At 37.3% G+C, this 115,343-nt stretch carries 103 protein-coding genes and 1 pseudogene (2 of these 104 running past the window's edge); 78 read left to right on the top strand and 26 right to left on the bottom strand.

Features of this window, described 5'->3' with window-relative positions; translation table 11 throughout:
- The 17 genes from LQ50_RS02775 to fucU all read left to right on the top strand — a co-directional run.
- Window positions 1-700, top strand: partial view of a daunorubicin resistance protein DrrA family ABC transporter ATP-binding protein gene (locus LQ50_RS02775; protein ID WP_034625878.1) — the 3' portion only. The gene continues 233 nt to the left of window position 1, outside the view; 700 of the gene's 933 nt are visible here — the last part of the coding sequence; its start codon lies beyond the left edge, outside the window; it ends in the stop codon at window positions 698-700.
- An 11-nt stretch (window positions 701-711) separates the two neighbouring features.
- Window positions 712-1,989 carry an ABC transporter permease gene (locus LQ50_RS02770; RefSeq protein WP_034625875.1) on the top strand — a complete coding sequence of 426 codons (1,278 nt, stop codon included), beginning with the start codon at window positions 712-714 and terminating at the stop codon, window positions 1,987-1,989.
- Entirely contained in the window at window positions 1,986-3,080 is a 1,095-nt protein-coding gene (locus tag LQ50_RS02765) for an ABC transporter permease (RefSeq protein ID WP_034625872.1), read from the top strand. Before LQ50_RS02770 ends, LQ50_RS02765 begins: the two co-directional genes overlap by 4 nt.
- Window positions 3,081-3,565: 485 nt before the next feature.
- Window positions 3,566-4,204 carry an HAD-IA family hydrolase gene (locus LQ50_RS02760; protein WP_034625869.1) on the top strand — a complete coding sequence of 213 codons (639 nt, stop codon included), beginning with the start codon at window positions 3,566-3,568 and terminating at the stop codon, window positions 4,202-4,204.
- A gap of 66 nt (window positions 4,205-4,270) precedes the next feature.
- On the top strand, window positions 4,271-4,648 hold the full coding sequence (locus LQ50_RS02755; RefSeq protein WP_034625866.1) for a hypothetical protein: 378 nt from the start codon (window positions 4,271-4,273) through the stop codon (window positions 4,646-4,648).
- Window positions 4,649-5,091: 443 nt separating this feature from the next.
- Window positions 5,092-5,820: a GntR family transcriptional regulator gene (locus LQ50_RS02750; RefSeq protein ID WP_034625863.1), complete on the top strand. Its 729-nt coding sequence runs from the start codon at window positions 5,092-5,094 to the stop codon at window positions 5,818-5,820.
- Between the two features lie 112 nt (window positions 5,821-5,932).
- The gene (locus tag LQ50_RS02745; RefSeq protein ID WP_034625860.1) at window positions 5,933-6,583 is read left to right on the top strand and encodes a transaldolase family protein; all 651 of its coding nucleotides are present in this window, start codon (window positions 5,933-5,935) and stop codon (window positions 6,581-6,583) included.
- Window positions 6,584-6,601: 18 nt separating this feature from the next.
- Window positions 6,602-8,116 (top strand): xylulokinase, encoded by a 1,515-nt coding sequence (locus LQ50_RS02740; protein ID WP_034625857.1) that lies wholly within the window; start codon window positions 6,602-6,604, stop codon window positions 8,114-8,116.
- 582 nt (window positions 8,117-8,698) lie between these two features.
- Entirely contained in the window at window positions 8,699-10,204 is a 1,506-nt protein-coding gene (locus LQ50_RS02735; protein WP_034625855.1) for a sugar ABC transporter ATP-binding protein, read from the top strand.
- 32 nt (window positions 10,205-10,236) lie between these two features.
- Window positions 10,237-11,235 carry an ABC transporter permease gene (locus LQ50_RS02730; protein WP_373279160.1) on the top strand — a complete coding sequence of 333 codons (999 nt, stop codon included), beginning with the start codon at window positions 10,237-10,239 and terminating at the stop codon, window positions 11,233-11,235.
- Between the two features lie 62 nt (window positions 11,236-11,297).
- A complete protein-coding gene (locus LQ50_RS02725) occupies window positions 11,298-12,287 on the top strand; it encodes an ABC transporter substrate-binding protein (RefSeq protein ID WP_034625852.1) in 990 nt (329 codons plus the stop codon).
- 219 nt (window positions 12,288-12,506) lie between these two features.
- On the top strand, window positions 12,507-13,157 hold the full coding sequence (locus LQ50_RS02720) for a class II aldolase/adducin family protein (protein WP_034625849.1): 651 nt from the start codon (window positions 12,507-12,509) through the stop codon (window positions 13,155-13,157).
- A 29-nt stretch (window positions 13,158-13,186) separates the two neighbouring features.
- On the top strand, window positions 13,187-14,656 hold the full coding sequence (locus LQ50_RS02715; RefSeq protein ID WP_034625847.1) for a rhamnulokinase: 1,470 nt from the start codon (window positions 13,187-13,189) through the stop codon (window positions 14,654-14,656).
- Window positions 14,657-14,675: 19 nt separating this feature from the next.
- A complete protein-coding gene (locus LQ50_RS02710; protein WP_034625845.1) occupies window positions 14,676-16,463 on the top strand; it encodes an L-fucose isomerase in 1,788 nt (595 codons plus the stop codon).
- An 85-nt stretch (window positions 16,464-16,548) separates the two neighbouring features.
- The gene (locus LQ50_RS02705) at window positions 16,549-17,337 is read left to right on the top strand and encodes a DeoR/GlpR family DNA-binding transcription regulator (protein WP_034625843.1); all 789 of its coding nucleotides are present in this window, start codon (window positions 16,549-16,551) and stop codon (window positions 17,335-17,337) included.
- A 34-nt stretch (window positions 17,338-17,371) separates the two neighbouring features.
- Window positions 17,372-19,066 (top strand): ribulokinase, encoded by a 1,695-nt coding sequence (locus tag LQ50_RS02700; protein ID WP_034625841.1) that lies wholly within the window; start codon window positions 17,372-17,374, stop codon window positions 19,064-19,066.
- A gap of 146 nt (window positions 19,067-19,212) precedes the next feature.
- A complete protein-coding gene (gene fucU / locus LQ50_RS02695) occupies window positions 19,213-19,626 on the top strand; it encodes an L-fucose mutarotase (protein ID WP_034625839.1) in 414 nt (137 codons plus the stop codon).
- Between the two features lie 718 nt (window positions 19,627-20,344).
- On the opposite strand, the gene LQ50_RS02690 is transcribed toward fucU, so the two are convergent.
- Genes LQ50_RS02690 through LQ50_RS02680 form a run of 3 tightly spaced genes read right to left on the bottom strand, consistent with a single transcriptional unit; the run spans window position 20,345 to window position 23,160 of the window.
- Window positions 20,345-21,358 (bottom strand): zinc-binding alcohol dehydrogenase family protein, encoded by a 1,014-nt coding sequence (locus LQ50_RS02690; protein WP_034625836.1) that lies wholly within the window; start codon window positions 21,356-21,358, stop codon window positions 20,345-20,347.
- A gap of 2 nt (window positions 21,359-21,360) precedes the next feature.
- Entirely contained in the window at window positions 21,361-22,317 is a 957-nt protein-coding gene (locus LQ50_RS02685; protein ID WP_034625834.1) for an aldo/keto reductase, read from the bottom strand.
- 9 nt (window positions 22,318-22,326) lie between these two features.
- Window positions 22,327-23,160 (bottom strand): amidohydrolase family protein, encoded by an 834-nt coding sequence (locus tag LQ50_RS02680; protein WP_034625831.1) that lies wholly within the window; start codon window positions 23,158-23,160, stop codon window positions 22,327-22,329.
- Between the two features lie 173 nt (window positions 23,161-23,333).
- On the opposite strand from LQ50_RS02680, the gene LQ50_RS02675 reads away from it, so the two are divergent.
- From LQ50_RS02675 to LQ50_RS02665, 4 genes and pseudogenes are all read left to right on the top strand, one after another.
- Entirely contained in the window at window positions 23,334-24,131 is a 798-nt protein-coding gene (locus LQ50_RS02675; protein ID WP_034625826.1) for a helix-turn-helix domain-containing protein, read from the top strand.
- Window positions 24,132-24,390: 259 nt separating this feature from the next.
- Window positions 24,391-24,536, top strand: a pseudogene (locus tag LQ50_RS24805) (transposase); the annotation flags it as partial.
- A 165-nt stretch (window positions 24,537-24,701) separates the two neighbouring features.
- A complete protein-coding gene (locus LQ50_RS02670) occupies window positions 24,702-25,013 on the top strand; it encodes a DUF3784 domain-containing protein (protein WP_034625824.1) in 312 nt (103 codons plus the stop codon).
- A 21-nt stretch (window positions 25,014-25,034) separates the two neighbouring features.
- Window positions 25,035-25,607, top strand: a complete 573-nt coding sequence (locus tag LQ50_RS02665; protein ID WP_034625817.1) for a hypothetical protein — start codon at window positions 25,035-25,037, stop codon at window positions 25,605-25,607.
- A 201-nt stretch (window positions 25,608-25,808) separates the two neighbouring features.
- Here LQ50_RS02665 and LQ50_RS02660 read toward each other — a convergent pair whose 3' ends face one another.
- Window positions 25,809-26,426 (bottom strand): cell wall hydrolase, encoded by a 618-nt coding sequence (locus tag LQ50_RS02660; protein ID WP_034625812.1) that lies wholly within the window; start codon window positions 26,424-26,426, stop codon window positions 25,809-25,811.
- Window positions 26,427-26,676: 250 nt separating this feature from the next.
- Here LQ50_RS02660 and LQ50_RS02655 point away from each other — a divergent pair, with 250 nt between their 5' ends.
- The 3 genes from LQ50_RS02655 to LQ50_RS02645 are packed head-to-tail and all read left to right on the top strand — an operon-like array spanning window position 26,677 to window position 27,823.
- Window positions 26,677-26,892: a helix-turn-helix transcriptional regulator gene (locus LQ50_RS02655; RefSeq protein WP_034625810.1), complete on the top strand. Its 216-nt coding sequence runs from the start codon at window positions 26,677-26,679 to the stop codon at window positions 26,890-26,892.
- The gene (locus tag LQ50_RS02650; protein ID WP_034625808.1) at window positions 26,882-27,592 is read left to right on the top strand and encodes a DUF3169 family protein; all 711 of its coding nucleotides are present in this window, start codon (window positions 26,882-26,884) and stop codon (window positions 27,590-27,592) included. The genes LQ50_RS02655 and LQ50_RS02650 overlap by 11 nt, the downstream gene beginning before the upstream one ends.
- 33 nt (window positions 27,593-27,625) lie before the next feature.
- Window positions 27,626-27,823: a hypothetical protein gene (locus LQ50_RS02645; RefSeq protein WP_034625806.1), complete on the top strand. Its 198-nt coding sequence runs from the start codon at window positions 27,626-27,628 to the stop codon at window positions 27,821-27,823.
- A gap of 186 nt (window positions 27,824-28,009) precedes the next feature.
- On the opposite strand, the gene LQ50_RS02640 is transcribed toward LQ50_RS02645, so the two are convergent.
- Window positions 28,010-28,588 (bottom strand): TetR/AcrR family transcriptional regulator, encoded by a 579-nt coding sequence (locus LQ50_RS02640; protein ID WP_308417912.1) that lies wholly within the window; start codon window positions 28,586-28,588, stop codon window positions 28,010-28,012.
- A 147-nt stretch (window positions 28,589-28,735) separates the two neighbouring features.
- Between LQ50_RS02640 and LQ50_RS02635 the strand changes: the two genes are divergently transcribed.
- Window positions 28,736-30,796, top strand: coding sequence for an efflux RND transporter permease subunit (locus tag LQ50_RS02635; RefSeq protein ID WP_034625801.1), 2,061 nt, complete (start codon window positions 28,736-28,738; stop codon window positions 30,794-30,796).
- Window positions 30,796-32,577, top strand: a complete 1,782-nt coding sequence (locus tag LQ50_RS02630; RefSeq protein WP_237563627.1) for a YhgE/Pip domain-containing protein — start codon at window positions 30,796-30,798, stop codon at window positions 32,575-32,577. The genes LQ50_RS02635 and LQ50_RS02630 overlap by 1 nt, the downstream gene beginning before the upstream one ends.
- A gap of 355 nt (window positions 32,578-32,932) precedes the next feature.
- On the opposite strand, the gene LQ50_RS02625 is transcribed toward LQ50_RS02630, so the two are convergent.
- The gene (locus tag LQ50_RS02625) at window positions 32,933-34,354 is read right to left on the bottom strand and encodes an alanine/glycine:cation symporter family protein (RefSeq protein ID WP_034625794.1); all 1,422 of its coding nucleotides are present in this window, start codon (window positions 34,352-34,354) and stop codon (window positions 32,933-32,935) included.
- Between the two features lie 314 nt (window positions 34,355-34,668).
- Between LQ50_RS02625 and fbp the strand changes: the two genes are divergently transcribed.
- Together fbp and LQ50_RS02615 are read left to right on the top strand one after the other, a co-directional pair.
- Window positions 34,669-36,600 carry a fructose-1,6-bisphosphatase gene (gene fbp, locus LQ50_RS02620; protein WP_034625792.1) on the top strand — a complete coding sequence of 644 codons (1,932 nt, stop codon included), beginning with the start codon at window positions 34,669-34,671 and terminating at the stop codon, window positions 36,598-36,600.
- A gap of 120 nt (window positions 36,601-36,720) precedes the next feature.
- Window positions 36,721-36,903: a hypothetical protein gene (locus LQ50_RS02615; RefSeq protein WP_034625789.1), complete on the top strand. Its 183-nt coding sequence runs from the start codon at window positions 36,721-36,723 to the stop codon at window positions 36,901-36,903.
- Between the two features lie 82 nt (window positions 36,904-36,985).
- Here LQ50_RS02615 and LQ50_RS02610 read toward each other — a convergent pair whose 3' ends face one another.
- The 5 genes from LQ50_RS02610 to LQ50_RS02590 all read right to left on the bottom strand — a co-directional run bounded on the left by LQ50_RS02610 (window position 36,986) and on the right by LQ50_RS02590 (window position 42,506).
- A complete protein-coding gene (locus tag LQ50_RS02610) occupies window positions 36,986-38,296 on the bottom strand; it encodes an alpha-glucosidase/alpha-galactosidase (protein WP_034625787.1) in 1,311 nt (436 codons plus the stop codon).
- 21 nt (window positions 38,297-38,317) lie between these two features.
- Window positions 38,318-39,184, bottom strand: coding sequence for a carbohydrate ABC transporter permease (locus LQ50_RS02605; protein ID WP_052144547.1), 867 nt, complete (start codon window positions 39,182-39,184; stop codon window positions 38,318-38,320).
- Window positions 39,181-40,056, bottom strand: coding sequence for a carbohydrate ABC transporter permease (locus tag LQ50_RS02600; RefSeq protein ID WP_034626071.1), 876 nt, complete (start codon window positions 40,054-40,056; stop codon window positions 39,181-39,183). The genes LQ50_RS02605 and LQ50_RS02600 overlap by 4 nt, the downstream gene beginning before the upstream one ends.
- 33 nt (window positions 40,057-40,089) lie before the next feature.
- The gene (locus tag LQ50_RS02595) at window positions 40,090-41,397 is read right to left on the bottom strand and encodes an ABC transporter substrate-binding protein (protein ID WP_034625784.1); all 1,308 of its coding nucleotides are present in this window, start codon (window positions 41,395-41,397) and stop codon (window positions 40,090-40,092) included.
- A 95-nt stretch (window positions 41,398-41,492) separates the two neighbouring features.
- Window positions 41,493-42,506: a LacI family DNA-binding transcriptional regulator gene (locus LQ50_RS02590; protein WP_034625782.1), complete on the bottom strand. Its 1,014-nt coding sequence runs from the start codon at window positions 42,504-42,506 to the stop codon at window positions 41,493-41,495.
- Between the two features lie 255 nt (window positions 42,507-42,761).
- Between LQ50_RS02590 and LQ50_RS02585 the strand changes: the two genes are divergently transcribed.
- The 6 genes from LQ50_RS02585 (at window position 42,762) to uvsE (ending at window position 49,225) form a co-directional block, all read left to right on the top strand.
- On the top strand, window positions 42,762-43,148 hold the full coding sequence (locus tag LQ50_RS02585; protein ID WP_034625779.1) for a BlaI/MecI/CopY family transcriptional regulator: 387 nt from the start codon (window positions 42,762-42,764) through the stop codon (window positions 43,146-43,148).
- Between the two features lies 1 nt (window position 43,149).
- On the top strand, window positions 43,150-44,937 hold the full coding sequence (locus LQ50_RS02580; RefSeq protein ID WP_034625777.1) for a BlaR1 family beta-lactam sensor/signal transducer: 1,788 nt from the start codon (window positions 43,150-43,152) through the stop codon (window positions 44,935-44,937).
- Window positions 44,938-45,093: 156 nt separating this feature from the next.
- The gene (locus tag LQ50_RS02575; RefSeq protein ID WP_034625774.1) at window positions 45,094-47,133 is read left to right on the top strand and encodes a peptidoglycan D,D-transpeptidase FtsI family protein; all 2,040 of its coding nucleotides are present in this window, start codon (window positions 45,094-45,096) and stop codon (window positions 47,131-47,133) included.
- Window positions 47,134-47,147: 14 nt separating this feature from the next.
- The gene (locus LQ50_RS26190) at window positions 47,148-47,282 is read left to right on the top strand and encodes a hypothetical protein (RefSeq protein WP_272913695.1); all 135 of its coding nucleotides are present in this window, start codon (window positions 47,148-47,150) and stop codon (window positions 47,280-47,282) included.
- Window positions 47,283-47,344: 62 nt separating this feature from the next.
- On the top strand, window positions 47,345-48,190 hold the full coding sequence (gene blaOXA, locus LQ50_RS02570) for a class D beta-lactamase (RefSeq protein WP_034625771.1): 846 nt from the start codon (window positions 47,345-47,347) through the stop codon (window positions 48,188-48,190).
- A gap of 81 nt (window positions 48,191-48,271) precedes the next feature.
- Window positions 48,272-49,225: a UV DNA damage repair endonuclease UvsE gene (gene uvsE / locus LQ50_RS02565; protein WP_034625768.1), complete on the top strand. Its 954-nt coding sequence runs from the start codon at window positions 48,272-48,274 to the stop codon at window positions 49,223-49,225.
- 163 nt (window positions 49,226-49,388) lie between these two features.
- Here uvsE and LQ50_RS02560 read toward each other — a convergent pair whose 3' ends face one another.
- The 5 genes from LQ50_RS02560 to kynU all read right to left on the bottom strand — a co-directional run bounded on the left by LQ50_RS02560 (window position 49,389) and on the right by kynU (window position 54,149).
- A complete protein-coding gene (locus LQ50_RS02560) occupies window positions 49,389-49,724 on the bottom strand; it encodes a hypothetical protein (RefSeq protein WP_052144546.1) in 336 nt (111 codons plus the stop codon).
- Window positions 49,725-49,912: 188 nt separating this feature from the next.
- Window positions 49,913-51,256, bottom strand: a complete 1,344-nt coding sequence (locus LQ50_RS02555; protein ID WP_034625766.1) for a sodium-dependent transporter — start codon at window positions 51,254-51,256, stop codon at window positions 49,913-49,915.
- Between the two features lie 93 nt (window positions 51,257-51,349).
- Window positions 51,350-52,204, bottom strand: a complete 855-nt coding sequence (gene kynA / locus LQ50_RS02550) for a tryptophan 2,3-dioxygenase (RefSeq protein WP_034625764.1) — start codon at window positions 52,202-52,204, stop codon at window positions 51,350-51,352.
- A gap of 17 nt (window positions 52,205-52,221) precedes the next feature.
- The gene (kynB, locus tag LQ50_RS02545) at window positions 52,222-52,860 is read right to left on the bottom strand and encodes an arylformamidase (protein WP_034625762.1); all 639 of its coding nucleotides are present in this window, start codon (window positions 52,858-52,860) and stop codon (window positions 52,222-52,224) included.
- Between the two features lie 2 nt (window positions 52,861-52,862).
- Window positions 52,863-54,149 carry a kynureninase gene (kynU, locus tag LQ50_RS02540; RefSeq protein WP_034625759.1) on the bottom strand — a complete coding sequence of 429 codons (1,287 nt, stop codon included), beginning with the start codon at window positions 54,147-54,149 and terminating at the stop codon, window positions 52,863-52,865.
- Window positions 54,150-54,310: 161 nt separating this feature from the next.
- Between kynU and LQ50_RS02535 the strand changes: the two genes are divergently transcribed.
- From LQ50_RS02535 to LQ50_RS02520, 3 genes are all read left to right on the top strand, one after another.
- Entirely contained in the window at window positions 54,311-54,925 is a 615-nt protein-coding gene (locus LQ50_RS02535) for a TetR/AcrR family transcriptional regulator (RefSeq protein ID WP_034625756.1), read from the top strand.
- 373 nt (window positions 54,926-55,298) lie between these two features.
- Window positions 55,299-55,502: a hypothetical protein gene (locus LQ50_RS02525; RefSeq protein WP_034625751.1), complete on the top strand. Its 204-nt coding sequence runs from the start codon at window positions 55,299-55,301 to the stop codon at window positions 55,500-55,502.
- A gap of 141 nt (window positions 55,503-55,643) precedes the next feature.
- A complete protein-coding gene (locus LQ50_RS02520) occupies window positions 55,644-56,618 on the top strand; it encodes an alpha/beta hydrolase (protein ID WP_034625749.1) in 975 nt (324 codons plus the stop codon).
- 105 nt (window positions 56,619-56,723) lie between these two features.
- Here LQ50_RS02520 and LQ50_RS25670 read toward each other — a convergent pair whose 3' ends face one another.
- Window positions 56,724-56,963 carry a YjcZ family sporulation protein gene (locus LQ50_RS25670; protein ID WP_034625747.1) on the bottom strand — a complete coding sequence of 80 codons (240 nt, stop codon included), beginning with the start codon at window positions 56,961-56,963 and terminating at the stop codon, window positions 56,724-56,726.
- A gap of 136 nt (window positions 56,964-57,099) precedes the next feature.
- Window positions 57,100-57,945: a protein-glutamine gamma-glutamyltransferase gene (locus LQ50_RS02510; protein WP_034625746.1), complete on the bottom strand. Its 846-nt coding sequence runs from the start codon at window positions 57,943-57,945 to the stop codon at window positions 57,100-57,102.
- Window positions 57,946-58,570: 625 nt separating this feature from the next.
- Here LQ50_RS02510 and LQ50_RS02505 point away from each other — a divergent pair.
- Window positions 58,571-59,062 (top strand): GyrI-like domain-containing protein, encoded by a 492-nt coding sequence (locus LQ50_RS02505; protein WP_034625744.1) that lies wholly within the window; start codon window positions 58,571-58,573, stop codon window positions 59,060-59,062.
- 171 nt (window positions 59,063-59,233) lie between these two features.
- Here the strand turns inward: LQ50_RS02505 and LQ50_RS02500 are convergent, their stop codons facing one another.
- Complete coding sequence (locus tag LQ50_RS02500; protein WP_034625742.1) at window positions 59,234-59,662, bottom strand: VOC family protein; 429 nt, start codon at window positions 59,660-59,662, stop codon at window positions 59,234-59,236.
- A gap of 402 nt (window positions 59,663-60,064) precedes the next feature.
- Here LQ50_RS02500 and LQ50_RS02495 point away from each other — a divergent pair, with 402 nt between their 5' ends.
- Together LQ50_RS02495 and LQ50_RS02490 are read left to right on the top strand one after the other, a co-directional pair.
- Window positions 60,065-60,505 (top strand): DUF2798 domain-containing protein, encoded by a 441-nt coding sequence (locus LQ50_RS02495; RefSeq protein ID WP_237563626.1) that lies wholly within the window; start codon window positions 60,065-60,067, stop codon window positions 60,503-60,505.
- A gap of 202 nt (window positions 60,506-60,707) precedes the next feature.
- Window positions 60,708-61,292 (top strand): hypothetical protein, encoded by a 585-nt coding sequence (locus LQ50_RS02490; RefSeq protein ID WP_034625740.1) that lies wholly within the window; start codon window positions 60,708-60,710, stop codon window positions 61,290-61,292.
- Between the two features lie 28 nt (window positions 61,293-61,320).
- Here LQ50_RS02490 and LQ50_RS02485 read toward each other — a convergent pair whose 3' ends face one another.
- From LQ50_RS02485 to LQ50_RS02475, 3 genes are read right to left on the bottom strand one after another with little or no spacing between them, the layout of a single operon-like run.
- The gene (locus LQ50_RS02485) at window positions 61,321-62,130 is read right to left on the bottom strand and encodes a HipA family kinase (RefSeq protein WP_034625737.1); all 810 of its coding nucleotides are present in this window, start codon (window positions 62,128-62,130) and stop codon (window positions 61,321-61,323) included.
- Window positions 62,131-62,143: 13 nt separating this feature from the next.
- Window positions 62,144-63,232 (bottom strand): glycosyltransferase, encoded by a 1,089-nt coding sequence (locus LQ50_RS02480; protein WP_034625735.1) that lies wholly within the window; start codon window positions 63,230-63,232, stop codon window positions 62,144-62,146.
- Window positions 63,233-63,237: 5 nt separating this feature from the next.
- Entirely contained in the window at window positions 63,238-63,705 is a 468-nt protein-coding gene (locus tag LQ50_RS02475; RefSeq protein WP_034625734.1) for an NUDIX hydrolase, read from the bottom strand.
- A 269-nt stretch (window positions 63,706-63,974) separates the two neighbouring features.
- Between LQ50_RS02475 and LQ50_RS02470 the strand changes: the two genes are divergently transcribed.
- The 4 genes from LQ50_RS02470 to LQ50_RS02455 all read left to right on the top strand — a co-directional run bounded on the left by LQ50_RS02470 (window position 63,975) and on the right by LQ50_RS02455 (window position 69,951).
- Window positions 63,975-64,571: an RIO1 family regulatory kinase/ATPase domain-containing protein gene (locus tag LQ50_RS02470; protein WP_052144545.1), complete on the top strand. Its 597-nt coding sequence runs from the start codon at window positions 63,975-63,977 to the stop codon at window positions 64,569-64,571.
- Window positions 64,572-65,253: 682 nt separating this feature from the next.
- Window positions 65,254-66,333 carry a M24 family metallopeptidase gene (locus tag LQ50_RS02465; RefSeq protein ID WP_034625731.1) on the top strand — a complete coding sequence of 360 codons (1,080 nt, stop codon included), beginning with the start codon at window positions 65,254-65,256 and terminating at the stop codon, window positions 66,331-66,333.
- Window positions 66,334-66,362: 29 nt separating this feature from the next.
- Window positions 66,363-67,913 (top strand): glutathione ABC transporter substrate-binding protein, encoded by a 1,551-nt coding sequence (locus tag LQ50_RS02460; protein WP_034625729.1) that lies wholly within the window; start codon window positions 66,363-66,365, stop codon window positions 67,911-67,913.
- Window positions 67,914-68,490: 577 nt separating this feature from the next.
- Window positions 68,491-69,951, top strand: a complete 1,461-nt coding sequence (locus LQ50_RS02455) for an aldehyde dehydrogenase family protein (protein ID WP_034625727.1) — start codon at window positions 68,491-68,493, stop codon at window positions 69,949-69,951.
- A gap of 33 nt (window positions 69,952-69,984) precedes the next feature.
- Here the strand turns inward: LQ50_RS02455 and LQ50_RS24215 are convergent, their stop codons facing one another.
- The gene (locus LQ50_RS24215; protein WP_052144544.1) at window positions 69,985-71,601 is read right to left on the bottom strand and encodes a helix-turn-helix domain-containing protein; all 1,617 of its coding nucleotides are present in this window, start codon (window positions 71,599-71,601) and stop codon (window positions 69,985-69,987) included.
- Between the two features lie 310 nt (window positions 71,602-71,911).
- Between LQ50_RS24215 and LQ50_RS02445 the strand changes: the two genes are divergently transcribed.
- The 13 genes from LQ50_RS02445 to LQ50_RS02385 all read left to right on the top strand — a co-directional run bounded on the left by LQ50_RS02445 (window position 71,912) and on the right by LQ50_RS02385 (window position 87,198).
- Window positions 71,912-72,697: an SDR family oxidoreductase gene (locus LQ50_RS02445; protein WP_034625724.1), complete on the top strand. Its 786-nt coding sequence runs from the start codon at window positions 71,912-71,914 to the stop codon at window positions 72,695-72,697.
- 18 nt (window positions 72,698-72,715) lie between these two features.
- Complete coding sequence (locus tag LQ50_RS02440) at window positions 72,716-73,762, top strand: zinc-dependent alcohol dehydrogenase (protein WP_034625722.1); 1,047 nt, start codon at window positions 72,716-72,718, stop codon at window positions 73,760-73,762.
- Window positions 73,763-73,797: 35 nt separating this feature from the next.
- Window positions 73,798-74,667, top strand: a complete 870-nt coding sequence (locus LQ50_RS02435) for a transketolase (RefSeq protein ID WP_034625719.1) — start codon at window positions 73,798-73,800, stop codon at window positions 74,665-74,667.
- Entirely contained in the window at window positions 74,667-75,632 is a 966-nt protein-coding gene (locus LQ50_RS02430; protein WP_034625717.1) for a transketolase family protein, read from the top strand. Before LQ50_RS02435 ends, LQ50_RS02430 begins: the two co-directional genes overlap by 1 nt.
- Before the next feature lie 208 nt (window positions 75,633-75,840).
- The gene (locus LQ50_RS02425; protein WP_034625714.1) at window positions 75,841-76,842 is read left to right on the top strand and encodes a sugar ABC transporter substrate-binding protein; all 1,002 of its coding nucleotides are present in this window, start codon (window positions 75,841-75,843) and stop codon (window positions 76,840-76,842) included.
- A 106-nt stretch (window positions 76,843-76,948) separates the two neighbouring features.
- Window positions 76,949-78,427, top strand: a complete 1,479-nt coding sequence (locus LQ50_RS02420) for a sugar ABC transporter ATP-binding protein (RefSeq protein ID WP_034625711.1) — start codon at window positions 76,949-76,951, stop codon at window positions 78,425-78,427.
- A gap of 16 nt (window positions 78,428-78,443) precedes the next feature.
- Window positions 78,444-79,442: an ABC transporter permease gene (locus tag LQ50_RS02415; RefSeq protein ID WP_052144543.1), complete on the top strand. Its 999-nt coding sequence runs from the start codon at window positions 78,444-78,446 to the stop codon at window positions 79,440-79,442.
- A gap of 4 nt (window positions 79,443-79,446) precedes the next feature.
- Window positions 79,447-80,394, top strand: a complete 948-nt coding sequence (locus LQ50_RS02410) for an ABC transporter permease (protein WP_034625708.1) — start codon at window positions 79,447-79,449, stop codon at window positions 80,392-80,394.
- Window positions 80,395-81,005: 611 nt separating this feature from the next.
- A complete protein-coding gene (locus LQ50_RS02405; protein ID WP_034625705.1) occupies window positions 81,006-82,064 on the top strand; it encodes an amidohydrolase family protein in 1,059 nt (352 codons plus the stop codon).
- A gap of 129 nt (window positions 82,065-82,193) precedes the next feature.
- Entirely contained in the window at window positions 82,194-83,312 is a 1,119-nt protein-coding gene (locus tag LQ50_RS02400) for a TAXI family TRAP transporter solute-binding subunit (protein ID WP_034625703.1), read from the top strand.
- A 14-nt stretch (window positions 83,313-83,326) separates the two neighbouring features.
- Window positions 83,327-85,258: a TRAP transporter permease gene (locus LQ50_RS02395; protein WP_034625701.1), complete on the top strand. Its 1,932-nt coding sequence runs from the start codon at window positions 83,327-83,329 to the stop codon at window positions 85,256-85,258.
- 42 nt (window positions 85,259-85,300) lie between these two features.
- A complete protein-coding gene (locus tag LQ50_RS02390; protein WP_034625699.1) occupies window positions 85,301-86,653 on the top strand; it encodes a phenylacetate--CoA ligase family protein in 1,353 nt (450 codons plus the stop codon).
- 122 nt (window positions 86,654-86,775) lie between these two features.
- Window positions 86,776-87,198, top strand: coding sequence for an acyl-CoA thioesterase (locus LQ50_RS02385; protein WP_084138594.1), 423 nt, complete (start codon window positions 86,776-86,778; stop codon window positions 87,196-87,198).
- A gap of 325 nt (window positions 87,199-87,523) precedes the next feature.
- Here the strand turns inward: LQ50_RS02385 and LQ50_RS02380 are convergent, their stop codons facing one another.
- The gene (locus LQ50_RS02380) at window positions 87,524-88,408 is read right to left on the bottom strand and encodes a LysR family transcriptional regulator (protein WP_034625697.1); all 885 of its coding nucleotides are present in this window, start codon (window positions 88,406-88,408) and stop codon (window positions 87,524-87,526) included.
- A 214-nt stretch (window positions 88,409-88,622) separates the two neighbouring features.
- Here LQ50_RS02380 and LQ50_RS02375 point away from each other — a divergent pair, with 214 nt between their 5' ends.
- The 6 genes from LQ50_RS02375 to LQ50_RS02350 all read left to right on the top strand — a co-directional run bounded on the left by LQ50_RS02375 (window position 88,623) and on the right by LQ50_RS02350 (window position 94,756).
- A complete protein-coding gene (locus LQ50_RS02375; RefSeq protein WP_052144542.1) occupies window positions 88,623-89,948 on the top strand; it encodes an FAD-dependent oxidoreductase in 1,326 nt (441 codons plus the stop codon).
- A 38-nt stretch (window positions 89,949-89,986) separates the two neighbouring features.
- On the top strand, window positions 89,987-91,267 hold the full coding sequence (locus LQ50_RS02370) for an aconitase X (RefSeq protein ID WP_034625694.1): 1,281 nt from the start codon (window positions 89,987-89,989) through the stop codon (window positions 91,265-91,267).
- Window positions 91,268-91,269: 2 nt separating this feature from the next.
- The gene (locus LQ50_RS02365) at window positions 91,270-91,737 is read left to right on the top strand and encodes an aconitase X swivel domain-containing protein (protein WP_052144541.1); all 468 of its coding nucleotides are present in this window, start codon (window positions 91,270-91,272) and stop codon (window positions 91,735-91,737) included.
- A 49-nt stretch (window positions 91,738-91,786) separates the two neighbouring features.
- A complete protein-coding gene (locus LQ50_RS02360) occupies window positions 91,787-92,842 on the top strand; it encodes a TRAP transporter substrate-binding protein (protein WP_034625693.1) in 1,056 nt (351 codons plus the stop codon).
- A gap of 91 nt (window positions 92,843-92,933) precedes the next feature.
- A complete protein-coding gene (locus tag LQ50_RS02355; RefSeq protein WP_034625691.1) occupies window positions 92,934-93,434 on the top strand; it encodes a TRAP transporter small permease in 501 nt (166 codons plus the stop codon).
- Entirely contained in the window at window positions 93,422-94,756 is a 1,335-nt protein-coding gene (locus tag LQ50_RS02350) for a TRAP transporter large permease (RefSeq protein WP_052144540.1), read from the top strand. The genes LQ50_RS02355 and LQ50_RS02350 overlap by 13 nt, the downstream gene beginning before the upstream one ends.
- Window positions 94,757-95,027: 271 nt before the next feature.
- Here the strand turns inward: LQ50_RS02350 and chrS are convergent, their stop codons facing one another.
- Window positions 95,028-95,513: a chromate efflux transcriptional regulator ChrS gene (chrS, locus tag LQ50_RS02345; RefSeq protein WP_034625689.1), complete on the bottom strand. Its 486-nt coding sequence runs from the start codon at window positions 95,511-95,513 to the stop codon at window positions 95,028-95,030.
- 453 nt (window positions 95,514-95,966) lie between these two features.
- On the opposite strand from chrS, the gene LQ50_RS02340 reads away from it, so the two are divergent.
- The 8 genes from LQ50_RS02340 (at window position 95,967) to LQ50_RS02305 (ending at window position 103,111) form a co-directional block, all read left to right on the top strand.
- Window positions 95,967-96,971: an aromatic ring-hydroxylating dioxygenase subunit alpha gene (locus tag LQ50_RS02340; RefSeq protein ID WP_034625687.1), complete on the top strand. Its 1,005-nt coding sequence runs from the start codon at window positions 95,967-95,969 to the stop codon at window positions 96,969-96,971.
- Window positions 96,972-97,022: 51 nt separating this feature from the next.
- Window positions 97,023-98,054, top strand: a complete 1,032-nt coding sequence (locus LQ50_RS02335) for an ABC transporter substrate-binding protein (RefSeq protein WP_070808107.1) — start codon at window positions 97,023-97,025, stop codon at window positions 98,052-98,054.
- 80 nt (window positions 98,055-98,134) lie between these two features.
- A complete protein-coding gene (locus LQ50_RS02330; protein ID WP_034625685.1) occupies window positions 98,135-99,520 on the top strand; it encodes an amidohydrolase family protein in 1,386 nt (461 codons plus the stop codon).
- Between the two features lie 495 nt (window positions 99,521-100,015).
- Window positions 100,016-100,327 (top strand): YfzA family protein, encoded by a 312-nt coding sequence (locus tag LQ50_RS02325; protein WP_034625683.1) that lies wholly within the window; start codon window positions 100,016-100,018, stop codon window positions 100,325-100,327.
- Between the two features lie 14 nt (window positions 100,328-100,341).
- Complete coding sequence (locus LQ50_RS02320) at window positions 100,342-100,713, top strand: GntR family transcriptional regulator (RefSeq protein WP_034625681.1); 372 nt, start codon at window positions 100,342-100,344, stop codon at window positions 100,711-100,713.
- Window positions 100,714-100,718: 5 nt separating this feature from the next.
- Complete coding sequence (locus LQ50_RS02315) at window positions 100,719-101,585, top strand: ABC transporter ATP-binding protein (protein WP_034625679.1); 867 nt, start codon at window positions 100,719-100,721, stop codon at window positions 101,583-101,585.
- Window positions 101,578-102,183 carry an ABC-2 transporter permease gene (locus LQ50_RS02310; protein WP_034625677.1) on the top strand — a complete coding sequence of 202 codons (606 nt, stop codon included), beginning with the start codon at window positions 101,578-101,580 and terminating at the stop codon, window positions 102,181-102,183. The genes LQ50_RS02315 and LQ50_RS02310 overlap by 8 nt, the downstream gene beginning before the upstream one ends.
- A gap of 223 nt (window positions 102,184-102,406) precedes the next feature.
- A complete protein-coding gene (locus tag LQ50_RS02305; protein ID WP_034625675.1) occupies window positions 102,407-103,111 on the top strand; it encodes an SAM-dependent methyltransferase in 705 nt (234 codons plus the stop codon).
- 189 nt (window positions 103,112-103,300) lie between these two features.
- On the opposite strand, the gene LQ50_RS02300 is transcribed toward LQ50_RS02305, so the two are convergent.
- A complete protein-coding gene (locus LQ50_RS02300) occupies window positions 103,301-104,869 on the bottom strand; it encodes a BCCT family transporter (protein ID WP_034625673.1) in 1,569 nt (522 codons plus the stop codon).
- Window positions 104,870-106,833: 1,964 nt separating this feature from the next.
- On the opposite strand from LQ50_RS02300, the gene LQ50_RS02295 reads away from it, so the two are divergent.
- The 7 genes from LQ50_RS02295 to mmsB form a co-directional block, all read left to right on the top strand.
- On the top strand, window positions 106,834-107,826 hold the full coding sequence (locus tag LQ50_RS02295; protein WP_052144539.1) for an alpha/beta hydrolase: 993 nt from the start codon (window positions 106,834-106,836) through the stop codon (window positions 107,824-107,826).
- Between the two features lie 198 nt (window positions 107,827-108,024).
- A complete protein-coding gene (locus LQ50_RS02290; RefSeq protein WP_034625670.1) occupies window positions 108,025-108,999 on the top strand; it encodes a sugar-binding protein in 975 nt (324 codons plus the stop codon).
- Window positions 108,989-110,449: a sensor histidine kinase gene (locus LQ50_RS02285; RefSeq protein ID WP_052144538.1), complete on the top strand. Its 1,461-nt coding sequence runs from the start codon at window positions 108,989-108,991 to the stop codon at window positions 110,447-110,449. The genes LQ50_RS02290 and LQ50_RS02285 overlap by 11 nt, the downstream gene beginning before the upstream one ends.
- Window positions 110,442-111,992 carry a response regulator gene (locus LQ50_RS02280; protein WP_034625667.1) on the top strand — a complete coding sequence of 517 codons (1,551 nt, stop codon included), beginning with the start codon at window positions 110,442-110,444 and terminating at the stop codon, window positions 111,990-111,992. Before LQ50_RS02285 ends, LQ50_RS02280 begins: the two co-directional genes overlap by 8 nt.
- A 279-nt stretch (window positions 111,993-112,271) precedes the next feature.
- Complete coding sequence (gene chvE / locus LQ50_RS02275; RefSeq protein WP_034625665.1) at window positions 112,272-113,363, top strand: multiple monosaccharide ABC transporter substrate-binding protein; 1,092 nt, start codon at window positions 112,272-112,274, stop codon at window positions 113,361-113,363.
- A gap of 157 nt (window positions 113,364-113,520) precedes the next feature.
- On the top strand, window positions 113,521-115,047 hold the full coding sequence (mmsA, locus tag LQ50_RS02270; protein WP_034626042.1) for a multiple monosaccharide ABC transporter ATP-binding protein: 1,527 nt from the start codon (window positions 113,521-113,523) through the stop codon (window positions 115,045-115,047).
- Between the two features lie 50 nt (window positions 115,048-115,097).
- On the top strand, window positions 115,098-115,343 hold the 5' end (the start) of the coding sequence (gene mmsB / locus LQ50_RS02265) for a multiple monosaccharide ABC transporter permease (protein ID WP_202595341.1). 870 nt of this gene lie beyond the right edge of the window; the window shows 246 of its 1,116 coding nt (coding positions 1-246); the start codon lies at window positions 115,098-115,100; the stop codon falls past the right edge of the window.

Here is a 115,343-nt window from a genome sequence, read left to right as displayed (position 1 = left end):
GGTCCCACAAGAAATTGCACTCTATCAAGAGTTGACCGCATATGAAAATTTGAAATTCTTTGGTCGAATTTACGGGTTAAAAGGGAAAGAGCTTGAAAGAAGAATTCAAGAGGTGTTGGAATTAGTAGGTTTAATCGATCGTCAAAAGGAGGTTGTGAAAACTTATTCAGGGGGGATGCAAAGAAGGATTAATATTGCTGCTGCCATGCTTCATTCACCTGAAATTCTTATTATGGATGAACCAACTGTTGGGATCGACCCGCAATCGCGAAGTCATATTCTTGAAATGGTACGTGAATTAAATCGAGAAAAAGGATTGAGTGTATTGTACACGAGCCATTATATGGAGGAAGTGGAGCGCCTTTGTGACCGAGTGTACATTATGGATCATGGACAAGTGATTGCAGCTGGAACGAAGGAAGAACTAAAGAGTATCTTGTCAGGAGAAGAAACCATCTTTATTGAGCTGGACCGCCATGATCGAGATCTCTTTGAAAGGTTGCAGGCGCACGAAGGGATCCTTCAAGCTACTGAAACAGAAAAAGGATTGAAGCTTCTTGTACCAAAAGGAAAAAGACTCCTTGGCGAAATCTTTCATATTTCCGATTCTCATAAAGCTCAAATTGTGAATGTTCATGTACAAGTACCGACTCTTGAAGATGTGTTCTTACATCTAACAGGACGTAAATTAAGAGACTAAGGAGAGAGACAATGTTGGATTTTTTAAAAAAAGATCTGCTGCTCATGTTTCGCAATCGAACTGAATTGTTTTTGCTCCTAGTTATGCCGCTTATGCTTATTGCTATTTTAGGATTTGCGTTAAGAGGGTTGCTTGGAGGAGATACCTCAGGAATTGAAATGAAGGTAGCTGTTGCTTCGTATGACGATGAGAATCAGGGGATCGAGCATTTTGTTGGAACATTGAATGAGTTGGGCTTAACGGAAGAAACAGCCCCTGAGCTTCATGCCGCGGCAAAAGAAACGAGCCCTCATCGTTTATTAGTAGATCTCCTTGAAGATGAGGAGTTTAGAGAAATGATTGAAGTTGTATACATGGAGGAAGAGAAAGCTCAAGAGGCATTGGAAGCCGGAGAATTAACAGCGGTATTGATGATTCCTGATAATTTCACGTACCAATCGTTAAACAGAATGTTTTTGCAGCAAGGTGAAGGCAGTGAATTAGACATGACGGTTGCGGAGACAGGATCTCTAGCAGGATCCATCTTTGAAGAGCTTATTTTTGGCTTTGTCAATCATCTTAACTACGAAACGGCTATTTCGCAGGCATTAGGGGGCGTATCTCCTGTAGAGGAAATGGAGGAGGTTCAGTTAGGAGGAATAGAGACGATTTCTAGTAGAGAGCCGGTTAGTTCGTTTCAATATTATACGATCGGAATGGCGGTGATGTTCGTCCTGTTTGTTGGAGCGACGATATCTAGTCGAGCATTTGTGGAGAAGCAAGAGCATGTCTTTAATCGGATCTTACTTTCGGGAACTTCTGCTTTTACTTATTTAAGTGGAAAAACACTATCTGCAGCTGTGATTGCATTTATTCAACTTATTATCTTATTTGGGGTATCAAGTTTGATTTTCCAAGCCTTTTCCGGGGAGTCGCCTTCGTTTTGGCTAGGAATGTTGCTTATTTCGTTAGTGATTTCTATCTGTGTCGGAGGGTTTGCAGCGTTATTGACGACTCTCGTGATTCGATATAATAGCGATGCAGTGTCAAATATATTTTCAGGGGGAATTATTACACTCTTTGCCTTTGCAGGAGGAAGCTTTTTCCCAATGACAGAAATGCCGGATGCTGTGAGGGCAATTGGAAATTGGACTCCAAATGGATCTGCTTTAGTCGCTTATTTACAATGGATACAAACGTTAAATTTTGACGTAATTATGGAACCGTTAATTAGGATTCTTGTCATGACACTTGTCCTCTTACTTGTAAGTGTATTGATGTTTCCGAAAAGGAGGTCAGTTTCTAAATGACGTCTATCTTTTTATTACAGTGGCAGAGGTTTCGTAGAATGCCATTTTTGGTGCTTTCCTTTTTTGGATTAACCATTGTATTTATCTTTTTTATTGCTGGTTTTGGATTTGATCGACAAGTGACCATCAATACGTATGCCGAACCTTCCTTAGAAGAGGAAGACCGTGATAAATGGTTGAGTCTACTTAATCAATCCGATGTCTATCAATTTGAATGGACGGATGAACAGGAGGTAAGGAATTCTTTAGCAACTGGAGACAGCAACTTTGCCCTGCAATTGCAAGAGGACGATTATCGCTTCCTCGTAGCGACAGATGAGGCCAATCGTTTATTAGTTGAAAGTTATGTACAGCAAATTTTCTATGAAGAGCTACGATTACAAAAAGCTGAGCAACTGGCCACGATTCCTGAATTTAGGAAGGAAGTAGAGCGTCTTAGTCAGGAACCTGTCATCGCTGTATCGACTGCTTATTTAGAAGGTAATGCCTCGACAAATCATGAGCGTCTCCAGGTTCTATTTGGTATGACCTTATTCTTTTCGATCTACACGATCATGTATACATTAATGAATGTTGCTGATGAGAAAAGAGGGGGGACGTGGGATAGGATCATCGTTTCACCGCTTCAAAAGTGGCAAATGTATTTAGGCCATTTACTGTATTGCTTTGCTATTGGTTATGCTCAAATTTTGGTTGTCTTCCTTATTTTCAATTGGGGATTTGGATTTGATCTTGGAGAGCGCTTTGGTTATTTGTTAGTTGTGATTGCTTGTTATGTGTTCGCGATTGTCTCGCTTGGCATATTGTTAATGGGGTTAGTGAAATCATCACAGCAGTTGCAAGTGGCCATTCCAATTGTCGCATCAGCAATGGCGATGCTAGGTGGCGCCTATTGGCCAATTGAAGTTGTAACGAATGACATTATGCTTCTTCTTTCTAAAGGAATGCCGATTTATTACGGAATGGAAGCCTTAAAAGGAGTAGTCCTATTTGATCGCGGATTAGTGGAGTTAATGCAACCATTATCCATCTTAGCGTTATTTGGGGTCGTCTGCATGGGTGTTGGAATTAACTTAATGGAAAGGCGTTAAAGAATAAATAAGTAAGGGGGCTCGTCGTTTGCATGCAGGTGACGGGACTCCTTTTTTCGATGTTTTCCCTTACTTATTGGTTTCAAATGTTATTAAACCTTGTTTACATTAAACGGATGTAACTTTTTAACTTACAATATGATGTAGCGCTTAATCTGATATTCTCTTTTTATTCTTACCAATCAAAAAATGCTTTTATGCCGGAGTTGATTGTAAGGGATTCTAGTGGAGAATCTGTGTGAATACCTATCACTTGTTGGATGAGACGAGTGATAACTTTTTTTTGTTTTGATCAGCAGCCGTTTGTTTCTACCTTAATCACGTACATTTTTGACCTAGCATTAATAACATATATAGTTATCGATGGTCACTTTTAAACTATGTAGAAAAGGTGGAGTAATCGGAATAAAATGGTAAAATAATGATTGTACTTGTACGACCGCATTGAGGGCCAATGTTTATATGAATCTATAAGGAGATATCCGATGCCTAAATATATTCTATTTGATTTTGATGGTACGCTTGCTGATTCCAGGATCGTTTTCATCTCTGCATGGAACGCATTTGCAAACAAACATCAGTATCGAAAAATAAAACCTGAGGAATTACATGCACTTAGAAGGTTATCGATCCTTGAAAGAGCCAAGCACCTGAACTTTCCTATCTTGAAAACGCCACTCATTATTTCAGACTTCTATCGGTACTACCGAAAATACGCTAAAGAAATCACGCTATACCCTAGAATCAACGAAGTGTTGGAAATGTTTGAAAGGGAAGGGCACAAAATGGCTATTCTTTCCTCTAACTCAGAGGATGTGATCAAGGAAGTATTAAGGCGAAATCAAGTAAAAAATATATCAAGAATATGGAGTTCGAATGTCATTTTCGGAAAGGATCAATTAATTCGCAAATTTCTTAAGGAGCATCGTCTCAGTTCATCTGAGGTGATCTATGTGGGGGATGAACAACGGGATATTATAGCCTGCAAGTCAGCTGGAATCAAAGTCATTTGGGTGAGTTGGGGCTATGACGCAAAAGAACTTGTCCAGGATCAAAAGCCAGATTACTTTGTTGATACACCTGAGGAGTTGCAGGAAGTGATTTTGCAACAATCAAGTAGGTGAAGCTCTCTAGTCACATCTTAGGTGTGACTAGGGACACAAATATTTATAGGAGTAGAGGTGGAGAATATGGTTTACATTTTTTCGATCGTGGTTGCAATGATATGTGTGTGTATTGCTGCTTTTCAAATAATGCTTTCTCTCGGGTATCCATTAGGTGAATATGCAATGGGAGGATATTATAAGGTTTTACCTAAGAAATTCCGTATAGTAAGTGCAGGTAATGCGATTATTCTTTTATTTATGGGTTTGGTTTTCTTGCTACATACAAACGTCATTACTGGGTTAGATTTTTTACCTACCAATATCCTTGTATGGATGATTACCATTTTTCTTGGTATAAATACACTAGCTAATCTAGTATCTCGAAGTAAGAAGGAAAGGTATGTGATGACACCGGTTTCGGGTGTTGTGTTTATTCTTTGTCTGATCATTGTGCTTGCTTAGGTAAGACACTTCGTATTTATGTGTTTTTATAATGGTACTCCCAAAACAATATACAAAAACGAACAAAGTTGTTATATTGTTACCAGGAGTAAATAAAAATTCAACTGATTTCGGTGTTACAGATGCAGTATTAAATATAACTTTTACTAAGCTAGTTTCTACACGGACTTCTAATAAAAACTAAGTATAAGTTAATTGGGTTTTTGGTATGTAAGAAAACTAATATATTCTATGCTGGAGGTATTAAATGTTAATAGTGGAAAGGCGTGGGGAAATAACAGATTTAGTTAATTTAAATTGAATTATTCGTATTTCTGAACTAAGTAAAATGTTTATTGTGACAGAGGAGACGATTTGTAAAGACCTGGGTTAAATAGAGTTGGGAACCGCATCTATAGTTGTTAAAATTCAAATAGGAACAAATAGGAATATTAGGGATAAATATGAAAATAAATAAAGATAGTCCTTTACCGCTTTATTATCAAGTCAAGGAACTATTAAAAAAAGAGATTCATATAAATAAAATAAAAGTTGGTGAAATGATTCCTTCAGAGCGTGAATTAAGTGACATGTTTGATATAAGTAGGCCGACTGTACGCCAGGCCATTAATGATCTGGTGAATGAAGGGGTATTAAAGCGAAAAAAAGGGTTAGGAACTTTTGTATCACAACCTAAGATCAACCAGCGATTCCTTGAAAATCTAACGAGTTTTAAAGATGAGATGGAGGAAAAAGGATTACCTAACTCGACGAAATTACTAGATATAAAAGATGTTGATTGTAATGATCATATAAACAAAATATTCCATGAAAAATACAATAAGTTCGTTTATATCGAAAGACTCAGGTATGTAAAAAAAAGTCCTGTTGTGATCGTCTCTACCTATATTCCTAAAGAGTTAGCACCTGACTTATTAAAGGAAGACTTAACAAATTTTTCACTCTATGAAATATTACAAAAAACCTACCATTTAAATATTAAAAACGCCAAACGAATTATGGAGGCAATTAATGCTTCTTCTCAGGAGGCAATATGGCTTAACATAGAACCTAATGCGGCTGTCATGTTAATTAAAACTATAGCCTACCTTGATAATCAGATGCCGTTTGAATATACCATAGCAAGGTATCGAGGGGATTTTAGTAGTTTTACGGTTAATACATCTATTTAATGAATTTAGATTAGGGATTAGAGATATCAACTGGTAAAGACAACCTGACATCATTACTCCCTTATTTAAAATAAAAATCTTATTTTTTTTAAAAAAGAGGAGGTACTTATTTATGGAAATTTACTTAGATACTGCAAACCTTGAGGAGATTGAACATGTGATGCAATTGCCAATGTTAGATGGGGTTACAACAAACCCTTCTATTCTATCAAAACAAAATTTACAGCCAAAAGCAATTATGAAGGAAATTAATCAAAGGGTAGATGGAAAGGTTTGGTACCAGCTTACAAAAGATAAGAGCGAGGAAATGGTGAATGAGGCATTAGAAATTGTCGAGTTACTTGATCACCCTGTCATTAAACTGCCAATGGGGATCGAGGCTTTAAAGGCTTGCAGCGTATTGACAAAACAAGGAATTGAAACAAATATGACATTAGTATTTTCGGTATCACAAGCCATTTTGGCAGCTAAAGCCGGAGCTACGTATGTGAGTCCTTATATAGGAAGAATGAATGATATTGGTTTAGAGGGGCTTCAATTTATTGAGGATACTGTAAACGTTTTTAAGGCTCAAGAAATGAGTACGAAAGTTATTGGTGCAAGTATACGTAGTAACCACGATGTAGTTGCCATAGCAAGTCGTGGAGCAAAAGCGGCAACAATGTCTCTTAAAGTGTTCAAACAAATGTTAGAGCATCCAATGACAGATAAGGGATTGGTGCAATTTTCAGAAGATTGGAACGTGTATCAAAACCGATTATAGTAATATAGGGGGCTCGAAATGGGGAAATACATTCTAGCGCACGATCTAGGAACGACCAATCATAAATGCACAGTATTTAGTGAAGATGGAGAGGTTGTGGCCTCTTCTACGAGAAAATGTAGCACGAATTTCCTGGCTGGTGGGATTGCTGAACAACATCCGACAATGTGGTGGAATAATGTCATTCAAACGACGAAAGAAATACTTGAAGTAGTAAGAGGGGAAGATATCGCGGTTATATCGTTTACCGCGCATATGAATGGGTGTTTACCAGTTGATAGTAAAGGCAATCCTTTAAGTCCTTCATTGATTCATGCTGATACAAGAAGTAGTGAATATGAGAATGATGTTTTTCAAATGGTTAGTGAAAACAAGCTTTATGAATTAACGGGTAATCGAATTGACTCTCGTTACACGCTTTTAAAAATGTATTGGTTAAAACAAAAAGAGTCAGCCATCTATAACAAAACAGCGTATTTTCTTCAGGCAAAAGACTATTTAGCTTTTAAAATGACTGGGAGATTGGGTGTGTCAGATTACTCTGATGCATCTCTAACGGGAGCCTTTAATTTGGAGAAAAAAGCTTGGGAATCTTCAGTGTTTAAAGAATTAAACCTAGAATTAAGTAAAATGCCTGATTTGGTGCCGTCTTCAGAAATAATTGGCTCCGTGACGAAAGATGCTGCATATGAAACTGGTTTATTGGAAGGAACTCCGGTAGTGATAGGAGGAGGAGACGGGGCATGTGCGACAATAGGTGCGGGAGCTCTTTCCAAAGGGGATACCTATATAAATTTAGGAACGACTGCATGGGTTTCGAAAGTTGTCGAACAACCATTCATAGACGAAAATAAGAGAGTCTTTACAATTTGTGACTTAAACCCAAAACATTATAATGTTCTTGGTACGATGCAGACAGCTGGAGCATCTTATGAATGGGCCATTAGTCAATTTTCATCTATAATTGACTGGGATAATTTGACCGTTCAACCTGAATATGAGGAGTTTGAGAAACACCTGACAAAAGTGGAGGCAGGTTCCAAAGGGGTAATCTTTCATCCATACCTTTTAGGAGAACGTTCACCTATATGGAATAGCAAAATTCGTGGAAATTTCTTTGGTGTTAGCTTAGAGCATAGCCGATTTGAGTTAGTTAGAGCTGTCTTAGAAGGGATTTCTTACTCATTAGCAAGTATTTTAGAAGTTTTTAATGATACAACAGCAAATAATGAAACTAGATTGATCGGTGGACTTGCTAAAAGTGATATTTTAATACAAATTTTAAGTGACGTATTGGGTTCGCCAATTCAAGTAAATAAAAACATTTCTGAAGCGACATCAATGGGAGCAGCAATCGCCGGTGGAGTGGGTATCCAAATGTTCTCGAGTTTTAATGAGGGGGCAAAGTTCATTAAAAATGGAAAGCGGTTCCATCCCAATGTTGACAATGAACTAATTTATAAACAACAGCTAGAAATGTTTAAAGAGCTTTATGAAAGAATTAAGGATGTCAACTTCGTAAACAGAGTATGAGTAGAGGGTTCTTAATTTATAAATGATAAGGGAATTCTAAGTGTAATGGAAATAGCAATAATATGAATAGAAACAAGTAATGTGGTCTCCGATAATAAAAGAGAATAAGTTTTAATCTCTAATCCAACTGTATAAAGTAACAAAAACCTCTAAAGTTAGATAGATAACTATCTGAATTTAGAGGTTTTTTATAGAAGGCAACTACTATTCAAACAATATGAGAAGTAATACCAAGAAATAAATTAAAAACAAAAAATAAAAAAGGTAAATAAGATAATCGTAGTTATTAAATAAATGGTTGAAAGATTTAGGTCAAGAGCTCAATAATTATTTTATTATGTTTATTTAAAGATAAAAGGTTATTTTCTTTAGGGAAAGTGGTTTCTATTAATTGAAATAACCAACTATTTAAAAAAAACCGAATTTTTACCAAGAAAAAGATTGATAATCTGTTTTTATTTGTTTATAATCAAAATTAACAAAAGAAAAACAAAGAAATAAAAGGTGATGACCCAAAGAACATCAAATTTTTTTATCTTTTGATGATACCGCTTACAAAAAACAAAGGAAGGTGAAAAAATAATGGACGAAATTTTGCTGGAAATGAAGGGGATTTCGAAGAGTTTTCCAGGGGTTAAAGCACTTTCTGATGTGAGTTTCGAATTAAGAGCAGGAGAAGTGCATTCTGTTTTAGGGGAAAACGGTGCTGGAAAATCAACTTTAATGAAGATTTTAACAGGGATTTATACAAAAGATGAAGGGACCATTACATATTTGGGTAAAGAAGTTGATATTACTGATACAAAGATGGCACAAGATGCTGGGATAAGTATGATTCACCAAGAACTTAATTTAATGCCGGACTTAACAGTTGCTCAGAATATATTTATAGGACGCGAACCGAAAAGCAAAATCAAGTTTTTGTTAGATGAACATGAATTAAATAAACGAACTCAAAAATTATTTGACCAGTTAAATTTGAATTTAAATCCGAAAGATTTAATAGCAGATTTAACAGTAGCAAAACAGCAGATGGTTGAAATTGCTAAAGCTCTATCATTCAATGCGAAAATACTAATTATGGATGAACCTACTGCTGCTTTAACAGATAGCGAGATTGATACGTTGTTTGAAATCATTGAAAGGCTTCGGAGTAATGGAGTCGGAATTGTTTACATTTCTCATCGAATGGAAGAGTTAAAACGTATAACAGATCGCATTACGATTATGAGAGATGGTACGTACATTGATACTGTAATAACAAAAGATACACCTATTGATAGGATTATCTCTATGATGGTAGGGCGAGAAATCTATGATAATACGAAGCCGATGGTTGAAACTGCTACTGAGGAAGTTGTTCTACAAGCGAGAAATCTTAACTCCCCACTTCTTAAAGACATAAACTTTGAATTAAAAAAAGGAGAAATCCTTGGCTTTGCAGGATTAATGGGGGCAGGGAGAACTGAGGTGGCGCGAGCGATTTTTGGAGCAGACTCTTTAGATTCCGGACAAATATTAATTAAAGGGAAAGAAGTTAAGATCAAAAGTCCGAATGATGCAGTTAGTAACGGTATTGGCTATATTTCTGAAGATAGAAAACGTTATGGATTAATGGTTGAGTTGGATGTAAAAGCGAATATTGTCATTGCGTCGATTAAAGACTTTTTAAATCCTATTGGCTGGGCACGAGATTCAAAGATTGGGAATATATCGAATGAAATGGTAAAAAAACTAGCGGTAAAAACACCTAGTATTCATCAACAAGTGAAGTTCCTTTCTGGAGGGAATCAACAGAAAGTGGTTATCGCTAAGTGGTTGACACGAGATTGTGATATTTTAATTTTTGATGAACCAACTCGTGGAATCGATGTTGGAGCAAAGGGAGAAATTTATAAACTTATAAATGAACTAGCAAGTCAAGGGAAAGCAATTATCATGATTTCTTCAGAGTTGCCAGAGGTTCTTAGAATGAGCCATAGGGTTATGGTTATGTGTGAAGGAAGAATTACTGGTGAATTAAGTTATGAAAACGCAACACAAGAAGCCATTATGAATTATGCTACACAGCGTACTAGCATTAGTTAATATTTAATATTTGTAAAATGGGGGGAAACACAGTGAAACCAGAAACGAATAATTCGACAATCGATCCAAACCAAAAAAAATGGAAACTACCGATTAAACCAGGGGCTCTTCAACAAGTTTTAGCATTTGCTAGTTTAATACTATTAGTTATTTTCTTTTCTTTAGCATCACCTAACTTTTTGCAATTTTCGAATATTGTTGGGATTTTGCTGTCAACTGCAGTAATAGGTATTTTAGCTTTAGGTGCGACATTTGTCATTATAACTGGGGGAATTGATCTATCAGTTGGTACGGTTATGACTCTTTCGTCGGTAATGACTGCACTCTTTGTAACTACACTAGGGGTTCCGTCCGTATTAGGTGTTTTTGTCGGAATTCTGACAGGGGCATTTTGTGGACTATTGTGTGGTCTTGCTATAGCCAAAATGAAAATTCCGCCATTTATAGCAACATTAGCTATGATGATGATTGCAAAGGGAATGGCGCTAGTTATTTCTGGAGCATCTCCAATATATTTTACAAATACACCTGGATTCTCTCAGATTGCATTAGGAACCATTATTCCTGGAGTACCTAATGGAGTTCTTATCTTTTTTGCTGCTGCTATTATCGGTGCACTTATCTTATCTAAAACGATTGTAGGTAGATATACATTTGCGCTAGGAAGTAATGAAGAAGCTACAAGACTATCAGGGGTAAATGTCGACAGTTGGAAAATTAGAATTTATACAATTGCTGGGGTTTTCACTGGTATTGCTGGTGTAATTATGGCGTCGCGGTTAAATTCAGCGCAGCCTGCATTAGGAATGGGGTATGAGTTGGAAGCGATTGCAGCAGTTGTTATTGGTGGAACTTCACTAAGCGGAGGGAAAGGAACCGTTGTAGGAACTGTCATTGGGGCCCTTATTATGAGTGTTTTAACAAATGGATTACGTATTCTTTCTGTACCGCAAGAGTGGCAAACAGTTGTAGTAGGGTTTGTTATTATCTTAGCTGTGTATGCAGATAATTTACGTCGAAAGAAAGCCTAAATCTATGGTATTAACTCCTAATAGGAGATATATACAACAATAAATTTAAAGGGGAGACAGTTATGAAAAAAATTGCAACATTAATGGTTTTACTAGGAATGCTAGTTGTGGCCCTTACCGCTTGTGGCTCTGCAGAAGAGGGATCTAGTGAGAGCCCTGCAGATGTTGAAGTAGGTGAAGATGAGTTATTTATTCCGATTGTTTCAAAAGGATTCCAACATCAATTCTGGCAAGCGGTTAGAAAAGGGGCAGAGCAAGCAGCAGAAGAATATGGTGCTGTAATTACATTTGAAGGTCCTGAATCTGAAGCTAACGTTGATCGACAAATTGATATGTTAAGAGCTGCGCTTGATAATAAGCCTGATGCAATTGGATTTGCAGCCTTAGACAGCCAAGCTTCTATTCCGTTATTACAACAAGCTCAAGATAACGATATTCCAATTGTTGCATTTGATTCTGGTGTTGATAGTGATATCCCTGTTGCTACTGCGTCAACTGATAACAAAGCTGCTGCTGCATTAGCTGCTGAAAAAATGGCAGAGTTAATAGGCGGAGAAGGTCAAGTTGCACTAGTTGTTCATGACCAAACAAGTATTACAGGTGTTGATCGTCGTGATGGTTTTGTAGAGTACATGGAAGAAAATCATCCTAATATTGAAATCGTTGATATTCAGTACGGTGGGGGAGATCACTTACAATCTACTGACTTAGCAAAAGCAATTCTCTTAGCCTATCCTGATTTAAAAGGCTTCTATGGTGCAAATGAAGGTTCTGCAATTGGGCTTGTAAATGCAGTAACAGAATTAAATAAACAAGGTGAAGTTGTTATCATTGGTTTTGATTCAGGTGCGTTACAAATCGAAGCAATTAAAAATGGTGTCATGGCAGGAGCGATCACTCAAAATCCAATTGGGATCGGCTATGAAACTGTAAAAGCGGCTGTGCTAGCTGCAAATGGTGAATCAGTTGAAGGATCGATTGATACAGGATTCCTCTGGTATGACCAAGATAACATTGACGATGAAGAAATTCAGGCAGTCTTATACGAATAAAAAGAATAAGAGGTTGCTCAATTAAAGGGCAACCTCTTTTACAAACAAAAACACAGATTAACAGTAATTTTTTTGTTTATTTCTTTAATTTTGTTGAAATTCTTTTGTTTTGGGATTATAATTTAAATAAACAAATTAATACTTAAAAACATAATATTTCCGGTATTGCACTAATTAAAAAGAGAACTTACATATTAACTAAGTAGAAGGAGGAAGAACATGTCAACTATCTTTGAACAGCTTAAATTATATGCAAATAAGATTGTACAGACAGGTTTAGTTGTAGGGGCTGGTGGAAATTTGAGTATGCGTGAAGGGAATTTTATGTTCATTTCTCCAAGTGGGTTCGACTTACAAGAAATTGAAGATCATCACTGGGTAAAAGTTAATATCCAAACGGGTGAAATTCTAAGTGATTTAAAACCTTCTTCTGAAGTTGAGATGCACCTAGAGTGTTTTAGGAAACGACCAGATATTACAGCCGTCCTTCATTCACACCCTAGTTATTCAGTTGCAGTTTCAAGTACAGGTAAGGACATTCCAATGTTGTTTCCAGATGGTCCGGCGATGATTCGAAATGTATCTTATCTTGATTATATTATTCCAACAACTGAGTTGCTAGCTAATGCAGTGGGGGAAGTAATCGGGGATACAGATGTTATAGTAATGAGAAATCATGGGGTCATGACAGTAGGGAAAACTATGAAAGAAGCCTTCTTCTTCATGCAAATAATTGAAGAATCAGCAAAGGTTTTTTCGATAGCCTCATCTGTAGGTGTTCCAAGAAGTTTAACTGAACAGGAATGTATTGATTTACGAAATCTTTCTTCTGAAAAATATCGTTCTGAACTTTTGAAAGGAAGAAACTAATAATTTGGGCTTGGAAGGTGTGAAAAGAAATGAAGAAGGTTTGGGCGTTTGACTTAGGAGCTTCAAATGGCCGCCTAATGTTGAGTAGTTTCGATGGGAGATATTTAGAAATAGAAGAAATTCACCGTTTTCCTAATAAGCCAATTCAGCTTACCGATAGATATTATTGGGATATTCTCCATATTTTTCAAGAAATGAAAGTTGGAATAACGAAAAGTTTGCAAAAAGGTCATACTGACGTCGTAAGTTTAGCAGTCGATACGTGGGGTGTTGATTTTGGATTATTGTCTTCGAGTGGTGAATTGTTATCCAACCCTTATTCTTATCGAGATCCCCTTCATTCTGAAGGGATGGAGGGGATACTAGAGAAAATTACTAGAGAAGAACTTTATAGCCGATCCGGAATAGAGCCTTCTAGTATTAACACAATCTGTCAATTATATGGAATGAAGATTAGAAGGCCTGATTTGATAGAACAAGCAGATACGTTATTGTTTACTCCAAATCTTATAAACTATTTCTTCTCTGGTGTAAAGGCAAATGAGTTTACGATTAGTACAACAAGTCAATTATATCATTTTAAAAATAAAAATTGGGACTTTGAATTATTAGAAAAATTAAACATCCCAGCAAAGATGTTTAATGAGATTACGAAGCCAGGTACTATTTTAGGCTCGACATTAGAATCTATTAACAAGGAATTACGAATGAATCCAGTTAAAGTAATTAATGTAGCTGGTCACGATACTGCTAGTGCACTTGCTGCATTGCCTATGGATAATCCTAATGCTGCCTTTATGAGTTGCGGAACATGGGTGTTAATGGGAGTCAAAGTACAAGAGCCAATTGCATCTAACCAAGCACTATCTTGGGGATTCACAAATGAAGGAACGATTGATCAAGAGTACCGCCTTCAAAAAAACAATATGGGCTTATGGTTAATGCAACAATGTAAGACTGTCTGGGAACGGGATGGTGATTCATTAAGTTATGAAGAAGAGAGCGTTCTCATTAAGAAAGCGAGACCATTTACAAGTTTTATTAATCCTGATGACCCTACATTCCTACATCCTAAAAATATGCCTGCTCAAATTCAAGAGTATTGCAGGAGAACAGGGCAAAAGCCACCTGAAACAAAAGGAGAAATTCTTCGCTGTATTTTAGAAAGCCTGACTTTAAAATACCGTTGGGTTTTAGAAAAGTTAGAGCATTTAACTGGTACAAGTATTGAAGAGATAAACATGGGTGGCGGCGGAATACAAAATCAAATTTTATGTCAATTTACTGCAAACGCTACCAAGAAAAAAGTACAGGCAGGGCCAATAGAAGCAAGTGCGATAGGGAATTCATTAGGGCAATTACTTGCTTTAGGGGAAATTGCTAATATACAAGAAGCACGAGAGATTGTAAGGCGGTCATTCTCTACAAAAGTGTATGAACCAAAAGATCAGTTAACATGGGATCAAGCATATGAAAGATTTTTACAAAATGTAAATTGAAAATTGGAGGTTGTAAAATATGACTAAAACAAATCGTTATTACGCAAGATTACCAAAAATTGGGATAAGGCCTACGATTGATGGTAGAAGAAATGGTGTAAGAGAGTCATTAGAAGAAGTTACTATGAACTTAGCGAAATCAGTTTCTGAATTTATTAGTGAAAATCTATCACATTATAACGGTGAAGCTGTAGAATGTGTTATTGCTGATACATGTATTGGTGGGGTAGCTGAAGCTGCTCAGACGGCTGAGAAATTTGCAAAAGAAGGTGTAGGTGTATCGATAACGGTAACTCCATGTTGGTGTTATGGAACAGAAACGATGGACACAGATCCATCAATACCAAAAGCTGTTTGGGGATTTAATGGTACTAATCGTCCTGGTGCTGTTTATTTAGCGGCAGTACTGGCTGCTCATAATCAAAAAGGGTTACCTGCATTTGGTATTTATGGTGAGGATGTCCAAGATGTAGGGGATACTACAATTCCAGATGATGTGCAGGAGAAGCTATTAAAGTTTGCTAAAGCTGGATTAGCTGTAGCTATGATGAAGGGCAAATCTTATTTATCGATGGGATCTGTTTCAATGGGGATTGCTGGAAGTATGATAGATGAGACTTTCTTTCAAGATTACCTTGGAATGAGAAATGAATATATTGATATGACTGAGTTTGTTCGTAGATTAGATAGAGAGATTTATGACAAGGAAGAATATGAAAGAGCACTAAGATGGGTGAAAGAAAATTGCAAGCAAGGTCCTGATAATAACAGCGATGACTTTAAACGAACAGCAGAGCAACATGAAGAAGATTGGGAAACAAGCGTGAAGATGACATTAATTGCAAGAGATCTTATGGTTGGAAATCCTAAACTTGCAGAGTTGGGGTATGGTGAAGAAGCTTTAGGGCACAATGCAATCACTGCAGGTTTTCAAGGTCAACGCCAATGGACAGATCATTTTCCAAATGGTGATTTTATGGAAGCGATTTTAAATTCTTCATTTGATTGGAATGGAACTCGTGCTCCTTATATTTTTGCAACTGAAAACGATAGTTTAAATGCGGTTACAATGTTATTTGGTCATTTGATTACAAATACAGCACAAGTATTTGCGGATGTACGAACGTATTGGAGTCCGGATGCTGTAAAACGTGTTACAGGATATGAGCTGGAAGGGAAAGCAGAAAACGGAATTATTCACCTCATAAATTCCGGTCCTGCAGCACTTGATGGAACAGGACAACAGACAAAAGATGGAAAGCCAGTAATGAAACCATTTTGGGAAATTACAGATGAAGAGGTTCAAAAATGTTTAGATGCAACATTATGGAGACCTGCTTCAACTGAATATTTCCGAGGTGGCGGGTACTCCAGTGATTTCCTAACAAAAGGTGAAATGCCGGTAACAATAGCTCGAATCAACCTTGTAAAAGGTCTAGGTCCAGTGATGCAAATTGCTGAAGGTTATACAATTGACCTCCCGATCGGTGTTCACGATACACTTGATTTACGTACAGATCCAACGTGGCCTACTACTTGGTTTGTTCCAAACCTTACAGGTGAGGGCGTATTCAAAGATGTATACTCTGTTATGAATAATTGGGGAGCAAATCATTGTTCAATGAGCTATGGTCATATTGGAGCTGATTTAATTACTCTAGCGTCTATGCTTCGTATTCCTGTTAATATGCATAACGTTTCAGATGAAAAGATTTTTAGACCAAGTACATGGAGCATGTTTGGCACAGCTGACCGAGAAGGATCTGATTATCGTGCTTGCGAAAGATTTGGACCTTTGTACCGTTAATAGCAAATCCCCTTGGAGCTAAAAGTTCCAGGGGATTCGCTTAATTTAATAGTAGAAAAAGTCAAAAAGAATGGAGGTGAGGTATGTGGGGCCAGTAAAAACGCAAGAAGGACTCCTGGCAGCTAACAGGCAAAAAGAAATTGTGAAATTAACACTACAATCACAGTCTGTGAGAGTTGTTCATTTAAGTAAATTGTTTGGAGTGACGGAAGAGACGATTCGCCGCGACCTTGAAAAATTAGAATCTGAAGGACAATTGAAACGAATCCATGGTGGAGCTGTTCCTTTAAATGATGGTTCAATGGAATTGCCACTTATAGAACGCACGGTTCAAAATATTAATGAAAAAAGGTTAATAGGTCAAAAAGCAGCTGAGTTTGTAGTTGATGGAGATATAATTGCATTAGACTCTAGTACAACTTGTTTAGAGCTTGCAAAAAGCTTAGATAACCAATCTATTCATGTGTTTACAAACGGCTTACCAGTCGTAATGGAGTTAGGGAACAAAACAAGTATGAAGGTTTTGTGTACTGGTGGATTTTTCGATGAAGACCATCACGCTTTTTTTGGTCAAGTTGCAGAACGTTCTATGGAAGGGCACCACATTGATAAATTGTTTCTTTCTTGTAAGGGATATCATGTCGATTGGGGAATGAGTGAAAGTCATGAACAGCAAGCAATGTTGAAAAGGAAACTATTGTTAGTTGCTGATGAAGTCAATTTATTAATAGATAGTAGCAAAATAAATGTTAAGGCTCTTATCAATACAGCTCCATCAGATAGAATTACTAGGATTTTTACAGATAAAGGTGCATTAGCAGCTGATATTAACTTAATAGAAAAACGCGGGATCGAAGTAGTTATTTGTAATTAGGTTTTAATTTGCAATGGAGATCGGGGGGATAATTATGAAAAGTCAAAAATATTCAATCGGTTTAGATTATGGAACTGAATCTGGGAGGGCAGTTTTAGTTGATATCCATACGGGTGAAGAAATTGCTACACATGTAACACCGTATAAAAATGGAGTAATTGAGGAAGGACTCCCTGAATCAAATATAAAGTTAGAACAGCATTATGCATTGCAGGACCCTGAGGATTATTTAGACGTTTTAGCGAAGTCTGTTCCTGAAGTGATAAGATTATCAGGTGTTCATCCAGACGATATAATCGGAATTGGCGTTGATTTTACTTCCTGCACAGTTGTACCAGTAAATGAACAGTTAATGCCTCTTTGTAAAGATTCAAAATGGAAAAATGATCCGCATGCTTGGGTGAAGCTCTGGAAGCACCATGCTGCACAAGATGAGGCAGACAAGATGACTTTACTAGCTTCACAGAGAAATGAAGAGTGGTTAAAAAGATACGGAGGAAAAATTTCATCCGAATGGTTAGTCCCAAAAATATGGCAAGTCCTCGATGAGGCTCCTGATGTCTTTGAAGCAACCGATTTATATCTAGAAGCAGGAGATTGGGTAATTGCACAAATGACCGGTGAAGTTAAACGAAATAGTTGTGCTGCAGGTTATAAAGGAACTTGGCATAAGAGCGATGGACATTTGTCAACAGACTTTTTAAAAGCGCTACATCCAAAACTCGGTAATCTGTATCAAACAAAGTTAAGAGGCGAAGTCGTTTCTCTCGGGTCAAAAGCAGGGGAGTTATCAGAAGAATTTGCCCAATTAATGAATTTAAATCCAGGAACAGCCGTAGCTGTTGGTATCATTGATGCGCATGCAGGAGTTCCAGGTGTTGGGGTAGCAGAACCTGGTAAGATGGTTATGGTTATGGGGACTTCAACCTGTCATATGCTACTCAGTGATAAGGAAGTACTTGTAGAAGGAATTAGCGGAGTAGTTGAAGATGGAATTATCCCAGGTTTGTTTGCTTATGAGGCAGGGCAGGCTGCTGTTGGGGACATTTTTGCTTGGTTTGTGAAGCACAATGTTCCGCGCTATATAGAAGTAGAGGCAGAGAATTTAGGTATTAGTGTTCATGAGCTTTTGGAACAAAAAGCAAATAAGTTACTCCCAGGTCAAAGCGGATTACTTGCACTAGACTGGCATAATGGGAATAGAACCCCTTTAGTAGATACGAGTTTATCTGGTATGATCCTTGGGCAAACACTTTCAACTAAACCAGAGGAAGTCTATCGAGCCTTAATTGAAGCAACTGCATTTGGATCACGTCTTATTATTGACACTTTCCGTGACCAAGGTGTTGAGGTCAATGAATTGTACGCATGTGGAGGCTTGCCACATAGAAATAAACTTTTAATGCAAATTTATGCAGATGTTACTAACATTGAAATAAAAGTATCCGCAACGACATTAACACCTTCTATTGGATCAGCGATGTATGGTGCAGTAGCTGCTGGAGTGGAAAGAGGCGGATATACCTCTGTTATAGAAGCAGCTTCGAAGATGGCTCGGTTAAAAGAAGAGACATTTAAACCTAATCCATCAAACGTGAAAGTGTATGAAGAGCTATATAAAGAATATGTAGCCCTTTATAAACATTTTGGCCGAGAAACTAATTCAACAATGAGAAGAATAAAAGAATTAAAAGATAAGATTAGTAAAAAAACTTATCAAATGATTTAAATGGGGAACCTCATTAATTATTACATTTAAAGCGGGAGGCACGAAAAAAGTGCGTCCCACTTTTAAAAAAATAAAGACTATTTTATCTAAATGTAATATATCAAATTAAACTCGGCGTCATACAATTAAAGGAAAGGATGTTTAAAATGTTAAAAGGAATACCGAGTATTTTGTCACCTGAGTTATTAAAGGTATTAGCGGAGATGGGGCATAGTGATGAGATTGTGTTAGCAGATGGAAACTTCCCTGCTGCTAGTCATAGTCAAAAATTGATTCGGTGCGATGGACATGATATTCCAGATATACTAGAAGCTGTTTTGGAACTGTTCCCTTTAGATTCCTATGTTGAGCAGCCTGGAGCGCTTATGAAAGTAGAGTCTGGTGATAACGTTACTCCGACCATATGGGAAGATTATAAAAAAATTACAAAAGTAGACCTAGAAATGATGGATCGTTTTGATTTTTATGAACGAGCAAAAAAAGCTTATGCTATTGTCGCTACAGGAGAGAGGGCGCTATATGCAAATATCATCTTAAAAAAAGGTGTTGTATCTGAATAATCATTAAAAAGTATATTAAGATTTATGTGTGAAGCAAGACTGATAGTACTTTACATCCTAATTTTTAAAAACGCTTTCAATGTTAAGGACCCAAGTCTATTATTGTTAGTTTCTTCAATTTAATTAGGAGGCGCTAAAAATGAAATCTATCGTAAAGCAAGTTAAAACTTATTATTCTGCACTGTTTGATGAGTACCTACAATTCTTCAAAACTAAGTAATAGTTTTATGTTAGTAATTTAAAAGAAAACATATTATAGGGTAAAAACTCTTGTCTAGAAATTAAGACAAGAGTTTTATTTTTACAAAAATAACCATTTTAAAAGGAAGGTAGCGAAAAGATAAAAAAACTCAAAAACAAAACTTTGTCCAATTTAAAGGGGCTAACATACTTTAATCTATTTGACATTCATCCTCTATTAGAAGAAATGAATGAGTACATTTGCATGTAAATTAGAGACCTCGCAGCCAGTCACCGTTCATCTAATTAAAAAAGTACTTTATCAAAGAGATGGAATGTACTAGAGTTTGGGGTGCAGCGAATAAACCATACATTATTGAGAGTAGTTAAAGGTGTAACAAATTGCTAAAAAAACACATAATAAAAACAGCCATTCCCAGTCAATTAGGAATGGCTGATAATAAGTGTTAGAAATGTAACACGTTAATCTCTGTACGTTGCTGAACATTCATGACTCTTTGCTTTCCAGGGTTTACGTCTAAAATTTAATCAAAGCTTTTATTACATTGGAATCGGCCTTTAACCACTTGGGAAAATCTTTAATCATATCCTCAAATAATGACCAGTGAGTAATATATTTTTGCATATCAAACTCTCTTTTTCTCAGCAAACTATAAACATTTTCGAAATCTTCTATAGTTGCATTCCTACTCCCTATTAAAGTAGTTTCTCGTTTATGAAAATCGGGATTATGAAATTGAATAGTATCCTTAGTTAGACCCACATAAACTAGTTTCCCTCCGTATGAAATATAATCAAATGATTGTTCCATTGATCGTTTATTTCCAGTTGCGTCGAAAACAATATCTGCCATATTACCGTTTGTTATTTTATCAATATGAACTATTGGGTTTAGCTTAGCATCTACAGTGTGTTCAATACCAATCCATTCTTTGCAAAAATCTAGTCGATTACTATTTACATCAACAGCTATAACTTTTGCGCCTACTTCTTTCGCAAAAAGCATAATACCTAATCCAATTGGCCCTGCACCCACAATAACTATAGTATCTCTCTTATTGATTTCCCCTCTGCGAACAGCATGAGCACCAATAGCCAGTGGCTCAAGTAATGCTGCTTCATCATATGATAAGTCATTTACTTGTATAATGTGAGAAATGGGAACGCGAAGATACTCCTGCATTCCTCCATCTTCGTGAACACCTGTTACCTTGAGGTTTTGACAGCAATTAGTTTTTCCTTTTTTACATGTACTACAACTCCCGCAATAATTATAGGGAATGATAGCCACTTTATCGCCAACTTTTAAATTTTGTTCATTGTATCCTATTTCTTCAATAGTGCCAGACAGCTCATGTCCTAACACTCTTGGATAAGTAAAAAATGGCTGCACTCCATTATAAGCATGAAGATCAGTTCCGCAAATTCCTATACGCTTTATTTTGATTATTGCATGGTTTGATAATAAGGCAGGTTTATCTACCTCTACCATTGTAAATTCTCCTGGCTCTTTACAGATAATTTGCTTCAAATCTACTCACCGCCTATTTGAGATATGTATTGATGATATTCTTTATTTCCACTTGGCCACGTATGATTATGAATAGGAGACAACCTTTTACTTACTTCTTCTATTAACTCCATATTCATAGGTTCCTTGAGCCAATTAATATTCTTCAATATATTTTTTTCACTCGCAGTACTTACTAATGTGGTAGGAATTTGACTATTGGAAGTTGAGAATTGAATAGCTAACTTAGCTAAATCTTCCCCATTTTTTTTACAGTATTCTGCTGTTTCTTTACAAACTTTTATAACTCCCTTATCAGCTGGGTGCCATGGGGCTACAGGTCCATCATGAAGTAATCCCATAGATAGGGGAGAGGCATTTACTAAACCAACACCTTTTTCCTCTAGTAGTGGTACTAATTCTAACAATGAAGTATCATTTAACGAGTAATGACAATAGGAGAGTATAACATCTAAAGGAACATCTTCTAATATTCTTGTGAAAGCCGGTAAAGGTAAGGCAGACACTCCGTAGAATCTAATTTTTCCTTCCTTCTTAAGGTATTGTAAGGCAGGAATACCTTCTTCAATAACCTGATTGTAATTACCAAATTCAAAGTCATGTAAAAATAAAATATCTAAGTAATCTGTATGAAGTCTATTTAAACTTTCTTCTACACTAGAAATAATTTTTTTATAGGAGAAGTCGAATTCATCACTTCCGTATCTTCCTGCTTTAGATGATAAAATAATTTTCTCCCTATCTAGCTCTAAAATGGCTTTACCTAAAACGGTCTCAGCTTTTGTTAAACCATAATAAGGTGAAACATCAATATAATTTATTCCATTATCTACGGCTGTTCTTACAGTTTTTATACCTTCTTTATCATTTATTTCTCTAAAAACTGATCCTAGTGAGGAAGCTCCAAAACTTAGAGGTGAAACAGATAAACCAGTATTACCTAAAACTCGATATTCCATAAACCGCACCTACTTTTCTAATTCGTAAAAAATGCTCGCATTTTGGCCAAAGAGTTTATTTATCTCTTCACTGTTTAATGATTCTTCCAAATTTCCCATGACAACATTAACAGTATCATCATAGAAACCTGCCATTAAACAAACAGGCCAATCACTTCCATACATTAATCTATCAATACTAAAAAGCTCTAAAACAGCACGTAAATACGGCTTGAAATCTTTAATTTCCCAGTTTTGTGAAGCTTCGGTTATCATACCAGATGTTTTACAATAAAGGTTTGGATACTTTGATAACCCTTTCATATTATGATACCAAGAATCAAAGTATTTGTTGGAAATGTTTGGTTTACCTATATGATCAATAACACCCCTTAGGTTAGGAACCTTTTCCATTAATTTAATCAGTGTATCTAATTGATCATGTGTAACGAGTAAATCTATAGGCAAATTTATTTCTTCAAAGTATTTAAAAGCTTTTACATATGGAGGAGTCAAAACTACTGTTTCATCTTTCATATCCTGAATCATTACCCTTATGCCTGCAAACTTGGCATATTTCCTATACATATTTAACTTTTCCTTGAAATTATGTTCAGTTAGATCAAGCCAGCCAATAACAGCGGCTACAGTTTCTTCTGTTTTACTTAACTCCAATAAGAAAATAGTTTCATCAATTGTTGGTGCTGCTTGTATCAAAATTGTTTTATTTATATTTTGATTCTTTAAATGGGGTAATAAGTCGGCTGGATAATAATTCCGGTACATTAGCTGATTATCTGGTTTTATCCAACCATAATCTTCTCTATCTATGTTCCAATAGTGCTGGTGTGCGTCGATTCGCATAAAATTCCTCCTTTCACTTCTTCTTTAATAATATCAGTTAAATTAAGTTTTAATAATTGCTTAAAGTGATAAATTTATACCTTTTTTTGATATAATTTGATTAAAAAAATAAAGAGGTGAGAACTATTACTGTTTTAAGAAAAAAGATTAATTCTGATCTGGAAATTCCATTTATGTTAATTGATAAAGATACAAAACAGCCTGAACAAGAACTGCCTACGCACTTACATGATTGGCACGAAATGATCTTTATTCATAAGGGAAAAGGGGATTTTTATATTCATAATCAGTTTTATCAAGTCATGTCAGGAGATCTAATAATTATCCCGCAAAACACTGTACATTTTGCTAATCCCGATTCTACACAGCTAATTACATCTACAGTTATTTATTTCCATCCAAAACTTCTGGAATTTTTGCAAGGGATTGACCAGCCTATGTTTCTAAATCTTTTAAACAGCCAAGAGCATTTTATTTATACTATATCAACAAATCAAATTGTAATAATCGAGAATTTGCTTTTTCGGATTAAAGAGGAAATTTTCACTCAAAACGCTGACTTTAAAATGGCCATTTTACTTTTACTTCAAATGTTATTAGTATTTGTATATCGTCATTCGGTACCTACTAAAGACAAAGAAGAAGTTTCTCAAATCCATTGGTTAAATGAAAGTGTCAATTATATTACTAATAATTTTCAATCTTCTTTGTCATTAACTTTATTAGCAAAACAAGCTTCTGTTTCACCTCCCCATTTTAGTAGGGTATTTAAGAAACAAATGGGCGTAAATGTAAAAGAATTTATTATAACCAAAAGAATCTCTTATATTAAAAAGAAACTAAGAGAAAGCAATGAAACAGTAGAGACAATTGCAAAAAAAGCTGGCTTCATAAGTATGCCGTATTTTTTTCGAACCTTTAAAAAATATACAGGAGTAACCCCAGATAACTTTCGAAATAGAATAAATTAAATTCAAACAGGTGAAGTAAAGATGCAATTTTTTTTCTTATGGAAGTGGTTAAATAAGGTCCACTAATGTCATTAAATTCTATACAATTCAACCGAATACTACGTGTAATTTAATTAAAGAAGACATTCATTTGGTTGAGCTAGTAGGAAAAGTAATTAGTTGAATTGGTTGACGTGTTCCATTTTATTTGCACCAAAATAGAGTACAAGTGATATGGAACGTATAGGTGGAATTAAAGATCATTATGTAATAGGGAAGTGTGGAGATAATAGAATTAACAACTTGTAAGGATCACATTCATATCTTGGTTAGTATCCCACATAAAATAAGTGTGTCTTCTTTAATTGCATATCTAAAAGGAAAAACAGTCGTCCTTATAGACATTTGAATTTGAAGTATAGATATATGAGATTCGGAAATTTTGTGTGCTATATATAGATATGGTGATCAAAATTGTTTTTAAGATGTGAATTTTATAGTTTGAAAAGGAAAAATGGTTTTGAAAATGGGCGTGGAAAACCTAGATTCGATGAAATCGTAGAATAAGAATGACAGAAAGGAGGGTTTCCATTGCTAGGAACATTATTGATGATGGGGTTGTTTATAGTGGTAGGTATGTTCTTTTTTGCAGGGAAGGGCTCCTTTTTGATTGCCGGATTCAATACTTTGCCAAAAGAAGAAAAAGAGAAATATGATACCGTGGCTTTATGTAAGTTCATGGGGAAGATGATGTTTGCTTTGGCTTTTAGCCAGATTTTTTGGATACTTAGTGACCTGCTAGAAATAAGGTGGTTGTTTATTATAGGACTTGTGTTATTTTTAGGGATTGTTGGATTTATCCTTTTTTATGTTAATACGGGGAATCGATTTAAAAATAGATAAATTACTTCTAGGAGTGCCTTTATGAATGAGATCGTTATAAAAGAGTTACGAAAAAAACAGTTTCTTACAGTGAATCTTCTTATTATTGCCTATTTTGCTATTATAGCTCCAGTTATTTCTATATTGGATGCATCTAGATTAACAGTGTTGCTTGTCTTTATTGTTTTTATGGGGATATCTTGCTTTCATACTTGGAGAGAATTGGGAGGGAAAAAGTCTCATTTGTTTGCATGGACAAGGCAATTAGCAGCTTACGAGAAAGAAAAACTAGGCCGGGAATGGGTAAAGTCAAAACAAACCGAGCTTACATCGAAACTATTTTTAATCGTCTTATTTGGATTTCAGTTGTTACTTGCTAATCCAAGAGAGCCTTTTATTCCTTTAGAAATAGGTCTATCAATTTGGCTTCTTTTTCTTCTTGCTCTTCTATTATTGATGAATATTAGCCTTTATTTTAGAAATCGTAAAATCGATCGTTTGTCTACGAATGAATTACAAGGCTTTACAAAGAAAGAAAATGGCATTGGTTTAATAGTTGGAGTAATGTTATCAATAGTGATCGTTTTTACGATTTTGTTTTTGGTAAGTAGGTAATGTGCAATTCATGCAATTTCAGATGAACTGATAACATAGCAGCTCTGCTCGTTACGTACTTTGAGAGGAGAAATTCAATATTTTGAAGTTTTTGGAAGGGTGTGGAGACGCCACTTTTAGCTTAGGGGATGTCCTAAAAGGTCTGGTTTTGACCGTTGGGCATCCCCTTTAAATTAACTAACTTAAAATCTTATTCAAACATTAATGCTTAAACACATGCTGCCCGATGACAACCGCTGTTTGTCTGGTATCTAGCCAGCGGTTTGTAGCGATATCTGGGTTATAGAAGAATAATGAATCTTCGGTTATATCTCTCATGTCTGTTAATGCAGCATCAACTGCTTCGATGGATTCCTCATCAGCTGGTTTATCGATTTGGCCATTTGCAACAGGTTCAAATTGCCCAGGCTCATAGATAACTTCTTTTATCGTATCAGGAAATTGCTTGCTTTCCATTCGATTTAAGACGACATCCGCTACCGCTACTTTTCCTTCAAAGGGTTCAGTTTGAGCTTCGGCTCTTACGATTCTAGCAAGTAAATCTAGTTCTTTTTCTGAGAGATCGTTCGTGTTATCACTTCTTATTTCTTTCGTTTGTTCGAGGGCTTGCTCTTTTTTATGTAATTGAATATGTTGTCCTTCATAGATTTTGTCTAGATTGGTGATTTGTGGGTTGGCTTTAGATAGTTCTTCTAACGTTAATCCATGCTCTTTTGCTATGTTCGTCATGGTGTCTCCTTTTTGAACGGTATAGGCAAACGTAGTTTCAGCAATACATAGAGCTGCTAGTAATGTTAATAGAAAAATGAACTTCTTCATAGAAATAGTGTCCTCCTAGTGTGTATGTTTATTGATCGCTTGCTTGTCTATCACTATCCCTATGAGAGGATAAAGAAGAATAGTATTACAATCTGTTTACATAGAGATTACAAAGAATTGTGCTCGGTATAGCAAAGAAATCCACAAACTAAGTATCTATGTAAATTTTTTAAGTCATTTTGACAATTATTATTGTCAAAATCAAAATGACTATGATCATATATATTAATGGCAAGGTAGGTGGAAAAAAGTGTTAAAGAACCGTTTGAAAGAACTGCGTGCTCGCGATGGCTATAATCAAACAACCTTAGCAAAAAAAATTAACGTATCTCGGCAAACGATTAGTTTAATTGAACGTGGGGATTATGCGCCTTCGGTAACAATTGCACTAGCTTTAGCCAATTTATTTGAGGTGGCAGTAGAAGATATTTTTCAGCTGGAAGGAGAGGGTAACAATGAAGAATAGTAAGATGAAAATGATTTTAATAATGATAGGGTCGGCGATAGTAGGTTTTTTTGCAACCTATTTCGGATTGGTCTTACAAGATGCCAATCTAGTGTTGAATAGAGAATGGGTTATGCAAGTCATTTTATACAGTTCGATCGTCTTGTATTTTGTGTTGATGGTCCTGTTTGTTGTCACTCGCCAACAATTGAAAAAAGAAAAGTCCATTCTTGATGAAGATGAGAAGGAAGCATACATTATGAATAAAGTAACAAACTTAGTTGGGTACAGTTCATTTATGCAATTATTAAGTATTCTCATTTTTGCATTAACCTTGATTCATGTAATGAATTCAGATGGATTGAGCCATCTCATTTTCCTCGTGGTGGCGTGGATTTTCCTCTGGGTGTCAAATCTATTCATTCGATTTAGCTTCAAAGAAAACAATAATTATCTTCCAGATATGAAATACTTCTATAAAAAGAATGAATCAATCACGAAATATGTAAGTCGTTTGGATGAAGCGCAGAAACTCCACGTTTATAGATATTGTTTCTCGATCGTAGAAAAAATGAAAATACTCTTTCTTGCCGCTTTTGGAATAGCTGTCTTTGTCACAATCATATTTGATCTCACACCGCACTTGCTACTTGGAATCATGTTGTTGTGGTTGATCTTCCAATTGATCACCATTCTTGAAAGTAAAAAGGTGAGGGTTTGAGAATAATAGTCATTTGATTATTGAGGTGATGTTATGTGGAATATTTCGAAAGAAGCAAAAGACAAATTTGTAAAAAGTCATCTCATTCGGTATGCGAACCCAAAAGAGCTAGCCGCAATCATTAATCGAGTATTGTCAAAAATAAAAATAACCGAAGAAAATGAAATGATGGTTCATGTATATGTTAATCATTTTTACAAAGAAGGAATATTAGAAAATGCAAATGATTGAAAAGTATCGCACAGTCATTGATTAATCACATTATGGGTGTCTGTCAAATACAAAGTGACGGCACCCATTATTAAAATCCTATTCAATGGAACTTACTTTCATCTTTTAAAATACTATTTTAACCGTAATTCATATAAATGAATTACGGTTTGTTTAGGCTTTGATAAATAAAAGCATAGTCGAGAGTTATTGTTGAAACGAGGAAAGTCCTTTAGTGGCAAGATTAATCATCAATTCAGCCATCTCTTTTGGCGATTCTTTTAACCCGTTTTTCAGCCAGTGTTGGACAAGGTGAATACTACCATTCGCGATAAAGAGACTTAAATATTCAATGTTAACGGGAATGAAATGCTTATCTTGAATCAAGGATTTTAATAAATGCTGATGTGCTAGCATCATGACTTTTTTTTGGAAAGTCGGATTTCCGTGTTCACTGAATAGCGTTTGGCAGCTTTCACTATTTTTAACAATGTATTCTAACAATTTCTCGGTCATCTGTATGGCTTCTTCATTTTTGGTGTAGTTGTAAGAGGACAAGGTTTGGTTCATGTCTTCGATAATGCCGTCCTCGATTTGGTAAAGAAGATCATATAAATCTTTGTAATGAGAATAGAAAGTCGAGCGATTAATATCTGCTAGTTCGCATAATTCTTTAATCGTAATGTTGGTTAAAGGCTTTTGTTTCAATAACTTCATAAAGCTTTCTTTTAACACCATTTGCGTGTATTTAATACGTCTATCTAATTTGGTACTCAACTGACTCACCCTTTGTTTTTGACAATTTTGTTGGGAATCCATCACATTGCATCTGGGTGTTGGATATGTAACATAAGATATCGAACTGTTTGTTGATTATCCTACACAGTGTCATTATACTTAGACATTAGTTACGATTCAAGGAGTTGTTCAGTCATGCTAGACATAGCTGCAAAAATAATGAAATACAAAAAATCGATAGTAATAGTTTTTATGCTATTAACTGTGTTTAGTGCAATCGCTCAGTTTTTTGTTTCAATCAATTACAATATGAGTGAATACATGCCCGAAGATACTCCGTCGACAAAAGCCATTGAGGTGATGGAACAGGAATTTGATACTCCACTATCTAATGCGCAAGTGATGATTCGGGATGTGTCTGTGCAAGAGGCGCTAGAATATAAAGAAAGGCTCGAGGAGATTGACGGGGTTTCAGACGTGGTCTGGCTCGATCAAGCCCTCGATGTAAAAACGCCATTAGAAATGGCAGAAAAAGAGTTAGTAGAGACGTATTATAAGGACAATCATGCCCTTCTTTCGATGACGGTACGAGAAGGGGATGAGGTAGCGGTTACTGATGCTATTTATGAGTTGATCGGTGAGGAAAATGCAATGGCTGGAGAAGCGGCAGATACAGCAGTTGCTCAGAGCATGGCAGCAAATGAATCATTGTATGCAGCTTTGTTGTTAGTTCCACTCATTATTATTATTCTTGTTATCTCAACAACCTCTTGGGTGGAGCCATTATTTTTCCTTACGGCGATTGGTGTTTCTGTCCTAATAAATTTAGGGACAAATATTTTTATTGGTGAAATTTCGTTCGTCACTCAATCTGTTAGTCCTATTTTGCAATTAGCGGTTTCGTTAGATTATGCTGTTTTCCTGCTTCATAGTTTTGCTCATTATCGAAAGAAGACAACGAATCCTGAAGAGGCGATGCAACTCGCGATTAAAAAATCGTTCCCGGCGATAGCAGCAAGTGCTGCAACTACTTTCTTTGGTTTCTTGGCTCTTACATTTATGCAGTTTGAAATTGGAGCTGATTTAGGTGTCAACCTTGTTAAAGGGATATTATTAAGCTTCATTAGTGTAATGGTGTTTTTGCCAGCATTAACGGTTGTGTTTTATAAATGGATCGATAAAACACAGCATAAGCCATTTGTACCAAGTACCTTTTCAATTGGCAAGGGAGTTTTGAAGGTTAGATTTGTGAGTTTGCTCGTTGTGGGGCTACTTCTTGTTCCTAGTTTTTTAGCGCAACAAGAAACGGCATTTATTTATGGAAATGGCGAACAACCAGAAACAACCCGTCTTGGCAGTGACATTCTAGCTATTGATGAGGTGTTTGGGCGAACGACTCCGATTGTGATTCTTGTTCCAAAAGGCGATGTCGCTAGAGAGGTAGCGTTGGAACAAGATTTAGAAGAGGTTCAACACGTCGCAAATGTTATTTCCTATAATCAAGCAGTGAGTCCAGCGATTCCGCCGGAGTACCTAGATCCATCGATTACAGAGCAGTTTCATTCGGAGAATTACAGTCAGATCATTCTGTATACGGAAACGGAAAATGAAGGGGATCTTGCCTTCGGTGTCGTGGAAACTGTTCGTGAACTTGCGGCATCTTATTATGGTGATGAAGCGTTAGCCCTCGGAGAGAGTGTTGCCTTGTATGATATGAAAACGACGATTCAAAGAGATAATGTAGTCGTGAACATTTTGACCATTGTTGCTATTGGTATTGTCTTGATTTTTACGTTTAGATCCATTTCTTTGCCTGTTATCTTATTGCTGACGATACAAGCAGCCGTATGGGTGAATCTTTCTGTACCATATTTTACTGATACTCCATTAGTCTTTGTCGGCTATTTGGTGGTAAGTACTGTACAGCTTGCGGCAACGGTTGATTATGCAATCCTTTTTACCGAAAATTATCTTGAGAATCGAAAAGAAATGCCTGCTAAGCAATCGATAATCAAAACGTTAAATGAGAAAACATTCTCTATTTCAATCTCAGCAGCCATTTTATCTTGTGTCGGTTTTATCTTATGGATTACATCTAGTAACCCCATTGTTGCATCAATTGGATTGCTGCTTGGTAGAGGGGCGTTACTTGCCTTTATTTTGGTGCTCTTTTTCCTACCAGCAGTACTTCTTGTGTTCGATAAGGTGATTGGGAAAACAACCGTAAAAGCAAACTTTTTTAGGGGGGATAAATGATGAAAAAAAGAATAATGTTCATTCTTTTAGCGATGCTCCTTGTCTTTCCTTATCATATAGGAAATGCCAATGGCAGTGGCGGTGCAACTTCCAAAGATGAAGTTGTATACGGAAGCTTAAGTGCCAATGGTACGCTAAATGAATTATATGTTGTAAATATGCTAGATGTAACAGAACCTGGCCGCATTATCGATTACGGAGAATACACGGCCATTCGCAATTTAACGGACTTAACCGAAATAGAACAAGACGAAGATGAGGTACAAATTGATGCCTCATCAGGTTGGTTCTACTATCAAGGAAATATGGATAACCAAGAACTGCCATGGGATATCGATATTTCCTATATGCTTGATGGGGAAGAAATTCAGCCAGATGAGTTAGCAGGAGAAGAGGGACGTTTGCTACTAACAATTAAAACAGCAAAGAATGAGCGAATAGACCCTGATTTTTTTGAAAACTATACAATGCAAATTTCACTTACTCTTAATACCGAGGTTATCAGCAATATCCAGGCGCCGGATGCGACGATTGCGAATGTAGGGAAGAAAAGACAATTAACGTATACGGTCATGCCTGATAGCGAGGGGGATATTCGTTTTCTTGCGGATGTCGTTAACTTTGAAATGGAAGGAATTGATATTTCAGCAATACCGTTATCCATGGCTCTTGATAATCTAGAGACAGACGAAATGACGAGCGAGATGCGGACATTAAGCGATGCTATTCAAGAAGTCAATAAAGGTGTATCTGAATTAAACACAGGTGTGTCTGAATTGAATGATGGTGTTCAAAGCTTGAACTCGGGGTCTCGACAATACGGGGCAGGGATGAATGAAATAAAAGGTGCTTCTTCTGAAATCACGGGTGCGTCTCGCAAGATTAATGAGTCTCTGGCCCTTTTAAATAAGGAACTTAGCGGCTCGACAGGTGAGATGGATTTGAGTGATTTAGCACAATTGCCAGCAGGGTTGTCGCTTATTGCAGATGGACTTGATGAGGTTTCTAGTGGGTTAGACGAGTTAAACACTCATTACTCTTCGGCACTTTCCGCATTAGATGGAACAATGGATAATATACCAGCTCCTAATGTTACCGAAGAAGACATTCAGCAATTGTATGAAAGCGGAGCAAATCCAGATACAATTGAACAATTAGTCGAAGTGAATGTTGCTGCTCAAACAGCAAAGGGAACGTATGAGCAAGTGAAAGAAGCTTTCGTTGCGGTTGGCCCAGCATTAGAAGGAACATGCGGTGCTGTAAATGAAATAAGCAACCAATTACGTACGATGGCAAGTGAGCTGCTTGTCGCTTTTGAAAGTATGGAAGGGTTGGACGGTTTAGCTGAATTAGAAGAGGGAATTGGCTTGCTCGCAAACAATTATGGTGAGTTTCATGCAGGGCTCATATCTTACACAGATGGAGTTGCTCAGCTAGCGGACTCTTACAACGACATTGCTACAGGGTTTGGTGAAGTCGCGAATGGGACGTCCGAGCTAAATAACGGTGTCGAAGAGCTTCATGATGGAACGGCAGAATTAGCTGATTCTACAAATGACTTACCAGAAAAGATGCAAGAAGAGATTGATGCAATGAGAGAACAATTCGATAAATCTGATTTTGAACCCGTATCGTTTGTATCCCCTAAAAATACAAACGTGGCTTCTGTTCAATTTATTTTAAAAACAGAACCAATTGAATTAGAAGTGGAAGAAAACATTACTTTAGTTGAAGAAGAAGAAGTAAGCTTTTGGGAGCGACTCAAACGTTTGTTTATGTAATGGGACGGGAGGTACGGTGTCCCAGTTAAGGCTTGATATTCACGTATAATTGATTTTATAATCGTAAAAAATCAAGCAGCACCTAAGAGAATTTTTTAGGTGCTGCTTTTTCAATCGTTCAGCTAGACGACTAATCTAATAGCTATCTAGATAAACCTGTTTAAATGATGGATAAATGTAAGCATATGATCGAAAAAGTTTGAAAACCCTTGTTTTACTTCTTCGATCCTGACCGCGCTCGGTTCGGTTTAGAGCTGTGTTGATGAAGCGTTTTAAAATGAAAAAAGGTAGCTACCTCGGTGATAGCTACCTTAACTTGTTAAGGACTGAAGACTTTCTTTGTACGTTGTTTAAATTAAAGCTCTTCTGTCTGCTCGTGATCACTCTTTTTCCAGTGCTCAACATTCTTAAGTCCAGGGATGCTGCTTGCTAAAAATGTAGGATTCTTCCCAGCTTTTCGTTGCTTCCCGTAATCCGATAAGGCGGCAAAGGCAAACTTACCTAAAAGGAAGATCACCAAAATATTCATTAGTGCCATCAGACCCATTGTGAAGTCTGCCATATCCCATACAAGATAAAATTCAGCAACTGCTCCAAATAGAACCATTCCAACAACAGCTAAACGATAAATCATAATCGAAAGTTTACTCTTCTTAATAAACTCAATATTCGTTTCACCGTAATAATAGTTCCCGATGATAGAGCTAAAGGCAAATAAGAAAATAGCAATCGCTATAAACGTACTAGCCCATGATCCGATTTGTGATGCTAATGCATTTTGAGTTAATTCAATACCGACCATACCATTAGCGAAATCGCCTGAAATGAGGATAATAAATGCTGTTGCACTACAAATAATTAAGGTATCGACAAATACCCCTAATGATTGAATGAGACCTTGTTTCGCTGGGTGACTAACGTTTGCTGTTGCGGCTGCATTAGGGGCACTACCCATACCAGCTTCGTTTGAAAACAATCCACGCTTAATCCCCATCATCATAGCAGCGCCAACACCACCGCCAATTGCTTGTTCTAACCCAAAGGCACTTTCAATAATCAGAACAAACACACTTGGAATAGCAGTTAGGTTCATAACAATGACGATGAGCGCAACAAATAAATAAATTAAGGCCATAACAGGAACAATAACAGCCGTTACTTTAGCAATTCGGTGGACTCCACCAAAAATAATAATCGCTGTCAGAACGGCAACAATAATTCCAACGATTAACGTGTCAGAACCAAAAGCACTGTTCATCGCAAGTGAAATTGTGTTGGATTGAACCGAGTTAAAAACAAGTCCAAAACAGAACGTAATTAACACCGCAAAAATAATGCCAAGCCATCTGGCACCTAAAGCTTTTTCCATATAATAAGCTGGTCCGCCTCGAAAGCTATCTCCGTCTTTCACTTTATAAATTTGCGCTAACGTACTTTCGATAAAAGCTGTCGCTGACCCTAATAGAGCAATAAGCCACATCCAAAAAATGGCACCTGGTCCTCCGAGAGCGATAGCTGAGGCAACACCTGCTAAGTTTCCAGTTCCTACCCTTGAGGCAGTACTGATACAAAAGGCTTGAAAGCTTGAGACCGTTTTCTTACCAGACGTTATCGTTTCTTTGTCCGTTAAAAGACGAAACATCTCACCAATATACTTGAACTGAACAAAGCCTGAAGCAATAGTAAAGTAAGCACCGGCTAAGATTAACAAAGCAATTAATAGGTAGCTCCACAGTATGTCGTTCCCTACTGAAACGATGTTTTCAATAAAACTCATGTAGTAATCTCTCCTCAGTTTAAAAGTTTATTACAATAGTAAATCCGTAACGAGCAACTCTATTAGTATAATAGTAAAAGTGAGTTAAATCTAGCAGGAATAAATAATCCCTTGTTTCACTAAAAAAAGACGTACTACTTTAGTGAAAAAGGTGAAAGATTAAGTATGGAACGGTTTGTTCCATTGACGGTATTTTTTGATATAATAGTAGCACCTATAAAAACCGTTATAATTAGAATTTGAGTTTTCTCTTTTAATGTAAGTGCACTCTATTAGATGTAAAAACAATCAACTTTGAAAGGGGATACATAATTGTGAACTCGAAATATTTAGATTTGTTGGCCCAGAAATATGATTGTGAAGAAAAAGTGGTTACTGAAATTATTAATCTAGAAGCGATTCTTAATCTACCAAAAGGGACAGAACATTTTGTAAGTGATCTACACGGAGAGTATCAAGCCTTTCAACATGTGTTAAGAAATGGTTCAGGGAATGTAAAAGGGAAAATTGAAGACCTTTATAAAAAGGTATTAACGGAAAAAGAGATTAAAGAATTTGCAACATTAGTTTATTATCCTGAAGAAAAATTAAAGTTAATGAAGAATGATTTTGATAATGAGAGAGAATTACATCATTGGTACACAGTCATCATTGAGCGTATGATTAATCTTATTTCTTATGCGTCTTCTAAATATACTCGCTCGAAATTGCGAAAAGCATTACCGGATCAATTTGTTTATATTGTAGAAGAACTTCTATACAAAACCGATGAATACACAAATAAGGAACCGTATTATACAAAAATTGTCCAGCAAATTATTTCCCTAGGTCAAGCTGATAAACTCATTATAGGTCTTGCCTATACGACTCAGCAATTGGTTGTGGACCACCTTCATGTAGTGGGAGATATTTATGATCGCGGACCCGAACCTGACAAAATTATGGATACTCTCATTAATTATCATTCCGTTGATATTCAGTGGGGAAATCATGATGTCCTGTGGCTAGGAGCCTTTGCTGGATCCAAGGTTTGTCTTGCTAATATTATTCGTATCTGCGCGCGGTACGACAATTTGGATATTATTGAAGATGTGTATGGAATCAACCTTAGGCCACTACTTAATCTTGCGGAAAAATACTATGACGACAATCCAGCCTTTAGACCAAAGAGGCATTCAGATGAAAAGGTATCTGAGGAAGAACAATTACAAATCACGAAAATTCATCAAGCCATTGCCATAATTCAATTTAAACTTGAAAGCCATATTATAAAGAGACGTCCGTACTTTAAAATGTCAGAAAGACTTCTGTTAGAGAAAATTGATTATGACAGAAGCGAAATAACGATTCATGGAAATACATATCCATTAGATCATACATGCTTTGCAACGATAAATCCGCAACAACCTGATCAACTGTTAGATGAAGAAAAGCAAGTGATGGACAAACTGTTATTTTCTATTCAGCAGTCAGAAAAGCTAGCTAGACATATGAATTTTCTTATGAAAAAAGGCAGTCTTTATCTAAAATATAACGGAAATTTATTAATCCACGGGTGCATTCCTTTAGATGAAGAAGGAAATATGGAAAAAATGGTCATTGAAGATAAAACGTATGCAGGTCGTGAATTGCTTGATACGTTTGAACGTTTTTTACGAGAGGCGTTTGCACATCCTGAAGAGACAGATGATCTTGCGAAAGATATGGTTTGGTATTTATGGTCAGGAGAATATTCATCACTCTTTGGAAAAAGAGAAATGACGACCTTTGAAAGGTATTTCATTAAAGATAAAAAAACGCATAAAGAGAGAAAGAACCCATACTACCATTTACGTGAAAATGAGGAAATCTGCCGCAAAATCCTAGCCGAATTTGAGCTTAATCCAGATCAAGGTCATATCATAAATGGTCATACTCCGGTTAAAGAAATTGATGGAGAAAATCCGATTAAAGCAAATGGAAGAATGATCGTGATTGATGGTGGCTTTTCCAAAGCGTATCAATCAACTACAGGAATTGCTGGATACACTTTATTATATAACTCCTTTGGTATGCAACTAGTCGCCCATAAACATTTCAATTCCAAAGAAGATGTACTAATAAATGGAACGGATGTATTATCAGTAAAAAGATTGGTGGATAAAGAACTAGAGAGAAAAAAGGTTCTAGAAACGAATGTTGGAGAGGAGATTTTACAGGAAGTCTCAATTTTGAACAGTTTGCTGGAATATCGCTACGTAAAATGATAGAGGGGACAGGAAAGGTGTACCATTTCTGTTTGACGTTGATATATAGCACCTGTCCCTGCTGTCCTTAGGTATAATTCTCTACATCATTCTAATAATAAGAATGAAGGAGGGATACTTATGGCAAAGCGAAATGGTAAAACGAATGCAGACCAAAAGAATAAACAAGGATTTGATTCAAGTAAAACCGATTCAGAGTTCTCTAAAGAACCTGGAAGTGCAGCGGCTAATCGAGCGCACAAAGAAAAAGCTAAACAGATGAAATCATCCAAGAACCAAGGAGAATGGAAAGGGATGCATTGATTTTTTTTATGAGAGGAAAGTGGGGACAGAAAGGTGTCCCCGCTGTTTGACGTTAGGAGAAGAACCGGTCCCTGATGTCCCCTTAATTTTGTATTAGATTTCTACCTTTCGTAAATGTAGGCATAAACTCCTTATGGGCTTCGAGAAGTTCTGTTGTCATTTCCCATATTTCATTCAGTGATAAAACAGATGAAGTGTGAGGATCTAACATAACCGCTTGATAGACATAATCGACATTTTTACTCAAGACAGCTTCAACTACTAATTGCTGTACATTGATATTCGTCATATTCATTGCAGCTAATTGTGGAGGTAGTTCGCCCATATGACAAGGTTGGATCCCTGCTTTGTTTACTAAACAAGGAACTTCGACACAAGCATTTTCAGGTAAGTTCATAACTAGCTTAGTATTTAATACATTCCCCCAAACAACTATGTTTCGACCTGTTTCAATGGCATGGATAATGGGTGCTCCGTACTCATGACTCTTTTCCGTTTCAAACGATTCATTTGCTTCAATTTTCTTTTTTGTTTCTTCAAAACGTCGTAAGTTTCTTTCACTTCTTCGAACATATTCATCGATAGGGATATCAAAATGTTTAATAAGTTGGTCATCCTTTATGAAATAGGGTGTATATTCCGACATATGTTCACTTGATTCAGTTACAAAATAATTAAGTCGACGCATCATTTCAAATCGCACTTTATCTTTCGCAAAAATAGCTTCATCGTTCATTGCTTCAAAGAGAGCCGGGTACAAATCTTTGCCTTTATGTTTAAGTTCAAGATACCAAGCCATGTGATTGATCCCAGCTACTTTATAATCTAGCTCTTCTCTTGGAATTTTTAAGTACGAAGCCAGATCGTCTGCAGTATGCTGAACACTATGGCAAAGTCCAATTGCTTTAATAGACGTTGCTTTTGCTACTGCTAGCATAAGCATAGCCATTGGATTCGTATAGTTGAGTAATAAGGCGTCTGGGCAGACTTCTTCCATTTCGCTGCAGAAGTCTAGCATAACAGGGATCGTTCTTAACGCCCTAAAAACTCCTCCTACTCCCAAAGTATCGGCAATTGTTTGGTTCAGTCCATATTTTTTCGGAATGTCAAAATCAGTTACGGTAGCCTCATGCATTCCTACCTGAATTAAATTTAAGACATAATCAGCCTCTGTTAAGGCTTCTCGTCGATTTAATGTTGCATGAACCTTAGCATCACTTTCAAAAGACTTTACTAAGCTCAATGTCATTTTCTCTGCAGTCATTAAGCGTTCCTCTGAAATGTCGAAAAGTGAAAACGTAATAGTCGATAAATCATTATAACTTAAAAGATCACTAATTAATCTTTTCGCAAAAATAACACTTCCAGCTCCAATTATAGTAATTTTAGGCAAAGTAAAAACCTCCTAAGTTTATTAGTCTTTCATACCAGAGTGCGTAATTCCTTGAACAAAGTATCTTTGGAAGAAAATGAATACAATTAAGATTGGGATAATTGAGAGGAATGTTAAACTCATTAAAATATTCCAATCAATATAGTGTTCACCTTGAGCAATGGCCAATCCTAACTGAACGGTATACATGCTCTTATCAGAAATGACAACGAGTGGCCAAATTAAATCATTCCATCTCCACATAAAAGTGAATATGACTAATACAGATATTAAAGGGATGATGTTTGGTACGATCACTTTTCTAAAGATCGTAAATTCACTTGCTCCATCAATTCGAGATGCCTCAATTAACTCATCTGGTATACTCTTAATATATTGTCTTGCTAAAAATAGACCAAATGCCTCTCCGGCGCGTGGAACAATTAATCCTATATAAGAGTTTAGCCAGCCTAATTCTTTTAAGATAAAGAAATTAGGGACCATAATAATGTGTACAGGAATCATTAGTGTACTTAATACGATAAAAAACAAAATATTTTTGCCCTTAAATTTGTACTTGGCAAAGGCATAACCAGCCAAACAATTAATGAAAACCGTTAAAAGCACCGCAAAAAAGGCAACAATTAAACTGTTCGCAACATAACCCATAAAAGGTATCGTACTTAGGGCTTCGCTAAAGTTACCCCACATGATTTGGTCAGGAATAACTTTTATATCTCTAGAAACCGCTTCAGCAGGAGTTTTCAAAGCGGTTGAAAGCATCCAAATAAAAGGGAGTAAGAACAAAATTGCCGCGAAGCAAAGAATGACAAAGATAAAGGTTGTTTTTATATCCCATTTTATATACTTAAATTTGTTGAAACTGGACCATTTCTTTTTTGAAGTCAATCTTTATCCCTCCCTAACCACATAATAAAAGAGGTAAAGATCATGATAATAATGAATAAAACCGTTCCTAACGTTGATCCATATCCCATATGTCCTTCTATAAAAGCTTTCTGATAAATATATTGGATAAGAACAGTTGTGGAATAACCTGGTCCTCCATTTGTCATCGTATAGATTAAATCAAAAACCATGAACCCGTTGATAACTGAGATAACCGTAACAAAAACTGTTGTGTTTTTTAATAGCGGCAGTGTGATATGCCAGAACTTATGCCAACTATTAGCGCCATCCATTTCACTAGATTCATATAAAGATGATGGAATAGTTTGAAGCCCTGCTAGATAAATAACTAAGCAATAACCTGCTTTAAACCAAATCGTTGTAATGATAATGGCTGGCATGGCCCACGTAGCAGAGTTTAACCAGTTGACTCCGCTTATCCCAAATGTTGATAAAAAATGGTTGATAAGACCATAGTTTGCATTAAACATCCAAGACCAAATTAATCCTGTTGCCACTAAAGAAACGACAACTGGAGCAAAGAAAATACCACGGAAAAGGGACACGAAGGGGATCTTGCGATTAAGCAAGATCGCACCTGTCAATCCCAAAACCATACTTACAGAAACGGCACCAACCGTATAGTAAAGCGTATTCTTTAAAGAGACATAGAAAACAGGATCATGAATCATTTGAATATAATTTTCTAATCCAACAAATGATGGAGAACCAAGAATACTCCATTCGTGAAAACTTATATAGAATGTAAATAAAATAGGGATAATCATAAACGCGAAAAACAAGAGAATATTAGGTGCTATAAATATATACGGAGCAATTTTGATTCGATTATTTTTATACCAAGTTACCATGTTAGACACCCGCGTAACCTCCTACATAAGGATTTAATTCACAATCCTATTAATTTCATCATTTAACGATTCGGCGACTTCTTCTGGTGTTTTTCCTAACATAAACAAGGCTTCTAATTCATCTGCAAGTACTTGGTTAATACTTGCAAACTCAGACATTGTTACGGTTTCAGCTAGCTCTTGCGGCACTGTTAACGATTGCTCAATGAAAAGATCCATTAATTCTGGGTTTTCCATCGTGTAATTAAATGAACCATCAATATCCGTTCTTGCCGGAATAAATAATCCCATCTCAACAAATGTTTTCATGTTTTCTGGCTGAATCATAAATTCAAGAAATCTTTTTGCTTCTTCTGGGTGCTTGGCATTGTGAGGTATCACTAGTGAATTCCCACCTAAGTCAGAAGCAGCTGACTTTTTCACTGGCATGTAAGTTACACCCCACTCATATTCTTCCATTTCAACTTCATATCTTGGTATCATCCAGTTCCCATTGATTAGAAATGCTGTATGGCCTGTTGTGAATAAGAGGTTGTAATCGTCGCTTCCTTTAATACTATTACCGTCTGACATGTGTTCTTGAAACATTTCTTGTAAGAATGCTAAAGATTCAATTGCTTCAGGAGTAGTCACATTGGCACTAGTTAAATCATCGGACAATAATGAGGCATTATTATGGAAAAAGAAAGGCAATGAACGATAAACAGAACCAGCTGTCCAGTTAAATGCGATACCATGGCTTGCTAGCCCTTCACTTTGGGCTAAGACTGAAGCCTCTAACAATTCCTCCCATGTCCACGCATCTTCAATTGTATTCGGAGGTGTAATTCCTAATTGATCCATATACGTTTTATTGTAAAAAACAGCCAACGTATCTGTATGATGAGGAACACCATAATACTTATCATCAACTGTAACCGCTGTTAAGAGACTTGAATTATAACTACTTTTTGACCCTTCAATTAAATCGGTCACATCTAATAATGCATTTTGGCTAGTATAGTTTCCGATTCTTTGATATTGTAGACGGAAAACATCCGGTGATTCGTTGCCCGCAATTCTTGTCTGTAGTCTTGTATGGAAATCATCTCCTGAAGGCTGTTGATTTGCATGTATTTTAATATCAGGGTTTTCTTCTTCAAACTTTGCAATTAATGTATCAAAGGCGTCAGCCTCTCCGCCTGCACCTGCCCAGTAAGCAAACTCAATTGTTATGGCACCACCATCATCGCCGGATCGATCTGGACTAGCAACGTTTTCAGTCGCTGCACAACCTACTACAGTCATCAAAAATAAGAGGAACAGTAACGTAAAACCCAATAAATGTCTCTTTGATTTCATTAGAAAATCCCCCCATATAGTTTAAGTTCACATGATTTGAAAAACGTAGCGATGATAACGTCCAGAACTTCCACTCACCACCTCCTTAACATTTCTTAAATAGCTTTGCAGCTTTTACGTATAATTAAATCTAATGGCAAATAACTCGTCATAGGCAGTGGTATGGCTCCATCTAATCTTTGAAGCAGGAGTTTAACAGCTGTTCTCCCTAATTCTTCTTTGTACACGTGAACAGTTGTTAATTCAGGGTGTACAAATTTAGACATTTCGATGTCATCAAATGAAACAATCGAGATATCGTCTGGAATAGACCATCCATGTTCAAGGATTGATTTATATGCCCCATAAGCCATTCTGTCACTAGCTGTGAATAGAGCGGTAGGGCGCTTTTTTTGTGAGAAGATCTTATTCATCGCCTCATAACCACCTGCAGTTTCAAAAGCACCATCATAGACCCATTCAGGGTTTAATGAAAGGTTATGATTTTTAAGCGCTTTCAAAAAACCTCTATACCGAGTCTCATCCTCAAAAGATACTCCTGTTTTTGGTGATGAGCCTCCAATAAATCCAATGTTTTTATGACCTAGCCTATACAAATACTCAATTGCTTTCATAGCTCCTTTTTCAAAGTCTATGGTTAAATAATCAATATCATATATTGGATTAGTACCAACCGAAATGATAAGTTGCACACGTGCCATTATTATCTCAATCACACTCGGATGCATAGGTCCGACACAAATAACACCAACATTCTCATCATCAAATATTGTTTCATTGACAAACCCATTAACTAGATCACTAGAATCATATGTGAAATTAATCATTTGATTATTTTCTAAAAGTTCGCGTTCAATGCCAAAGATAATCTCGGTAAAGTATGGATCATAATATTTGTTTTTCATATCGCTAATGACAGTGACAATTTTCTTTTCAGAAAATTTCTCTGATTGAATGCGCGTGTTTCTGTATCCTAATTCTTTTGCCACACAAATAATGTTTTGTTTTGTTTGCTCGTCAATGGAGGTTGGTACATTATTAAGCACCCTCGAGATGGTTGAAATTGAAACATTTACACGCTCTGCAATATCTTTTAGAGTTGTTTTCAAAAGAGATCTCTCCAATTCACCTAGCCAAAGTAGTTTTAGTTCATTTTCATTAAAAGATATTCAATGATTTCAGAAATTATTCTCTGATTGCTCAGAAATTTTTCTTGCTTTTTTCTGGTTATCTTATGGGTGATTAGCTAATTAGAAGTTGGATTGCTGATTAATAATTAGTAGCTTTGCTTTCACTTCTGTTTGACGCCTTCTTTCCCGGCCCTTATAATAAATATTACAATCGTAAGTGTTAGGGTGAAAAAAATGAAAAAGCTACCACAAATTTCAGAAGCAGAATTAGAAGTAATGAAGGTTATATGGAAATATCCGTCTATTAATACTAATGAGGTAATTGAAAAGCTATCGGAGACGAGTAAGTGGAGTCCTAAAACGATTCAAACGATGTTACTACGTTTGATTAAAAAAGGAGCTTTAAGCAATCATAAAGAAGGGCGTGTTTTTGTTTATACACCGAATGTAGCAGAAAGTGATTATGTCGATGTTGAGAGTCATAGTTTCTTAAATCGATTTTATAACGGAGCTCTAAATTCAATGGTTTTAAACTTCCTTGAAAAGGATAAACTTTCCGCTGAAGAGATTGATGAGTTGTATGACATTCTAGAAGAACGTAAGAATAGAAAGAAGGAATAATATGGGGGATTCGTTCTTTAGTCACTTTCTTATTAGTAACCTTTATTTAGCGATACTTTTAGGTACAATTCTTTTATTAAAGAAGCTGATAAAGAGTCAGATTACGGTCAATGCCCATTATTATATAAGTGTGCTTGCTTTATTTACGTTAATTACTCCATTTGTTCCTTATCATTTATTAAAGGTAAATTCGTTAATGGGTTGGATAACGGATTTCCGAGCAACTAGTCTCATCTTGCCTGATTTCACTTTTTTAAGTTCATCATCAGAGAACCAGATTCAAAGGACAAATTGGTTACAAGACTTTTCAATGACAGTAGAGCAGTCATGGTTTGATAAAGTGGACTCAACCTTGTTTGCTTTGTGGGTAATGGGTATCTGCATTTTGTTCTTGGTCATCTTATTTAGTAATCTATTAATTTGGAAAATAAAGAGAAGTTTGCAAGTTGTTCAAGATCACGAGTTACTAATGCTTTTGACTCAATGTAAAGAGGAATTTGGTTTTTATAAAAGGATTAGTTTCGGGTATTCGTCTTTGGTTAAGTCCCCGATTACTTTTGGTTTGTTTCGTCCATTTATTGTCTTGCCAAAAGATATGTCAATGCTATCTATTGACGAGATGAGATGTGTATTCCTGCATGAGGTATACCACTGTAAACGTAAGGATGTCCTTATCAACTATGCAGTGGCACTTGCTAAAATGATGTACTGGTTTAATCCAGTCGTCTGGTATTTCTTAAGAGGGTTGAAAACAGAAATGGAGATTTCTTGTGATTATGAGGTATTAAAATCATTAAATCCTGATTCACACCTTCAATATGGCAAAGTCATCTTAAAGTTTGCCTCAGTACAATCCCCATCAATGTTAGTGGCTTCGGAAATGAGTAGCTCGTTTAAGCAAGTGAAAAAGCGTATTGTGACCATCGCTAATTATCAGGTCGAAACAAAGTCTCTTAAGACAAAAAGTATGCTGGTTATCTCAGGAGTACTTGCTTTATTAGTTACAAGTAGTCCATCATTTTCGGCTTTAGCCGTGAATCATGACCATCACTCCATTACAAATATGAACATAGCAGAAGAAGATTACAGTCGTTTTTTTGAAGAATTTTCAGGTACGGCTGTTCTATATGATGCTAAAGAGGACCAGTATCGCATTTACAACCAAGAAGAAAGTATGACTAGGTATATCCCTGCTTCGACTTATAAGATCTACAACTCATTGTTTGCTCTACAATCGGGAATAATTTCACAAGGAAATTCTGACCTTCCATGGGACGGTACAATATATCAATATGAGGAGTGGAATCAGGATCAAGATTTGCTTTCGGCAATGAAAAGCTCAGCCTCTTGGTATTTTCATGAGCTTGATCAACAGATTGGGGCTGAAATGTTGAGGGATTATTATCAACATATTCAGTATGGGAATACTCAAGTTAAAGATGTTTCTAGTTACTGGTTAGATGGAACGTTAAAAATATCACCTGTGGAGCAGGTAAATGTTTTAAAGGATTTTTATTATAATGAATTCATGTTTGAACCAGTAAACATCCAAACGATTAAAGACTCACTATTTCTGGAAGAAGCCGGAGGGAATCGTCTTTTTGGAAAAACAGGAACTGTCGTTATAGACGGTGAACATATCGGCTGGTTTGTTGGATATTTAGAAGCTGCCGATCATACGACTTTCTTTGCTGTCTATATCGAAGGAGATAAGCAGGCTAGTGGAAGTTCTGCCGCAGAAGTGGCTCTGTCAATTTTGGAGGAGGAAGGATTGTACGTATCCCAATAAAAGTACTGATTAAATAGGAAAAAGCCGCAGATTTTCTGATCTGCGGCTTTTTCCTATTTAAAAGAATTTTCGTTGTAAAAAAAGCTATTGACTTAAAAACTTACACGTGTAATACTTTTAAATATTACATATGTAAGTTTTTAAAGGAGGAAGAGAATGAAGAAAAAAAGACGAATGAATCACATCCCTCGAATCAACATATTATTTTTATCGATCTTTCTATTATTCTCTTGTCTGATCGTTAGACTTGGGTACATTCAAATCCTAAATGGAGAGGTATTTGCAGATCAGTTAGATCTAGTTAGGGAGAGGATGATCCAAACGGATGTACCGCGTGGGTTAATTTTTGATCGATATGGAAATATTGTGGTGAACAATGAGGTCGAAATGTCAGTTACCTATATGATGCCATCGATTCAAACTAATCCGACTTCGATTATAAAGATAGCTGAAACTCTTGCATCATTCATAATAGTGGATCCATCAAAAGTGACAGAAAGAGATAAAAAGGATTTTATTTTGCTAATGATGGAAGAAAAAGAGAGAGAGAAATTAATAAGTAAAGAGGAACGTAGTAAGGCAGACAGCCCTGCTGGACTGTACCGTCTAGAAGTGGAGGCACTTACAGATGATCATCTTAATACAATTAGTGAAAGAGAGTTACATATCATTGCGATTTTTCGGGAGATGATCCAAGGATCAATCGATACCCCTCAGAGAATCAAACGTAACCTTACGAATGCAGAAGTACATGCAATTAGTGAGATTTTAGATCAATTACCAGGGATTGACATCCAGTTAGATTCAAGCAGAAGTTACCCATATGGAGATTCATTTCGAGGTTTTTTAGGGAATGTCAATATGATTCCGAATGAGAAGATTCGTTCGTATTTAGCAAGAGGTTATGAGCGCAATGAGATAGTCGGTGTCAGTTATTTAGAGGAGCAATACGAGGGTGTACTAAAAGGGATAAAAGCCGTAACGAGCCACGAAGAGTATGGAGAGGTTCAATCTTTCTCTGAGAAAGGCGGACAGAGAGGCGATGATCTTAGTTTATCAATTGATATGGAGTTGCAACAAAGATTGGAGAATATTATTGAAAATGAAATGGATTCTGGTAAGAATTCGTTTATTCAAGACCGTTCTGCCTATGCTGTGGTAATGAATCCACGAACGGGTGAGATATTAGCAATGGCCGGTTTTCTAGATGCTTTTGACAGAGAGAATTCTAGTAGGTCTGATCATGTTGGTGTAGTCAATAAAGCGTTTGAGATGGGGTCATCTGTAAAAGCAGCTTCAGTGTTAACCGGCTTTCATGAAGGCGTTACGGCACCAGGAACAAAGTTTAATGATCGAACGATTTATTTGCCAGGAACTCCGCCAAAGGGAACTTGGAATAAAACGGGGTTTGGTTGGATTGATGATCGCTATGCGCTTGAACAATCATCGAATGTGTATATGTTTGAAATAGGGATGAGATTAGCTAACTGCTATTATGCCGGTCCCAATCAGACATGTGGATGGACGGGTGAGACGATAGGAGAGGCTTATAACACGGTGCGCAATAGCTTCTCCCAGTTTGGATTAGGTGCGGAAACCGGAATTGATTTACCAACTTCCTTTAATGGGATGCAAGGATCCAATACAAATGGGGGGAAATTGCTTGACCTTATGATTGGTCAATATGATACATATACAACGTTACAATTGGCGCAATATATTGCGACAATTGCCAATGATGGATACCGAATGAAATTAAACCTTGTTACTGAAATTCGCGAGCCAGTTGCCGGAGCGATCCTGCGAAAGGTTGAACCAAGTGTGTTAAATAGAATTGAAATGACTGATGAACATATTAGGAGAACACAAGAAGGTCTTAGGCGCGTCGTTACACATGGCAATGCGGCTGCGAGGTTTTCAGACATTCCACAATATCAGGTCGCGGGAAAGACGGGGACTGCTCAAGTGACAGTGGGAATTCAAGAAGGGGAAAAGACAACAGTCATTAATGGAGAAACACAAACTTTTGTTGGTTATGCGCCATTTGATAATCCAGAAATTGCTTTTGCTGTAGTTGTACCACATGCGAAGTTGGACATTCATGGGGCTAGACAAGGAATGGCACAACATATTGCAAGAGATGCAACAAAAGCCTACTTCGAATTAAAAGAGAGTCGAACGGGACTGAGTAAGTGAATAAGGAGGTAGCTATGAGTATGTTCAGTATGAGTGTCGCCTTAGCAGAGTTAGTCATCATTGGAATCTTAACCCTTTTTGTTAGATTGTTGTTTATGATGTTTTCGTATAATACAAAGTCAGAGCATGGACGTGTAAAACTTAAATGAGTAAATGAGAGAACGTAGTATTTCTACATAGAAATAAGTTGTGATTAAGAGGTGAGCAAAAAATGAAACAAGCTAAACGAATGATCTGGGTTATCCTTGTGTTAGTTTTATTTATGATTTTAAAGGGGATCGAGGGGATCTATGACAATTCAAAAACGAGTAGTGAAAGTCTTTTTGATGATAGTGAAGAAGTCGATGTCGTACACGAACCTTTTTCTTTTGAAGCGATCAACGTGGGTGATTTTTTCAAAGAAAGTGAAGGAACTTTCATCCTAAGTGAAATCGGTCAAAATAATCTCCTTATTTATAACCATCAACGAGCCAATCAAAGGTTCGCACCTCAATCAACGTTTAAGATTCCAAATGCTCTTATAGGATTACAGGTGGGTGCGGTAGAAAATGAGGAGCACATGAAAGAATGGGATGGGGTCCTCCGTGAGATTGATGCTTGGAATCAAGATCACTCCCTAAAAACAGGATTCGAAAATTCGGTTGTTTGGTATTATCAAGAGATGGCTCGAGATATTGGTGAAGAAAAAATGAACGAATGGTTAAGTAAAATTTCTTATGGAAATCAAGATAGTAGTGAAGGAATTGATCAATTCTGGCTAAGCAGTTCATTAGAAATTTCACCTGTCGAACAGTCGGTTTTTCTCGAGAAATTAGTACAGGAAGATCTTCCATTTGATCACGAGGTGATGCAAACCGTAAAGAATATGATGAAATTAATAGAGGAGGAAGATTATACGGTTTATGCGAAAACAGGGCAAGGGTCCGGGATTGGTTGGTTTGTTGGGTATGTGGAACGAGAAGATATGAAGTTTGTTTTTGTCACCAATCTAGAGGGTACCTCAGTCGAGGCAAGAGACATTACGATAGAAATACTAAAGAGAATATGGACTGGTTAGTGACAGTACCTGATGTCACTAGTATGAAGATTAAATAACTCACACACACTACATATATCTGTCATAGGTCGGGGGGATACGGTGATTCTCAGGTTCGGATATGTCTCAACGGCGCTTTCTTTATGGGAAGCTTCGCCATCTAGAACGTTAACGTTTACGAATTGGAAAAAACAAGATAAAGAAAGTAGAAAGGAAAAGTTACACTATATTACAGAGCAAAATTTAAAAAATACGCTTCGCACTCTTTATTATAATATCGCACACGGTATCGATGTTTATCGAATGTCTTCTTCACTCGTGCCACTTGCGACACATCCTGAGGTTAAGTGGGATTTTCACACACCTTTTAAGGATTGGTTCAAAGAAATTGGCACATTGGTTCAAGAAAAGCACCTGCGCGTTAGCTTTCACCCGAATCAATACACATTGTTTACTAGCCCACAGGATCATGTTACGGGTAATGCCATTATTGATATGACCTATCACTATGAAATGTTGGAAGCAATGGGGTTACATAAGCATGCAAACATTAATATCCATGTTGGTGGCGCGTATGGAAATAAGGAAGAGGCGATAGCTAGATTCAACGATAATTTTCAGAAGCTTAATGAAGATATTCGTTGTCAAACGACTCTTGAGAATGATGATAAAACCTACACAGCAGAAGAAACATTACAGGTTTGTGAGCGGCACGGTCTTGCCTTTGTTTTTGATTATCATCATCACTGGGCAAATCCTGGAGATGAAGCATTTGAGGATTTGCTACCAAGAATTTTTGCTACTTGGGAAAAAACAGGAAGACCTCCTAAATTTCACTTATCCTCTCCAAAGTCAGATAAATTAATCCGCGCCCATGCCGATTATGTTGATATGGGGTTTGCCATGGACTTTATCAAAACATTAAAAGCTTACGGAAGATCAGCAGATATTATGATAGAGGCAAAGGCGAAAGATAAAGCGGCATTGAGGCTTGTCGAGGAATTAGGGAAATTGCGAGGGTTTAAGCGGATTGATGGAGGGGCGATTGAGGTGTAAGAGGAAAGGTGTTCCGGGTGTTCTAGGGGGTGTCTGTAAAGGTCAAAATCAGCCCTTTTTAGACACCCTCTATCATCTATTTGTTAGTAATCATTTGTTTAATTAAGCGGATGTCCATTTCATGATCTATAACTTTTTGAGCTACATCATTCCATATCAGTTCTTACTCAGTATTGTGGGCAACTTGTGAGACAACAGCATCGAGTTTCTTACTCATTTGTTCAAGCTTAGTTGCTAAGCCTTCGAGGTCATGTTTGGAAGCTAAGTTTTCGAGGTCTTGCTTGGAAGCTAAGCCTTTAAGGTCTTGTTTGGAAGCCATGTCTTCGAGGTCTTGCTTGGAAGCTAAGCCTTTAAGGTCTTGTTTGGAAGCCATGTCTTCGAGGTCATGTTTAGAAGCTAAGCCTTCAAGATCGTGTTTCGTAGCCATGCTTGCTTCAAATTTGTTTACTCGCTGGTTTAATGTTTGTAATTCCTTAAGAATTAAATCAGATTTATCCATAAAAGCGCCCCCTTTCTACATCTTCCATGCTGACAATGCGATAGGTTGTGAAGTAATTATATCATATCAAATAATAGGATAACCTGATTTTGGCATTTTATCTGACTAATTAGAAATCAGTAACGGGGACAGGTTTGAACTGTCCCCGTTACTGTTAATCTGGGACAACGAACCTGTCCCTACTGTCCCTAAAACAGACCAATCATGTTAATAAAGACAATAATAATTGTAAGTGGTACGACCCATCTCATTAAAAATGTCCACGTAGTGAACCAACTAGGAGAAAGAGTATTCCCTGCTTGGAATTCACTGGCGACAAGGTGTTGATCCATTCTATAGGTAATAAACAAGGCAATCAGGAGGCTTCCTAATGGCAGCATGATGTTACTAACGAGGTAGTCCGTTGCATCAAAGATTGATTGACCAAAGATCAGTACATCTTGGAGAACTCCAAATGATAACGCTGCTGGAATTCCGGCTAAGAAGACGACCATTCCTGAAACAAGTGCTACTTTTTTTCTTGAGCGTTTTCCATCCTCTGTGAAAGCCGAGATAATAATCTCAAGCAAGCTGAAAGAAGAGGTTAAGGTTGCGAATAAGAATAATAGTAAAAATAAGCTTAAGAAAACGGAGCCAAATGGCATTTGTGAGAATGCAGCCGGCAGTACCATAAATAGCAATCCAGGTCCTTCTGCTGGTTCAAGTCCAAATGAGAAGACTACTGGAAAAATGGCGAGTCCCGCTAAAAGTGAAACAAAGATGTTCATAAAGACAACTGATGATGCAGCAGAAGGAATGCTCTCTTTTTTGTCCAAGTAGGAGCTGTATGTAACCATGCAAGAGAACCCAACTGCTAATGAGAAAAAGGATTGACCAAGTGCATATAAGACAGATTCCCCTGTAATACTAGAGAAATCAGGCTTTAGAAAAAAACGAACCCCTTCCATCGCCCCTTCTAATGTAAGAGAACGAAACACAAGGACAATGAAAAAGACAAAGAGCAGCGGCATTAAATACTTGCTAGCTTTTTCAATTCCGTTTTTAATTCCAAACGATAATACTACGATGTTTATAAGCAAGAATAACGCTAAGCCAAGTAAGCCCATCCAAGGCGTGCTTGTCACTTGTCCAAATAACTGACCGTAATCAGCTCCTTCGTGGATAATGTTATCGGAAACGGCTAATCCAGAATAAAGCAGGACCCAGCCACCTACAACACTGTAAAAGGAGAGTAATAGAAAGCAGCCGATAACACCGAGTCGACCAACCCATACCCAAAAGCTATTTGGTGCTAATTTTTTATAGGCGGAAATGGCTTCTTTCTTGGCTCCTCGTCCGATCACGAACTCAGAAATAAGCATCGAAAGGCCGATCACGACTGTAAAAACGATGAACATGAGGAAAAAAGCACCTCCGCCGTTCATCCCTGCGACATATGGAAATTTCCATATCGCCCCTAAGCCGATCGCCGCTCCTGCAGTTGCTAAAATAAACCCTAATTTAGATGACCACTGTTCGCGTTTTGTACCCATAGAACCATCCTTTGCTACGTGATTTTCAATCTTGAACGATGTGGTTCCCCTGCTACTTAACTGCTTAAAAGAAGCAGGGGAGAGGTACTTACTTTAAATTTCCGTTCGTAAATCCCATAACTCAGGGAAGAATCGTTGATCTAGAACCTTTTTCAAATAGTTCACACCAGAGGAGCCTCCAGTTCCCACTTTAAATCCAATGATTCTCTCTACGGTCTTCATATGACGGAAGCGCCATTGTTGAAGCCAGTCTTCAATATCAACAAGTTTCTCACCTAATTGATAGAGATCCCAATATTTATCGACATTACGGTAAACTGTAAGCCAAGCTTCGCGCACAGAATCATCAGCTTCATATGGTTTTGAAAAATCGCGATTCACCATGTCTGGATTGATCGGCAACCCAGCTTTTGCAAGGGCTTGAATGGATACGTCATATAAGCTTGGTGCATGATAAGCTTGCTCAAGTATCTTATGAAGCTCTTGATCTTTTTCATAGATTTTTAAAATATGACCTGTTTTATAGCCGAGAGCAAATTCAATTAAGCGATATTGGTACGATTGAAACCCAGAAGCCTGACCAAGAGAATCACGGAATTCCATGTATTCCGATGGTGTCATCGTTGAGAGAACGTCCCAGGCTTGAATGATTTGAGATTGTATTTTTGAGACGCGAGCTAAACGCTTAAAAGATGTTGGCAGGTCATCGGTTTTAATAGATTCGATTGCTGCATTTGTCTCATGTAAAATTAATTTCATCCAAAGTTCACTCACTTGATGGATCACAATAAAAAGCATCTCGTCATGATGGTCCGATAAACGGTCTTGGCTTGAAAGAAGGGTATCTAACTGTAAATACTCACCGTACGTCATGTTGTTTTTAAAATCAGTGTGAATCCCTTTTTCCGCTGCAGTTGCTTTGTTTTGGTATGTTTCATTCTTTGTCATAAGAGTAAGCCTCCTTTTTATAGTGGGCGAATAACCGCTCTGACGGGACTTCCGTCAGCATCTTTTAATGGCAAAGGCAGAGCAATTAACTCATAATCGCCTTCTTTGACATGGTCTAGCATTAAATTTTCTAAAATGTGAATTTGATGTTGAAATAAAGCGTGATGGCCTTCTAATTCTTTGCTGTCGAGTGCGTCGACAGAAGGGACGTCCACTCCAATTAAACGAATTCCTTTTTCATGTAAGTAGCAAGCCCCATCGGCGGTTACATATGGAATGCTTTCTGGGAAACGGTCTGGTCTATTTGGAATCGCTGTTTTGATTAAGAGTCTTGTCACTCCGTCTAAATCAATCGTACTAAGAGCAGCTTTGTCGATTTTTTCAAAAGAAGAAAGCTCAATCACTCGAGCCTCGCCAATAAAGACGTTAATATCTAAGTCTAGAATTTTGGCGCCGTCATTTCGAAAGTGAAAAGGTGCATCAACGTGAGTTCCAGAATGAACACTCATCGTCATTTGCCCGATATTCACTGAACCTGTTTGTTCTTCCGAGTACGTCACTTGATAGGAAAAGGGAGTATCTCCTGGCCAGTGAGCGAGCTTGTCATGCAAAGGCTGTGAAACATCAATCCATGCGTTGTTCGGTTGTTTCCTCATCGTTATGCCACCACTTCACGTTCATTTTTAAATTTCAAATACCGTTCTTCTTTCATGATCGTCTTTAGAATCTGAACACAATCCCACACTTCTTCAAATGTATTATAAAGGGCCACAGGAGCGAGACGTATGCCATTTGGCGTACGGTAGTCTGGGATAATTTTTTCTTCTTTTAACGCTTTGCAAATTCTAGCTGCTTCTGGGTGCTCAAGATATATATGCCCGCCTCGGCAATGATCTTCTTTCGGATTTTGGATCGTCAATTCGTAATCTGCCAGTTCATGCTCAATTAGATCCATGAGATACTGAGTAAGCTTTAATGATTTTGCTCTAATCTTTTCCATTCCGACTTCCTCAAAGATGGAAAGTGAGCCGATTAAGGGAGCAAGACTCAGAACATGCGGCGTTCCGACTTGAAAAGCGCTCGCGTCTTCGGCTGGTGTTAGTGTATGGTCCATATCAAATTGTTTATCCTTACGTGAACTAAACCAGCCTGCTAGCCCTGGATGTTGACCAAAGTGTTTCTTGTTTACAAATAAACCACCAACGCCACCAGGACCACCATTTAAATGCTTATAATTGCACCAAAAGGCAAAATCAACGTCCCAATCACTCAAGTGATGAGGAATGGAGCCAACAGAATGACACAAATCAAAGCCAATTAAAATGTTGCGCTTATGAGCCTCTGCGGTTAGTCGCTTCATATCTAGGATTTGACCACTTCGGTACAGTACACTTGGTAAGACAATCAGCGCAATGTCTTCCTTCATTTCATTAATAATATCTTCTTCATTTAACGTATGCCCATCGAAACTTTTAACTTCGATTAGGTGTTCGCTAGGGTCATAGCCTTTTAAAGTAAGCTGGCTTTTTAACGCATAAATATCACTTGGGAAGTTGAGCTCATCAGCTAAAATTTTCGTTTTTTTGCCTTCTGGATTATAAAATGTACTAACTAATTGATGAAGGTTCACCGTTGTCGATCCTGTTGCGATGACTTCTTCAGGTGATCCTCCAACAAGTGGAGCCAAGCTCTTTCCTAGCGACTCCGATAGGTAAAACCAAGGATTCTCACCTTGTGTCCAGCCGTCAATGCCAAAGTGCTTCCAAGAATCTAGTAAGCGAAGCAACGTTTGTTCAGCTCGTTTCGATAGGAGTCCGAGCGAGTTTCCATCAAAATAGATGCTGCCCTCTTTTACATAAAATTCTTGACGGTAAGGGGCCAACTCATCAAGTTTATCTAAGTTAACAGCGTATTCTCTTGTGTAAGCGTTGTCACTATTTCCCATGAAAAATCCTCCTAAATTAGAGTAATGATCTTATAAAAAATTATATTATAATAGTTGACGTTATGTCAATGACATTGTGTCAATGGGTTCTAGAATCATTGTATTCAAAAGAATAACCTTGTAGAATAAGGATCATAGAGATATCAAAAGAGGTGTAGAAGGTGGCGAAAGAGAAGGAGAACTTAACGGCAAGGGAACGTCAAGCTATTCAAACGAGAAACAATCTTTTGAAGGCAGGCAAAGCTATTTTTCTCGAAAATGGCTTTCAGAAAGCAACGATTTCTCAAATGATTAAACGAGCGAATACCGGATATGGAACAGCCTATGTTTATTTTAAAAATAAAGATGATCTATTTATTGTGTTAATGGAAGAAGTTATGGACAAATTCTATCAAGTAGCGGAAAAGTCGTTTGAGCCTAAAACGAAAAAAGAAGCACAAGAGCAAATTTCAGAACAAGTTCGCTTATTTCTCATGTTAGCGGTAGAAGAGAAAGCGATGATGGGTGTCGTTAAGGAAGCAATCGGCGTTTCTTCTGAAGTCGAACAAAGATGGAATGTGATTCGTGAACGGTTTATTGAACGCATTGCTGTTGATGTTCGTTACTCGCAACAATACGGACTAGCAGATCCTTCTTTTCACCCTGCACTCGTTGCTCGTGGTTGGTTTTATGCGAATGAAATGTTCATGTGGGATTGTGTGAAAGGGGACAACCCCTTCTCCGTTGATGATGTAATTATGAATTTGACGAAGTTGTATATGGACGGGTTGTATTAAGGTTTTTTAGGAGTTCTTTTTTCTTTGGTTAATGAAAAGAAGTGGTTGTTCTTACGGGCGGTCACTTCTTTTTATGTGAAGGTGAAGATTGCAAGAGAACGATGAAACTTAATTTTAAACGGAATCGTATAAATTTAATATAGAGTTAAGCAGGAAGGGAGAGTGCATCCAATGAGAAAAGCATTAATTAACTTATTGATCATATTTGTTTTTTTTGGAATAGGGATGTACGTAGTATTTGGAGAAGTTACAACAGCCATTATGTTCTCTTTACTTTATGGCGGTATACTAACTGCTGTATTGACTCTTCTATATAATACTTCAAGTAAATCTATACAGATGCAAAGTAGCAACGTTAATAGGGGAGAAGCAAATGGAAGTTCCCGTTTCATTTGCTGATGCTTTTCATTTGTGTAAAGAATCAATCCATCAACTGAACCGGGCTCGGATAATCGAAGAAGATGCACAAAAAGGATCGATTCGAGTCAAAACAGGAATGAGCATTCGAACGTGGGGAGACGTCGTTCAATACAAAGTGAAAAAGGTGTCAGATTCCAAGGCTTACGACGTTCATTGACTACGGAAAGAATAAGGAAAATATAAAGAAGATATCGGATTACATTGAGATGAATTTACACTAATTTGCTTCCACAATGATGTGACAAAAAAATGTATAGATAACTAACAGAGGAAATACCTTGAAAACGGGAGAGAGAATATGAAAAAAATGGCATTGGTTGTTGGAGCGATCTTGATCTTGCTTGTTGTAGCTTATGGATTGGTGGGGAACTATTTTTACAATTTTGCCTTAAATGCAGATCGTGAAAAAGAATTTCTTGATGGGAACCCTCATTTAGAAGAGAGCGAGGCGGTTTTAGCTTCGGTCGCAGAGGAAGCGGAAATAGCTGATGAGCTATTCAAACAAGATCATAAACCGGAGCAAGTTGACATCGTAACAAGTGATGAGAAAAGATTAAGCTTGAATGGATATGTTTATGAAAATGCTAACGCAGATCATCGGTGGGCCATTGTTGTTCATGGCTACACAAGTGATGCTAGTTCGATGACTAGGTATGTCAGAAATTTTCATGATAAGGGGTTTCATGTGCTAACACCTGATCTTCGGGGGCACGGGGAGAGTGAAGGAGACTATATTGGGATGGGCTGGCATGATCGGAAAGATATGCTTCTTTGGATTGATCAAGTTCTTGAAAGGGACCCAGAAGCAGAAATCGTCTTATTCGGAGTATCAATGGGAGGAGCTACCGTGATGATGACTTCAGGTGAGGAAGACTTGCCTGAAAACGTCAAAGTCATTGTTGAAGACTGTGGCTATACGTCAGTAAGTGATGTCTTTGTCTATCAGTTGGATGACCTTTTTGGTTTACCGGAGTTCCCTGTTATCCGTGCGGCTAACACAATCACAAAATGGCGTGCTGGCTATGACTTGTATGAGGCTTCAGCTGTTGAACAAGTGGAAAAAAGCAAAACACCGATCTTATTTATACATGGTGACATTGATACATTCGTACCATATGAAATGTTAGATGAAGTGTATGAGGCAGCCGCTGTAGATAAGGAAAAACTCATTATTCCTAATGCAGGCCACGGAGATGCGGAAAAAGTTGATCCTGTCACATATTGGAGCACGGTATGGCAATTTGTTGAGAGGTATATTGATACTGAGGTATGAAACCAGATATTTGTTAAAGGAATACACTTTTGTGGTTATAAAAAAGCCCCCTTATGCGATGTAAAGGGGGCTTACTGGTTTTGTACTAAAGGCCAAGTTCATGAACTAGCATTTAGTAAACGTACCTGCGCCTACAATGATCAATAATATAAACAATACAACAATTAGAGTGAAACCATCGTAGCCACGTTTAGGAGCGTAGGGAACACCATACCCCATAACAGGCGCGTATTCAGGTTGATAAGCATCGCCCATAGTGTATGGCATATTTTCATGCGCCCCCATAGTAAACGGCGCGTTAGCATTGGCCCCCATAGCAAAGTGTGCGTTTTCGTTAGGATACATGTTGATCCTTCCTTTCTTTCGGGTTAGTTATTTATCTCTATATCATACTCGCCTACCTTAAAAATGTAGCCCGTCTACATAAAATTGGGTAGGTGTCTAGGGGCAAACCAATGCAAAACCAACGTTGATCTCACACTTATTGATAAAGGCTTTGGTTAAGATAAAATATATATTGTAAAAAGGATATGGAACATTGGTTATGATGAATTAAAATTGGCTGCTGCTTATATCGGTAATTTCCTCTTTGTAACAGGGTAATTCTGGCTAAATGGATAAAGTTGGGTCTAGTGATAGAATTAAGCAAATAAGCAGATTGAGTGCTTTGTGGTCTTCTATTTTCATTTAGGGTTTCTATCATTTGTTGAGCCGTCATGATTCCAAATCCATGCCCAAAGAAGGTATCGTCCCCAAGAACGACAGCATTTTCCCCTCTCAACCAATGAATGTCTGGATGAAAATCTGGATTATTAAAATAAACAACATCCCCAGGGATAAAATAATTTGTATAAACATTGTGTAATCCAAGATCTGAATCGGCATGCCAGCTATATAAATAGAGGTTGGGAAAAATAAGATTAAAGTTTTGATCTCCGATACTGTTTAAAATGGCATGGTAATAAATGATGACACAAGCCGTCGAACAATCAAATGCATAAAGGGAACTGTTTCTATATATGTCTTGAATGGCTTCAGAGGGTCTAACATCTTGTCTTAAAAGGAATCCGCCCATTTCTGTTAAGTACCAGTACTGTGGATTGCAACGAGCATATTCGAATACGGTAAATTCCATCTCGCTATCATTCATACTTATTGAGCTGTCTATAACATTTTTGCGAGCGTTGATTTCAAAGAGAAATTCATCTACGGAAGAATATGAATAGGTGGTGGGATCTTCGTACATACGTTGGATGATCATTCTTTCAGTATTTGAGATGTTTCCTAGTTCATTCAGTTGAAAAGGCATCCCCATTATTTGTATCATAAGCTCCTCCATTCAAAATTTTATAGTTATGTATTATTGCTAATGTATTCTAGTTACACCGTAATCATGTTTATTAGTGAAACGGAAGATGTCCCGATCTATGTTAGGACAAGCCAAAGAAGTAGAAGTTGATTGGATTGACACCCGAAAAGAGCGAGGAGTTGTGAGGAAGGGAGCCAAAGAGGACGAATGGCTACCGAAAAGAGTGAGGAGGAGTCAGGAAGGGAGTCAAAGGGGTGGAATGGCTACCGAAAAGAGTGAGGAGGAGTGAGAAAGGGAGTCAAAGGGGTGGAATGGCTACCGAAAAGAGAGAGGAATTGTGAGGAAGGGAGTCAAAGAGATGGAATGGCTACCGAAAAGAGTGAGGAGGCGTGAGAAAGGGAGTCAAAGGGGTGGAATGGCTACCGAAAAGAGTGAGGAGGCGCGAGGAAGGGAGGCAAAAGGAGTTTATGATTCCCAAAAAGAGTGATAAGACGAACGGACGGGAATCATAGAGGTGAATTGTGCACATACATGTAAGTAATTTCTCTAAAGGATCAGAGTGGATAGGAAACGTATTTCACTCTTTGAACATGTGGGTTTGGACAAAGAGCCTGATAAACATGACTTGAAAGGAGCAATACCAATGAAATACAAGATTGTTGAAAGAGATGCATTTCAGGCAATAGGTATTAAGCGTAAAGTGCTATGCAATGCAGAGGGAGGATCTCCGGGGCCAGGTATTGCGGAGTTTTGGAGTGAAGCTTTTGAAAATGGAACAGTCAAACAATTGTTGGAATTAAACAGCGGAGAAATTAATGGTCTGTTAGGGATTACAAAGAATTTTGATAAGGAGAGAAATGCCATAGAATATTGGATTGTTACTGAATATCTTGATAATGTAAATGCATTGGCTGAATTTTCAAGCATAGAAATTCCTGCATCTAAATGGGTTGTCTTTGAAGTGGTTGGCCCTGCTTCAACCGCTATGCCTAGTGCATGGAAACATATTTTCTCTGATTGGTTTCCATCAAATGGCTATGAACTTTCTGAAATTGCTCCTCCATTTGAGGCATATATAGATCCCAATCCGTACAAGGAAAATTCATTGAATGAAATATGGGTGGGTATAAAGTAAGTTTTGGGATTCCTTATTAGGGGGATTTCTATTTTAAAATGTGATAGGGTAGACAAAGGCTCTATATTGTAACAATGAACGGCAGTTTGTGGCGAACGTCAATTTAAAGATTTGCAAAAGGATATAAAAGCAATTCCTTTGATGAAAAGTTCTATATCCTTATTGCGAATACTATCTAGTCATATCACCACTATCGTAATTAAACTGCCATTCGATTCCAAATTTATCTGTTAAACTGCCGTAGCACTTGCTCCAGAACGTCTCTTGGAGTTCTAGACGAACTTCGCCGCCATCTTTTAGTCTGTCAAAATAAGACTTCATTTTTTCCATATCCTTACTAATGATTGATAGGCTTATGTTGTTTCCAGCAATAAAAGGCATACCAGGGAAAACATCAGAAAACATAACATTGCTTCCATCTATGTTCAATCTTGTATGCATGATCAAATTCTTTGCTTCCTCTGGAAGAGGGTATTCTGGGTTTGGTGGAGCCTCACCAAAGGTCATTAATTGAGGTTGCTCCGTATCAAAAACCTGAGCATAAAACTCTACAGCCTCACGACAATTTCCATTAAAGTTAATATACACATCAATCGACATAAATCAGCACTCCTTTGTTTTTAAATAGTTAATCTTTGCTAGTATCATTCCATTTAAATTATATCAATGAACTGAGGATATTCAAAATTTAAGTGGGACAAGGAACCTGTCCCTGGTGTCCCTATGGACGGAGTACGATCGGCCGTGATGTTAAGTTATGATGGAAATTTTACTGCATAAATAAGAAGAAAAGCAGAAAGCCTAGTTTAGGCTATCTGCTTTTTTGAGCTGGTTACAATTCGCAACGTACTTTTTAATTTCATATACCGAACTGATTTTAGGCAGAGTTCACAAAATATTCACTTACGATAAAATTTAAAATTACTATACTTCGAAAGTATAAAAAGGAGTGGTGAAATTGCCAACAACAAAAAAAGAGAATTTGTATTTTGGATTGATGATGTGTTTTGGAATGGTTATTGGTATGGTACATATAATTTAGCTCTTCATGGACTGTTTCATGTTTTGTCTGTTTCAGCTATTCTAGCACAATATCTCATAGGTTTTATCGTTGCATTTATCGTTGAATCTTTTATTGTCGGTCCTTTAGCTCAAACGATCATAAAGAAGTTGCCTTACGTGAAGAAAAAGACGATCTATCAAATCCTTACGATCTCACTTCTAATGGTTACCGGGATGGTTCTAATCATGTCTTTATATGGATACGCAACAGCTTCTTTTGTTCAATCAAACGCTACAGAGCCATTCATCATCAGCTACTTGTCGATCGTACTCAAGAATTTCATTGTGGCTTTTCCGATTCAATTAATCGTAATAGGACCATTCGTTCGATATGCATTTGTTAAATTTGTCAAAGTGAATCATAGGGTGGAAACGGCATAAATTCAATTCAGGGGGAGGGTTCAGTTCATGACCTTGTCCTTTAGATACATGCTGAAGAGGAATTTAGGTTGAATGAATCGAAATAATACAAATTATGGAGTAATGTAGAAGTTAGCTTAGGAGGTATTCAGTATTGTTTTAAAATAGGTATGACTAAGATAATAGAATACCTTTTGAAAAGTGAGAGGAGGGAGGGGGTTAAGTGTTACGCAATACGGATTTCAATACACTGTTTCCATACTTAGCCACATCAGGGATGCTTTTACTTGTTACATCCTTTTTTGTACCTATTGTGGCAATCATTTTCATTCAAGATTGGCTATTCTTTTCTGTTGATCACTGGTCTTTTATTAGACCAAAAGCAGCTTATATCGGATTCGGTGCTGGAATGGTTTGGACTGCTATTGTTTTGTTTTCCTTATTGTTAACGAAGGTGTACTCGGAAAAGAGAGACCGAACGTATAAGTTAACATGGCTACATCTGCTTTTTCTTGGATTAGCTGTTATTCTGTTTGTATGTTCTATTACTCATTATGCTTATCTTGACGAGGATGGTGTTAAAAAAAATTCATTCTGGACATTGTCTGAGGACCGTATTGAATGGGATGATGTATTAGAAGTGACGAGGGTAGTGGATGAGAGTACGAAGCGAGTAACTGCATACTCGTTTTCAGATGGCAATCTAACTATTACGATTCCTTATGATTCACAAGATTACTTAACGGTTCAGTCTATTAAGTATCTCGTTGATACATATAATTGGGATATTGTTGATGTGGTTGAATGAGAGACAGGGACAAGGAATATGACTGTCCCTACTGTCCCTGATACTCAATAATGGTATTTATGATATTTGGTAAGTCTTTTTTCTGTTTTAATAGAAATTGGTAGAGTGCTTCTTTGTCTTCTGTATCTACATTCCATTCATTTGGAATAGATTGAATCACTTCATAGATGGATTCGTTTGGCAAATCTACAATATTATCAATATATGATGTTAGCTCTTGAGCATCATGTAAAAGAGAGTATACCCATTTATAAAAAGGCCAATGATAGGTATATACTGGCTCATTCATAAGTGTTTTTGAAGTCCATTGATAGCCTCCAGGAAAGCACCTCCCATGATCAATCATATGCACATAATAGCGTTCATCACTTAAGCGTTCTAAAATCACATTCATTGTTCCCCGGTCAGAGTTATTTAACCATTGGTCAAATACAGTTACACCAGCGAGCATATCCCGATTTTTAACTTCTGTTTTCGAGGGGAGAGATTGTCTAACATTTTCAAATACGGTCGAGTTTTCGATGAAGACGCAAGCATAATGAATTCCGGAATGATAGCTTTGTTTCTTTTTGTGTAATTGTGGAGTGTTTTTTAAGAAATCCTCTGGAATGTATACAAGTTTAAACGGGACAATGGGGAGTGAAAGGAGTTGAGCCAATTTGGACACTACATATTCATTGACTACTTCTTTTCCTCTTGCTTTTTTCACACCGAACCACTTTACTACGTATTTTTTTCCATCGCTGAACAGAATAACATGTGCAGTCCCCCCTCTTAATGTTTCTACATACTTAACAGGATGAATAACCTCATCTGTCGTGTTCTTGCTTGTTGTCATAAAAATACCTCCCTTACTTATTTTGAAATTTGCCCTCGATGATGCCGTAAAGTCTTTGTTGTTCCTGAATTTGCTTTTTTAAATCAAACTTTTCTTCTATGACCTGTCTTGCGAGTTTTGTATAACGACTCCATAGTTCTGGATGATCGAGGAAATGCATTAATCCTTGAGCCAGTTCAAAATCATTTTTCTCTGGTGCTAAGTATCCTGTTTTTTTATGCTCAATTAATTCTGGTATCCCTCCGTGGAAGGTAGATACAACTGGTAGACCACTAGCCATGGCTTCTTTTAATGCGTTTGGGATTCCTTCTACATCGCCATCTTCCCCTGTTTCGCTCGCAAGACAAAAGAGGTGGGCAGTTTTTAATTCTTTTGAAATTTGCATCGAATTCATAGATCCCCTAAGAAAAACTCGATCATGTAATTGTTGTTCATCGATATGATTTTGAATCTTTTCTTCATCCTTCCCTGTACCAATTATGTGAAGTGTGACTTGTGGGTATTTATCTTGAATTCGTTGGAACGCTTTTAATAGTGTGAGAAATCCTTTTTTCTCTACCAGTCTGGCTACGGATAAGATTCTGATCTCCCCATTTGCAGGCAAAGAATGAGTTGAAAATGGATGTAAATCTAGGTCGAGTCCGCCATAAAGAACGTGTATTTTGTTTTCTGGAAAGCCTAATCTTTTTAATTCACCTGCAAGAAAGTGGCAAACGGCGAAATAACCTTCTCCGTATTTGACTAACTCCTGATATCGTTTAAGGTTTTTACGGTATCTTTTTTCTGTTTGTGTAGAGGAGTCACGGCCACGGAAATGGACGATTAGAGGAATGTCATACTTAGTGGCAATTGGTAAAATATCGAGAGCGTGTTTTCCTTGATGTGCATGAATGGCTACTACATTTTGTTCTTTAAAGAAGGCACTAAGATCTTGAATTTCATTCAAATTATAAAAATCTTTAAACTTAAATAAAGCATTGTTACTATTTGGAAAGGGACCTATTACAATAGGACGATATTGATCTAATAGAACAGTCTGATCATACATAAATCCTTGATTTACTTTCATAGGTTCCTTTATATAAAAAGCAATCGTCTTCAAATTTTTTACCTCCTTTGTCTGTTTGATATCAAGTTTTCAATGAAAAGTTGAAAGATTTGACGATCGCGTTCACTTAAATCCTCTGGAAAAGCGGACCACTTAAAAAATTGCACTTTCTGTATTTCTTTTTCGTCTGGCTTTAAATTACCACTGCGTATATCTTCTGTTACATAAGCAATGGTAACAGGATAATATTCATCGCCATTAGGTAACTGAGTATAGAAGTGGTTCCCGGAAAAAACTCCAATTAATTCAAGGTCGCCGATCTTAATCCCTGTTTCCTCTAGAATTTCACGCCTGCATGCCTCTTCTGCAGATTCTCCCAATTCAATAAAGCCACCTGGCAATTTCCACATTTCGTCAGATTGTACCATCAGGATGTGGCTATGTTGATCGATAACCAAAGCAGTTACCCCGGTTAAGACTAAAGGTCTGTTTCCAACAAGGGATCGTAGTTCTTCAATATACCCCATTAATTTTCTCCTTTCTGATGATTCTCTTAACATAAGAAACTATGAATGGGAGTTCTTTTCCTATTAAATTCAAGTTGATTGAAAATTGAACCGGACAAACATATATTTTCATATATTTTGGTGCAATCAACATGTGCTTAATAAGCGAACTAGTAGTAAATAGAGGATATATCCAAATTGATGAAACAACAATATAAACCTAGATCATTAAATAGAGTTTTTCATATTTTAGATTATGAAAGTTAAAAAGTAGGGAGAAGGTGATTTAGATGAATGAATTCAAATTAATTACAGTGGAACGAATAGAGAAGGGTGATAAAAAGGAGCTTAAAATTAAAAACCCAACTAAATTAAAACTAATTGGGAAAGGCAGCCAAGGTGCTGTTTTTCAGCTGAGTGAAGATCGGTGTGTAAAAATTTACGTGAAGCCAAATGCGGCAATGAAAGAAGGAAATGCACTAGAAGCAGCAGCTGATCTTAATATTGTGCCGCAAGTTTATGAAGTCGGATCAAACTATGTCATTATGGAGTATTTACAAGGTACAAATTTAAAAGATTATTTAAAAAAGATTAAAAAAATGCCCAAAGAATTCACGGAACAAATTATCATGATTCGAAAGGAATTAAAGAGAGTCGGATTTACTAGAATAAAGACTTCAATTGGGCATTTTATCGTAACAGAGGGAGATGTGCTAAAAGCAATTGATCATTCTGATGGTCTTACCATGCATGATCCATATAACCCAAAGATGTTTCGTGATCTTAAGAAATTAGGTTTATTGAACACTTTTTTGGAACAAGCAAAGGAGATCGATCCTGACTCTTATGAAGATTGGCAAGAAAATATCGATTTCAGTTCGATATAGGGGAAGAAGCTTAATGGTGCCAGAAAGAAAGCTCGTAATAGTCCGAGCTTTTTCTTATGCGAAGAGAAAGGATCCGTGTTCTAACACTCTCTGATTGCCTGTGGCAATTAGAGAGTAATAGCTTTGATAATTTTTATAAATGTAATTCATTGTTAAAGGGACATAGAAAGGAGGATTTGTTTTGATTGCGGAACTGTACAAACAGCGGGAAATATGAATTTAATAAAATCGTGGCGATTAATAAATTATATAGCGTGAAGAGGTAGCCTTGTATTTGTGATGCATGACTTTTAATTAGCGAAGTAAGGGGACGGATCTCTTACTTTTTTAGTTCCGATATAATGAAGGAAACACTCTAAAGGGTCAAAAAAATTTGAAATACAGGTTAATCCCTGAAGTCCTGTGACAATAAATAGTGAAAAGGTGAAGTCCTTTTATTTTAGTGCCTGTTCCCCGGTGCTTTAAAATGCGCTGGAGAGCAGGCACCTTTTTCAGTTTTTTCCGGATTGAAGAAAGGATAGTTGAAAATGAAAATTCGGATGAATCATAAAATTATTCTATCAATTTCGATGTTTCTGAATTATACCATTGTCATTTCGGAACCTTTTATTTATAATGGTTTACAAATGTTAATAAATAATTAGATATTAAGTTCAAAATGTTTTTTGGAGTAGGAGGTACTATGTTTATACAAAATAGAATTGATAAGCTACGCATGGAAATGAGTAAAGAGAACCTTGATGTGGTATTAATTGTTTCTGCTGAGAATCGACGTTATTTTTCAAATTTTACTGGGACAAGTGGCGCCTTATTAATTTCGGAAAACGAAATGATTTTACTGACAGATTTTAGGTATGTTCAACAGGCGAAAGAGGAAGCGCCAATGTTTGAAGTTATTCAGCATATTGGTGTGTTATCGGAATCCGTTGGAGCGCACTTAACAAAAATGAGGGTGAACGAAGCTGGGATTGAAGACTCGCTTTCTATAGGTTTTTTAAGAGACATTAAGAAGAAGGCCAGTTCTCTATCAATTGTCTCCATAGATGAAGCGGTGGGTAATATTCGTAAAATAAAAGATGCAAGTGAGATCGAGAAAATAAAAAAAGGTGTAGCCATTTGTGATTTAGCTTTTAAGCACATTCTTACGTTTATCAAACCAGGATTAACGGAAAAAGAGATTGGGTTAGAACTCGAGTACATAATGAAAAAAAATGGTGCTGAGGGAATTAAAGCAAATCATGTGATAGCTTCTGGTGAACGATCTTCGTTACCACATGGTGCGGCAACCAATCGTGTTGTTCAAATTGGTGAATTCGTGAAAATGGATATAGGAGCTATCGTTGAAGGCTATTACTCTGACTTTACACGAACCGTGGTCATAGGCGAACCAACGGAAAAGCAAAAAGACATATATAGCATTGTGAAACATGCGCAACTAGAAGCTCTCAAACATATAGGACCAGGAAAAGTATGTTCAGAATTAGATGAAGTAGCCCGTTCAATTATTCGGGAAGCGGGGTACGGTGATAACTTTGGCCACAGTTTAGGACATGCCCTCGGCTTACAGATTCATGAAAAGCCAGTTATGAGGTCTACGGATAAAACTGTGCTAGAACCTGGTATGGTCATCACAGTTGAACCAGGTATTTATCTTCCAGGCTGGGGAGGAGTTCGAATTGAAGACCTTCTTATTATCACAGAAGAAGGCTATGAGAATGCTACTAAATCAACAAAAGAATTGCAGATTATTAACGCAAATTAAAATGACATCTAGAAAGTGGGGAATACAGAATGAAGAAATTACATAATTGGTTATCAGCTCTAATCATTAGTACCCTAGTACTTGTGGGGTGCGCTAGTGAACCAGAAAGTGGAACAAGTGAAGTACAAGAGGGTGGATCATTAAGAGTGGCCGTTCTTTCAGATGCCACACAGCTAGACCCCCACTTGGGAGCGGATATTCCATCTGCCAATGTTTATCACGGAAAAATCTATGAAACTCTTGTTACGCAAGACCAGGATATGGAGATTCAACCAGGGTTGGCAGAAGAATGGGAGAGAGTAGATGATTATACTTGGACGTTCAAGCTAAGAGAAGGAGTTACGTTCCATGATGGAACTGATTTCAACGCTGAAGCTGTATCAGCTACGATTGAACGAGTTCTCGATCCAGAAGTAGCCTCTACTCGTGCTTCTTTATTTGAGATGATTACAGAAATTGAAGTGATAAGTGATTATGAAATAAAACTAGTAACTGAATATCCTTTTTCACCACTTTTATCTAATCTTGCTCACTATTCTGGGGGGATCATCAGTCCAGCAACTATTGAGGCTGACTATGATGGAAGCAGTTCTTTAGGGGAAAATCCAGTTGGTACTGGACCATTAAAATTTGGCTCATGGAACCCAGGTCAAGATATTGTTCTCATAAACAATGAAGAACATTGGGGTGGTGGCATGAAGGTGGATGAAGTGGTCTTTAAAGTGGTACCAGAAGATTTAACCCGTCTTGCAGAAGTGGAAACAGGAGAGGCGCATATTGCCGAGCCGGTCCCAACTAGTGATCTTAGTCGAATTGAAGGGTCTTCAGAAATGAGCCTCTATCGAAGTGAAGGATTAGGAATTGATTATATTGGTTTTAATATGAATAAAGAACCTTTCGACGATATTCGCGTAAGGCAAGCAATAAATTTAGCAGTTGATACCGATGCTATTGTTGAACATGTCTACAATGGAGTTGGGATTAAGGCTGAAGGACCTATGGGACCGGGAGTTTGGGGCTATCATCCGGATATTAAAGGTTATGACTATGATATCGAAGAGGCAAAACGTCTGTTAGCTGAAGCTGGTTATGAGGATGGTTTTGAAACGACCATTTGGACAAATGATAATAAAGAACGTATGGATATTACCGAAGTCGTACAAGCGCAATTGTCTGAAATTGGAATAGATGTCAATATTGAAGTGTTGGAATGGGGGGCGTATCTAGAGAATACGGGTTCCGGTCAACACGATATGTTTATTCTTGGTTGGTCTAATATGACGGGAGACGCTGATTACAATCAATATTATTTATACCACTCGGACACACATGGGGACGCAGGAAATCGTTCATTTTACCATAACGAAGAAGTGGACCGTTTAATTAATGAAGGTCGTCAAGAATCTGATTTAGAGAAGCGTTTAGCCTTGTATCATGAAGCACAAGAAATTGAAGTGGAAGATGCTCCGTTGGTTCTACTTAGGCACACAGAATATGTTGCAGCGATTGGGAACGGTGTAGAAGGCTTCTGGCTTCACCCATCTCGCATTATGATGTTAGATGAGGTGACTATTCAATAGGGGAAGGGAACATGACAGGTGACCCACTCTTTGTTGAGACAAGACAAGGAGCCATGGCATTGGTTACTGAAAAGAGCGAAAAGTTGTGAGGATCAGAATCATAGAGGTGAATTTCATATACATGTAAGTCATTGCTAAAAGGTTAAAAAATTTGAAATCCAGTTTAAAAGGGTGATCCAACTATGTTTGGAATCACCCTCTTTTCCGTTTCGTTAGTATTTAAATTTTTCGCCCAATGATTTAAAGGCACTGAAAAAAGGTACCTTGAATGCGCAGGTCATAAAATAGGCGAAACATTTAAAACACAGAAGTGCTAGTTACCAATTTATTTAAAATAATTGAGAATACTAGAGTTTAAAGAGTATATCACAAAATAATTATTGCTCCTCTAATATAACGAAATTTATAAAAACAGACACCTATTCCTAAAAAAAACACACCAGACCAAAAAAATATTCTGTATAATCAAACTATACCAAAAAACGTAAAGGTTTCTTAATGTCTTTTACGTAAAAGTAGTATTAGTTCACATCTTATGTAAGCGCATACAAAAAATACTTTGAAAAGGGTGATTGAATTGCAAAACTTTGAAAGTGTTAACAAAAGCTTTATTAATGGAGAGTGGACGGAAGGAAAAAGTCACAGAACCTATGATATTACTAACCCCTTTGATGACTCATTAATTATGAAAGTCCCTTTAGCAACGAAAGGGCAAGTAGCAGAAGCTTTTGAGGTGGCAAAGGAAGCCCAGAAAATATGGGGAAAAAGGACAGTAGAAGAACGCCGTGAAGTCTTGCATAAAGCTGCTGAGTATTTAAAAGAAAATCGTGATGAGATCGTTAATCTAATCAGTCGAGAAACCGGAGGGACTATTTTAAAAGCGAATGTGGAGTTACATTTAACGCTGGAATTTCTTGAGGAATCTATTAAGTATGCAGACGAAATTAATACCGTAAAAGAAGTTCCAGGTCATGTTGATGGAAAGTTAAATCACATTCATCGAATCCCGTTAGGTGTAGTTACGTCAATTTCACCATTTAATTTTCCAATGAATCTATCCATGCGTACGATTGCACCAGCCATAGCATTAGGTAATAGTGTTGTTCATAAGCCAGATATTCAAGTTGGGTTAAGTGGAGGAATTATTCTTGCAAAAGCATTTGAGCATGCAGGCCTACCAAAAGGTGTTCTAAATGTTATCATGACTGACGTTGAAGAGATTGGCGATGAAATGCTGACAAATCCTCACTCCAAGTTAATTAGTTTCACTGGTTCTACAGCTGTAGGAAGAAAAATAGGTGAAATTGCTGGACGTAACTTGAAACGTGTTGCGCTGGAGCTAGGTGGCAATAGTCCATTAATTGTATTATCAGACGCAGATGTAGATCGTGCTGTTGATGCGGCTGTTTTCGGTAAGTTCATTCATCAAGGTCAAATTTGTATGATTATTAATCGTATTATTGTCCATCAAGATAAACATGATGAGTTTGTTGAAAAGTTCGTAGAAAGAGCAAAAGCACTACCTTATGGTGATACAAGCGATCCAAGTACTGTTATTGGACCACTAGTTAACAAAGCACAAATGGTAAAAGCACTTAACTTTATTGGAGAAGCAAAGAAAGAGGGAGCAACAGTCGCGCTCGAAGGTCAACGCATTGGTAATGTTTTGACACCTTTTGTTTTCACGAATGTTAATAATTCTAGCAAACTTGCACAAAGTGAATTGTTTGCCCCAATTGCAACGATTATAAAAGCAGAAACAGATGAACAAGCGATAGAATTTGCGAATGATACAGAGCATGGATTAAGCTCAGCTATCTTTACATCTGATTTGCAACGTGGAGAAGAGCTTGCATTACAAGTAGATGCAGGTATGACTCATATTAATGATCAAACAGTAAATGATGCACCGTACATTCCTTTTGGAGGTAACAAAGCTAGTGGATTGGGACGCTTTGGGAATCCATGGGTAGTAGAAGAATTTACGGTTACAAAATGGGTTTCTGTTCAAACGAAGTATCGCCAATTTGCTTTTTAATTGTAAAAAAAGGAACAAATTAGTAGTGATTTACTAATTTGTTCCTTTTACTGTGATGAATTCAATTTTTCCATGATTTTTCTTATACTGCATAGGAGTTAACCCCGTAACCTTTTTAAATGTTTTAGAAAAGTGTTTGACTTCAAAAAAGCCAACTTTCGAAGCGACGTCAGCTACTAACAAATCTTTAGAGGATGAAATTAATTCTTTTGCCTTTTGAATCCTATAGGAAACAAGGTATTTTATTGGACTTATCCCCATCTCCTTTGTAAACATTTGACTTAAATAGGAATTGCTAATATTCAGATTTTCAGCAATGTAGTTTACGGTAATCTCATCTGCATAATGATTATGAATAAAATCAATGGCTTGTAGAACAAAAGAGTTTTTGACCATTGTACTATTGGAAAGCTTGCCTTTTAGTAATAGGATATTTTCGATAAAGTCATTACACCGTTGTTCAATGGAGCAATAAAATAATTCTCTTGGAGAATAACTGTCGCTAAACGTATTATTGCATAAGCTATTATATTTGGTTACTAGTGCACTTAACAATGAAGTTTGACAGTAATAAAATAAATTATAGCTTAAGCTAGGTTTCACATAATCTAAGAATAGCTGTTTAATTAATTGTATGAGTTTCGGATCAGCGATATTTAGGTTAATAATTTCTTTAATTTCTCTAAGAATTTCATCAATGACCGTATAGTCAATTTCTTTTCTTATTGAATGGATGTATTCTTGAGTAATTAAAGGTGCATCTTGGCAAAAGAAAAAGTAAATTTGTTGTCGATGAAATGCTTCATATCCTTCCCTGATATCTTCAATATTTTTAATATAGGTACTTCTGTACTTTAAAGCTGTTTTCATATCCATTACTTTATTAAGTTTGTTTGTAACTTCTAATAGAACTCGCTGTTGAGTCGCCTCGCTCTTAGAGTGATCAGCATTTATAATAATTCCTATTAATAGTGGATTGATATAAAAAGCTTCGCCTCCATGATATGAATCTAACACGTCTTGAGACTCCTTCACAAACTCTTCCCCAACAAAGTAATAAATATTTTTATTGAGATCATGATCCGAATATTCGATGTCTAATAAATTACAAATGTACAGATAGTAGCCGGATAAATTTAGATTAAGGTTAGCTATTTTCTTATAATATAAAAATTCATTATAAGTAACTCCTCGTAAAATGTCTTTGAGATATTCTGCTTTTTCTAATGTTTTAATTCTCGAATTCATAATAAGATTTGAATCTTTTGCTTCACCGATCGTATTAAATCGGCAATTGTATCTTTCGATTAAGGAGAGTTGAAAAAAATGTTTTAAACGGTTAAGTAGATGTTGATTTGGGTTGCTAGTAACTGAGTAAGCGATTACATTTTCAGGCTTTAAATGAAAGGCAAGTAGGGTTGGAGAAATATTGGCGTGCATTAAATCAACAAAAAAATTCTGCACTCTGTATATAGGATGGAGAAGCTGAAAAATAATAATATCAGCCTTTAGTTCAACAGCCTTATCAATACATGTTTCATAGGAATTAGTGACGTAAGTAATCGAAAATTCTTTCGTATTATTAGCAGCGAACTCAGTAATAATAGATGAAATTTCATCTTCGGCGCACAAAATGATTGATAGACTCATAGGTACCCCCTCCATAAGATTAAATAGATTTTACAACATCTGAATTCTTTTTTCTATAGATAAAAAAATACTATTGAAAATCATCGGAAAATTATAAAAAATAACACCTATTGCTAAAAAATGAACACCAGAATTAAGAATCAATTCAGTACAATGTATTTAACAACAAGATACATACAAAAATTCATTTTAGAAAATGAAATAAAGAGAAAAAATAGCTATCTGATCATTCGTTAGTAAGCGTATTCAATGTAATGGTAGCACAAGAAATACTTTAATTGTAGATAAAACAGAACATAAGGAGGTTAGTATGGAAAACAAAATAACTGATTTTTCATTGAATCTATTTTCATTAAAAGGCAAAGTTGCTATTGTGACCGGAGCTAATCAAGGACTTGGAATGGCATACGCAGTAGCTTTCGCAAAGGCTGGAGCGGATTTATTTATCCCGCATCTAACAGAAGATGTTTCAGAAATCACACAATTAGTTGAAGAAACCGGACAAAAAGTAAAGTTTCTACAAGGCGATTTAACAGATAAAAACTATATTCAAAATATCGTTGATACATGTATGAGGGAATACGGCAGAATTGATATTCTTGTCAATAATGCTGGAGCAAGTAAGTTTGGAGAATTCACGGAATATCCAGACGCAGCCTGGGAAAAGATCATGGACATTAATTTAAATGCAGTCTATTACTTAAGCAAAAGAGTGGCAAAGGAAATGATAGAACAAAAGTCAGGAAAAATTATTAATATTGCTTCAGCTCTTGCCTTCACTGCAGATAAGAAATGTCCACCGTATACAACGAGTAAGCATGGAATCGTTGGTTTAACAAGAGTGTTTGCAGCAGAAACGGGGCAATACAACATTCAAACCAATGCCATTGCACCTGGGTTTCTCGTGACAGAAGTAAATCAAGAAATCAGTCAAAATAAAGAGTACTACAACAAAATCAATGACCGCATTCCTCTAGGTCGATGGGGCGATCCATATGATTTGATGGGAACCGCTTTGTTCCTAGCAAGCAGTGCATCAGATTATATTAATGGATTTACGATCAGTGTTGATGGAGGATTTGCATCAACGATTTAATAAACAGGAGGTGCTCTTTTGAAAACAGTTGCAGTGACAAAGATTGGTAGCTTGAAAGATCCAAATGTGGAAACAAGAGGGAGAGTGGAGGTCCTAGATTTCCCAGAACAGGAGTTAGGAGAAGAAGATGTGCGACTGAAGGTAGCCTATTGCTCCATCTGTGGTTCAGACCCTCATTTAGTGGAAGGAGTCTTTGACCTCGAGCCCCCATTTGGTCTAGGTCATGAAGTATCCGGGACGATCGTGGAACTGGGTTCAAAGGCTACGAAAAAGGGATTGAAAATTGGAGATAGAGTGGCTGGTAATTTCCTTAAGTTTTGTGGCACATGCTACTACTGCTTAAACGGACAGGAGCAATTTTGTGAAAATCTCTTCGATTATAACCGGCCAGGAATGGCTGAAACGATTGTTTGGCATGAGTCACAAGTTTGGAAGATTCCAGATGACGTATCTTTAGAAGAGGCTTGTTTATTGGAGCCAGTTGCAATTGCAGTAAGAATTGTCGATAAAGCCAATATGAAGGTCGGACAGCGTGTCGCGATTTCAGGTGGTGGACCTATTGGCCTATTAACCTTGCAAATGCTTAAACATTTTGGAGCAACATCGTTAACACTAATTGAACCTATTGAAGAAAGAAGAAATCTAGCAAAACAATTTGGGGCAGATTATGTCATTGACCCAATTAATCAGGATGTCGAAGAGGAGTCAAATCAAATCAATGATGGTCGAGGATTTGATGTAGTGATTGAAGCATCAGGATCTCCAAGAGCTGCAAATGTTGCATTAGAGATTGCAGCTAAAGGAGGAACGGTATTATATATTGCGATGTTTCCGAAAGAGTATGAAATGCCATTAAACCTTTATGATAAATGTTATTTCAACGAATTGACGATTTCAGGGATATTTGTGGCACCTTATGCCTTTCCAAGGGCTGTCCAAATGCTTCCTAAACTAGATTTAGAGCCTTTTATACAAAAAGTATTTTCACTTACACAAGGAGTCGAAGCGTTTGATGCTCATATGAGTGGAAAGTATCCAAAAGTATTAATTAAATGTGATGAATAAAAGTTAGTAAATTCTAAGAAAAGAGGTTATGACACATGGGAAATGTTGATATCGAATTAGTCACACAGCTTGAAGATAAAGCCATTGATATTAGAAAAGATTTATGTACGTATATTTATCGCATTGCAACAGCAGGGCATTTAGGTGGAGAGTTGTCGATGGTTGATGTGGCTGTCGCACTTTACTATAAATATATGAATTATGATCCAACAAATCCAGAAATGCCTGATCGAGACAGACTTATTTTAAGTAAAGGACATTGTGGTGAGACGTTGTATACGATCTATTCAGATTTAGGAATGTACACAATGGATTATATGGTTGAGCATTTTAACACGCTTGCAACAGGCAAATTTAGTATGCACCCAAATCGTAAATACATTGAAGCGATTGAAGCGTCAACAGGTTCTTTAGGTCACGGCTTACCAATTGCAACTGGGCTTGCTTTAGGTGCAAGAATGTCTGGTGAAAAGTGGAGAACGTTCTGTATTTTAGGGGATGGTGAGCTTCAAGAAGGAACAAACTGGGAAGCATTTATGGCAGCAGGTCAATACCAATTGGGGAACCTAGTTGCTATTGTGGATAAAAATGATCTACAAATGTCAGGCAATACGGCCAACACCGTTACTGTGGACCCACTTGATGAAAAACTAAAGGCATTTGGATGGGATGTTATTGAAATTAATGGGAATGACATGAGAGAAGTTTGCGAGGCATTGGAATCTCTTCCTGAATCAGACCCTCATGTAAGAAGAAAACCAGTCTGTATCATTTCAAATACGGTAAAAGGTGCTGGTGTAGCTTTTATGGAAAATGTTGTTGGCTGGCATGCAGGTTCATTAAGTAAAGAAAAGTTAGAAGAGGCAATTGAGTCCATTGAAAATACAAGGAAGGTGAGACAATAATGACGACTAGAGTAACATTAAATTTTGACGAGATTTTATCATCTGCTAGAGAAGTGTATGGGACGGAATTAAGAAAAATGGCTGAAGAAGGGTTAGAATTTGCTTTTACTTGCTCTGATAACGTAGCTCCTTCTTCTACAGTAGGAAAATTTATGGCCGATTATCCAGATCGTTGCTTTAATGTGGGAATTGCTGAAGCGAATCAAGTAGGGGTTTCAGCAGGCTTGGCACTTTCAGGAAAAGTCGTATTTTCACAAGTATTTGGACCATTTCTACCATTAAGAGCTGCAGATCAAATACATGCCGATATTGCCTACAACGATGTACCTGTTAGATTAATAGGAACTCATGCGGGTGTTACATCAGGTGGAGGCCCAACACATAATGTGATTGCTGATCTTGCCTTTTACCGGGCAGTACCTAACTTAACGATTGTTTGTCCTGCTGATGCCAATCAGTGTGCAAGAGTTGTTAGAGAATCTATGGTCTATCCAGGTCCAATGGTCATTCGCATTGCACGGGGAGCAGAGCCAGATGTGTATGCGGATAATGATTATGAATTTAAAATTGGTAAAGCAATCAAAGTGAAGGAAGGCACTGATTTAACACTTATTGGTACAGGTAGCAGTGTATATTGGTCATTCAAAGCGGCTGAAGAACTTGCAAAGCAAGGGATTCATGCAAGAGTATTAGATATGCATACAATTAAACCGTTTGATGAAGAAGCTGTCTTGCAAGCAGCATCAGAAACTGGATGTATTGTCACAGTAGAAGACCATAGTATCAACGGTGGACTTGGTGGGGCGGTTGCAGAATTGATTGCTGAATCTAGTATTCCTTGTCGGTTTAAACGAATTGCTCTCCCAGACGAATTTTGTGTGCTTGGTGAGCCAGACGAAGTTTACCGTTATTATGGGATGGCACCAGAAGGAATCGCTGAAACAGTTAAGGATTTCTTGAAGTAAATAGAAGCTAATCAGCTAGTATCATCCAACTATTAGCTGAGCTTCCTCAGATTTTAAACAAAACACTAACCAGAAACTGAAAGCGTTTACGAAAAATATTATGGGGAGTTTACAATGCTATTTATGTCACTTTAAAAGTTCTAGAGAAAAAATAGAAGAACTTAGAATTTATACTTATAAAAAACTAATTTAGCAGGGGGAAATACTTATGAACAGATTTTATTTACTAATGGTTTCATTGGTGGCTGTTTTGACTTTAGCAGCATGTGGTTCAGCAAACCAAAGTTCATCAAACGAAAACCCAGCTAATCCAGCTGATCCAGCTCCAACTGAAAACGTGGATACTAGTGACTCAGATTTTGTCATTGGTGCATTGTGGTCTGCGACATCTGTTCCACCAGTTCAGGTGATTCTAAATAGACTTGAAGAAGTTGCGGCTGAGGCAAATGGAACTATTGTAAACATGGATGCGCAATTTGACCCACAAACACAAGCGACACAAGCTAGAAATCTATTAACACAAGGTGTAGATGCTGTATTTGTGAACGTTATTGATCCAGAGGGGATTGTACCAAGTGTTAAAGAACTACATGAAGCTGGCATTCACGTTATTGTTGGTACACTTCCAGTTTCGCCGTCTGCTGATGAATATATTGCCTCATTTGTGGGGCCAGATAATATTAAAGCGGGTAATCTTGCTGCTGAATTGATGCAAGAGGCGCTAGTAGATGGAGGAAAGGTAGCCATTATTGAAGGAGACCCTGGAATTACGGTGACAGAGCGAACGGCAGGCTTTGAGCAAGCATTAGAAGGAACAAATGTTGAAATTTTAGAGAAACAAGTGTCAGAGCAATGGGACCGTTCAAGAGCATTAGCGATTATGCAAAACTACTTAACGAAGTATCCTGACCTTGATGGTGTTTTCGTCCACAACGATGATATGGCAATGGGAGCGATTCAAGCTCTAAGACAAGAGGGCAAGCTAGATCAAGTTTCTGTCATTAGTTTAGGTGGAACATTTGAGGCAGTTGATGCAATAGAAGCTGGAGAAATGTATGGAACGGTAACGGAAGATTTAGTTTGGACGGCTGAAATGCAAATGGAGGTAGCAAAAAAAGTCATTAATGGTGAAGAAGTAGATAAAGTTGTCGATGTTCCTTTAGGAAAACTGACGATTGACAACTTAGATAGCTTTACGCCGACTTATTAATAAGAATCTAGTTCTAGTATAACCTTAGAATCTTTAAGAAGGGCTTTAGTAAATAAGCCCTTCTGTTTAATATTCGTGCCAGAAAAAATACGAGTGGGTGATAGTAATGAGTATTTTAGAAATGAAGAGAATCAGCAAATCATTTCCAGGAGTAAAGGCGCTTAAAGATATAGAATTAGAAGTTCGTAAAGGAGAAGTCCATGGACTTCTTGGTGCGAACGGTGCTGGGAAATCGACATTAATGAAGGTGCTTTCAGGGGTGATTCAGCCAGATGAGGGCGAGATATACTTTAAAGGTGAAAAAGTAGAATTTTCATCTCCGCTCGATGCCCAGCATAAAGGAATCGTCATTATTCATCAGGAGCTTAGCCTTGTACCAATGCTATCAGTCGCTGAAAATATATTTTTGGGAAGGCTTTTTGGCAGTAAATACAATGTGAATTGGAAAGAAGTCCATGAGAAAGCAACATATTATTTAAAACAGGTTGGAACAGACATAAACCCAGCTACGATTGTGAGAGATCTTAGTGTAGCTCAAATGCAACAGGTTGAAATTGCCAAAGCACTTTCCTTTAATGCCGATTTAATTATTATGGATGAACCGTCTGCTGTATTAAGTGGATCTGAATTAACACAGTTGTTTGAAACGATTAAAACCTTAATTAAACAAGGAGTAACGGTCATTTATATCTCCCATCGCTTAGAAGAAATTGATCGCATATGCAATCGGATCACGATTATGCGAGATGGAGAAGCAATTGACACAAAAGTTGTAAAAGAAACTAGTAGAGAAGAGATCATTAGAGGGATTGTTGGTCGTGATGTCGAGGAAGAATATCCAACTATGGAAACGTTAGAACTCGGTGATGAGATATTATCCGTGAACAATCTTAGTCTAAAAGGGAAGCTCCGAAATGTAAGCTTTCAGTTGAAAAAAGGTGAAATTCTCGGTATTGCAGGTTTAGTAGGGGCGGGTAGAACAGAAATAGCTCGTTGCATTTTCGGAGCCGATAAGTTTGATGAAGGTGAATTAGTATACAAAGGTAAAAAGATTAACGTTTCGAATCCGAGAAAGGCAATTGAACTCGGAATTGCTCTTGTTCCAGAGGATCGAAAAGAACACGGACTTATTACAAAATTTTCATTGAATCGAAACTTTACAATGGCGGCATTGAAAAAGATAAATAAGCTTGGATTTATCCGTTGGTTTAAGGAAAATGAGGCTTCTAAGGAATTGGTTCAAAAGCTTAGTATTAAGACACCATCCATTCATCAATTAGCCGTGAATTTAAGTGGAGGGAATCAGCAAAAGGTAGTCGTTGCAAAGTATTTATTTTCGGATGCCGATATTTTAATACTCGATGAACCGACAAGAGGTGTCGATGTTGGGGCTAGGCGAGAGATTTATACGGTCATTCAAGACCTAGTCAAAAATGGAAAGTCAGTTTTATTGATTTCGTCTGACTGGGCGGAGCTTATTGCTTTAAGTGATCGAATTGTGGTTCTCCATGAAGGTCAGGTAAAAGGAGAACTGGCAGGATCTGAAGCAAGTCCTGAAAAGATTCTTCAAAAAGCACTAGTTTAAGAAAGGGGTGGTTATAGTGGAAACAGTTACGGAAAAAAGAACTGACACTCAAATAAAACGAATGAAGAGCAAAATGGATGTAGCTGATTTAGGTCCAGTTTTAGCATTATTGATTTTAATCATTATTGGTGCAATTTTATCACCAGTTTTTCTGACAAAAGGCAACCTTTTAAATATATTAACTCAAATTTCTGTACTAGGTTTAGGTGCCATAGGAATGACCTATGTTGTTATTGGCAGATTTTTTGACTTATCTGTAGCAGGGATGCTGTCTTTAAGTGCCGTATTAATTGTTGGTTTACAGCCCTTCTTAGGAACAATTGGAGCGATCTTTGCTGTTGTTCTTGTAGCATTAGTCGTCGGTCTAATAAATGGAACGATTCTTCAATTTATTAAAGGTGACTTTGGTGCTTCCATTATGATCACATTTGGTACAGGAACAATCCTTGCTTCACTAGCCCTCTTATATACAGGAGGATTCACATTAAATCCTGAACGAGACGCTGTTTTCACTTGGTTTGGGAATGGTTCATTTCTAGGCATTCCTGCACCTATTGTTACGTTAATCTTCTTTTCTATTATTTTGCATGTAGTGTTGAAGTATACGACGTTCGGAAGATCAATCTACCTAACAGGAGCAAATCATGAAGCGGCTCGATTGTCTGGCATTCCCATTCATCGTATTCGAACCATTACGTTTATGATTGTAGCCGTACTTGTTTCAATAGGTGGTTTAATTAGAAGCTCCCAAACCTTGAATGCTTCTCCAGTCGTAGGTGTTGGCTTTGAATTAGATGTTATTGCTGCTGTTGCTATTGGGGGTACTAGTTTAGCAGGTGGAGCAGGCAATATTTCTCGTACATTAGTGGGTGTTCTGATTATAGGTGTACTTAATAACGTTTTTGTTCTTATGGGGTTAAGTAATTATGACCAGATGATGGCAAAAGGTTTAATTATTGTAGCTGCACTTTTACTTGATAGACGTAAAGAGCTAAAGCTAAATAGGAAGGGGTGATGAAATGTCCATTTTAAAGAGAGTATACAGTCAAAAGGTGCTATTAATTTTAATAGGAATGGTCATTTTTGCTTCGGTTAGTTCTCCTTACTTTTTGACATTTCAAAATGTAACTTACTTAGTGACACAGCTTAGCATCTTTGGAATTATGGCATTGGCGATGACCTTTGTCATATTAAATAAAGAATTTGACCTTTCAATTGGGGCAGTTATGGCATTTTCAGGTATATTTATGGTTAAGATCACTCCTCATACTGGCATTATCATGGCGATCGTGCTAACGCTTCTATTAGGAGTGATTATTGGGTTAATCACAGGGTTTTTAGTTGCTTTTTTAAGTTTAAATTCATTTGTCGTTACGTTGTGTGCGATGTTTTTCTATAATGGTCTTGCCCTAACAGTTTCAGATGGACGACCGGCAAGTGCACAAGATCCCATTTTAAATTGGCTTAGTTCAGGAACGATTTTGGGGATCCCTAATTTGATCCTTTTGCTTCTTGTCCTAACCTTGATTGCCGATTATATATTAAGGAAAACAAAATTTGGCCGCAATATCTACGCAGTTGGTGGAGATGATCAGGTAGCAAGATTAACAGGAATACCAGTTAGGTTTTACAAAATTAGTGTATTTGTCATTTCCGGCGTCGCTGCAGCGCTTGCGGGAATTCTATTAACGGGAATGTTAAATTCCGCTTCTCCATTTGTTGGAAGTAGTGCAGCATTAACCGTTATCTCAGCTGTCGTTATTGGAGGTACTAGCTTAGCAGGAGGAGAAGGTAGTATTCCAAAAACGTTAATGGGATTGTTTATTTTAGGAATACTTGATAATTTACTTGGTTTGTTAAATGTTCATTCCTTCTATCAGACCTTTATATTAGGGGCCCTCTTGGTATTTGTCATTGGCTGGGATTTTTATGCTCGGAGTAAAAAGCAAGTGTTGGTAGCTCATTAGGGAATGGGGGTGGTTCTTTTTCTTCTCGAAGTAAAAGAGCCGCCCCTTTGTATGATTTAGAGGCCGAAGAATCTTTTATGATTTTTCGGTTTCTATTTTTTATGGTTGTGAAAACTACTGGTTATTTTCGGGTTCAGGATAACTTGTAGCATGGTAAAAAGCTTCAATTTATTGGAAGGAAGAGTTGGTTACTAAGTCAAAATCCTATTGCGTTATATGTTAAAAGAAGATAAGAGTCAGTTAATGCTAAAAAATGGCTAACTACACTAAAGACCATTTATGTAATTGTCTTAATATTAAAAAAACACACCCATTGCTAAAAAATACACACCATTTAGTTTATCCAATTAGGTAGAATTCATATATACAGAAATCAAAATATATAAAGATGACGTGAATTACTGGTTATAAATAGTAGCTTATTATTTGCAATTTTGTAAGCGTTAACAAACGAGGATGGTTGGTAATGGATTCTGGACCTTCTCTTAACTATTGTTCTGAATCTCAATTTAGTCGATACATAAACGTTTACTAAAAAAGGAGGGGAGTCATAAACCGAACTATCAGTATTTGAATTATAATAATCTACATTTAATTGGAGGGGTTATAATATGGGAATGGCAACAGGGATTTTTGTAGTAGATACGCATGTTCATGCTCAAAGACATGCATTTAAGTTTAAAGAAAAAGGCATTAAGCCAGATTATGCAAAGCTAGGAGAAGGAATGACAGGCCAAGGAGTTGAGGTTTATGACAATTCAGCTAGATTGCTATACCATATGGACAGATATAAAGTTGACGTGGCAGTCATTCAACCCGCATTTGCTATGACGAATGAAATAAACGCTGAAATAGTTAGAAATCATCCAGATCGATTTGTTGCAATGTGTAACCCAGTCCAAACATATTTGAAAGCGTCACGTGGGGAAGAAGAGTGGTCGCTAGAAGCTGCCGTAAAAGAACTAGACGAACAATTAAGTACAGGTCTTTTCAAAGGGATTGGAGAAGGAATTCCATTTGATCCAAAACCGAAGCGCAGAATTACATGGGAGGAACGGTGGGATCAAATTAAAGCGTTTATGGAATTAGCTCGTAAGTATAATGTTCCTATTTCTTATCATACAGGAATTGTAAACGGTTATGGCGGTTCAGAATTAGCAGATGGAGCCAATTTGTTTAATTTTCATGATTGGAGCAATCCGTTATTAGCAAAGGATATCGCTTTAGCATATCCAGATGTAACCATTATCCTTGCTCATGGAGGAATTCAAGGCTCATGGCACACATCTTACTGGGAACAGTGTATGCACGTAGCTGCATGTTGTCCAAATGTCTACTTGGAGGCTGGGTTATACTGGGCTGATTTGTACGAAAAAGCGTTATTAGATCCAAATATCGGTCCGGAGAAAATGATTTGGGGAACCGATTGGGGAGCATCACTACCAATTCAATGGATGCCAGGTCAAAAGCCAGCGACCTATGCAGACCAAAGTCGCCGAACAGGACCGCCATCTCATCAAGTAGATTTATTTGGCTGGGCTTTAAGAGAGATTGGAAAGCTAGATGTACCACAAGATGATCTAAATCTAATATTAGGTGGAAATGCATGCGAGATTTTTGATATTAAGCCACCTCATACAAGACTTTTTAAAGAATATTTATTGAAATAACGAGAATTTAAATATTACCAGGACTTTAGAAATAGTAAATGTAAAAGTCCCGTTAATTTAAGTATTGTATTTTTTTGTTATAAATTTACCGAAAATTCAAATATTCTTTGGCGAAGGGGAGATAATTGAATGTTATTTGAGAAGAAGAATATGATACTTGTATTATTGACTGCGTTATCTTTACTATTTCTAGGGGCGTGTGGGGGAGAGAACTCATCCAGTGCTCCTGAGCCGTCTGAATCAGAACCTCCTACAGAAGAGACTGCTAATGATGGTGAGTCAAATGAAGATGGAAGCACTAGCGAAGAGCATGAGCCGTTTGATTTAGATATTTACACATTTCAAAATGGTACAACAACTTATGTTTTAGGTGTTGGTCTTGCCGAGATGATTAATCAAAATAGTGACTGGTTACAAGCAAACACATTAGAATCACCAGGTGCTACTCAAAATGCAACGATGTTAATTAATGAACCTGACAAAAGAGGCAATACAGTAGCTTGGATTGATCAATGGGGACCCAAAAATGCTTGGCCTCCTTTTGAAGAAGTATATGAGGATTTTCGTGGACTTTCTGTCACAGGTCTAGTTAACAACGTCCTTATAACAACGAATCCAGATATTAAAACAATTCATGATTTAGCAGGAAAGACTGTAAACTTAGGTGTTCCACCAGATCCGTTTGGAGTAGACCTAGTTAAACTAATGTTCGAAAAAGCTGGTGTTGAGAACGTTCGATTTGAAAATATGCCTTTTAATCAAAGTCATGAAGCATTAATGCAGGGAAGAATTGATGCAGCAATCAGTGGTGGTTTTTCTTCAAGTGCAGACGGCTCTACGTGGGGAGGCATTCCTGCTCTTAATGAATTAATGACTAGAACTGATGTCTATTTCGTCTCATATGATGAAAGCGCTTTAACTGAGGCGATGGAAGAGATGGATTCAGCCGGATTTTCTTTCGAAATTCCAGCAGGCGGAATGAGTGAACAACAAACAGAACCCCTGAATGTCTTTGCTAATACGTTAATGTGGGTTGCTGACAAAGAATTGCCTGACCATGTTGCTCATGAAATTGTAAGAATTATGGCTGAAAATCATACTAGATTTGGAGACTTCCATCCAGCTGGGAACATGGTAACCCCAGAAAATATGCCGAAAATGATTTTGCCAGAAGAGGAAATTCATCCAGGTTCTTTAAAATACTATCAGGACAACGATTTAAGTATTGAGGGCTCTGCATTTGAATAGGGAGTGATATAGCAATGACCGGGACTACTGTTAACGAAAACAAGGTATTAAAAGTTGCTGTTGTCACTGTTGCGATCCTAATGATTGTGATTCATATGATTTACTCTCAAAATTTAATTATGAATTCTAATCAGTACTATAACATGCACTTAGGATTTAGTTTGGGCTTAGTCTTTTTGGTAACAGCATCGAAGCTAAAACAGGGCTTGCAGCAAAATATTTCGATTTTTCTATTCTTTGTTGTTGTTGCGGCTTCGTTTTATATGCATATTATGGAACCGGAATTACGAGTACGTTCTTGGTCAAATACACAGTTGGATTTAATGATTGGTGTTACGTTGATCGTTTTGGCTTTATGGGCCTCAGTAAAGTCTTTTGGTTGGCTTATCCCATTATTGGCTATAGGAACGGTGATTTATCCGTTTTTTGGCCAGTATTTGCCTGAACCATTTACAACAACCAGTTATTCTATTAGTAATACAATTTCTAATCTCTCAGTTGGATTGTATGGTGGAATATATGGCGTAGCAATGCAAGCTTCCGCCGACTTTATCTTTTTATTTGTTGTCTTTAGTGCTGTAATGGGCGCCACAGGTATGAAGAAATACTTTTTCGAATTAAGTAAGTTTCTTATTGGCAAGATACTTCGTAAAATTCGCTCTGGTGTAGGCGTGTTGTCCGTATTTTATTCTTCAATGGTAGGAGGAGTGACAGGGAGTTCATTAGCAGATTTTCTGTTCACTGGTGCAACAACAATGGAAGCTATGAATAAATCGGGATATTCCAAGGAATCATCAGCAGCAATTGGTGCTGCAGCTTCCACTGGAGCCCAGATAACCCCACCAATTTTAGGGGTGACAGCGTTTGCTATGGCTGCTTATTCTGGTGTTCCATACTTAACCATCATGATGATGTGTATTATTCCTTGTATACTCTTTTTTCTTAGTGTCTATGTTTACACAATTTTTAGCGTGAAAAAGGATAGGAATCAAGACGAAAAAGATAATCCATTGTTTGAAGCAATTGATAAACAAGAGCTGATTTATAAGACACCAGCCTTTGTTATACCGTTGGCTATCATCATCATAATGCTTTATAACAATCAAAGTATTATGGCAACTGCTTTTTGGGCCATTCTTGCTGTTCTAGCATTAAGTTACATGGTTCCCAAAAAACAACGCCCTACTAAGAATAATTTAGTAGAAGGTTTTGTCGATGGAGCGTTATCTGGTGCTCAAATTAGTGTGATTTCAGCAGTAATTGGTTTGATGCTTACTACCTTTTCCAATAGTGGGATTACAATTAAACTCTCTGCTGGTATTGAAATTTGGAGTGGGGGAAGTTTAATCTTAACACTCTTAATCTTATGGGTAATATCAAATTTACTAGGTTTGATTGGGGTTTCTGCAGTAGCCTATTTTACAGCTGCGGCATTTGCAGTTCCGGTTCTAACAGGATTAGGCGTAGCATATGAAGTAGCCCATTTTTTTATTGTTTTCCCTACAATTTTTGCATTAATTACACCTCCAGTTGCTATATTAGTGGTTGTTGCGGCGAAGATTGCGGGAACGAAATATATCCCGACGGCAATAGAAACGTGTAAAGCTGCTGCTGCTGCCTTCATTCTGCCATTTTTATTTGTCTATGCTCCCTCGGTCGTCTTACAACATGGTCCAACATCAATGATATTTTGGATAGAAATTGCGGTATGTACAATTCTAACTATTTCTTTACAGTTAGGACTTGTAAGCCAAATCATTATTAAACATACTTGGTGGGAAAGAGTAATACTCTTGGTAGCTTCTGGAGGGTGTTTTATGTTCTTGGTAATGAGAGAGCCTTCTATGCTTATTTTATCTATTGTAGCAATCATGTTTTCTATATTCTCACAAGTAATCAGGTCCCGACGTTCAGACAGTTCGAATCCATCGTCTATGAGTGCATAATATTTTCTCGTCAGTGTAAATAAACTTTTTGGGAGGCATTTCATGACGTTACCTACTTATAAAATTCTTGATCCAAATATTGAAAGATTACCTTATCAGGAACTCCAGGTGTTACAATCTGAGCGCTTGGTAAATATGGTTCATTATGTTTATGAAAGCTCACCTTTTTGGAAAAACAAATTTCAAGAAGCAGGTGTTTTACCAGAGGAAATTAAAGGGATAGAAGATCTTCATCGTATTCCGTTTTGTACGAAGTCTGAATTACAAAAAGATCAAGAAACACATCAGCCATTTGGAAGCTATACATGCTCGGATCCGTCATCTTGGGCGCATTTTATGACAACTTCAGGTACTACTGGACGACCATTAAGACGCCTACTATCACATCGAGATTTCGACTATATCGTCGATTACTTTCATAGAAGAGGGCTGCCACTAGTACCGGGTGATAAATACATGTTTACGGGTCCAACGGATGCTCTTTCTGGTCCAACGATGTTTACAGCGATACTTCAGAGGTTTGGAGTTATGGTGGTGAAAGCGGGGCTACTAGACACGAACGCCAAGCTCGATTTAATTTTGGAATTAAAACCTCAAGGTCTGTCAGGAACACCATCTTATTTATTGCACCTTGCAGAAAAAGCGAAGCAAAGGGGGATAAACCTGGCAGAATTAGGGTGTTTTAAAGGAATTAGTTCATTTGGAGAACCGGGTGCTAACTTAGCAGCAAATCAAAACCGATTAAAAGCGGCATTTGGTGTAGAGTTTGTGGTTGATGGTTACGGTATGACAGAGATTTGTTCATTAGGAACAAACTGTCCTAGCAGCAGTGGCTTTCACTTGCCAAGTGACCTTGTCGTAGCTGAAATAGTCGACGCGAAAACTGGCAATAAGGTTGATTCAGGTGAAAAGGGTGAACTCGTAATTACGAATTTATTTGGAGACACTCAACCATTATTACGTTTTAGAACGGGTGATATTACTAGTCTCAGCCCACCTGGTGAAGCTTGTGAATGCGGTTTTACTGGACAAAGAGTAATGGGGATTGAAGGAAGAAAAGATGATATGATTTGGTATCGAGGAGTGAACATTTATCCTTCTGCTATTGAAGAGAAGCTACGTGAGCAAGAAGAACTTGGTACGGAATTTCGAATTTTAATTAACCAGGATGGAGATAACTTACCAACAATGACAATTCAAGTGGAGGCAAACCCATCAATTTCTGAACATAATTGGCTTGAGCTATCCAAGAAAATAGAAGGTTTATTAAAAACATCATTACGGGTTAATGCAATTGTTGAAGTTGTTGCTTCAGGAACGTTACCTAGTGTTGATGCTAAGAAAAAATCGCGACGGGTAATCTATAACAAAACATCATTATCAGCTAGAAGCTGATCAATAAAATAAACACGGGTTATAATTAACGTATAGGGGGCTTGCTTAATTCAGAAGTTCCCCTAAATTAAGTAGGAACCTTAGTTTGACAATGATCACTAATAAAAAGTAAAGGAGATTTTATGGATAATATTAATTACCACTTCTTAGTAAAATGGGGGGATACAGATGCAGCAGGCATTGTCTACTCTCCTAATTATTATAAATGGATGGATGAAGCTACACATCACTTCTTTGCTAGTATGGGTTCGCCGTTATCTGTATTAACGACTGTTGATAAAATTGGTATACCTGTACTAGAATCAAATATGCAGTTCAAGAAAGCTCTTTATTTTGAAGAATCGGTTGAGGTTTCTTCATCAATTGAAATGGTAAAAGACAAGGTGTTCACAATTAAACACACTTTCTATAAAAGTGGAGAACAAGTTGCGATTGGTCAAGAAACAAGAGCATTAGCAAGTATGGCAGAAGAAAAATTAAGAGCAATCTCCATACCCGAATCAATCCGCGAAGTACTTCTAAAATATCAAGCTGTTAAAAATTAAAAGGATAAGACTCGACTTAAAAAGAACTCGTGAAAAATCGAGTTCTTTTTTGTGTGGCGGGCAGTCGTAGAACCACGCCATTGACGAGGATGGGAAATAAGGGGACGGATCTTGCTTCTTTGGTTTCGCTAAAAGAAGGAAGGGAAAACACCGTCTCGCTGCTTCTTTTTTAGGATGTTTAACAAGTGTTTTAAAAGAGAAAGAAAAAGTTATAAGTAAAAATGCTAGTATATTTTATTGTAAGGAGATGACAATGTTCTCATACTGGGACAAGGAACCTGTCCCCCTGACCCATGTCCCCCCGGCCCATGGATCAAAGCCCAGGCTAATTATTAATTTCTGTTAACGTGTAATCAAGGAATAGCCTAGTAGCAAGCGGCAACTTTTTGTATTTTGGAACAGCGATCCCGGTAGTTCGTTCCACTGTTTGTTTAATAGGTATGATGGATATGTTCGGGTTGGAGATGCTTTGAGCTAACCGGTATCCCATCAGTGCTACGCCGATCCCTTCTTCTACAAAGTTCTTTACCATATGCATCGATGCACCATTGAGGAGAATGTTTGGTTCAAAGCCTGATTCATTACAGGCATTAATTAGATCTAGGCGAAAGTCATGGCTTGAGTTAATCATTAAAAATTGTTCTTCTGAAAAATCACGGAGATCAACCATTTCCTCGTTGGATAAGGGGTTGGCTTTGGATACAATAATGGCTATTCTATCTTTTACCAATGGATAGAAATCGATATCGTAGTCACTCGAATAGGGAGCATTAATGAATGCAACATTGATTCGTTTTTCACGCATATTTGTAAGCGAATCATCACTGTCACCTGTATAAACTCTTATATCTATACCTGGATGGGTTTTTATAAAATTAGTAATGATTTTGTCTAAGCCCAAATGACTGATATAGGGTAGAGCACCGATATGGACTTGCCCTTTTTCGAAGTTGGTGTATTGTTGTATGGTTTCTTTTGATTTTTCTATTTCAGATAGGACTTTTTGTACATGAATAAGAAATTCCTCTCCAGCCGGAGTAAGGCTTACATAACGAGCATGCCGTTTGAATAGTTTAACGCCTAATTCATCTTCTAGTTTTTTTATCTGGTTTGATAAAGTTGACTGTGAAGTGGATATTTCGAACGAAGCAGCAGAAAAACTTCTGAATTTCTCAATGGCTTGAAAATATTCTAATTGACGTAACTCCAAAGCACTCCCCCCATTATTAGCAAATATAAATGTAAGCACTAACTTCTTTTGATATTAGTATAGCGTAAGTTACTAGGTTCATTAAATGATTATTTGTTTTATGAATAGTACCTATTTATAAGAAGAATTGTTAAATTTAGAATACTTTGATAAGTTTATTGACAGAGGCAGAGGTTTTATTTTATCAAAACCAATTTAAATAAGGAGTGTTAAGATGCCAGAGAAAAGAGAAATTAAAATCGATACGAAAGTGGTTACTATGAGTAGTGGTGACTGTACACAGAAAGTTAACGCAGATATTTGTGTGGTAGGAGCGGGGATTGCTGGGGTATCTACTGCATTAGAAGCAACACGTCTTGGACGTGAGGTAGTATTAATTGATAGTTTACCAGCATTAGGAGGTCAAGCAGTAAATTCTATTATCGGTATTTTTTGTGGGCTCTTTTCAAATGGACCAAAACCGTATCAATTCACACATGGCATAGCAGATGATATTCTCAAAGATTTAGGAGAAGCTGGAGCACTTCATTATCGTCATGGACAACATAATGTCGTTATGTATGATGAGATTGCTCTTTCACGCTGGATTGAAAGCGCTATCAATAAAGCTGGAGTTAACGTTATACTAGGCGGAGTTTTGAGTGGAGTTAAAACAGCAGATAGACGTGTTGAGTCTATTGACATAGCCACTAGATATGGTGACGTCATGGTGTCTGCAAATTCGTTTGTGGATGCGACAGGAGATGCCGCTCTTGCATGGCAAGCTGGCCTTCCTTGTCGTGAACCTGCAGTAGGATCGATCTACGGTACACAGATGGTCGTCATCGAAGGAGTAGATACAGACAAAATTCCCGACCGAAATGAAGTAGTTGACCGTCTTAAGGAAAAAGCAGAAGATTATGGACTTGTACGTCAAGATGGTTTTGCTTTTGCTTTTCCGTCGAGGGGGGTGGCACTTGTCAATATGACACATGTAGAAACACCTTTAGAGCCTTTAGCTGCTTCACAAAAAGCTCTTGAAGGTAAGGCACAGGCTGATAAAGCATTCAACTACCTAAAAAATGAATATCCAGAAGCATTCGCCGATGCGAATATTCGCTCATATGGACTTCCTGGAATACGTCAAACACGTTGGATTGTTGGAAGTCAGCAATTGACGATTGATGATGTTCGTAATGGAACCAAGTTTCATGATGCTATTGCGCGTACGTCTTGGCCAATAGAGTTACATGATCGAGAAGAAGGATATGTATGGGAGCCGTACTCTGATGACCATGTGCATTATGTTCCGTTAGGAAGTCTAACTCCTCCAGATGTCGATAACTTGTTAGCGGTTGGTCGTTGTATTGATGGAGATCTTGCTGCGCTTTCAAGTGTTCGAGTTATGGGACCTTGTATTGCCATGGGTACTGCTGCAGCTCATGTACTTGATCTTGCAGGTAAAGGTAGTGTCCATGATATCGATATTAATAAGTTACAAGAAAGATTGAAAGATAATCTAGTTAATACAAAGGAACTAAAAAAAGCGACTGTCAAATAACGAATTATACATTCAAGTAATGAATAGGAGGAAAAAAAGTGAGATTAACTGAACATGAACAAGCGATGCTTGATGGGAAAGAAGGCCCTGCAAAGCAAAAGGCCATGGATTTATTAGTTCGGTATGGCGAAGCGCTAGGTGCAGAAAGATTGGTAGATACAAATAATGTTTCTAGTTCTGTATCTGCTAGTAGTCCAGTGATGCGAGAGTTCGCGGCTAAACATGGCGGTGGGTTTGATGCTATCTTCTCAGAGTTTAATCTAGATAGCGCAGAAACAGTTAAAATTCCAAAGATAGAGACGCATGCGTGCCAACTGATTCAAGCAGTTGACCCTGATCATTGGCAAACGCAAGGAATCTCACGAGAAAGATATGAACTAAACAAGGAGAGTGAGGAATACAGTGGATCCATTGGGATACAACTTCTAAGTACATGCACACCTTATCAAGTTGGGAACGTGCCAGTCAAAGGAGAGATCTGTGCATGGATGGAATCATCCGCCGTTGTTTATATTAATTCGGTACTAGGCGCTCGTACGAATTGTGAAGGGAAAGAAAGTACTGGAGCTGCCATGTTGACAGGGAAAATTCCGTATTGGGGTTATCATATTGATGAAAATCGGTTAGGTACAGATCTTGTAGAAGTTGAAATAGAAATGGAAACGATGGAAGATTGGGGGCTATTAGGTTATTACATTGGTGAAATGATCGGTGATCGTGTCCCTGTTATTAATGGAATTAAAGGTACACCTGATCATAATATGCTTAAGCATTTTGGAGCTGCAGCATCTTCTTCTGGGGGAATTGAGATGTACCATATGCCTGGGATTACAGCTGATGCTAGCACAGTAGAGGAAGCATTTGGAAACAACAAGCCTAAAACGGTTATAAAATATGGAAAAGCAGAGAGACAGCAAGCTTATGAATTATTAAATCACTCAGCCAAAGATAAAGAAGTGGATTTCATTATGCTAGGTTGTCCACACGCCTCACTTGAACAGCTATGGGATATTTGTAAATTACTAGATGGCAGAAAGATAAACGGTAATACAGATGTTTGGATTTTTACACCGCGAGCACTTCGACAAGTCGCTGACAGAAGCGGTTACACAAAAATAATCCAAGATGCCGGTGCCAAACTTATGAGTGACACTTGTCCGGCAATTGGGCAAATACTTCCAGAAGGAACGAAGGTCGTTGCTACTGATTCTGCCAAGCAAGCTCATTATTTACCAGCCATTATGGGGATTCAAACATGGTTTGGATCATTAGAGGATTGTATCAATGCAGCGATTACAGGGAAATGGAGGGAATATTAAAGATGAATAAAATCATATTGCGTGGCCGAAAAGTTGTTGGAGGATGTTCAGAAGGGGAAGCGCTTGTGACGAGAGATACCATATCTGGATGGGGTGGGATTAATCCGCAAAACGGAAAAATTATTGAATTACGACATGAGCTTTATAACCAAAGCTTCAAAGATAAAGTGCTCGTCTTTCCAGGGGCTAAGGGATCGTCAGGATGGTCCGCCTTTTTTCACGCTGCAAGACTTGCTGGTGCAGCACCTAAAGCGATGATTTATAACATTACCACATCAAAGTCAGCATTAGGTGCAGTGGTAACCCATGCGCCAACTGTTACCGATTTAGAACAAGATCCATTAGACATTATTGAAACAGGCGATTGGGTTAAAGTAGATGCTGATAATGGTATTGTTGAAATTACCAAGCGACAAGGTAATCAGAGATCAAGTAGCAGTGAAGATATAAAAGAACAAGTGTCACATTAAATGCAATGAAAAATGGGTAATTATGAATTTAAATTAAGGGAGGGCAATTATGAAAATCTCAAAGAGAGTGTTCCTGTTTGGAGTTCTTATGTGTGTGTTTGCTTTACTAGCTGCTTGTGGTTCTTCTGATACAGGCACTTCTGACGCCAACGGAGAAGAAGTGTTTGAATGGTCATTAGCAAGTATTTACACAGACCCTTCCACCAGTACTGAATTTAATGCATTTGGTGTTTCTCAGCAAACGTTCGCTGATCTAGTTGAGGAGAAGTCTGAAGGGCGCATCAAAATAAACAATTATTATAATTCGGTATTAGGAGCTAATCCGGAAATGTTTCAAAATCTTCGAATTGGAGATCTAGTAGCTTATTATGGAGAACCGATGGCAAACGTTGATGAAAGATTAGGAGTTTTGAAATTACCTTACTTGTTTAGAGATTTTGAAGATGTGGAGAAAGTGCTTAGCAATCCTGATGGAGAATTATTTCACTTGTATTCAGAGTGGTTGGCGGATCACGATGTAAAGCTTCTAGCTGTAGCTCCAGGTGCTTTCCGTGGGATTACGAATGCTAAACATCCAGTCGTAGGAATTGATGATGTGAGTGATTTAGTACTGAGAATTTATGAGGATCCAGTGGTCAATTCGTTTTGGGGGAGTATTAGTAATGCTCAGCCGCTTGCTTTTAGTGAAGTGTATACGGCTTTAGAAACAGGAACGATAGATGGTCTTGAATTTCTGGCATCCTCAGTTGTTCAGCGTCAATTTTATGAAGTAACAGACCATTATACGGATATTGACTGGCAGTGGGCGTCTGGTGGAACATTGATGATTGGAAAAGAATATTGGGATGCACTCCCTGATGACTTACAAGAAATTGTAGAAGAGGCGGCTTGGGAAGCCATGGCCCATCAAGGTGAACTGGAAAAAGAATTCACTCAAATTGCTCTAGGTGAGCTAGAGGAAAAAGGTGTTCAAGTTTATCAATTAACGGACGAAGAGCGCTCTGAGTGGATTGACTATGCTCGAAGTTTAGATGAAGAATTCAGAGATTATGTAGGGGCGGATGTCTTTGATCAGGTTATGGAAATTATAGAATCTATTGACTAATTAATGAATGAAGTTAAGTGAGAGTTGGAACTCTCACTTAACTCATTTTAAATCATTATGAGAATAGCTTATTTTGCTGGGGGTTATAGATGTGAGTAAATTCCTGTCACTAGTTGATAAATTTCTTATTTCCATTATTACAAAGATCATAACAGTGTGTATGGTTGCACTTACTGTTATTGTGTTTGTTCAGGTGATTAGTCGCTACGTATTTAAGACTTCTGTGGGGGATATGGGAGAATTACCTGTTTATCTTATGATTCTAGCCATTTGGGTAGCAGGTGCGTTGTTAGCACGTAAAGATGATCATATAAAGTTAGATGTTATGCCACTAATCATTAAAAATAAAAAGGTACTAAAATATATTAGACTTTTTGTTAATGTACTAACAGTGGGATCGATCGGCTTTTTTACTTACTTAAGTTTTGATTATGTTCAATTTGGTATTGCTACAGGAGATACATCAGCAGGTCTAGGATTTCCTTTATGGTGGCTCACATCCTTTATATCGATAAGCGGGCTTCTTATAACAATCTATTATATACTTCACTCATTTAAGGAAGCGAAGGAGTTGAAAAAATGGAAATCCTAATAGCTTCCCTCGTAGTAATATTACTGATGTTTCTTGGTATGGCCGTATCATTCAGTTTCCTGACAGGTTCCTTACTTTATATCCTAATCACAGGAACAAGTATGAGAACGATTGTGACTACTGCTTTTTTCTCTTTGGAATCTTTTACACTATTGGCCATTCCGCTCTTTATGATTGCGGGGAGATTAATGGAAGTAAGTGGGATTGCCGAAAGACTAATTGAATTTTCTCGAGCATTGCTTCGGAAAGTCAAGGGAGGAATGGGGGCAATAATTCCTGTTTCATCTATGATGTTTGGGGCACTTAGTGGCTCTGGAACGGCCACTGTAGCAGCGTTAAGTAGTATTCTTATACCTAGAATGGAGAAGCTTGGCTGGGATAAAAGATACTCTGCTGCTCTTTTAGGTGCTTCTGGTCCTTTAGGTTATATGATCCCACCGAATATGAATGCCATTTTGTTTGGAGTCGTCGCTAACACGTCGATCGCAGCGTTGTTTTTAGCCACCGTTGTCCCAGGGATACTCTGGGCATTATTGTACATTCTTATTAACCGTATTATTTATCCAAAATGGTATCGTGAACCAGAGTCTAACAGTTCCCCTGCAGGTGTTGAAGAAACGGCAGCAACAACTTCAGCTGTTCAAAGAAGTTACTTTACTGATGTTTTTACAACATTTAAAATGGCTATCCCGGCCTTTATCATGCCTCTTATTATTTTTGGTGGAATTTATGGAGGCGCTTTCACCCCGACAGAAGCGGGAGCGGTTGCCTGTATCTATGCCTTGATTGCCGGGGCCTTTATATTTAAAACAATTACTATCAAAAATGGATTAGATGCATTTACTGACACAGGGAAATCTGTAGGTTCCATCCTTATTATCTTACCTATGGTAATGATATTCACAAGGTTACTTGTTCTGAATAATGTCCCACATATGATTGCAGAAGGAATGCAGAATATCTCGACTAACCCGAATGTGTTATTGTTTTTGATTGTCCTTATTTTGTTCTTTGCAGGATTCTTTCTGAGTACAGGTGTACTAATATTTGTATTTACTCCATTATTGATGCCAACAGCTAATGCCATAGGATTAGACCCTATACAATTAGGTACAATCTTATTTGTCGCTATTGGAGTTGGTACATTAACGCCACCTTTGGCTATGAATCTATTTGTTGTTTCGAGAACAAGCGGTGTGCCAATGCAAGATCTGATGAAACCATTATTGCCATTTCTTTTCTTCGGAGCCATACCTATTCTTTTTCTAGTTACTTATGTGCCAGAGATCTCCCTTTGGCTGCCGAGATTGATTATGGGGTAAAAAATTTTAGCAACAATTAGTTGTCTTAATATAGTTAGAAAAGTGCTGTCACTACATGTAGTGACAGCACTTTTAATCAAAAAACAGAATCTCGATCAACGATTCTGTTTTTTGGTTTATTAATTTCACTCCTAAATTACACAGACCTTAAATTTTCCTCTAACAACCAAACAATCGAATCTTACTACTATCAACTTCTTTCATTACATAGACAGCTGCACCTTTTGATAGGCTCAAAGGACAATGTACCTATTGTACCTCTAATGTACCTTTATAACCTTATGCCCATCGTACTTCGATACCGATTAATTAACACCTGGCAATCTACGCTAGTAATACCAGGCAATGTATACAGTTTTTCTTTTAGAAATACTTCCATTTCTTGATTGTTTTCAAATAGTCCGTGCATGTGGAGTTTGCTTGGTCCTGTCATATGATACAGGCTAGTAACCAAGGGGTCGTCGGATAGAATGGTCGCTACTTCATCTAAGTGCTTAGGTTCGACTTCAACATTAAAAAAAGCTGATACGTTAATTCCGATTCTTTCTGGATTAATGATGGCTGTAAAACGGTCGATGACTCCATTTTCCATCAGCGTGTTTACCCGAGATTGAACCGCTACTCGTGAAAGGCCGACTTCCTTGGCGAGGTCGGTATATGACATTCGTCCATCTATTTTTAATCTGTTTATAATCTGCCGGTCAATATCATCAAGTTGTACGACCGGTAATGTATGAATGGATTGTTTTGTCGACATGGTATCCTCTCCTGTGCCAATGCATAATGATGCGATTTCCTTTAATGTATCGTTATCTCTCAATCATTTCAAGTGAATTGGAAATTAAACCTACATACTTTTCTTCGATTCCACCTCTCTTTTTTTAAAATACATACTTTAAAACACTGTAACTCCTGTTGCTATAAGATTTATAGGATGAAGTCTGCTCTGATTAATCACTTTCTCTAAAAAAGCTTGTTATAAATTATAACAACATCTGTGACTAGATTATAACGAATAGTTAGTATTATCAATATAAATATTACGTTGTGTAAATGAATTATATATTTTATTAACGAAACGAATAAAAGTGTTCATTGTCTTACATAGGGAGGGGTTAATAATATGTGGCTTGTAAAGAAAGCACGAGGTCAACCGAAAGACCTAGCTTGAAATAGTTTCTATAATCAAAGAAATGAGGAGTGGTCAAACATGAGTACTGCAGTAAATGATCGTTTGCAAGATTCGGTTCTAGTGAATGAGTGGCATCCAGTGTACAAAGCTAGTGAATTAAAAGATGAGCCAGTTGGCGTGATTGTAATGGGAGAGCGAGTTGCTTTATTCCGTTCAAAAAATGGTGTGAATGCATTTCGAGATTTATGTATTCATCGTGGAGCGATGTTATCCAAAGGCTATATAAAAAATGATACTTTGGTTTGTCCATATCATGGTTGGCAATATGATGACAAAGGAAACTGTGTTTGTATTCCGGCACAAGGAAAAGACAAAAAAATTCCTGTTCGAGCAAAAGCCGAAGGTTATCATTGTATTGAAAAATATGGAATTGTTTGGGTTTGTTTAGGAGAACCGAAAAGTGACTTGCCTGACATTCCAGAGTTTGAAGATCCTTCTTATCGACCTTTAGTTTGTGGACCGTATGAAGTGAAAGCAGCAGGTACAAGAGTCGTTGAAAATTTCACAGACTTTGCTCATTTAATGTATGTTCATGGTGGGTTGCTCGGTCATCCAGATTATGCAGAGTTACCAGATTTTCAAATCTTTAAAGAAGAAGACCGGATTTATACTGATGATGTTCCTATTTTTCAGCCGGTAGCGCATTCAGGTTCTGATGCTAAAGAGGGGACCACATACGTGTATGTTAAAGAAGTGTTTCGACCTTTAGTAGGAAAACTATCAAAAAGAGATGCGGACACCGGTCAAACACTCTATATTCTTTTGACGGTTTTACCTATTAATGATAAAGAATGTACGGTTTATATGGCTGTTGCGAGGAATTATGGCTTTGATGTTCCAGATGAGCAGTTTATTCAATTTCAAGATACTGTATTTGAGCAAGATGCATGGATTATTGAAACACAAAAGCCTGAGCTTCTACCGTTAGATTTACAAGCAGAGCTAAATCATAAAGTGGATATCTTATCGGTTGCCTATCGACGCTGGTTGAAAGAGTTAGGGGTAACCATTGGAACGACATAAGTAGAGTTCAATAGTAGCAAAACATAATATGAGAATGATAGGAGTGGGAATGTGGTGCGTAAATTATCTTTTATATGGATGTTATTGATGATGCTGTTGGTAGCAATTGGCTGTTCGTCGAATTCAAATAGCAGTACAAGTGAAAGTGAATCCAACACAGGTGAGACAGTAGAAGAACCCAACATAGAAGAAACGCAAGAATTAACTCCTATCACGCAAGTAACGACTTGGTTTGCACAACCATCATTTGGTGGAGTGTATGCTGCGAAGTATCAAGGACTGTATGAAGAAGCAGGTCTAGATGTCACCATTCAAAATGGTGGTCCTGGAGTCAGTGGGGTTCAAATTGTCGCAGCGGGGGAAGCTGAAATAGGAATGGCTCATGCGACAGATATTTTAGTAGCTAGAAATGAAGGGATACCGATTGTTGCTCTAGCTGCTGTTTTCCAAGATTACCCTCAAGCTGTATTATTCCATCAAGGACAAGATATTACTAGTTTCTCAGATCTAAATGGAAGAACAGTCACGACTGCTCCTGGTGCTCCTTGGTGGGACTATATTAAAGAAGCTTATGAATTAAATGAAGTCGATGAAATGGTTTATAGTGGTCAGCTTGCTAATTTTATTGCTGATGAAACATCCCTTATTCAAGGCTTTGTTGGATCTGAAACCTATACACTAGCTCAGGAAGGTATTGAAGTCGATTATTTAATGGTATCTGAATCAGGTTTTAACCCATATGGTGTAGTCATGTTTACAACTGAAAAGTTTCTAGAAGAAAATCCAGAGCTAGTTAGAACGCATGTGAAAGCAACGATGGAAGGCTATAATTACTACAAAGATCATGCAGAAGAAATTAATCCATTTATATTAGAAGATAATCCGGATAAAACGATGGAGGAACTTAATTTTGCAGCTGAATCCGAAGTGGATTTAATCTTTACAGGCGATGCATTGGATTATGGGGTCGGTTATATGACAGAAGAACGTTGGGAAACATTACGTGACCAGATGTATGAGCTTGGTGTGATTGATGAGAAAGAAGACCTTAGTGATATCTTTACAACGAGTTATTTGAAATAAGAGCTAAGACGACAATTATTCTATGAATCTAGTTAGAAAAAAGGGGAACAATCCCCTTTTTTTAGTAAGGAGGAGATAAAATGGGGAAAATTCTAATTAAAAATGGTACGATCTTAACGATGAATCAAGAGAATCAAACGTTGAAAAATGGATATTTAGTAACCAACTATAACGTGATTGAAGAAATAGGACAGTGGCCAGAAGATGGTTCAAAAGATTATTTGCTTCAAGAAGTAGATGAAGTCATTAATGCGGAAGGAAAAGCGATTATCCCTGGTTTGATCAATTGTCATACGCATCTTTTTCAAACATATATGAGAGGTGTTTCTGATGATTTGGTGCTTTTTGATTGGTTACAGCAAGTCATTTGGCCTGCTTCTCTCGCCATGACGGAAGAAGATTTTTACTTAGCAGCCATGATTGGTTGTATAGAAAATTTAAAATCTGGTGCAACTTTTATTATGGATCATCATTACATTCACACATCTCCTAAAAATGATGAGGAAGTGCTCCGTGCGATGGAGGAGTCAGGGATTCGCGGGGTATTGGCTCGCGGTGGAATTGATATGGGGAGAGAAGGCAGATTGAATGAGACGCAAGATGAAATCTTTTCCCGAACCGATACTCTATTAGACCGTTGGAGCGGAGCAGGGAATGGCCGCGTTGGTGTAGCGATGGGACCATTAAATTTGTACGGGTGCTCTCGTGATTTTTTAGAGCGAGCAGCAAAGTTTACTCATACACGTAATTTGATTACTCATGTTCATGTAGCTGAAACGAAAGATCAGATTGACCACACGATGACTCGCTATGGGTTGAGAAATTTAGAATTAGTTGAAGCTGTAGGAATGTTGGGGCCGACAACCCAAGTGGTTCACGGGGTATGGTTAAACGATGGAGAGCTTGATTTGATCGCTAATTGTCAAGCAACTGTCGTCCATTGTCCGGTGTCTAATATGTATTTAGCTTCAGGTGTAGCACGTGTGCCGGAGATGTTGGAAAAAGGCATTAATGTTGCGCTCGGTACAGATGGACCTGGGAGCAACAATTGTCAGGATAATTTAGAAGTCCTCAAATTTACGGCTTGTTTGCATAAAGTGAATCAATTGGATTCAACGTTACTTCCACCAATGCAAGTAATTGAGATGGGAACAAAAAATGGAGCGAAAGCAGTGGGGCGTGAACAAGATTTAGGAAGTCTAGAAGTGGGGAAAAAAGCCGACATGGTCATCGTTGATTTACAAAAAGCCCACATTAGTCCAGTCCATCGTTGCTCCTCAGCCCTTGTGTACAATGCGAATGGGAATGACGTCTCGACGGTATTAGTAAATGGGCGTGTTGTCGTTCGAAATGGCAAGTGTACTTTTGTAGACGAAGAGGAAATATTAAAACGAGCGCAAGTAAGAGTAGATCAGATGCGAGAGAGATTGGCAAACACGCATCCTATTTTTGGAATGGCGGACTGAGTTGGGATCATAGGTCATGGGGACCGGGTACCTTGAGCTGCTTTTCTCAAGCGGACTCACATTTCGTTACCTGTAACAAAAAACAGTGGTTTTGCGATGTTTGTCGATTGTGTCCGCTTATAATAAAACAGAAACAAGGGGAAGGTTCTCTTGTTTTTTCTTTGTGCTAACTTGAGGAGCATGAGAATCGTTAGATATGTACTAATTCAATGATGGAACGGAGAATGAACTACATACAACACGTAGGATTTTAGTTTTTATGATGTTTCTATCTCGTTCTTTTAAAAATAACCCGTTGTATAAACAAAGGTGGATTACCTTCTGTTTATACAACGGGTTATTAACTTTTTGGGGAGTGGGACAAGGAACCTGTCCCCACGACCCACACGCCCACTTGTTTCCAATTAAATGTTGCATGATGTCGGAAGTGTGTATATAATGTGTATATAGTATATATACATTATATGAATAGAAAGTGAGAGGAGAAGTGGGTGAATGTCTGGGGCTAGAACAGAAAACTTACTTGAAACTAATGGAACTAAACGCTGGGTAGTAACCTTTGCTCTATTTTGTATAACTCAATTGATTTTTATCGCTGTGGATGGGACTTTCTTGGAGCCGAACATTAATGATAGTGACAATTTAATTGCTAGGTTAGGAAGGTGGATGTTGGACGCGAAGCTCTTTACAGAATGGATCACTCCTTATTCCTATCCATTTTTTAATCTGTGCGTGACGATTCATGTTATAGCTATATTGATTTATGCAGCAGTGGGCATTATTACAAAGATGTCTTCAAAAAAATAAGAAGAGGGTTTGGCATGCAAATTATTATTTCTAACAGTTCGAAAGAGCCCATTTATGAACAAATTACGAACCAAATCAAATCAGCTATATTAGCAGGTGACTTGCAGGAGGGAGCAGCAATCCCTTCCATGCGTAAACTTGCAAAGGATTTACAAATTAGTGTCATTACGACGAAGCGAGCTTATGAAGAATTGGAAAAGGCGGGCTTTATCTATTCCATTGTCGGAAAAGGTTCGTTTGTTGCTGAGCAAAATCTAGAGCTCATGAGAGAGAAGAAGTTAAAAGTCATTGAGGAGCAGTTGAATGCGGTCATTACAAATAGCAAAGAAATTGGGCTATCCCTTAATGAACTCCAGCAATTATTGAGTATTTTATATGAGGAGTGATATGAATGGAAAATGTGGTTGAATTAAAAAATGTAACCAAAAAACTTAAAGGTTTTACCGTTAGAAATATAGATTTGCAAGTGAAGAAAGGCTTTGTAACAGGGTTTATTGGAGCAAATGGAGCCGGTAAATCGACAACGATTAAGATGATGATGAATCTATTGAGGCCGGATGAAGGGGAAGTTAAGCTTTTTGGGTTGGATTATAAGAAACATGAGAAGGAGATTAAAGAACGGATTGGGTTTGTGTACGATGGAAATGTCTTTTTTGAAGGGTTGAACTTAAAAGATATTAAACGAATTGTTGCACCAGCCTACAAAAAATGGGATGATGCCCAATTCTATCAATATATTGAGCAATTCGAATTACCTCTTAACAAAGCGATCAAAACGTTCTCAAAAGGGATGCAAATGAAGGCATCGTTGGCGATAGCGTTGTCCCATCAGGCAGAGTTAATCATTATGGATGAGCCTACAGCTGGATTGGACCCCATTTTTAGGAGGGAGCTTCTCGATCTTTTGCAGGAAATTATGATTGATGGGAACAGGACCATTTTTTTCTCTACGCATATTACAACTGATTTAGACCGTATCGCAGATTATATTGCTTTTATTCAGAGTGGGGAATTGCTATTTACTCAATCGATTCACGACGTAGCTGAAAACTATGCGCTCGTAAAAGGAGGGATGGAACTCCTAGATAGAGATACGGAAAAGGCATTTGTAGACATTCATCGTGCACCAACAGGATTTGAAGCATTAACGGATAATGTGAGCGCAGTGAAAGAGATGTTTGGGGATTCGGTTGTCATTGAACGCGCTTCTTTAGAAGATATCATGTATTACTTGAAAGGGGGTATACACAGTGTTTAATCTGATCAGACGTGATGTCATACTGCAGAAAAGGCAGTTATTAATCTTTGTTCCTTTTATTCTGTTCTTTATTATAATGGGATCTCATCCAGTATTTATTTTTCTAGTAGCAAGCATTTTTATCCCGTTTAACACGTATGCCTATGATGAAAAAGTAGAGACGAATATCTTATTAAATTCATTACCTTACACACGTTTTGAAATTATTGCGGCACGTTATCTCGGTGCGATCGTCTATATGGTTTTATCGATTGTAGTGACGAGTGTAGCATTATTTGCTTTTAGTAAACCTTTTTCGATTAGTGATATTGCGCTTGGTGGTGGCTTATTCTTACTATTTGCAGCATTAACGTTCCCGTTATTTTATATCTTTAAACCAGGTTATATTACTACAGCTGTTCTCATTAGTTTTATCCTTTTATCTTATTTATCAGGTCCTATTGTATCGTTTGTTAATGAAAACGTGACAGTACTTACCAATTTTATTGTTAATTTGTCCATCCCCGTTTTATATTTTGGAGCGGCTGTTGTAATCCTGATCCTTTATGCTCTTTCTTGGGGAGTAACATCTGTCATTTACCAGCGAAAAGTGTTCTAGAGGATGTCCAAATCATACCAAGCGGCATCCGATGTTAACAATGCTTCTACTGAATGGTGTATTGAAACTGCTGAAAAATAACTTTAGGAAACGGAGGCGAATCTTCACCAAGTGGATTCGCCTTTTTCTAGTAGAATAGGAAGGGAAACAGGCTACTATTACCCATTTAATGTGATAATATGAATGTAATCTTTTTCAAAGAGGTGAGTAGAGTTGAGAAGAGTTGAGAAGAGTTGAGAAGAGTACAAAGCTAGATTTAGAACGGATTGTTTTTATTGGGAGAACCCTTGAAGAGTATTTGGATATGTTCTCGCTTTCAGAGGAAGAGCTACAAGGAAAGAAAATACTCGATTGTCCAGCAGGCGCTTGTTCATTTACTGCTGTTGGAAACGAATTAGGTTTAGATGTAACAGCGTGTGATATTGCCTATGATCATTCGGGGGAAGACCTGAAATATAAAGGGCTTCAAGATATTGAACACGCAATGAAGCACATGGAAAAAGCGAAAAATAATTATAAATGGGATTATTTTAATAATGTAGAAGGTCTAAGAAAACATCGTTTAAGAGCCTTGCATGATTGTACCAACGATATGAGGAAATCTAGCGAAAGATACATTCCCGTTACTTTACCTTTGTTACCATTTAAGAATGCAGAATTTGACCTTCTTCTATCGGCACATTTTTTATTTATGTATGCGGATAGACTAGATTATCACTTTCATATCGAAACGTTACATGAGTTATTGCGGGTTACGAAAGAGGAAGTTCGTATTTTCCCTTTAGTTGATTTAGAGGGAGAAAGATATGAGCATTTAGATGAAATAATTAGTTATCTGGCTGACAACGGTTGTACAGTTGAAGAAGTGAAAGTACCATATGAATTTCAGACAAATGCTAACTCAATGTTAAAAATAAGAAAAGGTTAGCTTTTGAAGGGGCCAAGGATTTAGATGGTGTGAAGAATTATTTGGAGAAATAAAAAGACCAGCCAACGATATAGACACTTCACGATTACATCTCGGTTAATCAAAAATAAAAGAGGCTTCTCATCAGTTGACGAACTTAATGAGAAGTCTCTTTTTCATCTCTTTGGATTCATGGCGACGACAAAGTCCTTATTTTGCTACTTTTGCCTTCACTACTTTTGTAGATTCAACAGAAGTTAAGATCTTTTGTTCTTTAGCCATCTGCTTTGCTATTTTTGGTGCACTCCATAGTGGTGGAAGGAGCAAAATAGATACAGGTACTGCCGTTACGACAATAAAGTTTTGCAATGCCTGTATACTTCCTTCACCAATTGTTAGTAGTACTACAGATAAGATGCCAAACAAAATGACCCAAAAGACTCTCATCCATCTTTGTGGATGATCTGTACCTTGTATGGTTACGGCTACTGTATATGAAATGGAATCAACAGTAGTCGATACAAACACAATACTAACGATTAAGAACCCAATAGCCAACCATAATCCCATTGGTAGTTGGTCCATAATTGCCATTACGGTCGCGGGCATTCCGCCATCACCTAATGGGCCTGAGATGGAACCAGGATTATTTAGTTCATGAGATAATCCAGTACCACCAACAACGGCAAACCAGAAATTACTCACTAATGGAGCGATAATAGATACGGCTACAATAAGCTCTCTGATCGAGCGACCACGCGATATTTTACTTATAAAAATAGCCATCATCGGTGCATATCCTAGAAACCAGCCCCAGAAGAAGATCGTCCAATAACCAAGCCAAGCTTGATCTGCGCGATATAAATTCATTCCGAAAAAATGCTGTAATTGAAAAGCTTGCGCACTAATAAAAGAATCTATTAAAAACATTGTTGGGCCAATCATGAGAATGATTGCTGTTAATAAGACAACAAATATAACATTTAAACGACTTAAAAATTGAATACCTTTGTCAACCCCACTTGCTACAGATATAGCAGCAATTAGGATTAGTGCCCCAACAATAATCATATTCGTAGCCAACGTATTTGGAATATCAAATAAAAAATGAAGACCATATCCAATTTGCAAACCTAAAAAGCCGATTGGCCCCATTGTACCTGCAGCAACGGCAATAATTGAAACGATATCGGCAGTTGAACCAATAATACTTTTATTAAATATTTTTTCTCCGAAAATAGGATATAAAATTGCACGTGGTTTAAGTGGATATCCTTTATGATAGTGTGCATACATGAGGACAATGGTTGTTAACGTACCTAAACACGCCCAAGCTAGGAAACCCCAATGAACAAAGCTTTGGGATAAAGCCGGTATGACGGCCTCCTGCGGTGTCATCCCATCACTTGCAAACAACGGCGGAGTTGTAACAAAATGATAGATTGGCTCTGAGGCAGCCCAAAATACACCACCACTAGCTAGTAGCGTACAAAGAATCATAGAAATCCAACGAAAATTACTATTCTCAGGTTTCTCCATTTTTCCTAACTTCACATTTCCATATTTTGAAAAAGCTAATATGATTCCGATCACAAAATTTCCTAGTAATAATAATTGCCAATAAGCACCAAAAAATGTGACTGACCAATTAAAGGATTCAGTTACCCACCCTTCAACCATATTAATGTCAATGAGTGCAAAAATGACAAAAAGGAGTAAAAACCCTCCACTAACAGCAAATGTAGTCCAGTCTGTTTTCATATTCTTTATTGTTTTCATTCTTTTCCTCCATAAAGTATAACGAAGCGAAACGTTATTTTAATCTTCCATTGATTACCCTTAATGTCTGGAGGAAAAGGTTACGGAACTGAAGGGCCACTTGCTCTCTTTCTAATTCGTATACACCTAAAATAGTCGTCTAAGATAATTTCACCTACCTTTCTATTCATTCATTTAATTCTAAGTACCTCATTAGCCGAATGTTAATAGTCTAATATTATAGTGATAAAACATTATGCAGTCAAATGACTTGAACTTTTAAGGGAAGCTTATGTTGTGGAAGGTGGAAAGAGAGTGGGTTTGCGGGAGACTTTGGAAGTGATTTATTTATGGAAAAAGGTGGAATAAAAGAGAAGGTGAGAACTGAAGAGTTTTTTTTCTGTGTCAGTACAACCTCTCGCGTGGAGGAAAACCGATGGCTTGATTGTATTTGAAAGGAGCTATAGGGTGTCACATATTTGGGTAGCCAAAGGGATGAGATGACGCCCGAACTTGAGAGGGAAGTCATAATTGGGGAGCCAAAGGGGTGTGATGGAGCCCGAACTCGAGAGGGAAGCCTTATTTGGGTAGCCAAAGGGATGAGATGACGCCCGAACTCGAGAGGGAAGCCCTATTTGGGTAGTCAAAGGGATGAGATGACGCCTGAACTTGAGAGGTCCTCCGTATTTGGGTAGTCAAAGGGATGTGATGGAGCCCGAACTCGAGAGGTCCCCCGTATTTGGGTAGTCAAAGAGATGTGATGGAACCCGAACTTGAGAGGTCTCCCTTATTTGGGTAGTCAAAGCTGAGTTTTTCCTACTCCGCCTCCGTTTGATCTTTTTTCTACGCTCAAGCAGCCAACTGCAAAATAGCAATGCTATTGAAAATAGGATCAATAGGGGACGAGTAAATCGGAGAAGTCCAGTAAGTGCGACCTATCATTGATGTGGGGAGCTTACTTTACCATGATACACTATAAGTAATATGTAGGAGGTGACTCAAATGAAAAGGGAGGATGAATGTGTGCCAAGTGTTTCCAGAACAGTGGGTTTTGATTGAAGCAATTATTAATATAGACGAAATAACATTAGTTAGTTAATGGCAAGTATGGTTGAGGCACATCTATACTAGCTATTTTTATTTGGTTTTTTTAATTTAATGGTGAAACCATTGAGTGTTCATTCCTAGGACAACCTTTTTGCATTTCTATATTATATAGGAAAAAAAGAATAGAAATTCCTATTCAGTAAATGTACCTTTTACGAGTGGACCCTTTTAAAATAACAGTAGACTTAGTTCTCGAAAATTTTTTTACTTACTAATGAAAGGGCTTACAATATTAGATTTACAAGCTTGAAATGAGGCTTAATATATTTCGGAAAGATGGACTGTCATTTTGATGGAGATAAGACAGAAAACGAATGGCGAAATTTCCACTTGTGCAGCAATGACACTCAAATTTAATCAAGAAGAAGATGAACCATCTTTGAAACTATTTAAAAGAAAGGCTGGCTAAATAGAAAGTACCTGATCATTTTATATTTTTAGATAACTTGCTATAGAAAGGAAATGCAAAGATAAAAAAGGCATTAATGAAGTAAGAGTTCCTAATAAGATGTGTAAACAATTGAAATGATGAGCCCACAAATCAACGGATAATAACTGTATAATCTACCACATCTCCTAAAGAGAGCCCCTGCGAAACATCAATAAATTTCCGTCACAAAAAAATTAAATCGTTCACATTCTGAAATTCAATATCGGCATCCATTGTTAACATGAACGGAGGTGATGAAATCTACAGTTCACGTATAGAAGAGAAAATAAAATAATAGGTAGAGGAGATGGTTGCTGCTGTCATGATTATCAAATTAAATGTAATTCAGAAGAAAATAGTTTTTGTAAAAGTATTTTCACATTAGGTATCTATTTAGATCTAATAGCTTAAACAAGTGTACAAAATTGAATTAGAAAAGGGGAAAAACATGAAAGAAAATAGGATCTTAAAGTCTATCGTGTTCGTTGCTATAACGTTTGCTCTCTTGTTGACTCTAACTGTTCCAACGCATGCAGCATCCGTTCGTGGTGTTGAAAAGATTGAAAATATTCCATACACCGCCCCTGTTCCACAACACACTCAAGGTAACTTACTTGATCTCTATATACCCGATGTGCCAGGGAAGAATAAGTTGCCTCTCGTCATTTGGACTTCAGGTTCGGCATGGATGAGTGATGCGGGTAAGAGTGTTCCTCCCGATGTAGTTTCCCATTTTACCGAAAAAGGATATGCTGTTTCTGGAGTTAGTATCCGCTCAAATACACAAGTACAGTTTCCTGGTCAGCTCCACGACATCCGTGCGGCAATACGTTGGCTTCGTGAAAATGCAGATGAATACAACATTGATCCAAACCGCATTGCTATTCTAGGTAATTCATCGGGCGGTTGGGCGGCTGCAATTGCAGCAACCACTAGTAACATTTGGCAGTTAGAAGGGGAAACAAACGTACAGACTTCTAGCGCGGTTCAGGCAGCCGTCCCATTCTTTCCGCCAGTCGATTTACTTGTCATGAACGAGCAAGAATATACAATCATGGATCATTATGCACCCAACGCTCCTGGATCCATACTAATGGGCTTCCCAATTCAAGATCACCCAGAACTAACAAGAAAAACAAATCCAATTACGTACATTGATGATAATATGCCACCGATGCACATCTTCCATGGATACAATGATGTAATCGTTCCACATGGACAGAGTGTCTTGCTTTATGAGGCTCTAGCATTAGCTGGTAACGAGGTATCGTTTACGTCGGTCCCTAGTGCTGGACATGATCATAGGCAAATTATTGGGGCTAGCGAGTATACCGTGTTCCATACAAATAGAGGTGGACAGGAAAGAATTGGAGTTCAACCTGCACCAACATGGGAGAGCGTGGAGCGCTTTATCAACAAGTCACTCAATCGTGCACGATAAGGTCAAAAGGGAAAAGAATTCTATATGAAGCAAGGGAATTATCCCTTGCTTTTTTAGTTTCGCTAAACGAAGAAAACACTAGATCTGTCCCTCGTCCCCATTGAATATATTTCAGTACATAATGAAGCGCTTTCAATGTATAATGAATAAACAAACTAGTTAGTGTGTTACCATTTGAAGAGAAAGAAGTGTTACGAAATGAAGCACAGTTACTATATTTATGGATTGTTACTTACTGTTACAGGCATTTCGGTTATGTTGACGTATCATTTTTTTATGCAAAGTCTCGATTTTGAAGTGCCGTTGAATGCGAATGGAACGACACTAAAGTCTGAGTATCACTTAGCTCTTATTGTACAGGAATTGGAAACCCCTTATTTACAGGAGCTTTATGCAGGAGCAAAAGATTCTGCCGAGGAAAATGGTATTACAATTGAGTATATGGGTACGAAACAAACGAATATTAGTGACCATATGAAACTAATTGAAATGGCCATTGCTTCGAAAGTCGATGGCATTTTAACTCAAGGGTTATCCAATGAGTTTGAGCCTGTTTTAACGAAAGCGTTGGAAAAGGGAATTCCTGTTATCATTGTGGATTCGGACTTAGAGGACAATCATCTTGTAACCTATGTAGGGACGAATAATTACGATGCTGGCTATGAAATGGGGTTGGCCGTAGTGAATGAATCAGTAGGAGAGACAAAGGTTGTTATTATTACGGGGAGTTTTATTCCTAATAATTTAAATGAGAGAGTTCAAGGTTTTTTAGATGCAACTAGTTTTGAAGAAAGAATTGAAGTGGTTTCAATTGAAAGCTCGAACCTTAGTAAAATTCAAGGAGCTGAGAAGACGTATCAAATGTTGAAGAAAAACCCAGATATCTCTATTTTTTTTGGAACTAGTGCTCTAGATAGCTTAGGTATTGTTGAAGGAATTCAAAAAAGCAATCCAACATCAGATATAAGCATCTATGCATTTGATGCACTAGAAGAGACGGTAGAATTAATTAAAAATGGAGAGATTCATGCGACTCTAAAACAAGAACCATATGAAATGGGCCACTTAGGGGTCAATTTGTTGATAGATCAACTTGAAGGAAAAGAAATCTTAAAAGAGTATCATACGTCCATTACCCTTTTGAGGAAAGAAGATGTAGTAGATGAATACTAATCCAAAAATTAGGATGCCGATTCGAACCAAACTATTGATTAATTTTGTTGTTCTATTTATTGTATTAAGCAGTTTATCTTTATTTATTTTTTATAACTATCATCAAACTGTTAAGCAATATGAACTCATTCAAGAGCGTTTTTTCTTATTAAATGATATTTCACAAAAATCAACGCAAACGTATGAAGCGATGGACGCATTTTTAAATAAAAAAATGAAAAGTGATCAAGAATTGTATGAACATCATCGTCAAGAACTGCTTGATGCAAAGCAACTTTTAAAGCTTAATTTTCTGAATGAAAATAATTATATCGACACTCGAAATTATCAAAATATGATTGAAAGTTTAGTAGAAGAAAGTGACATTGCTGTACAGGCTTTTTTAGAGGATGACATTGAGGTGTATTCAGCTAAACAAAAAGAAGCTTTTATGGTAGTTGGCTTTATCCAGGACCAAACGTTGGCGTTATTAAATAACGATTTATCCATGTTTAATACATATTATGATGCTATAAATAAAAGGAATGATTTCTTAACATTAACCGTGTTGTTCATGTCAATTGCTACTTTTTCGTTTGGGATTTTTATTGCTTATTTGTTTAGTAATAGCATTACATCGCCTATACATCAGCTTACAAGAACGGCTCGTGAAGTTGCCAATGGGAAGCTAGATGGGCCTAAGCTTCCTGAATCGAATGATGAAATAGGATTTTTATCGAAAACATTTAATCAAATGAGGACCGATTTAATGTATTTTGTGAAACAAATAAAAAATAAATCGGAGCAAGATAAATTATTAAAAGAGATGGAATTGAAAAGTTTACAAAGTCAAATTAACCCTCACTTTTTATTTAATACACTTAATACGATTTCCAAAAGTGCGTTAATTGAAGGCTCTGAGCACGTATTTAGATTGATTAATTCGTTAGCTAAGTTACTTCGCTATAATTTAGGTGTTATGGAGAAACCAGTTACGTTATTAGATGAGCTTAGTGTCGTTCAGGAATATTTTTATATTCAAAAGACAAGGTTTGATGATCGCTTTGATTTTTCCGTGAATGTATCAGAAGAATGTCACACTTTGAAAATGCCTATTCTTACTTTACAACCTTTAGTTGAGAACGCATTCATCCATGGACTTGAACCATATGAACAAAAAGGTCTAATTGAAATTGAAGGCTATAGTGAAGGTGACCATATAGTTCTTAAAATACGGGACAATGGGGTAGGGATGGAACAGGAAACGAGTAAAAGGTTATTAGATAAATTATCTGAACGTTCCTATAAATCTAGTGGACACTCAACGGGATTGGGAGTTAAAAATGTACTTAGAAGGCTCGAGTTATTTTATCAAGGGAATGAAACGGTTGTGATTGATTCAGAGGTAGGCAGAGGTACGACGATTGAGTTAACGTTACCAAAGAATTGGGAGGGACGAATGGATGTATAGAATCTTAATCGTAGATGATGAATCCATTGAGAGGAAAGGTCTTCGAAAAGTCATTACTGACGCATTTTCCAATGTCACCATTGAAGAAGCAGATAATGGTAGAACGGCTATATTAAAAGCAGAGGAATTTCGGCCAGATGTGATTTTTATGGATATTAAAATGCCAGGGATTGATGGGATTGAAGCATGTAGAGAAATTAAAAAATTGCATCCTACCGTTCACATTATAATGGTTACAGCGTTTGATACATTTGAATATGCCCGACAAGTGATGATCATTGGAGTCAGGGATTATATTTTAAAACCGAGTACGAAAGAAGAGATCACCGTTCCACTTAGAAAAGTGCTAAATGAAATTGAACGAGAAAAAGAAAAAAGAAAAGAAGAGATTATTTTAAAGGATAATTACCGTCGTGCTTTGTCAATTGTTCAATCAAAAGTGATTACAGCTATGTTAATGGAAGCTTCTTATGGACAACACCTCGGGGATTTACAATTGGAACAAAATTTTAAAAGAGATAGTTTTGTGTTAGTTGTTGAAGCGAAGAAAAAACAAGGAGTTGAAGGAACTATACCTGTACAGGAGCTCATGAGTTATGTACAGGCAGAGTTAGGCCGATTTTATCATCACTATTTTCTTGGAGAAGAAAATATGGGGAGGATTCCAATCCTTGTCCAACTAACCGATCGAGAAAAAAATAAGGTTAGAGATTATGCAGTGAAAAGTGGACAAGTCCTTATCAAAAAAGGCCGGTCTTTGTTTTCGAACATGGAGTTATCCATTGGAATTGGAAGAGTATATAATGAGGTTGAGAAGTTTGTCCAATCGTACCATGAAGCATTATTTGTGTTATCGATGGCAAGGCATGCTTACTCATGTAAGTATTACAATGATCACGTGGATAAAGAGGAGCATTCTATGAGCTCTTATCCCTATAAGTTAGAAAAAAAAGTGCTTGAAACGGTAACCTCAGGGCAATCAGGAGATGTACCAGCTTATTTCAAACAATATATTGACGCCCTCATGTTATTCTGTGAAAAGAATACGGATACTCTTGAGGAAAAATTGTCTGAGTTTTTCATTCTTCTCAGCCGACAAATTGCTGAAAGTGGGGTTTCCGTTTCCTTTGATCGACATCAGCTTGAAATGCAACCCGCAGCCTCCATAAAAAATAAATTAGTTGAGATCTCTCAGCATATTCATACGATGTATCATTCACAAAATAAAGATGTGTTGGTTATAGCAAAAGATTATATTGATCGGCATTTTAAGAAAGCGATCACGCTAGAAGAGGTAGCTGAAGAAGTTAAATTAAGCCCACAATATTTCAGCAAAGTCTTTAAATCACGTGCGAATTGTTCGTTCATTGATTATTTGACAGAGTTAAGAGTAGAGAAAGCGAAGGAGTTAATCCGTTTTCAGGAAAGTAGTGTAAAAGAGATCTGTTATGAAGTGGGTTACAAAGATCCTAATTATTTTAGTCGCGTCTTTAAAAAACATACGGGAGTTTCTCCTAGTGAATACCGACATTCTCTCAATTAAAGTAACAAATCTCACAAGAGGTAACAATCCATTCGTCTTCGCCAATTCGGTGAGGGCTTTTTTATTTGGAAACTTGAAAAACAAACATAAAAGTGCTATATGGTTAAAAAAGTGCTAGGAAGAAAAGATAAAATGATTGGATATGATATGAATGGTGAAATAAGTTAAGAAGGACATATTTAAGTGCTATATGTTTCCGTGTTTTAAAGGGTGAATATGCATTATGATCATATTGTAAGCGTTATCAAATGCATATACAAAACAAAAGGGGGAAACAAGATGAAGAAACTTGGAATGTTACTTATTGTTCTTATGCTTGCTGCATTTATGACAGCGTGTGGTGGTAGTGAATCTGCTGGTGGAGATGGCGGCAGTGAAGGTGGAGGAAGTGGAGAAGCTGGATTTGTTGGTGTATCCATGCCTTCTAAATCACTTGAAAGATGGGTACATGATGGAGATAACATGGTAAAAGAGTTAGAAGCTCTAGATTATAAAGTAGTCTTGCAATATGCAGAGGATGTAGTAGAAACACAAGTTTCTCAAATCGAAAACATGATTACACAAGGTGTTGATGTACTTGTTGTTGCGGCCATTGACGGGGAAGCTCTAACAAATGTTTTACAAATGGCTGCTGATTCAGATATCCCAGTTATTGCATATGACCGTTTAATTAGAGGATCAGAGCATATTTCATATTATGCTACGTTTGATAACTTTAAAGTAGGGCAAATTCAAGGAAACTATCTTGTTGAAGCACTAGATTTAGAAAATGAAGCAGGACCATTTAACATTGAGCTATTTGGTGGGTCACCAGATGATAACAATGCATATTTCTTCTATGATGGAGCAATGTCTATACTACAACCATACATTGACGAAGGGAAATTGGTTGTTAAGAGTGGTCAAGTTGGAATGGATAAAGTTTCGACTTTAAACTGGAGTGCTGCAAACTCGCAATCTAGAATGGATAATCTTTTAAGTACGTACTATACAGATGAAGAAGTAGATGCTGTTTTATCTCCAAATGATGGTTTAGCAATCGGAATTATTTCTGCATTAAAGAACATTGGTTACACAGACCTTCCAGTTATTACTGGTCAAGATGCAGAGTTACAATCTTTGAAAGCAATCATTGCAGGTGATCAGTCTATGACTGTATTTAAAGATACAAGAGAACTAGCTAAAAAGGTTGTAGAGATGGTATCTGCTATTATTTCAGGTGAAGAAGCAGAAGTGAACGATACTGAAACGTATGATAATGGTGTGATTGTTGTTCCGTCTTATTTACTTGAGCCTGTCTATGTAGATGCTGATAATTATGAAGAAGTCATTCTTGGTAGCGGTTACTATACAGAAGATCAACTTCAATAATAAAAGCTCTTGAACAAAGAGGGTGTCTCAAAAACCCGGGTCATTCCCTACTTGAGACACTCTCTTCCTTACATTTATGGTTTACAACGAATCTAAGATTAGGAGTAAGTGATAAGAAACTTCTACATCTTTAGGATAAGGGTGTGGTGAAATGGAAATGCAATCGACGATATTGGAAATGAAAAAGATTACAAAGGAATTTCCAGGAGTAAAAGCCCTTGATACCGTTAATTTAAAAGTGGTAGAAAGGGAAATACATGCAATTTGTGGTGAGAACGGAGCAGGAAAGTCTACTTTGATGAAAGTGTTAAGTGGAGTTTATCCGCACGGTACGTACGAAGGCGATATTTTGTTTAAAGAAGAAGTTTGTGAATTCAAAGACATTAAACAAAGTGAAAATTTAGGAATCGTTATTATTCATCAAGAACTTGCTCTTATACCAGAACTTTCAATTGCTGAAAACATTTTTCTCGGCAATGAGCAAGCACATAAAGGAATTATTAACTGGAATGAAACAACAAATAAGGCAAGAGAATTACTTGCTAAAGTAGGATTAAAAGAGTCTCCAAATACGTTAATTAAAGATATTGGTGTAGGAAAGCAACAATTGGTGGAAATTGCCAAAGCTTTATCTAAAAATGTGAAACTTCTAATTTTAGATGAACCAACTGCAGCTCTTAATGAAAATGATAGTGAAAATTTATTAAATCTATTAATTGAGTTACGTAGTCAAGGAATGTCATCTATTATTATCTCTCATAAATTAAATGAAATTAAGAAAGTCGCTAATTCCGTTACAATCATCCGTGATGGACAATCGATTGAGACATTGGACACCGCTGATATTACGGAAGACCGAATTATTAAAGGAATGGTAGGGCGTAGTTTAACAAACCGTTACCCAGACCGTGAACCGAAAATTGGCGATACATTTTTTGAGGTGAAAAATTGGAGTACGTATCATCCAGTTCAAAGTGATCGTCAAGTTGTGAGAGACGTTAATCTAACCATACGAAGAGGAGAAATTGTTGGTGTTGCTGGATTAATGGGGGCAGGGCGGACCGAACTGGCAATGAGTATGTTTGGAAAATCGTACGGAAAGAAAACAACAGGTGAAATGATTAAGGATGGAAAAAAACTCGAACTTTCTGATGTGAATCAAGCGATCGAAGCAGGAATTGCTTATGTAAGTGAGGACCGGAAAGAGTATGGCTTAATTTTAATGGATGACATTAAACAAAATATTACTCTGGCAAATTTAAAAAAGATTACAAATAAATCTGTTTTGGATGAGTACGAAGAACATGTTGTAGCAGAAGAGTACCGAAAAAAAATGAACATCAAAACCCCTAGTGTGAAGCAAATAGTAGGGAATCTAAGTGGGGGCAATCAGCAAAAAGTTGTATTAAGTAAATGGATGTTCTCAGAACCAGATCTGTTAATTCTAGATGAACCAACGAGAGGGATTGACGTTGGGGCAAAATATGAAATTTATACAATCATGAATCAACTAGCTGATCAAGGAAAAGGCATTTTAGTCATTTCGTCAGAGCTTCCAGAGATTATTGGCATGTGTGACAGAGTCTATGTCATGAATGAAGGCCGAATTACTGGGGAAGTAGATAGGTCCGAAGCGACGCAAGAAACACTGATGAAATTTATGACGAAGAGCAGGGGGGAGTAAAAGTGAGTTCGATTACCAATTTATTTAAAAATAATCTGAAACAATATAGCATGATTATCGCATTAGTCTTTATCGTTGTTTTGTTTCAAATTCTAACCGATGGTACGTTATTAAAACCTTTAAATATTACGAACCTTATCTTACAAAATAGTTATATCTTAGTTTTGGCAATTGGAATGGTCCTTGTTATTATTACCGGTCATATTGACTTGTCTGTTGGTTCGATTGCTGCCTTTGTAGGGGCGATCTCAGCAATCCTTATGGTCAATTTGCAAATGAACCCATTTTTAGCGGTT

The sequence above is a fragment of the Halalkalibacter okhensis genome (genome assembly GCF_000787375.1).
Classification (GTDB): Bacteria; Bacillota; Bacilli; order Bacillales; family Bacillaceae_D; genus Halalkalibacter; species Halalkalibacter okhensis.
Note: the sequence above shows the minus strand (reverse complement) of the source record. Positions and strands in the feature narration are given on the sequence as shown.

Bases quoted from the DNA above. Each gene is read 5' to 3' on its own strand.
- LQ50_RS02770 (WP_034625875.1), top strand. From the start codon at position 712: ATGTTGGATTTTTTAAAAAAAGATCTGCTGCTCATGTTTCGCAATCGA.
- LQ50_RS02765 (WP_034625872.1), top strand. From the start codon at position 1,986: ATGACGTCTATCTTTTTATTACAGTGGCAGAGGTTTCGTAGAATGCCA.
- LQ50_RS02760 (WP_034625869.1), top strand. From the start codon at position 3,566: ATGCCTAAATATATTCTATTTGATTTTGATGGTACGCTTGCTGATTCC.
- LQ50_RS02755 (WP_034625866.1), top strand. From the start codon at position 4,271: ATGGTTTACATTTTTTCGATCGTGGTTGCAATGATATGTGTGTGTATT.
- LQ50_RS02750 (WP_034625863.1), top strand. From the start codon at position 5,092: ATGAAAATAAATAAAGATAGTCCTTTACCGCTTTATTATCAAGTCAAG.
- LQ50_RS02745 (WP_034625860.1), top strand. From the start codon at position 5,933: ATGGAAATTTACTTAGATACTGCAAACCTTGAGGAGATTGAACATGTG.
- LQ50_RS02740 (WP_034625857.1), top strand. From the start codon at position 6,602: ATGGGGAAATACATTCTAGCGCACGATCTAGGAACGACCAATCATAAA.
- LQ50_RS02735 (WP_034625855.1), top strand. From the start codon at position 8,699: ATGGACGAAATTTTGCTGGAAATGAAGGGGATTTCGAAGAGTTTTCCA.
- LQ50_RS02725 (WP_034625852.1), top strand. From the start codon at position 11,298: ATGAAAAAAATTGCAACATTAATGGTTTTACTAGGAATGCTAGTTGTG.
- LQ50_RS02720 (WP_034625849.1), top strand. From the start codon at position 12,507: ATGTCAACTATCTTTGAACAGCTTAAATTATATGCAAATAAGATTGTA.
- LQ50_RS02715 (WP_034625847.1), top strand. From the start codon at position 13,187: ATGAAGAAGGTTTGGGCGTTTGACTTAGGAGCTTCAAATGGCCGCCTA.
- LQ50_RS02710 (WP_034625845.1), top strand. From the start codon at position 14,676: ATGACTAAAACAAATCGTTATTACGCAAGATTACCAAAAATTGGGATA.
- LQ50_RS02700 (WP_034625841.1), top strand. From the start codon at position 17,372: ATGAAAAGTCAAAAATATTCAATCGGTTTAGATTATGGAACTGAATCT.
- fucU (WP_034625839.1), top strand. From the start codon at position 19,213: ATGTTAAAAGGAATACCGAGTATTTTGTCACCTGAGTTATTAAAGGTA.
- LQ50_RS02685 (WP_034625834.1), bottom strand. From the start codon at position 22,317: ATGGAATATCGAGTTTTAGGTAATACTGGTTTATCTGTTTCACCTCTA.
- LQ50_RS02680 (WP_034625831.1), bottom strand. From the start codon at position 23,160: ATGCGAATCGACGCACACCAGCACTATTGGAACATAGATAGAGAAGAT.
- LQ50_RS02675 (WP_034625826.1), top strand. From the start codon at position 23,334: ATGTTAATTGATAAAGATACAAAACAGCCTGAACAAGAACTGCCTACG.
- LQ50_RS02665 (WP_034625817.1), top strand. From the start codon at position 25,035: ATGAATGAGATCGTTATAAAAGAGTTACGAAAAAAACAGTTTCTTACA.
- LQ50_RS02660 (WP_034625812.1), bottom strand. From the start codon at position 26,426: ATGAAGAAGTTCATTTTTCTATTAACATTACTAGCAGCTCTATGTATT.
- LQ50_RS02650 (WP_034625808.1), top strand. From the start codon at position 26,882: ATGAAGAATAGTAAGATGAAAATGATTTTAATAATGATAGGGTCGGCG.
- LQ50_RS02645 (WP_034625806.1), top strand. From the start codon at position 27,626: ATGTGGAATATTTCGAAAGAAGCAAAAGACAAATTTGTAAAAAGTCAT.
- LQ50_RS02635 (WP_034625801.1), top strand. From the start codon at position 28,736: ATGCTAGACATAGCTGCAAAAATAATGAAATACAAAAAATCGATAGTA.
- LQ50_RS02630 (WP_237563627.1), top strand. From the start codon at position 30,796: ATGAAAAAAAGAATAATGTTCATTCTTTTAGCGATGCTCCTTGTCTTT.
- LQ50_RS02625 (WP_034625794.1), bottom strand. From the start codon at position 34,354: ATGAGTTTTATTGAAAACATCGTTTCAGTAGGGAACGACATACTGTGG.
- LQ50_RS02615 (WP_034625789.1), top strand. From the start codon at position 36,721: ATGGCAAAGCGAAATGGTAAAACGAATGCAGACCAAAAGAATAAACAA.
- LQ50_RS02600 (WP_034626071.1), bottom strand. From the start codon at position 40,056: ATGGTAACTTGGTATAAAAATAATCGAATCAAAATTGCTCCGTATATA.
- LQ50_RS02595 (WP_034625784.1), bottom strand. From the start codon at position 41,397: ATGAAATCAAAGAGACATTTATTGGGTTTTACGTTACTGTTCCTCTTA.
- LQ50_RS02585 (WP_034625779.1), top strand. From the start codon at position 42,762: ATGAAAAAGCTACCACAAATTTCAGAAGCAGAATTAGAAGTAATGAAG.
- LQ50_RS02580 (WP_034625777.1), top strand. From the start codon at position 43,150: ATGGGGGATTCGTTCTTTAGTCACTTTCTTATTAGTAACCTTTATTTA.
- LQ50_RS02575 (WP_034625774.1), top strand. From the start codon at position 45,094: ATGAAGAAAAAAAGACGAATGAATCACATCCCTCGAATCAACATATTA.
- LQ50_RS26190 (WP_272913695.1), top strand. From the start codon at position 47,148: ATGAGTATGTTCAGTATGAGTGTCGCCTTAGCAGAGTTAGTCATCATT.
- blaOXA (WP_034625771.1), top strand. From the start codon at position 47,345: ATGAAACAAGCTAAACGAATGATCTGGGTTATCCTTGTGTTAGTTTTA.
- LQ50_RS02560 (WP_052144546.1), bottom strand. From the start codon at position 49,724: ATGGATAAATCTGATTTAATTCTTAAGGAATTACAAACATTAAACCAG.
- LQ50_RS02555 (WP_034625766.1), bottom strand. From the start codon at position 51,256: ATGGGTACAAAACGCGAACAGTGGTCATCTAAATTAGGGTTTATTTTA.
- kynA (WP_034625764.1), bottom strand. From the start codon at position 52,204: ATGACAAAGAATGAAACATACCAAAACAAAGCAACTGCAGCGGAAAAA.
- kynB (WP_034625762.1), bottom strand. From the start codon at position 52,860: ATGAGGAAACAACCGAACAACGCATGGATTGATGTTTCACAGCCTTTG.
- kynU (WP_034625759.1), bottom strand. From the start codon at position 54,149: ATGGGAAATAGTGACAACGCTTACACAAGAGAATACGCTGTTAACTTA.
- LQ50_RS02525 (WP_034625751.1), top strand. From the start codon at position 55,299: ATGGAAGTTCCCGTTTCATTTGCTGATGCTTTTCATTTGTGTAAAGAA.
- LQ50_RS02520 (WP_034625749.1), top strand. From the start codon at position 55,644: ATGAAAAAAATGGCATTGGTTGTTGGAGCGATCTTGATCTTGCTTGTT.
- LQ50_RS25670 (WP_034625747.1), bottom strand. From the start codon at position 56,963: ATGTATCCTAACGAAAACGCACACTTTGCTATGGGGGCCAATGCTAAC.
- LQ50_RS02510 (WP_034625746.1), bottom strand. From the start codon at position 57,945: ATGATACAAATAATGGGGATGCCTTTTCAACTGAATGAACTAGGAAAC.
- LQ50_RS02505 (WP_034625744.1), top strand. From the start codon at position 58,571: ATGAAATACAAGATTGTTGAAAGAGATGCATTTCAGGCAATAGGTATT.
- LQ50_RS02500 (WP_034625742.1), bottom strand. From the start codon at position 59,662: ATGTCGATTGATGTGTATATTAACTTTAATGGAAATTGTCGTGAGGCT.
- LQ50_RS02485 (WP_034625737.1), bottom strand. From the start codon at position 62,130: ATGACAACAAGCAAGAACACGACAGATGAGGTTATTCATCCTGTTAAG.
- LQ50_RS02475 (WP_034625734.1), bottom strand. From the start codon at position 63,705: ATGGGGTATATTGAAGAACTACGATCCCTTGTTGGAAACAGACCTTTA.
- LQ50_RS02470 (WP_052144545.1), top strand. From the start codon at position 63,975: ATGAATGAATTCAAATTAATTACAGTGGAACGAATAGAGAAGGGTGAT.
- LQ50_RS02465 (WP_034625731.1), top strand. From the start codon at position 65,254: ATGTTTATACAAAATAGAATTGATAAGCTACGCATGGAAATGAGTAAA.
- LQ50_RS02460 (WP_034625729.1), top strand. From the start codon at position 66,363: ATGAAGAAATTACATAATTGGTTATCAGCTCTAATCATTAGTACCCTA.
- LQ50_RS24215 (WP_052144544.1), bottom strand. From the start codon at position 71,601: ATGAGTCTATCAATCATTTTGTGCGCCGAAGATGAAATTTCATCTATT.
- LQ50_RS02445 (WP_034625724.1), top strand. From the start codon at position 71,912: ATGGAAAACAAAATAACTGATTTTTCATTGAATCTATTTTCATTAAAA.
- LQ50_RS02435 (WP_034625719.1), top strand. From the start codon at position 73,798: ATGGGAAATGTTGATATCGAATTAGTCACACAGCTTGAAGATAAAGCC.
- LQ50_RS02430 (WP_034625717.1), top strand. From the start codon at position 74,667: ATGACGACTAGAGTAACATTAAATTTTGACGAGATTTTATCATCTGCT.
- LQ50_RS02425 (WP_034625714.1), top strand. From the start codon at position 75,841: ATGAACAGATTTTATTTACTAATGGTTTCATTGGTGGCTGTTTTGACT.
- LQ50_RS02420 (WP_034625711.1), top strand. From the start codon at position 76,949: ATGAGTATTTTAGAAATGAAGAGAATCAGCAAATCATTTCCAGGAGTA.
- LQ50_RS02410 (WP_034625708.1), top strand. From the start codon at position 79,447: ATGTCCATTTTAAAGAGAGTATACAGTCAAAAGGTGCTATTAATTTTA.
- LQ50_RS02405 (WP_034625705.1), top strand. From the start codon at position 81,006: ATGGGAATGGCAACAGGGATTTTTGTAGTAGATACGCATGTTCATGCT.
- LQ50_RS02400 (WP_034625703.1), top strand. From the start codon at position 82,194: ATGTTATTTGAGAAGAAGAATATGATACTTGTATTATTGACTGCGTTA.
- LQ50_RS02395 (WP_034625701.1), top strand. From the start codon at position 83,327: ATGACCGGGACTACTGTTAACGAAAACAAGGTATTAAAAGTTGCTGTT.
- LQ50_RS02390 (WP_034625699.1), top strand. From the start codon at position 85,301: ATGACGTTACCTACTTATAAAATTCTTGATCCAAATATTGAAAGATTA.
- LQ50_RS02385 (WP_084138594.1), top strand. From the start codon at position 86,776: ATGGATAATATTAATTACCACTTCTTAGTAAAATGGGGGGATACAGAT.
- LQ50_RS02375 (WP_052144542.1), top strand. From the start codon at position 88,623: ATGCCAGAGAAAAGAGAAATTAAAATCGATACGAAAGTGGTTACTATG.
- LQ50_RS02365 (WP_052144541.1), top strand. From the start codon at position 91,270: ATGAATAAAATCATATTGCGTGGCCGAAAAGTTGTTGGAGGATGTTCA.
- LQ50_RS02360 (WP_034625693.1), top strand. From the start codon at position 91,787: ATGAAAATCTCAAAGAGAGTGTTCCTGTTTGGAGTTCTTATGTGTGTG.
- LQ50_RS02350 (WP_052144540.1), top strand. From the start codon at position 93,422: ATGGAAATCCTAATAGCTTCCCTCGTAGTAATATTACTGATGTTTCTT.
- chrS (WP_034625689.1), bottom strand. From the start codon at position 95,513: ATGTCGACAAAACAATCCATTCATACATTACCGGTCGTACAACTTGAT.
- LQ50_RS02340 (WP_034625687.1), top strand. From the start codon at position 95,967: ATGAGTACTGCAGTAAATGATCGTTTGCAAGATTCGGTTCTAGTGAAT.
- LQ50_RS02330 (WP_034625685.1), top strand. From the start codon at position 98,135: ATGGGGAAAATTCTAATTAAAAATGGTACGATCTTAACGATGAATCAA.
- LQ50_RS02325 (WP_034625683.1), top strand. From the start codon at position 100,016: ATGTCTGGGGCTAGAACAGAAAACTTACTTGAAACTAATGGAACTAAA.
- LQ50_RS02320 (WP_034625681.1), top strand. From the start codon at position 100,342: ATGCAAATTATTATTTCTAACAGTTCGAAAGAGCCCATTTATGAACAA.
- LQ50_RS02315 (WP_034625679.1), top strand. From the start codon at position 100,719: ATGGAAAATGTGGTTGAATTAAAAAATGTAACCAAAAAACTTAAAGGT.
- LQ50_RS02300 (WP_034625673.1), bottom strand. From the start codon at position 104,869: ATGAAAACAATAAAGAATATGAAAACAGACTGGACTACATTTGCTGTT.
- LQ50_RS02295 (WP_052144539.1), top strand. From the start codon at position 106,834: ATGAAAGAAAATAGGATCTTAAAGTCTATCGTGTTCGTTGCTATAACG.
- LQ50_RS02290 (WP_034625670.1), top strand. From the start codon at position 108,025: ATGAAGCACAGTTACTATATTTATGGATTGTTACTTACTGTTACAGGC.
- LQ50_RS02285 (WP_052144538.1), top strand. From the start codon at position 108,989: ATGAATACTAATCCAAAAATTAGGATGCCGATTCGAACCAAACTATTG.
- LQ50_RS02280 (WP_034625667.1), top strand. From the start codon at position 110,442: ATGTATAGAATCTTAATCGTAGATGATGAATCCATTGAGAGGAAAGGT.
- chvE (WP_034625665.1), top strand. From the start codon at position 112,272: ATGAAGAAACTTGGAATGTTACTTATTGTTCTTATGCTTGCTGCATTT.
- mmsA (WP_034626042.1), top strand. From the start codon at position 113,521: ATGCAATCGACGATATTGGAAATGAAAAAGATTACAAAGGAATTTCCA.